Origin of the sequence: Algoriphagus sp. A40 (assembly GCF_002002735.1) — a bacterium.
GTDB lineage: Bacteria > Bacteroidota > Bacteroidia > Cytophagales > Cyclobacteriaceae > Algoriphagus.
Genome location: NZ_MUNY01000059.1, coordinates 115,343 through 230,685, shown reverse-complemented (window position 1 = coordinate 230,685; position 115,343 = coordinate 115,343). Strand labels below are relative to the sequence as shown.

The 115,343-nt window shown below is 45.0% G+C and carries 87 protein-coding genes and 1 pseudogene (1 of these 88 cut by a window edge); 47 read left to right on the top strand and 41 right to left on the bottom strand.

Annotated elements, in window-relative coordinates; all coding sequences use genetic code 11:
• Window positions 1-101: 101 nt before the first annotated feature.
• Both B0E43_RS14520 and B0E43_RS14515 read left to right on the top strand, forming a co-directional pair.
• Window positions 102-725 (top strand): WbqC family protein, encoded by a 624-nt coding sequence (locus B0E43_RS14520; protein WP_077350943.1) that lies wholly within the window; start codon window positions 102-104, stop codon window positions 723-725.
• An 81-nt stretch (window positions 726-806) separates the two neighbouring features.
• Complete coding sequence (locus B0E43_RS14515; protein ID WP_077350941.1) at window positions 807-3,347, top strand: ATP-dependent Clp protease ATP-binding subunit; 2,541 nt, start codon at window positions 807-809, stop codon at window positions 3,345-3,347.
• 204 nt (window positions 3,348-3,551) lie between these two features.
• Here B0E43_RS14515 and B0E43_RS14510 read toward each other — a convergent pair whose 3' ends face one another.
• The 5 genes from B0E43_RS14510 to B0E43_RS14485 all read right to left on the bottom strand — a co-directional run bounded on the left by B0E43_RS14510 (window position 3,552) and on the right by B0E43_RS14485 (window position 8,591).
• Window positions 3,552-3,803: a hypothetical protein gene (locus tag B0E43_RS14510; RefSeq protein WP_077350939.1), complete on the bottom strand. Its 252-nt coding sequence runs from the start codon at window positions 3,801-3,803 to the stop codon at window positions 3,552-3,554.
• 387 nt (window positions 3,804-4,190) lie between these two features.
• The gene (locus B0E43_RS14500; RefSeq protein WP_139352777.1) at window positions 4,191-4,733 is read right to left on the bottom strand and encodes a carboxypeptidase regulatory-like domain-containing protein; all 543 of its coding nucleotides are present in this window, start codon (window positions 4,731-4,733) and stop codon (window positions 4,191-4,193) included.
• Window positions 4,734-4,758: 25 nt separating this feature from the next.
• A complete protein-coding gene (locus B0E43_RS14495; protein WP_077350935.1) occupies window positions 4,759-6,159 on the bottom strand; it encodes an MBL fold metallo-hydrolase RNA specificity domain-containing protein in 1,401 nt (466 codons plus the stop codon).
• A gap of 117 nt (window positions 6,160-6,276) precedes the next feature.
• Window positions 6,277-8,232 (bottom strand): PspC domain-containing protein, encoded by a 1,956-nt coding sequence (locus B0E43_RS14490; RefSeq protein ID WP_077350933.1) that lies wholly within the window; start codon window positions 8,230-8,232, stop codon window positions 6,277-6,279.
• A 29-nt stretch (window positions 8,233-8,261) separates the two neighbouring features.
• Window positions 8,262-8,591 (bottom strand): PadR family transcriptional regulator, encoded by a 330-nt coding sequence (locus B0E43_RS14485; RefSeq protein ID WP_077350931.1) that lies wholly within the window; start codon window positions 8,589-8,591, stop codon window positions 8,262-8,264.
• Window positions 8,592-8,974: 383 nt separating this feature from the next.
• Here B0E43_RS14485 and B0E43_RS14475 point away from each other — a divergent pair, with 383 nt between their 5' ends.
• Together B0E43_RS14475 and B0E43_RS14470 are read left to right on the top strand one after the other, a co-directional pair.
• The gene (locus B0E43_RS14475) at window positions 8,975-10,081 is read left to right on the top strand and encodes a PorV/PorQ family protein (RefSeq protein WP_254423435.1); all 1,107 of its coding nucleotides are present in this window, start codon (window positions 8,975-8,977) and stop codon (window positions 10,079-10,081) included.
• A complete protein-coding gene (locus tag B0E43_RS14470; RefSeq protein ID WP_254423434.1) occupies window positions 10,078-15,102 on the top strand; it encodes a C25 family cysteine peptidase in 5,025 nt (1,674 codons plus the stop codon). Before B0E43_RS14475 ends, B0E43_RS14470 begins: the two co-directional genes overlap by 4 nt.
• Here the strand turns inward: B0E43_RS14470 and B0E43_RS14465 are convergent.
• Window positions 15,099-15,827 (bottom strand): VTT domain-containing protein, encoded by a 729-nt coding sequence (locus tag B0E43_RS14465; protein ID WP_139352776.1) that lies wholly within the window; start codon window positions 15,825-15,827, stop codon window positions 15,099-15,101. The two genes, B0E43_RS14470 and B0E43_RS14465, sit on opposite strands and share 4 nt — an antisense overlap.
• A gap of 77 nt (window positions 15,828-15,904) precedes the next feature.
• Here B0E43_RS14465 and B0E43_RS14460 point away from each other — a divergent pair, with 77 nt between their 5' ends.
• Entirely contained in the window at window positions 15,905-17,065 is a 1,161-nt protein-coding gene (locus B0E43_RS14460) for a cystathionine gamma-synthase (RefSeq protein ID WP_256386929.1), read from the top strand.
• 1 nt (window position 17,066) lies between these two features.
• Here B0E43_RS14460 and B0E43_RS14455 read toward each other — a convergent pair whose 3' ends face one another.
• From B0E43_RS14455 to B0E43_RS14440, 4 genes are read right to left on the bottom strand one after another with little or no spacing between them, the layout of a single operon-like run.
• Window positions 17,067-17,900, bottom strand: coding sequence for a hypothetical protein (locus B0E43_RS14455; RefSeq protein ID WP_077350925.1), 834 nt, complete (start codon window positions 17,898-17,900; stop codon window positions 17,067-17,069).
• 3 nt (window positions 17,901-17,903) lie between these two features.
• Window positions 17,904-18,854, bottom strand: a complete 951-nt coding sequence (locus tag B0E43_RS14450) for a Smr/MutS family protein (RefSeq protein WP_077350923.1) — start codon at window positions 18,852-18,854, stop codon at window positions 17,904-17,906.
• Window positions 18,851-20,149, bottom strand: a complete 1,299-nt coding sequence (locus B0E43_RS14445; RefSeq protein ID WP_077350921.1) for a deoxyribodipyrimidine photo-lyase — start codon at window positions 20,147-20,149, stop codon at window positions 18,851-18,853. The genes B0E43_RS14450 and B0E43_RS14445 overlap by 4 nt, the downstream gene beginning before the upstream one ends.
• 42 nt (window positions 20,150-20,191) lie before the next feature.
• Complete coding sequence (locus tag B0E43_RS14440; protein WP_254423433.1) at window positions 20,192-24,745, bottom strand: translocation/assembly module TamB domain-containing protein; 4,554 nt, start codon at window positions 24,743-24,745, stop codon at window positions 20,192-20,194.
• A 47-nt stretch (window positions 24,746-24,792) separates the two neighbouring features.
• On the opposite strand from B0E43_RS14440, the gene tsaD reads away from it, so the two are divergent.
• The 8 genes from tsaD (at window position 24,793) to B0E43_RS14400 (ending at window position 29,489) form a co-directional block, all read left to right on the top strand.
• Window positions 24,793-25,806, top strand: coding sequence for a tRNA (adenosine(37)-N6)-threonylcarbamoyltransferase complex transferase subunit TsaD (gene tsaD, locus B0E43_RS14435; protein WP_077350919.1), 1,014 nt, complete (start codon window positions 24,793-24,795; stop codon window positions 25,804-25,806).
• 1 nt (window position 25,807) lies between these two features.
• On the top strand, window positions 25,808-26,275 hold the full coding sequence (gene smpB / locus B0E43_RS14430; RefSeq protein ID WP_077350917.1) for an SsrA-binding protein SmpB: 468 nt from the start codon (window positions 25,808-25,810) through the stop codon (window positions 26,273-26,275).
• Window positions 26,238-27,035 (top strand): hypothetical protein, encoded by a 798-nt coding sequence (locus B0E43_RS14425; RefSeq protein WP_077350915.1) that lies wholly within the window; start codon window positions 26,238-26,240, stop codon window positions 27,033-27,035. Before smpB ends, B0E43_RS14425 begins: the two co-directional genes overlap by 38 nt.
• Before the next feature lie 3 nt (window positions 27,036-27,038).
• Window positions 27,039-27,548 (top strand): HNH endonuclease, encoded by a 510-nt coding sequence (locus B0E43_RS14420; protein WP_077350913.1) that lies wholly within the window; start codon window positions 27,039-27,041, stop codon window positions 27,546-27,548.
• 83 nt (window positions 27,549-27,631) lie between these two features.
• Window positions 27,632-27,994 (top strand): hypothetical protein, encoded by a 363-nt coding sequence (locus B0E43_RS14415; RefSeq protein WP_139352775.1) that lies wholly within the window; start codon window positions 27,632-27,634, stop codon window positions 27,992-27,994.
• A gap of 55 nt (window positions 27,995-28,049) precedes the next feature.
• Window positions 28,050-28,415: a hypothetical protein gene (locus B0E43_RS14410; protein WP_077350909.1), complete on the top strand. Its 366-nt coding sequence runs from the start codon at window positions 28,050-28,052 to the stop codon at window positions 28,413-28,415.
• Between the two features lie 153 nt (window positions 28,416-28,568).
• Window positions 28,569-28,817: an FUSC family protein gene (locus tag B0E43_RS14405; RefSeq protein WP_077350907.1), complete on the top strand. Its 249-nt coding sequence runs from the start codon at window positions 28,569-28,571 to the stop codon at window positions 28,815-28,817.
• 165 nt (window positions 28,818-28,982) lie between these two features.
• Entirely contained in the window at window positions 28,983-29,489 is a 507-nt protein-coding gene (locus tag B0E43_RS14400) for a GNAT family N-acetyltransferase (RefSeq protein WP_077351077.1), read from the top strand.
• Here B0E43_RS14400 and B0E43_RS14395 read toward each other — a convergent pair.
• Window positions 29,486-30,295, bottom strand: a complete 810-nt coding sequence (locus B0E43_RS14395; RefSeq protein ID WP_077350905.1) for an SDR family NAD(P)-dependent oxidoreductase — start codon at window positions 30,293-30,295, stop codon at window positions 29,486-29,488. The genes B0E43_RS14400 and B0E43_RS14395 overlap by 4 nt on opposite strands.
• Window positions 30,296-30,627: 332 nt before the next feature.
• On the opposite strand from B0E43_RS14395, the gene B0E43_RS14390 reads away from it, so the two are divergent.
• The 5 genes from B0E43_RS14390 to B0E43_RS14365 all read left to right on the top strand — a co-directional run bounded on the left by B0E43_RS14390 (window position 30,628) and on the right by B0E43_RS14365 (window position 34,536).
• Entirely contained in the window at window positions 30,628-31,074 is a 447-nt protein-coding gene (locus B0E43_RS14390; protein WP_254423432.1) for a YdeI/OmpD-associated family protein, read from the top strand.
• Window positions 31,075-31,149: 75 nt separating this feature from the next.
• A complete protein-coding gene (locus B0E43_RS14385) occupies window positions 31,150-31,563 on the top strand; it encodes a nuclear transport factor 2 family protein (protein WP_077350901.1) in 414 nt (137 codons plus the stop codon).
• Between the two features lie 82 nt (window positions 31,564-31,645).
• Window positions 31,646-32,056: a VOC family protein gene (locus B0E43_RS14380; protein WP_077350899.1), complete on the top strand. Its 411-nt coding sequence runs from the start codon at window positions 31,646-31,648 to the stop codon at window positions 32,054-32,056.
• Window positions 32,057-32,272: 216 nt separating this feature from the next.
• Window positions 32,273-33,697, top strand: a complete 1,425-nt coding sequence (locus B0E43_RS14370) for a carbohydrate porin (protein ID WP_077350895.1) — start codon at window positions 32,273-32,275, stop codon at window positions 33,695-33,697.
• A 272-nt stretch (window positions 33,698-33,969) separates the two neighbouring features.
• On the top strand, window positions 33,970-34,536 hold the full coding sequence (locus B0E43_RS14365) for a hypothetical protein (protein ID WP_139352774.1): 567 nt from the start codon (window positions 33,970-33,972) through the stop codon (window positions 34,534-34,536).
• A gap of 370 nt (window positions 34,537-34,906) precedes the next feature.
• Here the strand turns inward: B0E43_RS14365 and B0E43_RS14360 are convergent, their stop codons facing one another.
• The 5 genes from B0E43_RS14360 to B0E43_RS14340 all read right to left on the bottom strand — a co-directional run bounded on the left by B0E43_RS14360 (window position 34,907) and on the right by B0E43_RS14340 (window position 41,537).
• On the bottom strand, window positions 34,907-36,409 hold the full coding sequence (locus B0E43_RS14360) for a sodium:solute symporter (protein ID WP_077350891.1): 1,503 nt from the start codon (window positions 36,407-36,409) through the stop codon (window positions 34,907-34,909).
• Window positions 36,410-36,511: 102 nt separating this feature from the next.
• A complete protein-coding gene (locus tag B0E43_RS14355) occupies window positions 36,512-37,450 on the bottom strand; it encodes a dihydrodipicolinate synthase family protein (RefSeq protein WP_077350889.1) in 939 nt (312 codons plus the stop codon).
• A 22-nt stretch (window positions 37,451-37,472) separates the two neighbouring features.
• Window positions 37,473-38,480, bottom strand: coding sequence for an exo-alpha-sialidase (locus B0E43_RS14350; RefSeq protein ID WP_077351075.1), 1,008 nt, complete (start codon window positions 38,478-38,480; stop codon window positions 37,473-37,475).
• Window positions 38,481-38,681: 201 nt separating this feature from the next.
• Window positions 38,682-40,136, bottom strand: a complete 1,455-nt coding sequence (locus B0E43_RS14345; protein WP_077350887.1) for a PhoPQ-activated pathogenicity-related family protein — start codon at window positions 40,134-40,136, stop codon at window positions 38,682-38,684.
• 228 nt (window positions 40,137-40,364) lie between these two features.
• A complete protein-coding gene (locus tag B0E43_RS14340) occupies window positions 40,365-41,537 on the bottom strand; it encodes an exo-alpha-sialidase (protein ID WP_077350885.1) in 1,173 nt (390 codons plus the stop codon).
• A gap of 206 nt (window positions 41,538-41,743) precedes the next feature.
• On the opposite strand from B0E43_RS14340, the gene B0E43_RS14335 reads away from it, so the two are divergent.
• The 6 genes from B0E43_RS14335 (at window position 41,744) to B0E43_RS14305 (ending at window position 51,832) form a co-directional block, all read left to right on the top strand.
• A complete protein-coding gene (locus B0E43_RS14335; protein ID WP_077350883.1) occupies window positions 41,744-44,125 on the top strand; it encodes a TonB-dependent receptor in 2,382 nt (793 codons plus the stop codon).
• Complete coding sequence (locus B0E43_RS14330; RefSeq protein WP_077350881.1) at window positions 44,125-45,288, top strand: PepSY domain-containing protein; 1,164 nt, start codon at window positions 44,125-44,127, stop codon at window positions 45,286-45,288. The genes B0E43_RS14335 and B0E43_RS14330 overlap by 1 nt, the downstream gene beginning before the upstream one ends.
• A 287-nt stretch (window positions 45,289-45,575) precedes the next feature.
• Complete coding sequence (locus B0E43_RS14320) at window positions 45,576-46,154, top strand: TetR/AcrR family transcriptional regulator (RefSeq protein ID WP_077350877.1); 579 nt, start codon at window positions 45,576-45,578, stop codon at window positions 46,152-46,154.
• Between the two features lie 26 nt (window positions 46,155-46,180).
• Window positions 46,181-47,518, top strand: a complete 1,338-nt coding sequence (locus B0E43_RS14315) for a TolC family protein (protein WP_077350875.1) — start codon at window positions 46,181-46,183, stop codon at window positions 47,516-47,518.
• Window position 47,519: 1 nt separating this feature from the next.
• A complete protein-coding gene (locus tag B0E43_RS14310; protein ID WP_077350873.1) occupies window positions 47,520-48,623 on the top strand; it encodes an efflux RND transporter periplasmic adaptor subunit in 1,104 nt (367 codons plus the stop codon).
• A gap of 38 nt (window positions 48,624-48,661) precedes the next feature.
• A complete protein-coding gene (locus B0E43_RS14305) occupies window positions 48,662-51,832 on the top strand; it encodes an efflux RND transporter permease subunit (RefSeq protein WP_077350871.1) in 3,171 nt (1,056 codons plus the stop codon).
• A 127-nt stretch (window positions 51,833-51,959) separates the two neighbouring features.
• Here B0E43_RS14305 and B0E43_RS14300 read toward each other — a convergent pair whose 3' ends face one another.
• Entirely contained in the window at window positions 51,960-53,417 is a 1,458-nt protein-coding gene (locus B0E43_RS14300; protein ID WP_077350869.1) for a TIR domain-containing protein, read from the bottom strand.
• A 340-nt stretch (window positions 53,418-53,757) separates the two neighbouring features.
• Here B0E43_RS14300 and B0E43_RS14295 point away from each other — a divergent pair, with 340 nt between their 5' ends.
• Window positions 53,758-55,455 (top strand): sulfatase, encoded by a 1,698-nt coding sequence (locus tag B0E43_RS14295; RefSeq protein ID WP_077350867.1) that lies wholly within the window; start codon window positions 53,758-53,760, stop codon window positions 55,453-55,455.
• A gap of 111 nt (window positions 55,456-55,566) precedes the next feature.
• On the opposite strand, the gene B0E43_RS14290 is transcribed toward B0E43_RS14295, so the two are convergent.
• Window positions 55,567-56,220 carry a TetR/AcrR family transcriptional regulator gene (locus tag B0E43_RS14290; RefSeq protein ID WP_077350865.1) on the bottom strand — a complete coding sequence of 218 codons (654 nt, stop codon included), beginning with the start codon at window positions 56,218-56,220 and terminating at the stop codon, window positions 55,567-55,569.
• 221 nt (window positions 56,221-56,441) lie between these two features.
• On the opposite strand from B0E43_RS14290, the gene B0E43_RS14285 reads away from it, so the two are divergent.
• A complete protein-coding gene (locus tag B0E43_RS14285) occupies window positions 56,442-58,133 on the top strand; it encodes a sulfatase (protein ID WP_077350863.1) in 1,692 nt (563 codons plus the stop codon).
• A 51-nt stretch (window positions 58,134-58,184) separates the two neighbouring features.
• Here B0E43_RS14285 and B0E43_RS14280 read toward each other — a convergent pair whose 3' ends face one another.
• Together B0E43_RS14280 and B0E43_RS14275 are read right to left on the bottom strand one after the other, a co-directional pair.
• The gene (locus B0E43_RS14280; RefSeq protein WP_077350861.1) at window positions 58,185-58,625 is read right to left on the bottom strand and encodes an Rrf2 family transcriptional regulator; all 441 of its coding nucleotides are present in this window, start codon (window positions 58,623-58,625) and stop codon (window positions 58,185-58,187) included.
• A 106-nt stretch (window positions 58,626-58,731) separates the two neighbouring features.
• Window positions 58,732-59,286 carry a fasciclin domain-containing protein gene (locus B0E43_RS14275; RefSeq protein WP_077350859.1) on the bottom strand — a complete coding sequence of 185 codons (555 nt, stop codon included), beginning with the start codon at window positions 59,284-59,286 and terminating at the stop codon, window positions 58,732-58,734.
• A 339-nt stretch (window positions 59,287-59,625) separates the two neighbouring features.
• Here B0E43_RS14275 and B0E43_RS14270 point away from each other — a divergent pair, with 339 nt between their 5' ends.
• The 10 genes from B0E43_RS14270 to B0E43_RS14225 all read left to right on the top strand — a co-directional run bounded on the left by B0E43_RS14270 (window position 59,626) and on the right by B0E43_RS14225 (window position 70,302).
• Window positions 59,626-60,057, top strand: coding sequence for an Rrf2 family transcriptional regulator (locus B0E43_RS14270; RefSeq protein ID WP_077350857.1), 432 nt, complete (start codon window positions 59,626-59,628; stop codon window positions 60,055-60,057).
• Between the two features lie 51 nt (window positions 60,058-60,108).
• Window positions 60,109-60,828, top strand: coding sequence for an iron-sulfur cluster repair di-iron protein (gene ric / locus B0E43_RS14265; RefSeq protein WP_077350855.1), 720 nt, complete (start codon window positions 60,109-60,111; stop codon window positions 60,826-60,828).
• A gap of 3 nt (window positions 60,829-60,831) precedes the next feature.
• On the top strand, window positions 60,832-62,634 hold the full coding sequence (locus tag B0E43_RS23185; RefSeq protein ID WP_254423431.1) for a c-type cytochrome: 1,803 nt from the start codon (window positions 60,832-60,834) through the stop codon (window positions 62,632-62,634).
• A 25-nt stretch (window positions 62,635-62,659) separates the two neighbouring features.
• Window positions 62,660-64,618: a Sec-dependent nitrous-oxide reductase gene (nosZ, locus tag B0E43_RS14255; RefSeq protein ID WP_077350853.1), complete on the top strand. Its 1,959-nt coding sequence runs from the start codon at window positions 62,660-62,662 to the stop codon at window positions 64,616-64,618.
• A gap of 57 nt (window positions 64,619-64,675) precedes the next feature.
• A complete protein-coding gene (locus B0E43_RS14250) occupies window positions 64,676-65,269 on the top strand; it encodes a hypothetical protein (protein ID WP_077350851.1) in 594 nt (197 codons plus the stop codon).
• Between the two features lie 11 nt (window positions 65,270-65,280).
• The gene (locus B0E43_RS14245) at window positions 65,281-65,709 is read left to right on the top strand and encodes a nitrous oxide reductase accessory protein NosL (RefSeq protein WP_077350849.1); all 429 of its coding nucleotides are present in this window, start codon (window positions 65,281-65,283) and stop codon (window positions 65,707-65,709) included.
• Window positions 65,710-65,733: 24 nt separating this feature from the next.
• Window positions 65,734-66,972, top strand: a complete 1,239-nt coding sequence (locus B0E43_RS14240; protein ID WP_077351071.1) for a nitrous oxide reductase family maturation protein NosD — start codon at window positions 65,734-65,736, stop codon at window positions 66,970-66,972.
• Window positions 66,959-67,702 carry an ABC transporter ATP-binding protein gene (locus B0E43_RS14235; RefSeq protein ID WP_077350847.1) on the top strand — a complete coding sequence of 248 codons (744 nt, stop codon included), beginning with the start codon at window positions 66,959-66,961 and terminating at the stop codon, window positions 67,700-67,702. Before B0E43_RS14240 ends, B0E43_RS14235 begins: the two co-directional genes overlap by 14 nt.
• Window positions 67,695-68,462, top strand: coding sequence for an ABC transporter permease (locus B0E43_RS14230; RefSeq protein ID WP_077350845.1), 768 nt, complete (start codon window positions 67,695-67,697; stop codon window positions 68,460-68,462). Before B0E43_RS14235 ends, B0E43_RS14230 begins: the two co-directional genes overlap by 8 nt.
• 283 nt (window positions 68,463-68,745) lie before the next feature.
• A complete protein-coding gene (locus B0E43_RS14225; RefSeq protein ID WP_077350843.1) occupies window positions 68,746-70,302 on the top strand; it encodes an arylsulfatase in 1,557 nt (518 codons plus the stop codon).
• 137 nt (window positions 70,303-70,439) lie between these two features.
• Here the strand turns inward: B0E43_RS14225 and B0E43_RS14220 are convergent, their stop codons facing one another.
• Window positions 70,440-71,312 (bottom strand): PIG-L deacetylase family protein, encoded by an 873-nt coding sequence (locus B0E43_RS14220; protein ID WP_077350841.1) that lies wholly within the window; start codon window positions 71,310-71,312, stop codon window positions 70,440-70,442.
• 189 nt (window positions 71,313-71,501) lie between these two features.
• On the opposite strand from B0E43_RS14220, the gene B0E43_RS14215 reads away from it, so the two are divergent.
• Together B0E43_RS14215 and B0E43_RS14210 are read left to right on the top strand one after the other, a co-directional pair.
• Window positions 71,502-72,374 carry an alpha/beta hydrolase gene (locus tag B0E43_RS14215; protein ID WP_077350839.1) on the top strand — a complete coding sequence of 291 codons (873 nt, stop codon included), beginning with the start codon at window positions 71,502-71,504 and terminating at the stop codon, window positions 72,372-72,374.
• 207 nt (window positions 72,375-72,581) lie between these two features.
• On the top strand, window positions 72,582-75,854 hold the full coding sequence (locus B0E43_RS14210) for a glycosyl hydrolase (protein ID WP_077350837.1): 3,273 nt from the start codon (window positions 72,582-72,584) through the stop codon (window positions 75,852-75,854).
• 64 nt (window positions 75,855-75,918) lie between these two features.
• Here the strand turns inward: B0E43_RS14210 and B0E43_RS23180 are convergent.
• Window positions 75,919-77,016, bottom strand: a pseudogene (locus tag B0E43_RS23180) (serine hydrolase domain-containing protein).
• A gap of 564 nt (window positions 77,017-77,580) precedes the next feature.
• On the opposite strand from B0E43_RS23180, the gene B0E43_RS14195 reads away from it, so the two are divergent.
• Genes B0E43_RS14195 through can form a run of 3 tightly spaced genes read left to right on the top strand, consistent with a single transcriptional unit; the run spans window position 77,581 to window position 80,141 of the window.
• The gene (locus tag B0E43_RS14195) at window positions 77,581-77,841 is read left to right on the top strand and encodes a hypothetical protein (RefSeq protein WP_077350831.1); all 261 of its coding nucleotides are present in this window, start codon (window positions 77,581-77,583) and stop codon (window positions 77,839-77,841) included.
• Between the two features lie 50 nt (window positions 77,842-77,891).
• Window positions 77,892-79,487 (top strand): SulP family inorganic anion transporter, encoded by a 1,596-nt coding sequence (locus B0E43_RS14190; protein ID WP_077350829.1) that lies wholly within the window; start codon window positions 77,892-77,894, stop codon window positions 79,485-79,487.
• Between the two features lie 12 nt (window positions 79,488-79,499).
• Window positions 79,500-80,141 carry a carbonate dehydratase gene (gene can, locus B0E43_RS14185; protein ID WP_077350827.1) on the top strand — a complete coding sequence of 214 codons (642 nt, stop codon included), beginning with the start codon at window positions 79,500-79,502 and terminating at the stop codon, window positions 80,139-80,141.
• A gap of 71 nt (window positions 80,142-80,212) precedes the next feature.
• Here the strand turns inward: can and B0E43_RS14180 are convergent, their stop codons facing one another.
• Window positions 80,213-81,124 carry an AraC family transcriptional regulator gene (locus B0E43_RS14180; RefSeq protein ID WP_077350825.1) on the bottom strand — a complete coding sequence of 304 codons (912 nt, stop codon included), beginning with the start codon at window positions 81,122-81,124 and terminating at the stop codon, window positions 80,213-80,215.
• Between the two features lie 165 nt (window positions 81,125-81,289).
• On the opposite strand from B0E43_RS14180, the gene B0E43_RS14175 reads away from it, so the two are divergent.
• The 4 genes from B0E43_RS14175 to B0E43_RS14160 all read left to right on the top strand — a co-directional run bounded on the left by B0E43_RS14175 (window position 81,290) and on the right by B0E43_RS14160 (window position 88,598).
• Window positions 81,290-82,897: a fucose isomerase gene (locus B0E43_RS14175; protein ID WP_077350823.1), complete on the top strand. Its 1,608-nt coding sequence runs from the start codon at window positions 81,290-81,292 to the stop codon at window positions 82,895-82,897.
• A gap of 425 nt (window positions 82,898-83,322) precedes the next feature.
• A complete protein-coding gene (locus tag B0E43_RS14170) occupies window positions 83,323-85,284 on the top strand; it encodes a VCBS repeat-containing protein (protein ID WP_077351069.1) in 1,962 nt (653 codons plus the stop codon).
• Between the two features lie 159 nt (window positions 85,285-85,443).
• Complete coding sequence (locus tag B0E43_RS14165; protein WP_077350821.1) at window positions 85,444-86,892, top strand: DUF3748 domain-containing protein; 1,449 nt, start codon at window positions 85,444-85,446, stop codon at window positions 86,890-86,892.
• A 32-nt stretch (window positions 86,893-86,924) separates the two neighbouring features.
• The gene (locus tag B0E43_RS14160; RefSeq protein WP_077350819.1) at window positions 86,925-88,598 is read left to right on the top strand and encodes a ribulokinase; all 1,674 of its coding nucleotides are present in this window, start codon (window positions 86,925-86,927) and stop codon (window positions 88,596-88,598) included.
• Between the two features lie 261 nt (window positions 88,599-88,859).
• On the opposite strand, the gene B0E43_RS14155 is transcribed toward B0E43_RS14160, so the two are convergent.
• Window positions 88,860-90,206, bottom strand: a complete 1,347-nt coding sequence (locus tag B0E43_RS14155) for a glycoside hydrolase family 2 TIM barrel-domain containing protein (protein ID WP_139352772.1) — start codon at window positions 90,204-90,206, stop codon at window positions 88,860-88,862.
• 337 nt (window positions 90,207-90,543) lie between these two features.
• Between B0E43_RS14155 and B0E43_RS14150 the strand changes: the two genes are divergently transcribed.
• The gene (locus B0E43_RS14150; RefSeq protein WP_254423430.1) at window positions 90,544-94,203 is read left to right on the top strand and encodes a glycosyltransferase; all 3,660 of its coding nucleotides are present in this window, start codon (window positions 90,544-90,546) and stop codon (window positions 94,201-94,203) included.
• Window positions 94,204-94,603: 400 nt separating this feature from the next.
• Here B0E43_RS14150 and B0E43_RS14145 read toward each other — a convergent pair whose 3' ends face one another.
• The 11 genes from B0E43_RS14145 to B0E43_RS14095 form a co-directional block, all read right to left on the bottom strand.
• On the bottom strand, window positions 94,604-95,239 hold the full coding sequence (locus B0E43_RS14145; protein WP_254423429.1) for a YdeI family protein: 636 nt from the start codon (window positions 95,237-95,239) through the stop codon (window positions 94,604-94,606).
• Window positions 95,202-95,777: a DUF4256 domain-containing protein gene (locus tag B0E43_RS14140; RefSeq protein WP_077350812.1), complete on the bottom strand. Its 576-nt coding sequence runs from the start codon at window positions 95,775-95,777 to the stop codon at window positions 95,202-95,204. Before B0E43_RS14140 ends, B0E43_RS14145 begins: the two co-directional genes overlap by 38 nt.
• A gap of 241 nt (window positions 95,778-96,018) precedes the next feature.
• Window positions 96,019-96,408: a VOC family protein gene (locus tag B0E43_RS14135; protein WP_077350810.1), complete on the bottom strand. Its 390-nt coding sequence runs from the start codon at window positions 96,406-96,408 to the stop codon at window positions 96,019-96,021.
• A 171-nt stretch (window positions 96,409-96,579) separates the two neighbouring features.
• Entirely contained in the window at window positions 96,580-97,860 is a 1,281-nt protein-coding gene (locus B0E43_RS14130; protein WP_077350808.1) for a carboxymuconolactone decarboxylase family protein, read from the bottom strand.
• Window positions 97,861-98,122: 262 nt separating this feature from the next.
• Complete coding sequence (locus tag B0E43_RS14125) at window positions 98,123-99,133, bottom strand: alpha/beta hydrolase (RefSeq protein WP_077350806.1); 1,011 nt, start codon at window positions 99,131-99,133, stop codon at window positions 98,123-98,125.
• A gap of 240 nt (window positions 99,134-99,373) precedes the next feature.
• Window positions 99,374-99,925, bottom strand: a complete 552-nt coding sequence (locus B0E43_RS14120) for a dihydrofolate reductase family protein (protein ID WP_077350804.1) — start codon at window positions 99,923-99,925, stop codon at window positions 99,374-99,376.
• A gap of 161 nt (window positions 99,926-100,086) precedes the next feature.
• Window positions 100,087-100,779 carry a hypothetical protein gene (locus tag B0E43_RS14115; protein ID WP_254423428.1) on the bottom strand — a complete coding sequence of 231 codons (693 nt, stop codon included), beginning with the start codon at window positions 100,777-100,779 and terminating at the stop codon, window positions 100,087-100,089.
• 206 nt (window positions 100,780-100,985) lie between these two features.
• The gene (locus tag B0E43_RS14110) at window positions 100,986-101,864 is read right to left on the bottom strand and encodes a hypothetical protein (RefSeq protein ID WP_077350802.1); all 879 of its coding nucleotides are present in this window, start codon (window positions 101,862-101,864) and stop codon (window positions 100,986-100,988) included.
• Between the two features lie 185 nt (window positions 101,865-102,049).
• A complete protein-coding gene (locus tag B0E43_RS14105; protein ID WP_077350800.1) occupies window positions 102,050-102,613 on the bottom strand; it encodes a hypothetical protein in 564 nt (187 codons plus the stop codon).
• Between the two features lie 604 nt (window positions 102,614-103,217).
• Window positions 103,218-105,047, bottom strand: a complete 1,830-nt coding sequence (locus B0E43_RS14100; RefSeq protein ID WP_077350797.1) for a serine hydrolase — start codon at window positions 105,045-105,047, stop codon at window positions 103,218-103,220.
• A gap of 345 nt (window positions 105,048-105,392) precedes the next feature.
• Window positions 105,393-105,728, bottom strand: a complete 336-nt coding sequence (locus B0E43_RS14095) for a HopJ type III effector protein (RefSeq protein WP_077350795.1) — start codon at window positions 105,726-105,728, stop codon at window positions 105,393-105,395.
• A gap of 502 nt (window positions 105,729-106,230) precedes the next feature.
• Between B0E43_RS14095 and B0E43_RS14090 the strand changes: the two genes are divergently transcribed.
• A complete protein-coding gene (locus tag B0E43_RS14090) occupies window positions 106,231-107,694 on the top strand; it encodes a hypothetical protein (RefSeq protein WP_077350793.1) in 1,464 nt (487 codons plus the stop codon).
• Window positions 107,695-107,700: 6 nt separating this feature from the next.
• Here B0E43_RS14090 and B0E43_RS14085 read toward each other — a convergent pair whose 3' ends face one another.
• The 6 genes from B0E43_RS14085 to B0E43_RS14060 all read right to left on the bottom strand — a co-directional run.
• Window positions 107,701-109,161, bottom strand: a complete 1,461-nt coding sequence (locus tag B0E43_RS14085; protein ID WP_077350791.1) for a glycoside hydrolase family 130 protein — start codon at window positions 109,159-109,161, stop codon at window positions 107,701-107,703.
• Window positions 109,162-109,524: 363 nt separating this feature from the next.
• Entirely contained in the window at window positions 109,525-110,535 is a 1,011-nt protein-coding gene (locus B0E43_RS14080) for a glycosyltransferase family 4 protein (RefSeq protein ID WP_077350789.1), read from the bottom strand.
• 134 nt (window positions 110,536-110,669) lie between these two features.
• Window positions 110,670-112,934: a glycosyltransferase family 4 protein gene (locus tag B0E43_RS14075; RefSeq protein WP_077350787.1), complete on the bottom strand. Its 2,265-nt coding sequence runs from the start codon at window positions 112,932-112,934 to the stop codon at window positions 110,670-110,672.
• A 142-nt stretch (window positions 112,935-113,076) separates the two neighbouring features.
• Window positions 113,077-113,418: an L-rhamnose mutarotase gene (locus B0E43_RS14070; protein ID WP_077350785.1), complete on the bottom strand. Its 342-nt coding sequence runs from the start codon at window positions 113,416-113,418 to the stop codon at window positions 113,077-113,079.
• A gap of 183 nt (window positions 113,419-113,601) precedes the next feature.
• Window positions 113,602-114,417, bottom strand: a complete 816-nt coding sequence (locus B0E43_RS14065; RefSeq protein WP_077350782.1) for a sugar phosphate isomerase/epimerase family protein — start codon at window positions 114,415-114,417, stop codon at window positions 113,602-113,604.
• A gap of 3 nt (window positions 114,418-114,420) precedes the next feature.
• Window positions 114,421-115,343: the 3' portion of a zinc-binding alcohol dehydrogenase family protein gene (locus tag B0E43_RS14060; RefSeq protein ID WP_077350780.1), read on the bottom strand. 103 nt of this gene lie beyond the right edge of the window; the window shows 923 of its 1,026 coding nt (coding positions 104-1,026); its start codon lies beyond the right edge, outside the window — the gene reads right to left on this strand; its stop codon occupies window positions 114,421-114,423.

Below are 115,343 nucleotides of genomic sequence, written 5' to 3'. Positions count from 1 at the left end.
TTGGGATTTGCAGCGTTTAGGTACTTGGAGTCTTTTTGAAAGTCGTGGGCATTGTTCAATTAATTATCAAATTTGCCTCACCTATATTCATTTCAATCCCAATGAAAAAAGTCGCAGTCGACTTGCATTATTTGCCTTCCCTCGAATTCTTTGCTGCAATAGCAGATGCTGAGGAGCTTTTGATATTCCCCAAAGCTCTTTATCAACGGCAATCCTACTTAAATCGTACCCGGATCCGGATGGCCAATAAAGTGGAAGCATTAAGTATTCCGATAGTGGGACGTCGTCCCAAACTTCCCATGGATCAAATCAAGATCGATTACAGTCAAAAATGGCAGGCTATTCATCTTCGGGGAATCCAAAGTGCATATGGTAAAGCCCCTTTTTTTGAATACTATTTTCCCTACTTCGAGGAAGTTTTTGAAATGCAGGAGGAAAGTCTTTGGATTTTAAACCAAAAACTTCTGACAATCTGTCTGAAACTTCTGCGCTGGCCTGCCAGACTTTCTGTTTTTGGTGAAGAGCCAATTCCTGTGGAGTTTAAGGATATAAGAGGGCATATTGAGCCTTCAAGGCCATTTTCTGAGAGAAACTACTATCAGTCTATCCCATATACCCAGCTTTTTGGCTTAGACTTTGAGCCTAATCTCAGCATTCTGGATTTGTTGTTTTGCGCCGGACCCGATGCCAACCGAATCCTTAGGGATTCGATAAAAAAACAGTGAACAATCCTTAAAAGGATTGTGTTTTTAAAACAAATTCGGTAACATACGTACAGGTTTATTATACAATCAGAAAGGATTTAAATGGAAGCGAAATTTTCAAATAGAGTCAAAGAGGTGATCTCCCTCAGCCGCGAAGAAGCGCTTCGGCTGGGGCATGATTATATTGGCACAGAGCACCTCTTGCTTGGGATGATTCGTGAGGGAGAGGGTGTAGCTGTTTCCATACTTAAAAAACTGGGCGTGCCTCTGGATGAGCTGCGCAATGCAATTGAACGTGCCGTGAAAGGCACCACAAATCACAACGTGAAAAATATGGCCAACATCCCGCTGACCCGTCAGTCGGAAAAGGTCTTGAAAATCACTTACCTGGAGGCTAAAATATTCAAAAGCCAACTGATAGGTACCGAACATTTGCTTCTCTCGATCCTTAGAGACGAAGATAATATCGCCACACAAATTCTAAACAAGTTTGAAGTGAACTACGACTCTGTCAAAGAAATGCTCGAAATGCAGTCTGATGCAGGATCCGCTCCCCGTGCCAAAGCTGAGGCTGAGGACGGTGATGACGACGGTTCCAAACTTTTTGGTTCCTCCGGAAGTGGTGCAGGTAGTCAGGCTAAGCCCGGTGCAGAAAAGTCAAGAACTCCGGTTCTGGACAATTTTGGTCGGGATCTGACCAAAATGGCTGAAGACGATAAGCTGGACCCGATCATAGGTCGTGAAAAGGAAATTGAACGTGTGGCACAGATCCTTTCGCGAAGAAAGAAAAATAACCCGATTCTGATCGGTGAGCCTGGTGTGGGTAAAACTGCAATAGCAGAAGGACTGGCACTGAGAATCGTACAGAAAAAGGTTTCCCGCGTACTTTTCAACAAGCGAGTGGTGACTTTGGATTTGGCTTCATTGGTTGCCGGTACAAAATACAGAGGACAGTTTGAGGAGAGAATGAAAGCCGTAATGAACGAGCTTGAAAAATCTCCAAACGTAATCCTGTTCATTGACGAATTGCATACAATTGTTGGTGCAGGTGGAGCCTCAGGCTCCTTGGATGCTTCCAATATGTTCAAGCCGGCCCTGGCACGCGGAGAAATCCAATGCATTGGCGCCACAACCCTTGACGAATACAGACAATACATCGAGAAGGACGGAGCTTTGGCGCGTCGATTCCAGATGGTAATGGTGGATGCTACATCTCCGGAAGAGACCATCCAGATCCTGAACAACATCAAAGACAAATACGAGGATCACCACAACGTAATCTATACTGCTGCGGCGATCGAGGCCTGTGTAAAGTTATCCGACCGATATATATCTGACCGATTCCTTCCTGACAAGGCCATTGACATCCTTGATGAGGCAGGTGCAAGAGTTCACATCAACAATATCCATGTTCCGGAAGATATTCTGAAGCTGGAAGCTGAAGTGGAAAACATCAAAGCGGAGAAAAATAGGGTAGTAAAATCCCAGAAATACGAGGAAGCGGCACAGCTTCGCGACAAGGAGAAAAAACTCCTCGAGCAATTGGAAGCTGCAAAGAATCGCTGGGAAGACGAGAGCAAATCCAAGCGATTTACAGTGGAAGAAGACAACGTCGCAGAAGTAATCGCGATGATGACCGGGATTCCAGCCAAGCGTATCGCTCAAAACGAAGGAGCCAAGCTGCTCAACATGAATGTCGAGTTGGGTGACAAAGTCATTGGACAAGAAGAAGCTATCAAGAAGCTGACAAAGGCGATCCAGCGCACGCGGGTAGGCTTGAAAGATCCTAAAAAACCAATCGGTTCTTTCATCTTTCTCGGCCCAACAGGTGTAGGAAAGACTGAATTGGCAAAAATGCTGGCGACCTACCTATTTGACAAGGATGACGCACTGATTAGAATTGATATGTCGGAGTATATGGAGAAGTTCTCCGTATCCCGATTGGTTGGAGCGCCTCCAGGCTATGTCGGATATGAAGAAGGTGGTCAGTTGACAGAGAAAGTCAGAAGAAAGCCTTATTCAGTCGTACTGCTTGACGAAATCGAAAAAGCCCACCCGGATGTGTTTAATATCCTCTTGCAAGTGTTGGATGATGGTATTCTGACTGATGGATTGGGTAGAAGAGTTGATTTCCGAAACACGATCATCATCATGACGTCCAATATCGGGGTCCGTGACCTGAAAGACTTTGGTGCCGGTATAGGCTTTGCCAACAAGGCAAAAACAGAAGGAATCGACGACGTCATGAAATCGACCATCCAGTCTGCTTTGAAGAAGGCTTTCAGCCCGGAATTCCTCAACCGTCTCGATGACGTGGTCGTGTTCAATTCTCTGAGCAAAGAACATATCTTCAAGATCATTGACATCAGCTTGGGTAAGCTGTTCAGAAGAATCACTGACTTAGGTTATAAGATCGAATTGACTGACAAAGCCAAAGATTTCCTAGCGGAAAAAGGCTATGATCAACAGTATGGAGCCCGTCCTTTGAACCGTGCCATTCAGAAATACCTGGAAGACGCCATCGCCGAGGAGATCCTGAAAGGGGACCTTTCGGAAGGAGATGTCATCACTGCTGATTATAGTGGTGAAGGTACTGAATTGACCATTTCCGTGACCAAAAAGGAAAAGGCAGCAGATAACTAAGTGAAATAATAATAGTAATGCGAAAGCCCCGGAATTGAAAGATTTCGGGGCTTTTTTTCTGATAGGGGATCCCGCGGGTTCTCCCAGAAAAAGCCGCAGATTTTCACGAATTTTTTTTTTGTCGTCTTAAATGGATAGTCGACCAAGTACCGTCTGGCGATGACGAAAGGGCAATGGGATTGGGAAAAGGATTACCTAATCCGATCAGGCAATATTTATTCCGGCGTCCAACATCCTTTGCTTTAGCTCTTCCATTGTGCCCTTGTATTCCCAATACATCACCCGGTCGTGTGAGGATTTGACCAGGATATATTTCTCGCTGATGGACTGTATACGGTCTATGGCTACTATTTTCTTCACAAAGTCGGATTCATTGAAGGTCTCTTCGATTTCTTTGTTTTCAGGGGTATATCCGTGAACGATAATGCCCAGTTTTACTTCTAGTTCTATGAACATGGGGTGGGTTTTTTATTGGGGTAGAATTGAAGGTTTCGGAGAAGTAGGGGTTACTATATCATCTCTTTTGATAAATGATCCTTAACCACCTTGGCAACCCTGTCTATTGTAATTCCTTTGGATATGCAATATTCGCTTTTTAACCAGTAGAACAGAAGTTTTGAGCTTTGCTTGCATTACAAGAACCGCAGCAATGCGCAATATTATCCGATTTATTCAATCTGATGTCATTGACGATATGCTCCCAAGTTGCTCTTGTTTTGTGTGTTTGAGCTGAATTGGTGAATGAGGTTCCACAATACACACAACTCAAGTCTCGTTCTCGCACAAGTGCTTCTACATCCTTCGGAATACGCCACCGGTTAGCCATAGTTGTGGATTGTATTTTCAGTAAACCGCCTTGTAATTCACGACTATATCCAAAAGTGTCCACTCGTTTTCTTTCACCGTGACAGGCTGAACATTCCCTTCTCCGTCGAAGATATTGGCAAACAGGCCACCTTCTTCAACGACAAAAACTGAATATCTCCCCGGGCTCAATTGGACGGAATACCTCCCGTTTTCGTCCGTTTCTACCTCGGTAATCGGCTTATCGGCCACAGCAGTATACAAGCCGTTTTCAATCTTCAGATCCGAAAATTTAATCAAAGGGTAAAAACGTACAAACCGTTTGATCGGCTTCGGATCAGGTTTGGAGGCAGGGTTACCGCTTTCTGTCACCATTGGCATTTGATTGCCTTCCAGCCAAGTGATAGTACCTGTGATGCCCTGGCCTTCTGGTTTGTAGGGTTTGCAGTTTTGAAACAAAATTACTGAACTCAGGATCGTAAGGATGACAAATAGCCTTTTCATGTGTTTATATTTTTTTTCAAAGGTCACATGGAATCTCGCATGCTTGATAATCATGGCTCTGTTTGGCGCTAATGTCATGCTCGATTTCATAGGAAGCTTTAGATTAGATTCCTTCGAATAGCACAAATGATTCCAAATATTGTGGGATCACCGTATTCCATCCCAATTCTTCTTTTAATTTGAAGGCAAGTGCCTCGGAACTTTCTTTTTCTCCATGCACCACAAACACCCGTTTGGGATTGTCGGTGAACCCCTCCGCCCAGGCCATTAGCTCGCTTTGATCGGCATGGGCTGACAAGCCTTCGATATGATAGACTTTTGCCTTGACTGGAACTTCCGTTCCGTAGATTTTCAGCGTGAGCTCTCCATCCAGTAGCCTTCTGCCTCGGGTGCCCTCCGCCTGAAAACCAACGATAATGATTCCGTTTTTCTCATCAGGGGCACGGTGAAAAAGATGATGCAGTACCCGGCCTCCCGTTGCCATCCCGCTGGCTGAGATAATGATGGCCCGCCCCCGGAACTCATTGAGGGACATGGATTGCTCTTGCTTCTGAACATACTGAAGCTGGGAATGTCGGAAGGCATGTTCACTTTCTTCTTCCAACATGGCCGAGAGCCGGTGATCCGAGTGGAAATCAAGATACAGCTTGGTAGCCTCAATGGCCATCGGACTGTCCAGAAAGATCGGTGTTCTGGGGATTTTCCCTTTTTCCATAAGCTGATAGAGATGATAGAGCAAAAGCTGGGTCCTGCCAACCGCAAAGGAGGGAATGACCACTAAGCCTCCTCTTTCAAAGGTATCCAATATCGCCTGGGCAAGTTCTTCTTCAGGCTTGTGAGAAAGGGTGTTTCTGTCGCCATAGGTAGACTCGATCCAGAGGATATCTGCTTTGGGAATAAGTGTGGGAGGGAAAAGTACCGGGTCATTGAAGCGTCCCAAGTCACCGGAAAAGATTAGTTTTTTAGTCTGGGAGTCGCCCTTGATCACAATCTTCACTATAGCTGCACCAAGGATGTGTCCTGCATGAAAATAGGTCACATCAATACTTGAATGGATCGAAAAGGGTTTGTCAAAAGACTGGGGCACGAACAGCGGAAAGACGGCTTCGGCATCTTCCATGGTGTACAATGGCTGGGGAATTTCGTGGCGGGAATAGCCTTTTTTGCGGGCAAACTCAGCTTCCTCTTCCTGAAGTTTGCCGGAATCCAAAAGCAGGATCTTTGCCAGCTCGGCAGTCGCTTCTGTGCAGTAGATAGGGCCTCTAAATCCCTGTTTTACCAGTTTTGGCAAATAACCGATGTGGTCAAGATGAGCATGGGTCAAGACCACGGCTTCCAATTGATCTAGGGCCATTGGGAAGTCGTCCCAGTTTCTTTCTCTTAACTCTCTTGGTCCTTGAAAAAGGCCACAGTCCACCAGAAACTCAAAATTTCCCAAATCAATCAGATACTTTGAACCGGTGACTGCTCCGGCACCGCCAAGAAATTTTACAGAGACATTCATTTTATTTTGGGTTTGTGAATTAAGGTACAAAAAAAGAGGCACCGTTTGGGTACCTCTTTTTGCCAGACTCTTAACCGGCTGCCGACGGTAGACTGTCGACAGTTAACCGAAAATTTTTCAGTCTTTCATGAAGAATGAATCGGCAAATTTAGCTCGTGAAGCACTGTCGATTTTGGCTCTCTGGAGGGAATCCATCTCCACATTATTTTCTTCCTCATTATCCCAATTTTCTGATTTTCCTTTGTCTCCCACGCAGGTAAGGCAGACCAAACCGCCTTCATTAAAAACCCAAACGGCGCTGGAACTTACATCCGAGGAGCGGTACCCGTTGGAATAAATCGTGTTTCTCAAAATATCCAACAGTGATCTTTCCATGATAAAGGGACGGTCATAAGGGATTCGAAGTGTCAAGTTTACCTTTTGGTCTCTGAATTGGTCCAAACTGCTGATGTCAAATCCTTCGTTGAAGGTCACGACCGAATCCATTACGGAATAGGAATACTTGAACTTCTGGGCATTTGCTAATGCCTCGGCCTTGGTTCTTCCTCTTGAGAAATACTCTTCTTTCAGCGAAACCAAGGTGTCTGCTTTTCCTTCGATTCTCAGATTCACATGGTTGAAAGTCGGCTCATCCTCAATTTCGTTCAGTTTAAGAATAAGAGTACCTGGAGTGACCGAAAGTTGAGATTCGGTATTGTACCAGTTATCTTCCTTAAACTGGGCGACAATTTTAGGGATCTGGAATATGGAAATTCCCACGCAAAGCAACCAAAGCCCCAAAGCGACCAATCCAAAACGGCTTCCGATCAGATTCTTTTGCGCCAGCACACTAAGGCCCAGCAAAAGGATGATTATACCCGGGATGATTACCAATCCCATGCTTGAAATAACCAGCCAAAGCGGAACCATATCCGTGAAAAGCTCCACTGGGAAATTGTCCATCAATACTCTGTAATCAGCGTCTGTGACACCAAAATAGGCTGCCAAAGCGATCAAAGGGGTAATTGTGAGGGCTAATCCGATAAAGAAGATGATCAGACCAAAAATCACCCGGATAACTGTGGCAATGAATCTTCCCAATGGTCCCAATGCAGATCCTATGGCGTCAATTATTTTCCCCAATATCCTGAAGGGAGCCATCAGGATCTTTCTGGTGGTGGATTCTGGTGCTTGAGGTATAGGATTGATACTCTCTTTGATCGTGGAATCAATGCTGTCCAGAGTGATTTCGCCCCCTTTCATTTTGATCCGTTCGGTGATCGAACTGGCCACAGGAGTGATGATCCAAAGGATCAGGTAGATCAATATCCCCGATCCACCGGCAAAGGCCAAAAGGACAAAGGCCAATCTGATATAGATGACTTCCACTCCGAAGTATGCTCCCAGGCCGCTGGAAACACCGCCCAAAACTTTGTCGTCAGGGTTTCTGAATAGCTTCTTTATTTTGGTGTCTTCCATCAGTTCATAGGACACCGGTAGGATGACCCAAAGAACGATGTAGGCAACGATAGCGAAGAAACCAAAGCTCAAATTAAAGCGAAAGTCGTCAAATGGAAAGATGTCTAGGAATCCTGGTCGGAAATTCAAATTGCCACTGAATAGCAGTAGGATAGCAATCAAACGGGTCCAAAGCGGATCCACGGAGAAGTAGTTGGCAATCCCGGCGCAGACACCACCTAGAATTTTTTTGTTTTCAAGCCGTTTTAGCTTTTTATAACCACCCGTTTCCGATCCAGGAGGAGTCACATATTTATAGAAATCTTCCTGCTTTGATTCAGTCTCTTCCTGCAGGTTTTCCTCTAGGTCTTCGACTGCGGTGAAATCAGCAATGGTTCCCATCTTTTCGATGAGTTTATCCACATTTTCGGCAGTGATTACCTGTTTGTTGTTTTTCAGATTGCTAAGGAAGATCTCCGCTATCCGGTTCTCAATATCTGAGATGATCTCATGATTGTCCTTGTAGCTGGAGAAGTGCTTGTTGATCGCGTCCAGGTACTTCCGAAGTGTATCGTAGCCGTCTTCTTCAATGTGGAAGAGGATGCCGCTGATGTTGATGCTTATCGTCTTTTTCATGGTGTGTCTAGTTTAAGGTTGCTTCGGAATCAATTCTTAGAGGTGATTTCATTTGTAGAATTGACCAGTGAAGCCCAGGTTTCTGACAGGGTAAGAAGGAAGTTTTTCCCTTCCTCGGTGATCGAGTAATATTTCCGGGGTGGTCCTGCTTCGGATTCAACCCAACGATAAGTGACAAGTTCGGCGGATCTGAGCCGATTGAGCAGGGGATAGAGGGTGCCTTCGACTACGATCATCTGAGCTAGTGTGAGTTCATCGATCAAGTCTGAAGTATAGACCTCGCCCCGGGAGATGATGTGCAAAACGCAAAACTCCAGGAGCCCTTTGCGCATTTGAATCTGTGTGTTGGCGACGTTCATGGTATGGTGATTAAGTCTCCTTGCGGAGTGTATTTTTTCATTTCACTTGTGTGGGTTGAAAGAAAAATGATACCAATCTTTTCCAAGCTACCTTGTATAACCTGATTCCTTGCTAAAACTATCCGCTCTTGATTCCATACTTCCCCAAAAGAGGCTTTGAAATCCACAGAATGCACTTTTTATAAAGCTGATAAAAGCTGCATTTTTTTTCACCACATTAGCAATGATTCTCCATTGCTTGGAAATATGTCCAGCTATGTGACATAAAAGTGTCCGATCATGTACATTTCATTGCACTTAGACCGATATAAAAGCACGAGGTTTGTCAGTAGTTTTTGAAATTGGATTATTTTGTGGTTGTGAAAATAAACTGTACCAAATTTTTGTTCATCCTTTCGTGCTCCTGCCTCCTGAATTTTTGGGCAGGCCAGTCTTTTTCCCAAGATCTTTCGCCAAAGTATTCCAATGAATTTCTGAGTATAGGGGTTGGAGCAAGGGCTCTGGGGATGGGTGGAGCTCAGGTAGGTGCAGTCCGGGATGTAACTGCCGCCTATTGGAATCCCGCTGCCTTGACAGCAATCCGGCATGAGTATGAATTTTCCCTGATGCATGCAGAGTATTTCGCCGGAATTGCCCAATATGATTACCTGGGATTCAGCACTCCGGTCGGGAATCAAAATCAGATTGGCGTCTCACTGATCCGCTTTGGGGTTGATGACATCCCGGACACCCGATTCCTTTACGATGCCAATGGTTCGATCAATTACGATAACATCCAATTTTTCAATGCAGCAGATTATGCTTTGCTTTTGAGTTTTGCCAGGGATATTTCAGATAAAATCAAACTGGGAGCAAATGCCAAAGTGATCCATCGCAACGTGGGCAAATTTGCTCAGGCTTGGGGATTTGGATTGGATGTGGGTGGGATTTACATCCAAAAACGAATGACCCTGGGATTGATGGTCCGGGACATCACCACCACCTACAATGCCTGGACTCATGATGCAGAAATGGTGAGGGACATTTACTCTCAGACAAACAATGAGATTCCACTCAACACGGTAGAAATCACCCTGCCTAAGGCAATTGCCAGTATCGCCTACGATTGGAAAATCGGTGAAAAATTCAACTTATTGACCGCGTTGGACTTGGAAACCACCTTTGACGGAGCCAGAAATACGCTGATCTCTTCCTCAACTTTTAGTATTGATCCAAAGCTTGGACTTGAGTTGGGATTCAAGGAACTCGTATTTGTCCGGGGAGGGGTGAGCAATTTTCAATACATCAAAGATTTTCAGGGGGTGGAATCGCTGAATTACATGCCTGCAGCAGGATTGGGAGTGATTCTTAACGAACGTTTTCAGATCGATTATGCCCTGTCGGATTTGGGTGATGTTTCTGAGAGTCCTTATTCACATGTATTTAGTGTCAAAGTAAGCCTGGAAAAGCTTTCATCGGATTTTAGAAAATATAAAGGTTGGGAACAATGAGCCTGAAAAAGAGCCTGCTAAGTTTGGTACTTCTGGTTTTAGTGCTGCTATCAGCAAATGCTCAGGATCCGGTTTGGTATGATTATTCCCTCACCTATTACAAAATTCCAACAGCTAAGGATGGTATTTACCGGATTTCGGCTAATTCCCTCCAAGCTTCGGGGATCAATACCGCCACAGTCGATCCGAGAATGATCCGGGTTTTTCACCGGGGAAAAGAAGTGGCAATCCATGTAGAAGGTGAAAATGATGGAAAAATTGATCCTCAGGACTTCATCGATTTTTATGGCATTAGAAACGATGCGGAGTTGGATAAAAAGCTATATTATAAATTCCCAACAGTCCCAAATCCGTACTTTAACACTTACACAGACACTACTGCTTTTTTTCTGACCGTGACTCCCGGCATACCCGGAAAGCGGATGTCTCAAAGACCTGTTCCGGCAGGAAATTTGGCTCAAATCAACAATTTCGAGGCAGAGCAACTTCAGGTCTTTTCAGACCAATACTCCCTTGGGATTGCCTATGATTTGGGTTTCAGACTGTCAACTTACGATCAGGGACAGGGTTGGATGGGAACGCAGATTACCAAAGGTGTTGCTCGTGATTTGACCTTTTCCAATTTGGGACCATTACTCAATTCGGGAACAGCAAAACTAGAAATCGGACTGGTGGGAAGGTCTGAAAATGCCCATCTGGTGGCCATTAGCGCAGGTCCGCTGACAGGCACACAGCGTGCTCTAACTCAAGCCAAATTCAATAGCTTTGAATATCCCCAGCTCTCTCTAGACCTGCAGATGAGCGATTTCAATGCCAACGGAACTCTGGTGGTGAAGGTACTTCCACAAGGACCGCAATCGGTGGATAATATTTCAATTGCCTACGCTAAAATCACCTTCCGCAAACCGATTCAGGGAGGAGATTTTTCCCCACGTCTGATGAAGTTTCCTACAGGAAATCAGCGTGCGGTTATCCCTACTGTTCAGCAGAACTATGTCGCCGTAGATGTGTCTGATCTATATTCCGCTCAAAAAGTGGTGGTTTCCAAAACCGGGACTACCTTGAGTTTTACCGCTTCTGTACCTTCTCAAGCAAGCAAAATCTGGATTCAGTCCGATCAAAGTTTGATTCAGGTAGGAACGATGCAAAGGGTAAAGTTCCGCAATTACCTGGCACAGGCCTCGAATTTTATTCTGGTTGGCCATCGGGAACTGGAAAAACCAAGCACCAAGTATCCAAATCCGCTGAAGAAATATGCCGAGCACCGTGCATCGGCACTGGGCGGAGGATTTGATACGCTGACGGTTAGGATGGAGGAGCTTTATGACCAGTTTGGCTATGGGGAAAAATCCCCGGTGGCCTTGTATGAGTTCCTAAAAGCCTATTATCCGGTCCACAAGCCAACCCACATGTTGTTGGCCGGCAGGTCTCTTGCTATTTATTCCCAGTCCAGGCTCAACAATCAGAATGTCTATTACCGCAATTCCCCACAAGCCTTTTCTTTCCAGGATTTGGTCCCGGTTGGAGGATATCCTTTTTCGGACAATGTGTATGTCCTGAATCTTGATCCCAAAAATCCCGAATTGCCGGCTATTGCAGTTGGGAGAATTCCTGCCAAAAACGCTCAACATCTATCCGATTATCTGGACAAAGCCATTGAGAAAGATCAGGTTGGAGTGAGTCAGCACTGGCAAAAAGAGTTGATCCACCTCAGTGGGGGTGTGTCCGAATTCGAGCTTGAACGGTATTTTGGATTCCTAAATGGGTTTAAAGCTATAGCCGAAGGCCCCTTTCTAGGAGGAAATGTGACCACTTACCGAAAGCGTTCCAATTCCGTAATTGAGGTGATTGATATCACAGGCGATCTCAATGAAGGGAGGTCCATGCTGACTTTCTTTGGTCACGGCTCACCGACTATTATTGATATTGAAATCGGGTTTGCTTCAGATCCGACCTTGGGCTACGCAAACAAAGGGAAATATCCTATCATGCTTTTCAATGGCTGTGACTATGGCAGTGCTTATTCCACCGTCTATACCCAAGCGGAGGATTGGGTCATTACTCCGGAAAAAGGAGCAGTTATTGCCATGGCGAATACCTCAAGCGGAGTGGATGTTTATCTCAGACGGTATTCGGATTTATTTTATAATTCGGCATTTGCTGACAGCACCAATATCTACCGAACCATAGGAGAAGTAAAACTGGATGCGGAGTGGAAATTGATAAAAACCTTCGGCACAAACCCCTTGAATTATACCCACATGGAGCAGATGGTCATGTTGGGTGATCCGGGAGTCCGGATTTTTCCTGCAAGCAAGGCTGATTATTCTGTGAAGGTGGAAGAGGTAAGTCTGGGATCTTTTGATGATTCACCGCTTTCTGCCATTTCTGACAGCTTGAAACTTTCTTTTGTCGTGAGAAATCTGGGGATTGTCAATCCGGATTCCCTGAATTTCAAGGTTGAAAGGAAACTCCCGGACGGGACCATGATCAGCTTTGATCCCGTCAGGATTTCATCCATTTCCAGGGCCGATACGCTGGTTTTTTCCGTGCCGAATTTACTGTTGGATGCTGCGGGAGACAATCAGTTTACCATTTCCCTGAACACAGAAAAAGAGGTTCCGGAAATGACCTTTGCCAACAATTCCATTACCTATTCTGCCTTTATTCCCCTGAGCGGGACTATTAATCTTTTCCCCGCCGATTTTGGGATCGTCAACCAAAAAGAAATCAAGCTGATCGCCCAGGCCCCAGGAAACCTGACTGAAAGCAGGACTTTGATCATCCAGATGGATACCACCATCAATTTCAACTCAGCATTTAGAAAAGAAATCCGGTCCACTACGGCTGGTTTGGTGGAATGGCCGGTTAACCTTTCGGCCGGGAATGACTCCACGACGTATTTTTGGAGGTCAAAATACCAGGATCCAAAAGTCGGAGAGACCGATGCCTGGACCAATTCCAGCTTTTCCTATATTCCCAATTCACCAAATGGCTGGACCCAGCGGGTCAATGACCAATTGGTACAGGGCCAGTTGGAAAATCTGGAAATGGACCCATCCCGAAAGTCTTGGCAGTACATCAGCCAGAAAATCGGCTTTGAAGTGTTCACGATAGGTGCTGGAGTGGACACACTCAGTTTCCGGAATACCCAGTTTTACTTGGATAATATTCCCCAGATCATCGATAATGTCAACAATGCCAACAGTCGGCTTTGCCCCAATGGAACCATAGGCTTGGTGGCGATCGACCAAAAAACATTGTTGCCCTATTTGGCTGTTCCGGTTCCGGGTTTTGACATTCTGGATTCCAGGGCTTGCGGACGCGTACCACAGATGATCCAAAGCATCCAAAATGCCTGGATTACTACACCGGGCAATACCATTTTGCAAGACTATGTCAGTGGGGTAAAGGAGGGAGATTATGTGGTCATTTTTACAGTGGGAAATGTCACCTTTGACGCTTGGCCAGATCGGGCTTATCAAAGTCTGAAGGAATTTGGAGCCAATGAGGCTACCCTCCGGGCTTTGGCCACGGGCGATCCGTATATTCTTTATGGCCGAAAAGGAATGCGGGCCGGAGAAGCGATTGAGATCATCGGCAATCCCAACTTTGAAGTGCCGGCATCGGAGCAAACGCTGAGTTTTGAATCAGAGGTCGAAGGATACTTTACCAATGGAGTGATCCTGACACCGAAGATTGGACCGGCATCTTCCTGGGAGCGATTCTTTCAAAATGTAAATGCACGAAACTGGATCAATGAGGAGGATTTTACCCAATTCGACATTTTGGGTGTTAGGGAAGACGGTGAAGAACAGGTTTTGGTCGCAAATGTATTGGACCAGGAAATTGACCTTTCCTCCATCAATCCACTCAACTATCCATATCTGAGGCTGAGGTATGAAATGGATGACCCAAATTCCACCCAACCAGCTCAATTAGACAGATGGCAGGTGAATTTCGAAGGTGTGCCTGAAGGGGTTCTTTTGGAGAAAAATCCAGGTGAACGGATCCGCCTGAGAGAGGGACAAAGCGCGAAAATCGATTTTGTATTCAAAAATGCCTCAGTCTACAATTTCCTGGATTCCATTCAGGTGGATTGGAAAATGACAAATCTTACCACCAAAAAGGTAGAAAATTTCACCAAAAAACTCCCCGCTGTCAAAGCCGGGGAAGAGGCAGAGTTTTCGGTGGAATTCAACAGTATCGGAAGAGTAGGCGAGACTGAATTGGAGGTTTTTGCCAATCCGAGAATCCAAAGAGAGCAGACTTATCGAAACAACCTGATTGATTTGGGGGTGGCATTTGATGTGGAAGGAGATAATTCCGTCTCCCTTCTGGATGTCAATTTTGACGGAATTTACATCATGGACGGAGACCTGGTTTCGCCAAATGTGATGGTGACGGCTTTGCTCAAAAATGATCAGACGCTGTTGTATAAGAAGGACACACTGGGAATGGAGATCTTCCTGAAGCAAAATTGCGAAGCTTGCCAGTTTAACAAAATCAACTTCTCCAATCCAAACCTGACCTGGGCTCCTGCTTCTGAGGATGAGAGTTTCCGGGTTTCGTTTGTTCCTGGACCCTTGCCGGACGGGATTTATACCTTGAGAATCACCAATGAGGATTCTCCGCAGCCCTATGAGATCACTTTCGAAGTGGTCAACGAATCTCAGATCACCAATTTCTATCCATATCCAAACCCCTTCAGTTCTTCAGTGAGGTTTGTATTCACCTTGACCGGATCGGAAATCCCTGATGAGATCAAGATCCAGATCATGACTGTGACAGGAAAAGTGGTGCGTGAGATCCTCCAAAACGAACTTGGATCAATCCGGATCGGCAACAACATCACCGAGTACGCCTGGGATGGCCGGGATGAATTCGGAGATCAGTTGGCCAATGGAGTCTACATCTATCGGGTTTTGGTGCGGAAAAACGGCCAGTTTATGGAGCATCGACCTACCGCCGGAGACAAGGGATTCACCAAGGGGTATGGAAAAATGTACCTGCTGCGTTAAGCTTTAGAGCTTTTCCAGTTTCGGTAAAGTCCCCAAAAACTCACAAGAAACAACAAAGCCAGAATTGCCCATTGCATCGGGTCGTTCATGGCTTTTTTTGCATCCAATAAGGAATTTGCCAATAGACCTGTTCCAAAAGCAATCAGTGTCCGGGGAAGCATTCCGGGAATCCCGAAAAGCAAAACTTTTTTCAATTCAATTTTGAGTGAGGCAAATAGAAAATTGGAAATCGCGAAAGGTATGATAGGGCTGATCCTCACAAAGAATATCAGACTCTGAGGATGCCGGATTCGGTTTTCAAGTTGTTCTCTGAGTTCAGGGTTTTTCATGTAGAGAAGACTTAGAAAATCCGCATTGATCACTTTGCCCAGCGAATACCCGATCACATTGGCAATGAGGTAACCAAAAAATAAACCCGGAAAACCTATCCAGCCAAAGAAATACCCGGTAGCCAGTGCAGTGAATGTCGTAGGAAGAAATGCAAGTCCAAGCAATGTCGCGAGAGTCAGGGTAAATACCAGATGATCACCTGCATTTTCCAGTCTAATTGCTTCCACCAGTTGGGGGTTTGAAAACAAAAACAAACTGCCCAACCCCGGCATCACAGTCACCCAGATCCAACTTAAAGTTGCCCCAAAATGCGCCTTGAAGTACTCTCCCAAAGTTTTGAAAATGCTGTCCTTTTTTGTCATCTTTGGCAAGCTCTTGGCAGGATAAAACTTCAATTTTCGGCAAGTTTAGCACCCAAATTCGGATTTTCCCCTATTTAATCACTTCATCCGACTATCCTGGCAAAAAGAATATAAACTCAAAGCAAATGAAATTTGGTACAAAAGCCATTCATGCAGGCGTAAGCCCTGATCCATCTACAGGGGCGATCATGACGCCGATTTTCCAGACTTCAACCTACGTTCAAAAGTCTCCTGGTGACCACCTGGGCTATGAATATAGCCGCACACACAACCCTACCCGCACCGCTCTCCAAAACAGCTTGGCTGCATTGGAAAACGGCAAACACGGACTTTGCTTTTCATCCGGTCTTGGGGCGATTGACTCGGTCGTAAAACTCTTCAATCCCGGTGACGAGATCATCTCCACCAGCGATTTGTATGGCGGTACCTATCGGCTTTTCACCAAGGTTTTTGAGCGGTATGGAATCAAATTCCATTTTGTGTCCATGGCAGATCCCGAGGGGCTTTCGGCTTATGTCAATGAAAATACCAGAATGGTTTGGGTAGAAACACCTACCAATCCTATGATGAATATCATAGACTTAAAGGCCATGGCTGCATTTTCCAAAAAGCATGGATTGCTGCTTGCAGTGGACAATACTTTTGCCTCGCCTTACCTTCAGAATCCACTGGATATGGGAGCTGATATCGTGATGCATTCTGTCACCAAATACCTGGGAGGACATTCCGATGTGGTGATGGGAGCACTGGTGGTCAATGACGACGAATTGGCTTCCAGACTGGCCTTTTTGCAAAATGCCTGCGGTGCTACTCCGGGACCTCAAGATTGCTTTTTGGTGCTGAGGGGAATCAAGACCCTGCATTTGAGAATGGAGCGGCATTGTCAAAACGGAAAGACCATTGCGGCCTATCTTAAAAACCATCCAAAAGTCGAGAAAGTCTATTGGCCGGGATTCGAAGACCATCCCAACCATGAAATTGCAAAGAAGCAAATGCGTGATTTTGGGGGAATGATCTCCTTTACTTTGGTAGGCAACAGTCTGGAGGATGCCAAAAGAGTAATGGAAAGTTTTCAGCTTTTTGCATTGGCAGAATCGCTTGGAGGAGTGGAATCACTTTGTGGACATCCGGCTTCGATGACTCATGCTTCTATTCCAAAAGCAGAAAGAGAAAAAGTCGGTTTGGTGGATTCACTGATCCGCCTGAGTGTGGGAGTGGAGGATGCCGAAGATCTGAAAAATGATCTGGCGAATGCGCTTTCAAGTATCTGAATTAGACCAATACCTTTTTGAGTAATTCAAAAGCCTGTTTTTCGATCTCGGAAGACAGGCTTATTTTTTCCTCCTTCAGCTCTTTGATCCATTCCATGTATTTTTTGGAGATGTTGTCCTTTTCTGCCAAAAAACCCGAAAGCGTCTGAAAAGCGAGATGGTTGGAATACCATGGTTTGAGGTTTTCCTTGAGTTGTCCGATTTCGTCATGGATGGAAGAGACGAAAATCGGGTTGAAACCCAGCTGGATGAGAAGGTTTTCCAGCATGATTATTTTACGGAGACTCTCGAAGAGATCCCTGAAGCCCTGACTTTGAAGCGGTGCTTTGAGATCGTGATGGAGAAATTCGAGTTCTTCCTGAACCAGCTGATTGATGGCGGTATTGATCATCAGTGGTTTGATTCCCTTGCTGGAAAGTTGGGCTTTTTGCTGAAAATCATCCCAGGTTTTGAGGGAACTTCCCACAACCAGGTCGAAGGCTTCCTTGTGAATTTTTCTTTTTTGTGCCCTCAGGTAATCCTTGTAACTGTCGTATCCCAGTTCCGATTTGGCTTTTCTGGCTTTCAGATTCCGTCCAACAAGCTTGAGATGGTGGGTTTTGCGAAGGGACTTTTTAAGCGTTTTGAAAGGTAAAAAAAGGTCTGATCCCAAGCTTTGATCTTCAAAATGGATTTTGTCCATCAGATCTGTAAAGAGTTCCAAAAACTCCAGCTTAGTCTGTAATTCAATCGCTTTTTTGGATTTTATCTGCTTCCCAAGTGCCAGGAAAAGAATTTTGGCATCTTGGTGCTGCTGCTCAAAAATCTGGTAAACCGGAGAAGTCTTCGCTTGCATGGGTTAGGAAATTCGCACCAAGGTAGCTCCATAGCCCCATTGGTCTTTCTGAGTGTCCTGAAAGTACTTAATATTTCCTAATTGGCTTAGACGCTTATGAATTTCTTTTTTGAGGATTCCGTTGCCCAGACCATGGATAAAGGTGATCTCATCCATTCCTGATGCAATGGCCTGATTCAGGTTCTTTTCAAATGCCTCCATTTGAATCCGCATTTTTTCAGCATTGCTCAGTTTATCGGGGTCGGGATGCAGCTGCTCAATGTGGAGGTCGATAGACCGTGGAGGTTTTACTGTCTTCACAGGCTCCGGTTTGGGAGTGATTTCTTTCAGTTCTGCATTGAGGCTGCGGATGTCCAGTTCTTTGGTTGTCTGCTCCATGGCAAAGAGGTAGACATTTTTTCCCAGAATAGGTGCCTTGCTGAGGTGCTTGAAAAATTGGGTTGCCTTCATTTTCAGCTGTCGCTCAAAGGGCAAAATAGCCTTCTCCAGCTTGTTTTGAATCGGGATGAAACGGAGCAAAAAAGCAGGCCACTCATCCAGTTCCTTCATCAAGCGGTCGTCAATTTTTTTACTTTCACCGGGATTCAAAACACCTGCAAAAAGGGTACGTTGATTTCCGCCATGGACTTCCGAAGTATGAGCCAAATAGGGCTGATGACTGTCGTTGATCAGGTAAAGACTCAGATTCTGATCGTTGATGGGGAGAAAAGCCAGGTAAAGTCCCTGATCTTTCGGAGCAGAAATAGGCAGCGGAGATTCTGGCTCTTTGGTCACTCCGGCATTTTCTCCGAAGTAACTTTTTTCCGCCTCGGCGATGATGACCACTTCAGATTTCATGGCTGGAATAATGAATCCGTCCTCAATTTCCACTTCTATCCGACCGCTGGCGGAGACTTTTCTTACGATTCCTTCTTCTTTTCCACGTAGTAATCTGACTTTGTCTCCGACGTTCATTGTTCCAGGGCTTTTTTGTAGGTGTCTAGTGCTCTTGCCCGGGCAAATTTATGATCTACAATGGGTTTTGGATACTTTATTGTATCTAATTCAGGAATCCATTTTTTGATGTACTTCAATTCCCTGTCAAATTTCTCCGTTTGGGAGTCGGGATTGAATATCCGGAAGTAAGGTTGGGCGTCTGTACCGGTGCCTGCGGCCCATTGCCAGCCACCGTTGTTGGATGCCAGGTCGAAGTCCAATAGCTTTTTGGCAAAATAGGCCTCTCCCCATCTCCAGTCGATCAGGAGGTGTTTGGTCAGAAAAGAAGCCACGATCATGCGGACACGGTTGTGCATGTAGCCGGTTTGGTCGAGTTCCCGCATGCCGGCATCCACGATGGGATATCCGGTCTTTCCCTCACACCATGCCTGAAACTCTTCGGCGTTGTTTCTCCAAGGAATCCGGTCGTAGGCAGGTTTGAAGGCCCTGTCCACCACCTGCGGGTTAAATGCCAGAATCATCATGTAAAACTCTCTCCAGATCAATTCATTGAGGTAGGTTTCATTTAGTCGGGCTGCCACTTGAGCCAGTTTTCGGACGGAAATCGTACCAAACCGCAGGTGGATTCCGAGCCTTGTAGTTCCGTTTTGAGCGGGGAAATTCCGGGTTTGATCGTAATGGCTGATCAGAGCCTCGTCAGTGATTTTGGGAGGAAAGGGAAGAGTTGTTTTTTCAAAACCAATTTCTTCCAATGAAGGCATTGGAAGAGCTGAGGTTTTAAAAAGGTTCTTCCAATTGGGCGTTTCCAGGGTTTGAACCTTGGTTTGCCTGTATTTCTCCAGCCAATTTCGGCTGAAAGGGGTGAAGACTTTGTAAAACTCACCAGAGCCGTTCAGGATTTCTCCCGGCTCAAAAATGACCTGATCTTTGAAGGCCAAAAATGAGATTCGGTTGCCTTTCAAAAGCGTGTCAATTCTTGAATCCCGCGATTTGGCATAAGGCTCATAATCGCGATTGGTGTACACCGTCTGAATATCAAATTTCTCCAAAAGTTCCTGAAAAACCTCCTCCGGAGTCCCAAACCTAATCAGTAAAGAACTTCCCTTTTGCTCCAATCTGGATTTGATTTCTGCCAATTGAGTATGGATAAATTCCACCCGGGCATCTGCCTTGTCATCGAGCTTTTCGAGGATGTTTCTGTCAAAAATAAAAAGCGGGAGGACGTTTTTTTCCTGCTGAAGTGCATAAAAAAGTCCCGTATTGTCTTCCAGTCTGAGGTCTCTTCGAAACCAAAACAGGGTGATTTTTTCCATGAAATCTTTATTGGAATAAAGTATTCAGCCCTCCAAAATGTTTTAATTATCTTCTTCAGGAAGGATAAAGTTGTCGGGAATTGGCAATGGAGGTTCTCTTCTTGGAGGAAGATTTTCCAGATTCAGTGGTTTCCAGTTTTCCTCACCTTGGTATTCCTCCCGCAGAAATTCATCGGTATCCGTGACATTCAAGTCTTTGTTTTTCTTACCGGTGATTTTTTTGAAAAGCTCGGAAAAAGAGTTGAACGAAACGTTTTGGGTGACAGAGGCGCCATAAGTCAGGACGTTTTGGGTCAGAGAAAGGGAGGTGAAAGTGTTATAATTGTTTCGGTTGAAGATCCGGAGGCGATATACTCCGTCTTCAGTTAGCAGGTATTCGGCCTGCCAATCTCCGATGATCGATGCCGCGCTGGCATTGCCCTGATTGTCTGTAAATCCACCATCTCTTGACACGCGAAGTCTTCCGTCCAAGAAAGTATAGGCTACGCTCAGCTGGAAGTTTTCGAGCGCATTTTCATCCAATGTGGCCAGGTCGATGTTGACTTCGAGGTTTTTGTCCATTTGGCCGATGAAGCTGTTGAGCTGGGAGGATAGCAAATTCCCCAAGCTTGATGAAATCGTAGAAACGCCGGAAAACTGACCTTCAGGTGAGAAGTTTCGGGTCATGATGACAGAGAAAACCTGCCGGTTCATTTCCTGCTCATCTGCCGCTACCCGGCTTTGGAAAGCAGAAATGGTCGTCTGCACGTCGCCGCTCGATGGAAATTCGGAAAAATCGAAGCTGAAGACTATGTCTGGTGACAGGAGTTCACCTTGCAAATCCATCAACACTTTGAGTGGATACCTTCTTCGCATTTGGCTGTTTTCAGAGGCAGAAGAAGAGGATAGAAGGGGTTGGAGCGAGATGTTTTCTTCATACACTGCCTTGAGGTTCATCACACCCTGATACGGATCGCCAAACCAGGTGATCCGTCCACCGGGTTCGATTCGGAATTCCCTTTTGACGACATTGTAGAGCGAGAAATTGTATTGTCCCTGGGTGATTTCATAGTTACCCGTCAGGTTAAAATTGCCTTGGGTATCGATGTTCATGGTGAGAACTCCGCGACCTCTGGCTTCCAGACTTTCTTCAGTTTTCGGATCGATGATGATCTGGGCAAAGGCATCGGGAGTGATGTCCAAAATGAAATTCATTCTCACATTCTCGATATCCAGTCGGTTGAGGTCTTCTGCCAGCTGCTTGATCCGCACCGTATCCTGAATGTTGATGATCTGGATGAAGTCTTCTTGGTACTGGTTATTGCTGCTGGTGAGCGGAATATAAATCCGGGTATTGGCTTGGGTAGTTGCCCTGGCGGTGATGTCCAGATTGGTGGTGCTGCCTTTGATCGCCAGGGTGCCCGAGGCAAAAGCAGTTCCATAAAAGACCTCATTGTCTTTTGCTGTCGTGTTCATCACCTGGAAGTTGCTCAGGGTGGAATTGATATCCAGGAATATATTGCCAAACCCTGTGTGATTCAATCCACCGGTGAAAGTCGCTCGGTTGCCATTGACATCCCTGAAAATCAAGTCTCTGAAACTGACCTGGGTGGGCTGAAAAAGAATGCTGCCATCCACCCGGTAATTGGTATTGAGGTAGTTGATATGGAGCTTGCCGCCATCAATCCTTCCACTTCCCAAAATTTCAGGTACATCCATGGTGCCTCGGATTTGGAGATTTCCGGTGACAGTCCCGTCCAGGTTGGTGATGTATTTGGATAGAAATGGCTCAAAAATCACGAGGTTGGCCTCTGTCATTACAGCTTCTAGATCCAGGTTTTGATATTCAAATCCAATTATTCCGTTGACGTCTATTTTCTTTTGACCGTTGATTTCATTTTCCAGATTCAAAATGAGGTCTGTACCATTTAAATTGGCCGAGGCGGAAATATTCCCAATCGGAAATTGGTTGATTTCCATGTCGTCAACGAACAATTCCCCTTCAATCATGGGCTTATCCATCAGGTTTTTTAGATGAAATGCACCATTAGCCGTGCCCAAAAACTCCTGAACGGTAATGGTGTTTAAGAAATCGATGCTGACCCCATTGAAAATCATGTCCAAGACTTCATCGGGATTTTCGCTGATTTTGCCATCTACGCCCAGAGATTGGCTTTGGTTGAGAATATTGAAATTACTAAAAGTGATTTCCCCTTGGGAAAGCAGAATTTGATTTTCCGGGTCAAAATCCCAATCCTTTCTCAGCACCCGAAGTACCGAAGGCTTGAAATGAACTTTGGTGCCGGAGGTCGAAAACTGGGTCTCTGCCTCAATTCTGGCCCTACTTTGGGTAGAATCCTGATCTAGGCTGAGCTTGAGGTCCAGATTGTTTTGATCCCAGATTGCTTCCAGACCGAGATTTTTGAATCCAAGTGTATTTCCGACTTGTTGCTCTTTGGAATACACATAGAAAGAAGCCAAAATATCAGCGCTATTGATGATTTTGGAGGTGTTGAAGTCAATATTGGTTCCGAAAGCAGTATTGCCTTGATAAGTCAGTGTATCTATGCTGGTGAAAAAATTGAATACCGTATTTTCCGGTGTTTGATAAAATGCCCCTTCCAAAATGGTGTTTTTGGAGATCGAAAGATCAGGCTGAAAAAGTTGGATTATCGGGTTCAGATTCTGCAACCTGACATTTAGATCCAAGTTGTAAGTTTCAGAGAAGTTTTTCTCCAAATCAGCAATAGGCTGGGTCTCGTTGATCAAAATGGCGAGGTACTGGCTTCCCAACATATTCAGGTCCCGCATCATTTGTTCGAGATTAAACTGACCGGAGGCTGCTGCGACCACATAGTCTGAGTTGACTGACAGTGTGCGGGTGCCACCTGCAAAAAGGGACTGGAAATAGAAATCTCCCACATCCAAAAACCGGTCTTCGTAGCCTGCTTTGATGTTGGAAAATCTGGCGATTCCCTGGATGTCATCCAGATTAATCCCTTTGGTGTCGATGTCAAGTTTGCCGCTGATGAAACTTGGCGTTTCGGTTAGGTTGATTTTATCCAGAAACAGGGTGTCCACCTGTATGACCATTCTGACGGAATCTACTGATTCCTCCAAATTGAAATAGCCTCTGGCCTGGGCTTTAAGGTTTGGGTCATCAATAGTCAGATTGCCTCTAAATAGGTTTAGTCCATAGGTTGCATCGGTATTGATATTCGAGTAGGTGTAGTTATTGATTCCAAGTTGGGAAATCTGGGCATCGAGGTCGACCAACGCATTTTTTGCGGAATTTCCCTTGAAGTTTACCGTTCCGTTCAGACTTAATTTTTGAAGTAAATCCCGATCCTCTGCCAGAATTCCCATGTCCAGATTACTCACCCGCAAGCGGGAAACGATCGAGGGAATGCCATTGACGAGGTCAAAATTCACCCTGCCGTCAAGGTCTCCGATGCTGGTTCTGAATTTTCCATTCGTAGTAAACCTGCTCAAAAGTCCTGTGAAATCCGCATCCATTCGAATAAGGTTAAACTTGTTGATCTGTTTTTCCAATTCGGGAGTCAGATAAGGTGCCAGATCCCGAGCGGATACGACCGAGTTTTTCAGAGAAAGGTTGATGTAGGTCTTGTCGATATCTGGCAAGCCATCCAATTCAAATGCACCAAAAAGAGCGGTTTTTTCTCCCAAGCGGATCAGAAATTCATCGGATTTCAAGTCCGAAACCGCTCCCATGACTTCACCGCTCAGGTAGATTTCATCCTCGAATTCAGGGAGCGAGGGCACAAAAAGGCGAAGATCCAATAAATCGATTTTGGTTTCCTCAAACCTCGCTGTCAGCTTGACCTGATTAATAAAATCAGCAAATCCCTCAGGCCCGGTCAAGTCCAGGCGGATGTAATTTTTGATTTGACTTTTTTCTGACCTCAGATTGAGTTGATCCAGTTCGAGAAAATCAGGTGAATAGGTCAGCTTGGTTTTCAGTTCCTGGATTTTCAGTCCGGAGGTGCTTTCCATCCCGGTCAGTAACTTGATGTCCAGGCCGATCTCGGAGTTTTCCAAACGAAAATCAGTGGCGTTTCCGGAAATTTCCTTTACTACCAACCTGTTAAAATCGAAGCCTTCGGTAATAGGTTCAGCATTGAAATTGATCAGTGAAAACTGGGCCTGCCTGAGTTCGACAGCACTGATGTAAAACTTGGTTTCTGTGCTTGATTTTTCCTTGGATCCGAAGCGATCGGATAATTCATCAACCCAGAGGTTGATATTCATCGATGAATCCCCGGCATGCGTAAGTAGATTTACCTTTGCTTTTTCGAGCCGGATCGCATCGATGGTCGGGTCCCCAGGAGGTATCAGAGATAGGAGGGAAAAATCCACATAAGCCAAATCTGCCCCGATCATCAGGCTGTCTTTGTGGTCCCGGATGGAGAGATTTTCCAATTCCAGAGCATCCCACCAAGAAAGTTTTATTTTACCGATCTCAGTATTAAAGCTGGAATCCTCGTTGAGGTAGCCGGTGACTTTGTCGACCAGCCAATTCTGTACAGGGGTGACCTGCAGCGCCAATCCCAATGCAATCAAAAGAAGGAGAGAACTGAAAACCACCCATAACAGCACTCGGAAAGCTTTGTGCAAAAAATCCGTAACTTTCGCGTTCTTTTCCAATGGGTACCAACGATATTTCTATACTAGCAATCGAATCCTCGTGTGACGAGACTTCTGCCTCCATTATAGTAAATGGCAAAGTACTCAATAATATTGTGGCCACACAATCCGTGCACGAAAAATATGGGGGAGTAGTTCCCGAGCTTGCCTCCCGTGCACACCAAGAAAACCTCATTCCTGTGATCCAAGAGGCAATTTTGAGTTCTGGAATCACCAAAGATCAGCTTTCGGCTATTGCATTTACACGGGGTCCGGGATTGATGGGATCTCTCCTGGTTGGGGTGAGTTTCGCCAAGGCTTTTGCACGGTCTTTGGAGATTCCGCTGATCGATGTGAACCACATGCAGGCGCATGTTCTGGCGCATTTTATCGAAGATCCACGACCTGCTTTTCCCTTCATTTGTCTGACTGTCAGCGGAGGACATACTCAATTGGTCTTGGTGAAAAGCCACCTGCAAATGGAAGTAATCGGTGAAACTCAGGATGATGCAGTGGGTGAGGCCTTTGACAAGACAGCCAAACTCCTCGGATTGCCTTATCCGGGTGGACCTTTGGTGGATAAGTATGCCAATGAAGGAAATCCCAAAGCCTTCAAATTTCCGGTTACCCGCATGCCCGGGTTGAATTATTCTTTCTCGGGAATTAAAACCGCCGTACTTTACTTCCTTCGGGATAAGCTGCAGGAAAATCCTGCTTTTATAGATGAAAACCTGCCTGACCTTTGCGCCAGCATCCAATATACCCTGATTGAGATGCTGCTGATCAAGCTGAAGGAAGCCGTGAAGCAGTATGGAGTTCGGGAAATTGCCATTGCCGGAGGAGTATCTGCAAACTCAGGTTTGCGGGAGACTTTGGGAGAACTTGCCCGCCGAAAAGGATGGAACCTCTACGTGCCCAAATTCGAATACTGCACTGATAATGCGGCCATGATTGCCATGGCAGCACATTACAAATACCTCAAGGGTGAGTTTGTCGGACTCGACGTGACTCCCTTGGCCAAAATGAAAATCTGAAATGTCTAAGCCCAACCGCTTCGAAAAAACCGTCAACATCAAGAATAAGAAAGCAAGCTTTGAGTTTGAGTTCATAGATACCTATGTGACCGGAATTATGCTGACGGGAACGGAAATCAAATCCATCCGGGAGAGCAAAGTCTCCCTGACTGAAGCTTTTTGCCTGTTTTTGGATGGGGAGCTTTATATCCGGCAGATGCACATTTCTCCCTACAGCATGGCAGCGAGCTACAATCATGTGGCGGTACGGGACCGCAAGCTGCTTTTGAAGAAAAAAGAATTGGAAAAGCTCGAAACTAAGTCAGCCGAAAAGGGGCTGGCAATCATTCCGGTTCGTATATTTATCAATGACCGTGGTTTGGCCAAACTGGAAATTGCGCTGGCACGGGGAAAGAAAATCCACGATAAACGTCAGGACCTGAAGGAAAAAGATGCAAAAAGAGAGCTCCAGCGAATGGCCTTTGATTGATGCATACGGGATATGTCGCCAGACTATCCTTCCGGTTTACCGCCAGCCAACTTTTGATTCCGCGCTGGTCACCCAGTTACTTTTTGGAGAATGTTATCAGATCAACGGCTTGACCTCCGACCGGCAATGGTTTCGGATTTACCACGAAGACACCGGAATGGGCGGTTGGGTTTGGGCCACGCTCATCAAGGAGATCACCGGAGACGAATACCAAACCTTTCTCAACCAGGATTTTCAAGTCGTGACCAGCCCCATTGCTGCGATCGAATACCTCGGATCCAGCCTTTACCTTCTTCCCGGGAGTCGGCTTCATTTTTCCGAACTTGAGCTTTTCAACTGGCAGGACCATGTCGGATTTACAGGAAATTCCCGGCCCAAAATTCTCAAGGCGGACCGCGAAGAGTTGGCCGAGATCGGACTTCGTTTCCTCAATGCACCTTTTCAGGCGGGCGGGAGGAGTATTTTTGGATTGGATGAGGAGCAGGGATTTGCGCTGATCTTTGCGATAGCGGGCTATTCCTGGAAATCAGGGAAAATTCCCGGCAAAAGTGTGACACCGGAAGAGGCACTTCCGGGTGATTTGTTTATTTTCAGGGACTTGGAAAAACAGGAGTCCCACTTTGGACTTTTTTTGGGAGCAGAAAATATACTTTGGATGGATAACAAGATGAAAGTGTCGGATCTGGATGAATGGGAAGATTTTTTGAGGAACAATACCGGTAAACAGGTCGTTTTTGACACAAGATTGATAGTGGGATAAGTTATGGAAAAGCGGGTTTTGGTACTGAATTTAGATCATTCTCCAGTGGCAGTCGTGCCGGTGCACAAAGCCATCGTGCTTTGCCTTTTGGAAAAAGCCAACATCCTTTCCACTTACGAGCTGCTTCAAATCCGCACGGTCAGCCGTAGTTTTGAATATCCGGCTGTGATCCGGTTGACCCATTACAAAACCATTCCTTTTCGGGGAGTTTTGCTCAACCGGACCAATCTATTCAAGAGGGACAATGGAGAGTGCCAATATTGTGGAAGCAAAAGACACCTCACCATTGATCATATCATTCCCAAGTCCAAAGGCGGCAAAACCATCTGGACCAATCTGATCACGGCCTGCAACCGCTGCAATGTGAACAAAGGCGATAAAACCCCCGAGCAGGCAGGACTGATTCTCAGATCTGAACCCTTTAAGCCATCGCTTTCCTATTTTTTGGCGGAATATGCGGAAAGACAGGCTGAGGAATGGCTGCCATTCCTTTCGAGTCGGGTGATTAGTTGAGGGATTTAATAATCCGTATTTTCAGGTAGGCCAGGAGGGGTTTTGAGAATTACCATGTGACAGTAGAACTAAATAATGTAAGAATGAACTTTTCAAGGATAGTGCCTAGTGTTTTCTACATCGACATTTCAGACGGGCTAAAACTTTTTGTTGACTGCCTGCAATTTTCAATTGTTCACAAAGATTTGAAGACTTCACAGCCTTATTGTGTTTTAGAAAAAAATGGAATAAGGATTATGCTTTTTCAGGACGAGCAATTAGCTAAAGAACATTATCCAGAGCTTAGACTTGAGACGGATAATATTGAAGAAGTTTTTGAAAAAGTATCGGCTTCACATCCTCATCTTCTGCACCCAAATCTAAATAAAGTTACGCGCAGACCTTGGGGGGCCAAAGAATTTGCGATTGCAGACAATCAGGTAGGGATAAGATTCCAACAATGGTAATCAGCTAATTATAAAGTGCCAATCAGTGACCGCTAACAAATTAATTATCTGAAATATGAAGAAAGGAAATTGGATGATGATAATCGGGCTATTGTTCCTCGGATTTGGAGTTTTAGCTTTTCGGCCTGTACCCATCCCTGAGGAGAAAGACTGCTTAATTTTGAAAGGGACCGTTAGTGAGATTTATGAAGCAGGTACCAAGGATGTTGTAGTTAAGTTGAATGGACTTGACACAGAATTCTACGTTAATCGAGGACTTGAGAGAGGACTGGATTTGGAGAAAATGCGAGCTGAATTAACGAACAAGGAGGTAAGAATCAAGTACCCTGACTATTGGACTCCTTTGAATCCGACTAATTCGATGCGACACGTTTCCAAAATTGAAAGTGACGGAAAGGTAATTTTTACTGAATTGGATTGAGTATTAATTATTGGGAGCACCACAGATAGATTTTGTGCAGCTTGCAAAGCCTGTAAGAAAAGTGGTTACACTCTCTGCTCCGAATTTTTTTTTAAGGAAATCGGTCAGGTTCTTTGCTTCCGGACCTTTTGCGAAAACATAAAAACCTATTTAATGAAAGAAAAAGAGTTGTCAGAATTAACAGATCAAGAGCTGTTAGACGAAGCAAAGAAGATGAAATCTTCGGCCCTACTCAATGCGGGATTGATTGGATTTATGATTGGGGTCGTGATCTACAGTGTTGTAAAAAACAGTTGGGGACTTCTTACACTGATTCCCCTGTTTATTGCATACAAATTGTTTAATGGGTCTAAAAAAGACAAAGCATTGGAGCAGCTACTAAAGGAGCGGAATTTGAAATAAACTCTGGGCAGGGAAGCAACTGACTCCAAATTATTGCCCAAATCCGCCATCCACTTTGCTAGGTTCAATGGCGCCAATTCTGCTGACTTTTGTGCTAAAAATCCCTCTCATTGCCAATTCGTCGCGTGGCAGACATTGTTTGTAGTCAGTATAAAAATGGAGAAAATGATAACATTAAGACCCGCTACAATAGATGACCTTGAACTACTCCAATATTGGGACGCAAAGCAACATGTAATCGACAGTGACCCGGATGACGACTGGAACTGGGAAGTAGAGTTGACCCGGAATCCGGAATGGAGAGAACAGCTGATCGCCGAACTGGATGGAGAACCAATCGGCTTTTTGCAAATCATTGATCCTTTTACTGAAGAAACTCAATATTGGGGAGAAGTCGGGCAGGATAAAAGAGCTATTGATATTTGGATAGGTGAAGAAAAGAACCTGAATAGGGGATACGGAACAATGATGATGAATCTTGCCATCGAACGATGCTTTCGCAATCCTACGGTAAGTGGGATTCTGATTGATCCTTTGAAGACAAACACCGATGCGCACCGGTTTTATGAAAGGTTGGGTTTTGAAAAGATCGAAGAAAGAGAGTTTAACGGAGCCGTCTGTTTCGTCTTTGAATTGAATCGGAAGCAAGTGCTCAAGCCTCCCAAACTCTAGCTGACAAATGGAATTGCGGGAATTTTATAATTCAACCCATTGGTTGTGCCTGCAGTGACATCGATCGTCACACCGGTGATCTTGTCTGCTAAATCCGAAGCGAGAAAAAGTGCCACATTCGCAATGTCGGCCATCATGGGCAATTGTTTCAGCATGGTATCGTCTTCCAGCTTCGTAAGAAAGTCATGCACCGCATCCGGATCATTGGCCAGAGCATCCCGAAACGGACGTGAATCAGGAGATCCCGCCGACCGGATATTGATCACACGGACACCATGTGGCCCGAGTTCAGTTGCCAGACCTCTTGAAAAACCTTCGATCGCGCAGCATGCCGGGCCAAAGCCACCCACGAGCGGGTATCCTATACCACCGGGTGTAGCGGTGAGTGAAAGAATGACACCGGATCCTTGCTTTACCATGATTCTGCCTGCCGCGGTGGTGGTCAGAAATTGCGTTTGCATCGCAATGGCAACTGGCCGCACAAAATCTTCAAGGGACATGTCAATCAGTGGAATATCCTGAATATCCTGAACGCCAATTCCGTTGAATGAAATATCAACGGTACCGGCCTTTGCTACCACTGTCCCCAGATGGTCAGCAATTTCTTTTTCATTTAAGGCATCAACCTGTGCGGCTTCGGCTTTTCCACCGGCTGCGATGATCTCATTCGCGACTTTTTCTACTTTTTCAAGGGAACGGCCGGTCAGAAAAACGCTGGCGCCTTCCTTGGCAAAGGCACGGCCAAATGCTCCGGCCATTGAATCGGAGACGCCATAGATTACGGCATTTTTATTTTTCAGAAGCATAGGTTCGTGTTTTGATAGTAAACTTATTCTATTCTAAAATAGAAAAACGGTTGTAAACACGGCATTCTAGCGGGCCAATTGCGGCAGATCAATACTTGGATCACGTACCTCGAAACCTGGATCATTGGGACACTGCCCTCAACAGGATGCTCGCGCCTCAGTAGTGTCCTGCTCGGCGACATACCGGCTAATGGGTAACCTGCGACGGTTGAACTATTGTGTCGCAAACGGCCTTGAATTTGTCGTTTAGACAACTCGATTTTAGATGTATTCCTGATACTTTTATGATAAAAATTGGTGCTGGAAGACCGTTGACCGAAGACCGAAGCGTTATGAAATTTAAGACAACAATTTTTCAAAGAGGAAACAACTTGGGAATCGAAGTTCCTGAAGCTGTAATTGAGCAATTGGGTGCAGGTAAACGGCCGCCTGTTTTGGTTGAAATCAAAAACCACTCATACAGAAGCACCGTGGGGGTAATGGAAGGTAAATTCCTCATTCCTCTAAGCAGTGAACATCGTAAAAATGTTCAAGTTGTAGGTGGTGAAACAGTTGAAGTCAATATCGATTTGGACGAACAACCACGAACCGTAGAACTTCCTGAAACTTTGTCAGCCAGACTTAAAGACAATGAAATAGCAAAAGAGTTTTTTGACACACTCGCTCCAAGTAATAAAAAGAAGATTGTTGCATTGATAGAAACCGCCAAGACAGAAGAGACTCTAACTAAGCGGCTTGAAAAAATCATAGCGGACTTAAATCATAAAATCAAGCCCTGATATCTTGGCCACGAACAAGGATTAGAATCGGAGTCAGCACTGCAAAAACATCCATCAAAGTATAAAAATTGACTTATGGAAATTGAAGACTTTTTCAAAATCTATCAAAAATCTGCCTGGGATAAGGACACCTCATCTATGATCAATCTTTACGATGAGCATACCCTTATTTTTGATTTGTGGGATCAAGGTTACATTTCGAATCCATCAGAATGGAATAAGATCATCATAGACTGGCTTGGTTCGTTGGGCGAAGAAAAAGTTAAAGTTGAATTTGAAATGGTGAAAATCCATCAGTCAGGAAATGTGGGATTTGCGAGTGCCTTGATTCTGTTTCAGGCAATTTCAAGCGAAGGTGCTGTTTTAAGAAGTATGAAGAATAGAATTACCCTTGGATTCTTAAAATTTGAAGAGGGATGGAAAGTGATCCATCAGCATACCTCAGCGCCGATCAGTTCCGATGAGCTCACGGCACTATTGGATATCTAGGGTAGGGCAGGGACTCTATGAGTTCGGATAACCTGGAATCGAGAACTCAATCTCACTGAGAATTTTAGAAAAAAATTACGCCATGAATGCCGATCCATTGATGAAACTTGATATCTATATCAACTATCCGGGACATTGCGAGAAAGCTTTCCGGTTTTACGAGGAGCATCTTGGTGGAAAGATATCCATGATGATGCCCCATCCCCAACAGCTTCCCCATTTCCCAAAAGAATGGGAGAGACCAATCCTCCATGCAATCATTGAGATTGGTGGTACTCTGGTCAGGGGGGCCGACGTGGTGAATGCCGAGCCCATGCGCAGCGCCTATTTGACGCTTAGAATTGATACGCCAGAGAAAACAGAAGAAATCTATAGGCTGCTTTCCACTGATGGTGAAATTTTTATGAAGCTGGAAAAGACTTTTTTTGCGAATCGATTTGCCATGCTCCGTGATAAATTCGGGACATCGTGGATGCTGCTTAATGGGGCATAGAGATCATTTTTTCTTTTGAGTAAAATACTTGGGTAGAAAAATAGAGGGTTAGCTGAACCCATACTACCGGAAGCGCTGGACCGATTGAATCGCAGATACCGGCGTTCAATGCTTCTTTTTTTAATGTCCGATTTATTCGACTTTCGGTACTCATCGCGGAGTTCCAGTTGAGTCTTTCCTCCAGATCAACTATTTTTAGTCCTACTCCAACCCAAAATGAATCGACATTTAGTTTTTTGCCTGTCACTCCTGACTTTTCCGATGCTGAGTTCGATTTGCGAAGCGCAAATCGCTTATCAAAAGGCAACCTATAAAAACTTCTATATCGGTTCCTATGGCAGAGTTGGTGCAGACTGGTCATTTGTCAATGAAGGCTCCATTGGCCGCCGACTGAATCTCAACAACATGGGTAGCATTGGCGGAAGGATGGAAGAGCAGGACTACCTCGAGCTGGCTACGGGGATAGACTTTTCTCCTCTGGTGAAAGGCGACAGTATGAATGTGACGGTCAATACTCGTTTTGCCGTCTGGTCAAACAGCCTATCGCTTTTTGGCAACAGTACAACGACAAGTACCGGAGGACTAACGCTCGCTATCCCCGAACTCTATGTGGAGGTGAACGGAGTTGGAAAGAAAGACCTGATCAACTTATGGGTGGGCAGTCGGTTGTACCGGGGAGCAGATGTCCATATTGCAGATCACTTTTATTTCAACGATCATTCCGGGCAAGGCTTTGGGATTGAGTGGAAAAATAGAACCCGGTTTTCAGCCTTATTCGTCGCCTCAACCGACACCTCTTCCACTGTGCCACCCTATTTCTACCTGAACATCAAAACAGGAACACCTGCCTTGGCACTTCGCCAACGGACCGTAATGATTGTGGAGCATGATTTGGCACTTTCTGAAAATTCTAAACTCACCTTTCTTGGCGAGTTTCACAGGATGGGAAATCCCGACAATACCGACACACTTCCCGATCTGGCTTATCCCGGAGACAACGGATATGTGCTGGGAGCCAGATTGAATCGCAATCTGCCGAAATTTTTGAGCGGATCCTTTAATGACCTGAGCCTACGCTATGGGCGTGGAATCGCCAACGGCGGGGATGGTGGTGTGTCCCGTACCTGGCTAACTTTCGGAGCGCCGGACCTGGTGGATCAAAGCTTTCGCAACGCCTACAGCTGGTCACTTGTAGAGCATTTTCTGATGAATATATCTCCTCACTTTTCGCTCAACGGCTATGTGATCTACAATCAAAGCAAAGGGGCTGCCGCATCCAATGATCAGGCGGAGACTTTCTTTGGAAAAGAAGTGTTCAACCGAAAGGAAGATTTTACCATCGGCGGGCGGGGCACCTGGTACATCAGCGACAATTTTCACCTGTTGTCGGAGTTGCATTACTCTCAGCGCCAAGATGGAGACCAGCCCGTGAATGCAATGGGGAAATTGTCCCTTGCTCCCACCTTGTCCACCTCCGGCGAACGGAGTGTTTGGGCACGGCCACATCTCCGCTTTGTTTTCAGTTTGGCACGTTACAACGAAAATGCGAGCGAAAGCCTCTACAGTCCCTATCTGCAATTCGTTGGCCCTGAGCGATGGGGCTATTACATGGGCGTTAAGGCGGAGTGGTGGATTTTTTAGTGTAGTAAAAGAATTCTAACCCGAAGCGATTGTACGCTCTACTGGGGACGACGGCAAATTTTTTATTTGCAAGGCTCTAGGATAACGAATAAATTAACACAACTTCCTCAATATCAGGTTTCTGTGAGTTTGAAATAACGCGAGAATCCGGTAACTTAGAATATCACTCGGGGTTGGATCAATACATTGATTCTTCCTCCTCAGTTGATGAGTACTTTTTACCCGAAGAAAATAGTCTATAGTTTAATCTTCAACCATAAACCATCAAAACTATGAGAACTCTATTTCTAACCCGCCTATCCCTTCTTGCATTGTGTTCTATGCTATTCTTATCAAGCTGCGAAAAAGATCATAAAGTAAAGATCTGCCACAAGGGTAAAATTATTTTGATTGACTTCCACGCTGTGCCTGTGCACCAGGCGCATGGAGATGCAGTTGATAAAGATAATGATGGATATTTCGATATTGACAATTCCTGTAGCGAGGTAGATTGTGATGACACAAATCCAGGCGTTAATCCTGGTGCCAATAACTGCGAAGATGCTTGTAGTATTATTAGTTTTGAACTTCTTAACGCTACGTGTACAGATCCTCTTCCGACCTACGATTTGCAACTTCGTATCACTTATGAAAACGCACCACCGGCAGGCACACTGGACGTTTCAATAGATGGCGTAATTACCTCGTTCCCAATTGGTAACTCTCCTCAAACAGTTAATGTATTTGGCTTGCCTCCGACAGGTGTAGGTGTGGATGTTTCCGCTAGCTTCTCAGCTAATCCTACATGTCAATTGGCTGTGGTTGATCTATATGAAGCCCCAGATTGTGGAATATTTTAAGAATATTTGATAAAACTTAATACCTGACTGGCGCAAGGTCTTACTTTACCCAATAGTAAAGGATTCGCGTCAGTCAGTTGTTTTGTTCCCCCTCATCGAAGGTTTCGTGGTGATTGAAATTATTTTCAATTCGCTATTTCAGATCAATGAATCGCAGACTCAAAGCAATTCTCCTTTTTGACGTGATTGGTTGCATAGATAAAAATGATCCGGAACCCTCAACAGATCTCGCGGGGATTTGGGTGAGGTCACTTCCTCAGATACGCTTGAGTTTTTGACATTCGGCAATGGGAGTTCTTTGATGAATTTGAATCGGGGGAGAGAAATCTTCTTCCGATATCTACCCTTTTTATTAGGCTTTAATCTTCGATCATCCCTGCAGGACAGATGCCTCAGTTTTCTTTTCGGGTTGGCCTTTTTTTCTCATCCAAGTCAGCAAGAAGCCTACGATAAATATCGTCAGGGTTCCCATTACAATCGCCATATTGGTATGAAGCGGATTGGCCAGGGTTTCCGGAAGGCCGTTTTGGATCAAAACTGTTGATAGGCTCATCCATCCGATGACTAAAACTCCCAAGATTACCGCAGTGACAGCCTGTGGGTTTTTGGCTTTGGAAAGCAATCCCAAAAGGAAAAGTCCCAGGATTCCCCCGCTGAAAATGGAAGAAAGCGCCCACCATGCATCCAGTGCACTGGTGACACCGTTAAACGCCAATCCTACCACGATGCTAAGCAATCCCATACCCAAGGCACTTCCACGCAGGACACGAAGGGAAAGCTTGTCAGATGGGTCTTTGTGGATGTATTTTCTGAAGTGGTCAGATAGAATGACAGTTGCCGAACTGTTGATACTGGTGGAAATGGTGCTCATACCCGCAGCAAAAATGGAGGCAATCAAAAGCCCGGTAAAGCCGACTGGAAGCTGGTTTACGATAAAATAGGGGAACACTTTATCACCCGGTGTCCCTGCAGGAAGCAAATCCGGCTGGGCTTGGTAAAATGCAAACAAGGCAGTTCCGATAAAGAAAAAGACCAAAGAAACCGGCACGAAAAGCAAGCTTCCCAACCAGGTGGACTTTTTGGCTTCCTTCTCTGTTTTGGCAGTCAGATAGCGCTGCACATAACTCTGGTCGATTCCGAAATTCTGAAGATTGATGAAAAGCCCATAAACCAAAATCATCCAGAAAGTCGAGGTCGTGAAGTCCAGGTCGTAGCTTCCAAAGCTGAACTTGTCCGATTCATTGGCGATTCTGAAAACCTCAGATGCCCCACCCGGAATTTCGAAGAAAATCACAAAAACACATGCTAAAGCCCCGCCAATCAGAATAATTCCCTGTACTGCATCTGTCCAGATTACAGCTTCGATTCCACCCCACATGGAATAGATCACCACGCTGATACCTGTAATCACAATGATGGCAGGAATACTCATTCCCAAAAGGGTATTCATCGGAAGTGCCAGCAAATACAGAATCGCGCCCATTCTTGCCAATTGGGTAAGCAAATAACAAATGGATGCATAGACTCGCGCCCAAGGCCCAAATCGCTGCTCCAAATAGAAATAAGCTGACTCACTTTTTAGGCTTCTAAATAGCGGGACAAAATATTTCACTGCAACCCAGCCTGCCAAGGGGATCGAAAGGCTGAATACAAACCCGTTCCAATTGGTCATGTAAGCATTACCCGGATAAGCGAGAAAGCTGATGCTACTCACAAACGTGGCAAAGATGGACATTCCGATGGCCCAAGCCGGTAGTCTGCCTCCTCCTGTAGTATAATCTGAGGAAGATCTTTTGCGGAAGGAAAAGGAAACTCCAAAACCAACAATGGCAACCATGTAGAAAAGGAAAATGGCTAAGTCGAGAACAGGCATGAAGTCTGAAATATTGAGTTTGTAAAGGCAATAAAAGGAATAAAGGCAAAGGAGCAAATTTGGTTAGGTGAACTGGTTGAAACCTGCCCCCTGCCTTTTTTTTTAAATGGCAATCAAAATGGTTTGTTCAACCTTGTCTTTGACCATCAGGAATCTTTCGTGAAGTGCAGCTTTTTCGGCCTCAGAATAAGAGTAAAGCGGAAGTGCCAAAACATCCTGACAAAGACCCTCAAAAGAAAGGGATGCTTTGAGCCCTCTCAGGTAGCTGGATTTGTAGGTGCCGTTGGAGTAGATGTTTTCGCTGAGGAACATGATGGTTTCACACAGTAACTTGACTTTTTCCTTATCCTGCTTTTGAAATGCATCATAAAGGCCTACATAGAGTTTGGGGAATAAGTTGGCTCCACCGCAAACTCCGCCGTGACCACCCATTTCCAGGGTTTCAGCCAACATTTCTTCAGGACCTATGAACAGTCTGAAGTCTTGGTTGTCTTTGAATGCTGCACAAAGGGACCGGAAGTTGTCCTTATTTCCAGAACTGTCCTTCAAACCGATGATATTGGGATGAACTGAAAGCTTGACAGCCGATTCCACCGAAATGTTGACTTTGGTGTGAGAAGGCATATCATAAAGGAAAAGGGGCAATTGAACCGCATCGGCAAGTTTTTGGTAATAATTCACCAACTCGTCTTGATCGATATTGATATAAAACGGAGGTGCAGCTACCAATGCAGCGGCTCCTGATTCATAGGCGATAGCGGCAAGATCAAGGTTTTGAACAAAGGAGCATTCGGTGATACCTACCAGTACAGGCACTCTGCCGTTTACTTTTTTACAAACCAGGCGGATCAGGTCACTTTTGACATCTAAGCTGATGCTCGCTGACTCACCGGTAGTTCCGATGATAAATATGCCATGAACTCCGCCTTCGATGAGATGTTCGATGAGCTTTTCGGCGTGAGCCACATCCAGCGAAAAATCAGGATTCAAAGGGGTAATCATGGGAGGGAAAATGCCCTGAAATGCTTGACTAGGGTTCATAGGGTTGATGTTTGTACAGAAATTAGACTTTTAGATGAAGATATTTCACCTTGGTCCTGTTGAATGTATAGCTGATGTGAACCGTGCCATCTTTTGCCTGTATAATGGCTGGATAGCTGAATTCACCCGTACTTTCATCCTCCAAAACCAGGAGTTCTTCCCAGGTAATACCATCAGCTGATCCAAAAAGACTAATCTTGTTTCTTCCTTTTTTTAACGGATTGCAAACAAGCAGGTGATATCCGCTTTTTAGTGTGACTGCATCGATACCTGAATTGTTGTTTACCAATCCCGTTGACACCATTTTGGTCCAGGTGTTTCCGCTGTCTGAGGACCAGGAAGTTGCGATTTCACCCTGTTGGGTTCGGAAGAGCAGCTGGAGTTTTCCATTGGGATGAATGAGAGTAGTCGGCTGGATGGCGCCAAAGCCAGCTCCATCAATTTCTGATTTTTTCCAGGTTTTGAGTTCGGGATCAGTGATCTCGACATGGCTGGTCCAGACCCGGTTGATCTCAAAACTGCTGGGATGCAGCAGTCTGCCATCGGGTAGGACGATGGATTTATTTTTGACGGGGCCCAAAAAACCTGCTGGAATTTGAATATCCTTGGACCAGGTTTTTCCGCCGTCTTCCGAAACTTTATAGAGCCCCCACCATTCCCGTGGATTTGGCCCCTCTTTGTAGAACAGGACAATCTTACCATCCTCCAATTGGTGTAAGACCGGATTCCAGGTCGGATTTCGGAAGGTTTCGTTTTCTACTCCGTCCGCTACCATTTGAGGAACAGACCATGTACCGTTACTTAGTACAGAGGTGTAGATGCTCACATCCGGGTGCTTTTCTCGAGTTCCGCCAAACCATGAAGCCATTATTCCAGAGGGAGTCTCAAGGAGGGTGGAGGCGTGACACTGGGGAAATGGTGCAGTTTCATAGATAAAGCCGGAGGAAAGGATTTTCGGTTCTACTTTTTCTTGGTTTTGAGGAAAAGAAAGAAGTCCAAGGAGTGGTAAAAAGATGGAAAGGGAATTCATGTTTTTGGAGTTTAGAATGAAAGGGTAGGATTCAACCTGACAAAAAAGCCGGACTAGTTTAAAAAACTGTCCGGCTGTGACCTGATAAGTTGATAGTGGAAATTTAGAATCGGGAGAGATCTCCGATTGGCTTTTTTGATGAATTTTTTTGGTCAAAAAAAACAGGTGGGATTTTTATTTCCCACCTGTCAATTAAACAGCTTATTTGCTGCCAACAGCCACGGCTGGTTTATGTGGCACAAAAGGCTCAAATGGATATTTTCGAGGTAGGACATCTATTCCGGTTGTCACTTTCAATGGAGTTTCTCCTGCATAGGTCAGTTCCACAAAATATCCCCGGAATCCTTCTTCCGGAGTCTTCATCTCAACCTCAAATTCCCCATTTTCCGGCAAGGCAATTTCCTCAGAAGTCCATCCCGGACCAAATACGTCAATTCGGAAGTCTCGGGCCAGTGGATTATAGGCCGACCACAGTTTGACTGAAACAGGCTTTTGGTTCGGATCTGTTTTTACCATGATCTTATCGCCTTCGATTTTCCATTCATATTTTGGTCGGGAAGTATTGTTCAAAATTGATCCATAGAAGGAAATCAGATTTGGCATCGCGTCAGATTCTCCTACATCATGTCCAAAATTTGGTACATACATCACGTGTTTTTCACCCGGTAAGCTGTCATAGTAAAACTTCCAGCTGTCAGGTTGAAAAAATTCATCTCCGGCTGCATTGATCAAAAGCTTCGGCATGTCGTAATCTTTTCGGAAAGAATAAGGCTCGGTGATTTCCATCATTCGGTCAAACTCCGGCGTACCTACCCAATTCATCACCCCTTCTCTTTCATAATCTTGAACCGCAGGGGCCCAAAAACCATAATTTTTCCAGTGATGCTCAAATGAAGGCACTAAATTAAGCAGGTCGATCACCACTGGAATGATGGCTACCACCCGGTCGTCCACAGCAGCGGTCGTCCAAGTAGTCCAGCCTCTTTTGGATGCTCCACCTACTACAAAGCTGTTCAGATCTTTGTTGTATTTGTCTTTTACCACAGCTGTGACAGCGTCCATGGCCAGCTTTGCAGCTTTGGTCATCGGCAATCGAGCCAGCCAAATGGCATCTTCGTCTTTGGCTCCGCCCTCGAGGAATTTTCTCCATCCGTATGAAATGATCTCGTCCTCATATCGCTCTCCAAAGGTGTCATTGGCAAAGGTAATCGGCTGAAAAGGGACATTGTGAATCTTGGCAACGATTGAATTTGTTTGTGTGGAAGCCGCCAAGATTAGAGGATCCGGTTCCTCCGGCATTTTGGAATTGGTACTGCCGCCACTGATCCAAAGCATTCCTGTCTGGAAAGGAGTGTCTTTCGGAACCACCATAGATACCCAATGCCACCATTCGGTTTTGTCCACAATGTCTGAAGTAAGCCAATGCTGGGAATACATTTTCAATACCAGATAATCAGCTTTTTCTCCTGGTACTGTATGGACGATTTCGTATCGGAATGTGGAGTCCGGTGCGTGAACATAGTCCTTGAGAAGGGTGGCAGATCGGACTTCTGTTTCAACCGGAGCCTCGGCAGGTTTTTGACAGGAAAATAAAATAATCGTACTCAAGATCAGGGCTCCCCAATTCAGAAAGGGGAGAAAGGTTTTTTTGTTCATAGAGGGTTGGGTTTGCTTAAGTTTTTAAAATGTAAGCAGAATTCTTTTTCCCGACAAAAACTTAGAAGAATCAAGATTCGAGACGCAAGAAACAAGAAGCAGGATCTAAAATTTAAGATGCAACAATTCGAGAGGTGGAGTTGAAGAGTTCAAATCTTTTGGCAAAGAGGTGAGAAAATGGAAGTGAGTTTTGGGTTCTTCAAAATTCCCCAATTGCCAGATTGGTTTTTAATGTTCCCAGACAATTTGCTTAAAGATGATTTCCTGATAATTATCCCTTTCATAAATTATCCCCAAGGAGTTTTGCCCGAGTTTGACCAGATCAGAATAGGCAGTCCAGGGAAGTTTGGATGAGTTTCCAGTGTAATCAATAGGAATCGTCAGCTCCCAGGTTTTTCCCTCATCAAAGCTGATTTTGACAGTGAGCTGGTTTCTTTCGGTTTCATTGGCATTGTTGGAATGGGCCAAAATTGTCTTTCCATCTTTTTCTCCAAGATCCAAAATCGATCCTTGGCAGACCGGATCCGGCAAATTCTCCTCAAAATAAGCTTCGTCCCAGCTTTGGCCGCCGTCTGAGGAATAGGCCAGAATCCTGCTTCGGGTATCTCCTTTTTGATTTCTGATGCTCATAATCATCCGATCGGATGAAAGTTCGGCAGCAATGGATTCATTGGATCCGGGGATTTTGACCGACTCCGACACCTGAAAACTTTTCCCGTGATCGTCGGTGAAAAAGCCATGAGCCTGGTACTCCGCAAAGTTTTCCTGTGGATTTCCGACCGAATGATTGGCTGCTACGTAAATCCGACCTTTGAACTTCCCGTTTTTAAACTGGAATGCATGACCTGGAGTATTTGCGTAGTGCCGCCAATCTGCCGGATTTTTGTATGCTGGATTAAAGTTCGGGTTGTTGGGTTTGTGAACTTGCAGCGTAATGTTTTCTGGTTTTTCCCAACTTTTTCCAAAGTCAAAGGACTTCATCACCCAGACTTCCCGCACGCCCCGGTTCATCCTGATATCGTATTCGTGATTGTTTCCTGTGTTGTAGAAAAGATAAACTACGCCTTGGGGGTGATTTGGGTCAAAAAGATCCACCACAGGTGCTGGATTCCCCGCTTGGAGAGAATCAAAGTCCAGCAAAGTCTGGATTCCGGACCAGGAAAGTCCCTGATCTGAGCTTCTTTTCATGACCAGATTCACATTGCCAAAGTCATCACTTCCGTTGACCCGGCCTTCGGCAAAGGCAAGAAGTTCGCCGTTTGGCAGATCGATAATTGCCGGGATTCGGTAGATCGCATGGCCTTCCTTACCTCCTTTGAAAACGATCGTTTCCTGTGCTGAGGCAAATTGGATGTGAAAAAAGGCCAGGAAAAATGCGAAAATCAGATGGGCTTGGTTCATGGGTAGCTTGTTAGATCGGTTAAACTAGTGCAAGGAAAGCGAAACACCTTTTACTTGACAGATTTTCTGAATATCCAATCTGGATTTTTGTGTATCAATTCCTGCATTGAATCAAGTCATTAAATTTTTTTATTTAGATTGATTACAAATAGCTTGTTTGGAATTAATCTAATTAATAGGTTTGTGGACTGAAAATTCTAAGCCACATGAATCTTAAATTATTACTTCTTTCCGGGATTTTTTTCCTGAATATCCTTGTCGTTACAGGACAAAACGCACTGATCAAAGGGAGGGTGACCACCTCTGATGACCAGCCACTCGAATTCGTCAATGTTGGAATCAAAGGGATTTCCAAAGGATCCACTACAGATCGTTTGGGCAATTTTGAAATCAAAAATATCCAGCCAGGCACTTATACCATTTTTGCCTCTTTCATCGGAGCAGGCAAGCAGGAAAAGTCGGTTAGTCTTGCAGCAGGTGAAATATTGACTCTGGATTTTTCACTGACAGAAAGCTCTACCGAACTTTCTGAAGTGATCGTATCGGATCAGGCATCGAACAGGTTTTACTCTGACAGTGCATTTACCGTAGCAAAACTTCCCTTGAAGGATCTGGAGAATCCTCAGGTTTACAACTCGATTTCTTCCAAACTACTCAAAGAGCAGGTTGTGACCAATATGAACGATGCCTTGAAAAACGCAACGGGTGTCACACGACTTTGGGAATCAACCGGACGTGGAGGCGATGGGGCTGAATTCTATGCAATGAGGGGATTTGCAGTGCAGCCGTCCATGGTCAATGGACTTCCAAGTGTCAATAACGGGAGTCTTGACCCCTCCAATGTCGAAACTGTCGATGTGATCAAGGGTCCATCCGGGACACTTTTTGGCAGCCCGATGATTTCTTATGGTGGACTGATCAACATCACGACCAAAAAGCCTATCGATACTTTCAAAGGTGAGCTGGGATTCATCACCGGAAGCTATGGCCTCAACAGACTAACCGGAGATATCAATGTTCCACTGACAGAGGAAGTTTCCATGCGGGTAAATACCGCCTACCAATCGCAAAATACCTTTCAGGATGCAGGACAAAGAAAGTCATTTTTTATCGCTCCGTCTTTCAAACTGGAAGCAAGTGGGCGATTGACCTTTTTGATCAATACCGAGTTTTTGGATGCGGAATCTGTGAATGCACCGATGATTTTTCTCAGTAGATATGCTCCGATTTCTTTCAATTCCATCGACTTATTTGAGAAAAATTATGATCGTTCCTTCACAGGAAATGAGCTGATCATGCACAATTCCAGCTATTCACTCCAAGCTCAGGCCTTTTACAAACTTTCCAACACCTGGACTTCACAGACAGTGGTTTCCAGAAGTTCCACCAAAACTGACGGATACTACCACTACCTCTGGGATCAAACCAATGGCAATGAATTCCTGAGATTCATTTCCGATCGAAACGGGCAGACTTTGACCACGGACGTACAGCAAAACTTCATTGGCCAGTTTGATTTGGGTTCTATGGAAAACAAATTGGTTGTAGGCGTCGACTATTTTCAGTCCAATATTCTTAACAGCAGTACCGGCTGGGTAGGTAATGGAATTGTATCTCTTGAAGATGGAAAGGATACAGGAGATTTGACCCAAGCAGGAGTTGATGATTTGTTAAAGGGTTCTTTCGAAGGAAATTCCACTGCCAAAAATGAAATCCTGAGTGCTTATTTTTCGGATGTAATCCAGGTTTTGCCTCAGTTTTCTGTGATGGCCAGTGTAAGGATTGACCGATTCAGTGGGCAGACGGCCTATTGGTCTGAGGATGAAGTAAAAAGTCAAACGGCTGTTTCACCAAAATTTGGCTTTGTGTATCAACCAATCAAGGACAAGGTTTCTGTTTTTGGCAACTACATGAACGGATTTGTAAACGTGGCTCCTGCACAGGTAGCGGACATCGATGGCTCCAATCCAAGAATGCAGGCTTTTGATCCCGAGCACGCCAACCAGTATGAATTTGGAGTGAAAACCAACTTGTATCAGGAGAAAGTCTCTCTGACAGCCAGCTATTACAACATTACAGTGAGCAACAGAGTGATGACAGACCCCAACAATGTCAATAATTCCATCCAGGGTGGAGAGGTCGTCAGCAAGGGATTTGAGTTGAGCGTAATTGCCACACCGGTGGTAGGATGGAACTTGGTTGCGGGCTTTTCCAAAAATGAAGCTGAGGTCACCGAAGACAATCCTGAAAACGGCTATTTGGGCCTTCGTCCCGAGGATGCAGGACCGGAAAACCTGTTTAATTTCTGGACAAGCTATACAGTTTCCCAGGGAAGTCTCAGAGGATTTGGACTCGGTTTTGGCGGAAATACGGCCAGCGAATACCTAACTCTTAACCGTGCGGTCACCGGAACTTTTGCACTGCCGGCATATCAGGTGTTTAACGCATCCCTTTCTTACGCAGGAGCTCAATACCTTTTGGCATTAAAAATCAACAACTTGACTGATCAAAAATTCTATTCCGGTTGGTCCACAGTGACTCCTCAAAACCTTAGAAACGTTTCCCTGAGCCTTAATTACAGATTTTGATGAACCTCAAAAAATGGATCGGTAAAATTCACCTTTGGCTCGGACTTTCGTCCGGGCTTGTGGTGTTTATAGTGGCCGTCACCGGATGCATCTATGCTTTTCAGACTGAAATCAAAGATTTAACCTATTCTTTTCTGTTCGTCGAGCCACAGAATTCACCGGTTTTACCACCTAGTCAGATCAGTGCCATCGCTCAGGATGCATTTCCGGAGGGACACCTCCATGCAGTACTTTATCCCACAGCCGAGCGTTCGGCCCAAGCCATATTTTTCAGCTATGGGGAGGGTAATGACCATTTCCAAACGGCCTACATCAATCCTTATTCCGGGGAGGTTTTGAAATTGAAAGATGAGTATGCTGATTTTTTCAGATTGGTTTTGGACGGGCATTTTTACCTCTGGCTTCCTCCGGAAATCGGACAGCCTGTTGTGGCATCAATTACCCTGATTTTTTTGGTGATGGTGATTTCAGGTCTTATTCTTTGGTGGCCCAAAAAGAAGAAAAATCTTCGTCAAAGTCTGACCGTCAAGTGGAGTGGGAGATGGAGGAGGAAAAATTACGATTTGCATCAGGTATTGGGTTTTTATGTGATGATTTTCGCCTTTGTTTTTGCCGTGACAGGACTGGTTTGGGGATTTATTTGGTTTAGGGATGGCTTGTATGCTCTGACAAATAGCGGAAAGCAATTTGTGGAATATTATGCCCCGGCTTCGGATTCTACCCGGATTTCACCGGAAGAAATTCCGGCATTGGATCGGGTTTGGATGAAAATGAATGCTGAATACCCCAATGCGGACTGGATTGAAGTTCACCCTCCCGAATATGAACACGGCTCAATCGCCGCCAATGCCAACCCGGATGCCGGAACTTATTGGAAAATGGATTACCGGTATTTTGACCAATATACTTTGGAGGAACTTCCGGTCGACCATGTTTGGGGGAGATTTCACGAGGCGACTTTTGGAGACAAACTGAATCGCATGAATTACGATATCCACGTAGGTGCAATTGGTGGATTGGCAGGAAAGGTCTTGGCTTTTTTCCTGAGTGCCATCATTGCCTCTTTGCCTGTTACAGGATTTATGATCTGGTGGGGAAGGAGAAATAAAGAAAAGAAAAGCCGCTTGTCCTTGTCCAAGAAAATGGCTCTTGAAAAAGCTTGAGTTAGTTTTGAGTTTATTCCATAAAACCGGAGGTTCTATTCTTCCGGTTTTTTTATTCTTAAAAACCCTGTCAAATAGTTTGCTTTTGGTTAGACCTGGCAGGTTTTCAAAACCTGCCAGGTCTTTTTCAAGTCTGTGGATGAATACCCATAATTCATGATTGTTTTTTGACAGCTCTTCTTGTTTTGACCCTGAATTTTACCATTCGAAGAAAAATCAGGAATATATCCTGACTCCGGGAACTTTAACCAACAGGCTGTGATTGAACGTTCATTCAGTCTAAATGTATGGATCAAACAACAGGTAAAAAATCCCAGATTCTTGAAAGCGCCTTGGAGCTTATCAGAGATAAAGGCTTTCACGGCTGCCCCATCAGTCAGGTAGCAAAACATGCTTCAGTCGCTGCAGGCTCCGTTTACACTTACTTCGAAAGTAAGGACGAACTGATTTTGGAGCTTTACCGCTATGTGAAATCCGAGGTGTTGAAAGAAATAAGCAGAAAAGATGATCCCAAAAAGAACTTTGAGGAGCGGTTTTTTGATTTTTGGAATAACCTGACTTCACTTTATCAGGAAAGACCGGCATTTCAGAGCTTTCTGGATCAATTTTCAAGCAGCCCTTACAATACCGATGCGATTCAACTTGAGAATGATCCCTGGGGAGAGTGGACCCTGGGCTTTTTCAAGGAAGGTGTGGAATCTGGAATTCTGAGACCGCTCAATCCCCGGATTCTCTCGATTATGGTCATGGGGAGTATCATTTCACTGATCAGATTCCGGACTTATTTTAAAACCAAAACTGCCTCAGCATCCCAGGATCTCCACCTGATTCCCCAAATGGTTTGGGACGGAATCAAATTTCAATAGGAACCTTTTAAACCAATTATATTTTAATGCGACAAAGACGTTTTTTACTATGTGTTTTTTGGCTGACTTCAGTGGCGGGATTGAAAGCCCAGGAAGTCCCCGAAGACAGTACACGATTCACCGTTGAGGAGATGGTCAAGTTTGCCCTGCTCAACAGTCCAATGATCCAGGTTTCCGAGCTCGATGCAGAGATTGGCGACCGACAGATCAAGTCCAGCCTTTCTGCCTGGTTGCCCCAAGTGTCGGCTAATTCCGAATTGACCAACAACCTGAAGCTGCGACAGCAACCGATCGGTGACCAGGTGATCACTTTTGGCCAGCCCTACTCGGGTAACCTCAACTTTACCGTTGACCAGACGATTTTCAACCGGGACGTATTCCTGGTTTCCAAAGGCTCCAGTCTTGTGAGAGACCAACTGAGTCAAACCATGGAAACCCAAAAGATCGATGCGGTGATCACGGTAGCCCGCGCTTTTTATGACCTGCTGCTGACCATTGAGCAGATCAAGGTTTTTGACGAAAATATCGTCCGCCAAGAGAAACAATACAAGGATGCCCGTGCCCGCTTCGAGGCCGGACTTGTGGACAAAACCGACTACCAAAGAGCCAGCATTGGTCTGGCAAACATCCAGAGCCAGCGAAACCGTCTGGTGACTTCATTGGAAGCCAAATACTCCTACCTCAAGCAGGTGAGCGGTTATCCTCTGGATCGAGAACTGACACTTCACTATGAGTATGGAGAGATGGCAGGCAGGGCAGAATTGGATTTCGCACCGGACTTCATCCTTGAAAACAGAGTGGACTACCAGCTTGCCCGGACCCGCTATTCCTTGTCTGAATTGGAGACCAGCTATTCCAAGTGGGCTTATATCCCCACAGTGAAGGGTTACTACAACTACAACTTCCTGTTTTTCAACCAGAACTTCTCCGGTCTTCTGAACGAGTCTTTTCCCACCTCGGCTTTGGGCCTGACAGCATCCCTCCCGATTTTCCAGGGAGGCAAACGCTCCGATGAGGTAAGACTGGCCAAGCTGAGACAGGAAAAATCCAGAGTTTCCCTGACCGACTTCGAAAAGCAGCTCAATACAGATTACGAGTCCGCCTTGGCAGACTACAATGCCAATTACTTCGCATGGCAGGCACTTCAGGATAATCTTGACTTGGCTGAGGAAGTCTATAATACCATCAAGCTTCAATACGACGAAGGGGTCAAAGCCTATGTGGACCTGGTTGTAGCCGAGTCCGAGCTCCGCGCCGCCCAGATCAACAACTACAACGCCCTCTACAGTGTCCTGTCCAGCAAGCTGGAACTCCAGCGCGCTATGGGACTGATCAATCCATCTTCCATCGAATCCTCATTCTAACATGAAAAAATATTTTAATCCAAGCATCTTATTCTTTGCGGCAATCGGGATGGTAGTCTATGGCTGCGGAAAGCAAACCCAAGGACCGCCACCACCAGCACCTGCGGCAGTTTCAGTGTACAAAGTGGCCAGTAAATCCGTCAAAGGACTGGACACTTATCCGACCACGGTCGTCGCACTCAACGAGATCGAACTCCGTCCGCAGGTCAGTGGCTACATCACGCATATTTTTGTGCAGGATGGGCAGCAGGTCAAAAAAGGCCAAAAACTTTATCAAATCGACCAAAGCAAATATTTGGCAGCTAGGAATCAGGCGGCGGCTTCTTTGGCTTCGGCCAATGCCAACCTGGCCAGAATCCAGAAGGATGTGGAGCGATACGAACGACTGGATCAAAATGAAGCCATTGCCAAGCAGGTTTTGGACAATGCCAAAGCCGAACTCCTGGCTGCTGAAGCTCAGGTCCAGGCAAGTAAAGCACAAGTCTCAGCTGCTGAGACGGATCTGGGTTATTCCCAAATTTCCGCGCCCTTTGACGGCAGGATCGGCATCTCGCAGGTGAGATTGGGGACACAGGTCTCACCGGGCCAGCCTTTGCTCAACACCCTGTCTTCCACGGACCCAATGCAGGTGGACTTCGTGATCAACGAAAAAGAGATTCCCCGCTATTACAAGCTGGTCAATGCCCCAGATGTGCCGGATTCCCTGTTTACGCTGAAGCTTAGCGATGGAAGCCAGTATCCTTATCCCGGAAAATTGGCCACAGTGGATCGGGCTGTAGGACGACAAACCGGTACGATCAATGTCCGGGTTGAATTTCCCAATCCTGACAGAATGCTTGTGCCGGGAATGACCGGCGTGCTGCAGGTGATTAATGCTGACCATGGAGACCAACTGGTGATTCCATACAAAGCGGTGACTGAGCAGATGGGCGAGTATTTTGTGTATGTGGTCGGCCAGGATAGCACCTTGACCCAGCAAACGTTGAAGCTGGGAACTGTTTTCGGAACTGAAGTGGCCGTGCGAGAAGGACTCCAGCCAGGCCAGACCATTGTGGTGGACGGACTTCAGAAGATTCGGCAGGGTTCAAAAGTCCAAGTGCAATAGGTCGCGTTCATTTTTTTTCAAATCAAGAATCGTAAGAGATGATATCAGAAATATTCATAAAACGCCCGGTGATGGCGATGGTGATTTCCATCGTGATCGTCTTGGTTGGCGCACTGGCTGCCTTTAACCTGCCGGTGACCCAATATCCCAATATCACGCCTCCCGTGGTTTCGGTGTCAGCGATCTATTCCGGAGCGGATGCCCAGACGGTGGAGCAGACGGTAGCGACGCCCATCGAAACCCAGGTCAATGGTACACCGGGGATGTCTTACATCAGCTCCAACAACACCAGTACCGGACAGATGCAGATGAACGTGACCTTTGACGTGGGCACGGACATCGACATTGCGACCCTGGATGTACAAAACCGGGTCAGTATTGCGGAGCCGGTTGTGCCGGAAGCTGTCCGCAGGCTGGGTTTGACCGTGAGGAAAAGAAACCCGAGCATCATGATGGTGATCAGTATCTATTCCCCAAAAGGTAGCCACGACCCCAAGTTTCTCTCCAATTACACCAACATCTTTATCAAGGATGCCTTGGCACGGGTACAAGGGGTAGGAGATATCAATGCCATTGGGCAGGATTTCTCCATGCGGGTGTGGCTCCGTCCGGATAAAATGGCCCAATACGGCATCTCCACGGCTCAGGTCAATGCTGCGATTCAGGAGCAAAATCTCCAAGTAGCTGCAGGAACCGTGGGCGGTATGCCACAGTTTACATCACAGGCATTTGAATACCCGATCACGGTCAATGGCCGCTTGGTCGAGCAGGAGGAGTTTGAAAACATCATCGTCCGCACCAATCCGGAAGATGGCTCATTGGTCTATCTCAGGGATATCGCCCGGGTGGAATTGGGGCAGTTTGACTACGGAAGATACTCTACTGTCAACGGCCAGGACGCTGCGATTCTCCTCGTGTACCAGGCTCCCGGAAGTAATGCGCTGGAGACTGCCGAAGGCGTGTACAATGCTCTTGACGAGCTGAAGGCCGCTTTTCCGGCAGACATGGACTATGTAGTGCCATTCGAATCTGTGTCCGTGGTGGAGGTTTCCATCAACGAAGTGCTCAAGACATTCGGCGAAGCCTTGCTTTTGGTGATTGTCGTGGTATTTCTTTTCCTACAAAGCTGGAGAGCGACACTGGTTCCGATCCTAGCGATTCCAGTTTCGATTATCGGGACGTTTATCTTCTTTATTCCGCTCGGCTTTACCATCAATACGCTGACCATGTTTGGCTTTGTGCTGGCGATCGGGATTGTGGTGGATGATGCTATTGTGGTAGTGGAAGCGGCGCAGCATTACATCGACCGCTTCAAACTTTCTGCCCAAGAGGCCACCAGAAGGGCAATGAAAGACATCACCGCTCCGGTTATCGCGATTGCGTTGATCCTGGCGGCTGTGTTTATTCCCGTTGGTTTTATTCCCGGGATTGTGGGCAGAATGTACCAGCAGTTTGCGATCACCATTGCGATTTCGGTATTGATCTCGGCCTTTGTCGCTTTGACTTTGACTCCAGCGCTCTGTAGCCTCTTGCTGAGACCTTCAGAAGTCACCCCAGAAGGCAAAGGCTTGAACAAGTTTTTCTACCGATTCAACAATTGGTTTGAGCGGGTGACCGCTTCCTATTCCAACGGGGTAAGATCTTGGATCAAAAAGGCTCCTCTGGTGCTGGTGATCCTGGTCTGCATCTTTGCGGGGACATTTGGCCTGTTCCAAGCCAAACCAACCGGCTTCTTGCCGACTGAAGACGAGGGAAGACTATTCGTGTCTGTTGAACTTCCCGAAGGCGCTTCCAGCTCGCGAACACGCGAAATCATGGCTGAAATGAACCAGCTGATCCGCAGTACCGAAGGCATCAATAACGTAACCGGTATCGGCGGATTGAATGCGATCAACTTCTCTTTCAAACCCAATTCCGCTACTTTCTTTGTGCAGATGCATCCTTGGGAGACCCGAAAAGATCCTTCTCTTCAGCTCTTTGGGATCATTGGAGCCCTCAACCAGAAGTTTACGGCGATCAAAGGAGCGAATATCGTCGTAGTACCGCCGCCTGCAATTCCAGGTCTGGGACAGACAGGCGGATTTAGCTTTATGGTGGAGCAGCGTGCCGGGGGAGATGTGAAAGAGTTGGAAGGCGTGCTCGGACAATTCCTTCAGGCTGCCAATGCCCGTCCTGAAATCGCGATGGCCTACAGCTTCTTTACGGCAAAGACCCCCGGCTACCATGTAGAAGTGGACCGTGAAAAAATCAAAAAGCTCGGCGTATCGATGACGGATGTGTTTAGCACGATGTCCAGTATGATGGGCTCGAGTTATGTAAATGATTTCACCAAGTATGGCCGAAACTTCCGCGTGGTAACTCAGGCAGATACGACCTTCCGAAGCAGTATCGAAGATCTGCAGAAGTTCTACGTCCTCAACCGACAGGGCGAAGCTGTGCCGCTCAGTGCCTTGGTCAACTACAAAGTGGTGGAAAGTGCTCCGGTAATCTCCCACTACAACCTCTTCCGCTCGGCTGAGGTCAACGGTAACGCCGCCCCTGGATTCAGCTCCGGACAGGCGATCACTGCCCTGCAGGAAGTGGCCGCTGAGGTGCTTCCTGACGGCTATAGCTACGATTTCTCCGGCCTGAGCCGCGAAGAGATGGCTGCGGGCAGCAGCACGATCCTGATCTTCTCACTGGCGATTATTCTGGTTTCGCTCTTGTTGGCGGCACTCTATGAAAGTTGGTCTGTACCGTTTTCTGTCCTGCTGTCACTTCCTTTGGGAGCATTCGGGGCCATTTTGGCCTTGACATTTCTTCCAAAACTTGATAATAACGTCTATGCCCAGATCGGTCTGATTACCCTGATCGGTTTGGCTGCCAAAAACGCCATTTTGATTGTGGAGTTTGCCAAAGAGCGGGTGGACAAAGGCATGCCGCTTATTCAGGCGACCTTAAATGCAGTGAAACTTCGCCTCCGTCCGATTATCATGACTTCGCTGGCATTTATCCTTGGGGTAGTTCCATTGGCACTTTCCAACGGTGCAGGTGCAGTGGCAAGACAGACGATCGGCTGGACGGTAATCGGAGGGATGCTCGCAGCGACGTTCCTGGCTATTTTCTTCGTCCCGGTACTGTATGTGGTGATTACCAAGATTGCTTATGGCAAAAAAGAACTGGAGCGTTTGGAAGAAAATGCCGATTTGAGTCATTTTTCGGAGCATTAAGCTCGCTGATTGATAAAGCAAAAAGCTGCCCCACTCCAGGGCAGCTTTTTTTATTTCTGATTTTTAGTTTTTCCGGAAATACTCCCAAGTACCGTACGATTCGTCGGGAAAGGAAGGCTTTGGTTTTTTAGCTAATCCTTTCAACTAGCTTGATCACAGCGTTGTCAATATCATTTTCAGAAAATTCATGTTTTAAGTCAAACCCGTACAAATCTTCCGGGATCCCGAGAAATTTTGTCTCATCCAAATAAGCGGGGATTATTGCCTCTTCTTGAACTCTTACACGAAACGTCTCTCGCTCGAATGTAGGCCAGATTTTGTCATGATGATGGGCGTCTAATAAGCATAACACGAATTTACTTTCATCATTAAAGATTCTAGTAAATTGTTTTGTTAAAGCTTTACCTAAAAGATTGGATTCGTATAATTCATCAAAAAATACGCTGACATCAAAAATTTCGAGCTTTTCAGTAAATTTTCTTGCTAGTTCACGGTTTTCGCCGGCAAAAGATATAGCTACTTCAAATTCATAATTTCTTTCGCCATCGTTAAAACCACAATCATCTCTTAACTTATCCCAGTTTAGGTGTTTAATGTAGTAAAACAGTGCCGGGTCTTCAATTGCGAAATTCTTTGTGTCACTGTTGTAGTAAAAGTATCTCGATAAAGATTCCTTAGATTCCAGTAAAATATCTAGGCGACGTTCCTTGATATTGTTTATTGAACCCTTAACATCTTCATATTGATTAGCGAGTTTATTCAAGTCGACTATAGAAGAATTTTGTTTGCCAATCAGCCGTAAGAGTTTGAAATATGGGTCGTTGGATTTTCTAAAGCGTTTTCCTCTGCAAAAATCTTTTACAGGGATATGATACGAAGCTTCTAGTTTTCCAACCACTTTCAAACGCGTATCTTCAATAATGTATTGGATTTGACTTTTTTCAGACTGTGTTTCCGTTACATCATGAATGGCACAAATGGATTGACATAAAATTTGCGTCAACCAATAGTCACCTTTTGATTCTTTAAAAATCTCATCCAAATTAGTGATTGATATGTTTAGTTGAATACACCCGCTATCAACCAAATTCTTAATAACATCGGCTGTTCCCGACTCAATCTTATGAATTCCAAATCGTTTGGCTATATCAGGAACCAGTTGAATTAATTCAGAACCAATCTGGTTTATCCCAATTAGTATCAGTTTTGGAAATTTAGAATCATGGCCTTCTTCCGCGGCAATCTTTGCGATGTCAGCAAGTTTTTCTTGTAATTCGGAAGACAACCTATGGAAATCGTCAATTACATAGAAGCCTCCTAACGAATTGTTTGCAATTTTTACTATTTGTTCTACATCAACAGCCTTTCTGGCAGACAAATAGATGATTTCTGAACTTTCTGTAAGTTGTTCAAGGATTTTCTTTACCGTAGTTGTTTTTCCTGTTCCGGATTGCCCCTCAATAATAACGGGCTTACCTACTTTACGTATATCAAGCAATATTTCGTTATAGTTGGGAGGTTTTACAAATGTGTAAAGTGGAACACCCTCTGTTACAAATACGTCTTCAAGATTTTTTATTGTCATATTTTTGTCAGTAAAGTGGGTCGCAACTCGCAAAGTTAGTTTAAGTGTGCCAGCCCTCGGATTGTAGTATATCCGTTTTTGGGCGAGGATTTGAATTTTCTGTTGCGTGCCTCAAATTAATCAATTCGGAGATTTTCGCAAGCTTGAAAACTAATTTCGCTGTGATTTTTTTGCCGCCCAAGCGAGTGTCCTCACACGCTGGAAGTAGAAAACCGTGAGTGGCTACACTCACGGCGGCCGTGGGTTGAAATGAAACCTAACCGGTTCCGAAAACCTGTTTTTACTTTGAAAACCAAGCATTAAATCACATCTTCAGGCCAACCAGATTACCCAAAAACCTATGAAACACTTCAACTTTTCGCTGCTTTTAGTGGGTTTGACTGCCTTGATTTGGAGTTGCAGCCCGAAAGAAGCCGAACAAAAAAGGCCGAATATCATCTTCATCATGTCAGATGACCATGCGTATCAGGCCATTTCGGCCTACAGCAATCATCTGATTGAGACACCGAATATCGACCGGATAGCGAAGATGGGTATGCTCTTTACCAATGCCAGCGTGACCAATTCCATCTGTGCGCCTTCCCGTGCGACGATTTTGACAGGAAAGCACAGCCATCTCAACGGTAAAATCGACAACCATTTCCCTTTCGATACCACCAACATCACTTTTCCCAAGATCCTTCAGCAAGCCGGCTATCAGACCGCCATGTTTGGCAAACTCCACTTTGGCAACAGTCCCAAAGGATTTGACCAATTCAAGATTTTGCCGGATCAAGGCTCGTACTACAATCCAGATTTCATCACCAAAAATGAAGGCAATATCAAAGTCGAAGGATATGTCACCGACATCGTCACGGATATGACACTTGATTGGCTGCAAAACGAGAGGAATGCTGATCAGCCGTTTATGCTGATGTATTTACACAAGGCTCCCCACAGGGAATGGCTGATGGCGGAACGGCACATGAATGAATACACCAACAAAACGTTTCCTGAGCCGGCAACGCTTTTTGACGATTATTCCGGCAGGGGATCTGCTGCCTGGGATGCCGAAATGAACTTGTTGAAACACATGAACTGGGCTGGGGATTCCAAGCTTTATCCCGAAGTAATGGAGGAAATGGGCATTCCGGATATTTCCGGTTGGGACAAAGGGGCCTTCGATCGGGAAGTGGGAAGACTCAATCCAGAACAAAGGGCAAACTGGGACAAGGCCTATATGAAAGTCAACAAGGACTTCAAAAAGGCCTATCCGACCATGACTGAAAAGGAAAAAATGCAGTGGAGGTATCAGCGCTACATGCAGGATTATTTGGGGACGATTGCCTCCGTGGATGAGAACGTAGGTAGAGTTTTGGATTACCTGGAAGCCAATGGCCTGATGGAAAACACCATTATCGTGTACACTTCAGATCAGGGATTTTACCTGGGCGAGCACGGATGGTTTGACAAACGATTTATCTACAATGAATCTTTCAAAACTCCGCTTTTGGTAGCCTGGCCGGGTAAAGTGCAGGCTGGTTCCAAATCTGACGAAATGGTGCAGAACCTGGATTTTGCGCAGACATTTCTGGATGCTGCGGGTGTACCTGCTCCGGCTGATATGCAGGGGGAAAGCCTGATCCCAATATTGACTGGCCAAACCGAGAAATGGACCCGAGATGCGGTCTATTACCACTATTACGAATATCCGGCGGTCCACATGGTGAAGCGCCACTATGCGATTGTGACTAAGGAGTACAAACTGGTTCACTACTATTTTGATGTGGATGAATGGGAACTGATCGACCGCGCCAAGGACCCTCAGGAAATGAAAAACGTCTACGATGATCCTGCCTATATCGAAATCAAAAAAGACCTTCATGCCCGATTGGAAAAACTCCGGGAGAAATACGGTGACAGTTCAGAATTAAGTCAGGAGTTTATTGACCGGTACCTGGATGATATTGCAAAAAGAAGGGCAGGGGGAGCCAACCAACAAACGGTAAAGGAGATTTTGGAGAAATCAGGTCGGAAAGCAGCATACGAATTTGAATAAAGCCTCGCTTATAAACCTAAAAATGGGGCTGAAAGAATTCGTTTCTTTCAGCCCCTGTTTTTGGAAATGGCTGAAATTGGCATCTAGTTCAGCTCAACATGCATGAAGGTTCTAGACGTCTGAGGAAATTTGAGTTTTTGCTTCCTGAATTCTCCTGTACTCTTCCATGCCAGACTCAGTAAGATAGGGGAGAAGGAGAATCCAAACTGAGTTGACCATTTCCCCCTTTTTGGTGTATTGGTAGCTGCTTAGAATCTCACACTGCGAAAGCCAAAAAGTAATGACCATCCGGGTCAGGTGGAGTATCCGCTCAAGAGTACCGGTATCGGGAAATTCTGCCAAGCCATCGGCGATAAACTTTTCAAACAGGCCCTGAGTCTGCATTTTCCTTTGTTCAAAAGTCTTCTGAATGATCTGCTTCACCTGGGGAAAGGTTCGGGAAATTTCCAATACATCGAGATTGAAAAAGCGATACCGATATTGGAATTCCTCCAGCTCAACCAACAGTTTGTGGAAATGCTCCAGGGAAGAACTGAATACTCCACTGACTTGGTAGGATTCGGAAATATCCAGGCGCATCTTTTCATAAATCGCCAACAAAAGGTCCTCTTTGGTTTTGTAATGATAATCCAGGTTGCCATGACTGATTCCCATTTCAGCGGCTATATGCCTGCTGGTAATTCCCTGTATTCCGGATTCATTAAACAGTTTTATGGCAGTGTTTATGATTTTCTCTTTGGTTTTCAGTTTGGGTAAAGTCTTCATTCAATTGGCTTTGTGGTAGGCTTGAAAAATGAAATATATGTTCTTATTGGGTAACTGGTAACCAATTTTTTAAGTCGGCTCAAGTTGTATAACTAGGTCAATCGCTCTAAATAAAGGTATTTAAATTTTTCTTTTGATTGACATTCGGTTACTTGTTGATGAGTCAGTAATTCAATTTGAACAGGTATTTTTAATTCATCAAATCATAAGAACGAAAACCCATGCGTAAAACTATCCTCCTGTTAGTGTTCTTTATCGGAATCCTGAAGCCAATTTTTTCTCAAGAATCTCAAATAACCTCTGGCAAAAGACCCAACATCATTTTTATCATGTCGGATGACCATGCCTACCAGGCAATTTCCGCCTATGACAATCGATTAATCGAGACGCCAAACATCGACCGGATCGCCAAGATGGGAATGCTTTTCACCCAAGCCAGTGTGACTAATTCCATCTGTGCGCCAAGCCGAGCCACGATTTTGACAGGAAAACATTCTCACTTAAATGGCAAGATTGATAATCATTTCCCATTTGATACGACCAATGTGACTTTCCCCCAGCTTCTTCAGCAGGCAGGATACCAGACGGCGATGTTTGGAAAGCTGCATTTCGGGAATAATCCCAAAGGTTTTGATGAATTCAAAATCCTGCCGGGACAAGGATCTTACTACAATCCGGAATTCATCACCAAAAAAGAGGGCAACATCAAAGTGGAGGGCTATGTAACGGATATCGTGACCGACATGACTTTGGATTGGCTTGAAAATGAGCGGAAGGCTGACCAGCCTTTTATGTTGATGTACTTGCATAAGTCTCCGCACCGCCCTTGGTTGATGGCAGAACGGCACATGGAGGAATTTACGCAGCGGACTTTTCCTGAGCCTGCAACTTTGTTTGATGATTACTCGGGCCGAACTCCTGCCGCCGGAGAGGCTGAAATGAATATCCTTGATCACATGGGTTGGTCAGGAGACAACAAGCTGAATCCCGAAATTCTGAAACAGTTAGGAATTGCGGATGTGGGAGGATATGACACTGCACGGTACAAAAATGAAATTGCCCGATTTTCTCCCTCACAAGCAGAAACTTTTAGGAAATACTATGGAAAAGTTGAGGAGGAATTTATCAAGGCCTATCCAACGATGAGCAGTGCCGACAAAATGCGATGGAAATACCAACGCTACATGCAGGATTACCTCGGTACCATTAAAGCCGTGGACGAAAATGTAGGTCGGCTTTTAGATTATCTGGAGGCAAACAATATGATGGAAAATACCATTATCGTCTATACTTCGGATCAGGGCTTTTACCTGGGAGAGCATGGTTGGTACGACAAGCGATTTATCTACGATGAATCTTTCAAAACGCCACTGCTGGTAGCTTGGCCGGGGAAAACTTCGGCCGGAACGCGTTCAGATGCCTTGGTTCAGAATCTGGATTTTGCCCAAACCTTCCTCGATGTGGCTGGTGTTTCGGCACCAGCGGATATGCAGGGTGAAAGTATGGTTCCTTTGCTAACCGGAAATACTGAAAAATGGACACGGGATGCAGTCTATTACCATTATTACGAATACCCCGCCGAGCACATGGTCAACCGGCATTATGCAATCGTGACCAAAGAATATAAGTTGATCCACTACTATTTTGTCGAAGATCAATGGGAGCTGATTGATAGAATCAAGGATCCTCAGGAGTTGAAAAATGTCTATGCTGATCCAGCCTACGCTGAGGTTCGTGCGGATTTGCACAAAAGGCTCGAAGACTTACGAGTCAAATACAAGGACAATTCGGCGCTCAGCCAGGGTTATATTGATAGGCTTTTGGAGGATGCAGCCCGAGGGAAAGTTTGGGGTGTTAGCAAAGAGCGCTTGGAGGAAATCAAAAAGAGAAGAGAAAAAGTAATGCAAAAATAAAAACCAATAAACCCGGCTGAATTCAGTCGGGTTTTAATTTTCTATTACGATTTAATGGGCAATGTCCGCAAGTCTCGTTTCCCCTTTGATCACCTCCACCGCCAGAAGTTTTAGACTTTTGGAGGTAAGCATGATGTCCAGTTCTTTTCGGACTTTGACCACCTCAAAGTGTAAGGGGCAGGGGTTCTTTTCAGAACATTTTGGCAGACCCAAGCTGCATCCTGTAAAAAGGCCGTCTCCATCTATTGCCTTAATGATGTCCTTCAGGGTGAATTTGGCATGGCTCTCATCCGCAAAAAAACCTCCGTTCGGGCCCTTAACCGAACCGATAATTTGCGCTTTTACCAAGGGTTGGAGAATTTTTGCAGTGAAAGCCTCCGGTGCCTCGATTTTGCTGCTTATCTCTTTTGCTCCGACTTTTCGGTCTTCAAGGCTTTGGGTCCAGATGTAAATGATGGACTTGATTGCATATTTGGAGGCTTGAGAAAACATAAAGGATGATTTTGTCCGAACTTAAGGGCAGTATTCGATTTTAAACAGAAAAGCCGGATCAAAGTTCAATCCGGCTTTATCTTTTTAGAAAACCATAACCTATTTTTTACTTAGGAATCAGCACCTGATCTACCACATGGATGATTCCATTGGAAGCGGACACCGTGCCGATGATTTTTGCCCCGTTTATTGTCACAGATCCATCCTCAGCCACAGCCACAGTAACAGATCGACCATCTGCGGTTCCCAGATTTCTTCCGTTCACAAAATCCTCCGGTTTGTAGACTCCCAAGAGCACGTGGTATTCCAGAATGTCCCGGAGTTTTCGCTGATTTTCCGGTTTGACCAAATCATCCAAGGTGCCCGCTGGAAGCGCATCAAAAGCTGAATTGGTAGGAGCAAAAACCGTAAAAGGCCCCACATTGGTCAATGCGTCTACATAATCAGCCGCTTTCAAAGCAGCCACTAAGGTTGAATGGTCAGCAGAACCAACAGCAACTTGGACAACGTTTGGGTTGGATTCATTGTCCACCACACCGGATTGACCCGGTGTCAGTTCAGCACCAACCGTTTCGGAATTTTGATTTTCAGCGGAAGGGCCACCACAGGAAACTCCTGTGAAAACCAATCCAATCATCAGGGGATAAAACAACTTTTTCATGGTCTTTTTGGATGTGGGTTCAATTACATAAAGGAAAGGAATTCAATCCTATTGATCCGGCAGCAACTTTTAGCTGATTTTCAATGATTAAAAGTAAATTCTATTTTAATAAAAGACAAAAAAGTCCTTTTAAAATAAACCATGATTTGTATCATTCTTTTTGAGGCGACGAATTAGTGTGATTTGGAGCCATTAAATGCCTGAGAGCTGCTTTTTATTTAAGACAGATTTTACAATTGGTTACTGACAAGGCTAGGATTTTAAAAATCAAAAATAATAAAGGATAAATTTGTCCTTTAAAATTCTTCTATTATATTTGACTCAGAAATCAGTCAAGAGATGTTTTCCAAAGCCTGTAAATACGCGATTAATTCCATGATTTTCCTGGCAACACTGCCGGAAGGAGAGGAGCGTCTCGGGCTGAAGGACATCGCTAATGCCATCAATTCTCCGGAGGCTTTTACTGCAAAAATTCTCCAAACCTTGGTCAGGGAAAATCTTTTGGTTTCAATCAAAGGACCCAACGGAGGATTCCAGATCTCCGAGTCCGGAAAAAAAGTCCCTTTGCATCGAGTGGTGCAAGTGATAGATGGTGATTCGGTGTTTACAGGATGCGCATTGGGTTTACAGGAATGTTCTGAAAAGCGGCCCTGCGCTGTCCATCAAAAGTTTAAAGCTATTCGGGATCATCTTACGGGGATGATGATGACGACTACACTTGCAGATATGGCTAATGGTATCCGGCAGGGTGTATCGTATCTGAAGTACTAAAAAAAATTTACAAAAATAAAGGATAAAAAACTCTTTTTAATTACATTGACTATGAATCAACTAGCTGAAAAAAAAGTAGGAAAAATAGTGGCGGATAATTTCCGCACTGCAAAAGTGTTCACCGAATTCGGAATTGACTTTTGCTGCAAAGGAGGGGTAAAACTGTCAGAGGCGTGTGAAACCCGTGGTTTGGAGACCGAAAAAGTTATTGAGGAATTACTCCAGGCATTTCAAACTGAAGATTCCACCGAATACTTGGGGATGGGAATGGCAGAATTGGTCGATCACATCGTCAAGGTTCACCATAAATATGTGGAAGACACCATCCCGGCGCTCAAGTTTTACCTGGATAAAATCAACCGAGTTCATGGCGAGCGGCATCCAGAATTAGAGGAAATCAAAACCCTATTTTTTGGAGCAGCCGATGCATTGACTACTCATATGAAAAAAGAGGAGTTCATCCTTTTTCCTTACATCAAAGCCATGGAGGAGGCTTTAAAAAATGATTTTCACCTTTCAGCTCCTCACTTTGGACACATTGACAATCCCATTGCAATGATGGAGGAAGAACATGATACCGAAGGAGAGCGCTTCCGAAAGATTTCGGCTTTGAGTAACAAATACAGTCCACCGGCCGATGCCTGCCAGACTTACAGGGTTGCTTTTGCGATGCTGGAGGAATTCGAAAACGACCTTCACACCCATATTCATCTGGAAAACAACATTCTGTTTCCTATTGCCAAACAAGTTTTTGCCAAAGCAAATCACTAAGCAATGAAAGTCCTGAACCCAAAAATGAACCCTTTTCTCCCAGACTCTCCTCTGAAATTCAGAAGAGTCTGGATGGGATGGGGTTTTGGGTTCTTTTTTATAGCCTCCCTGTTTGGCTTGTTGATGAGGTCATTTCAAATCTGGGAAGTTCCCTATTTTGACTACAAAAATCTCCTGCATACACATTCCCATATTGCCATGTTGGGTTGGGGATTTTTGATCCTCAGTGGCGGGATAGTTTTCAGCCTTGCCAAAGCCGAAAATGAAATCCGGAAGTTTGGCTGGTTATTCCTGGGAGCTGTCATTTCAGCTTTGGGAATGCTGGTTTCTTTCCCATTTCAAGGGTATGGAACGCTCAGTATTGCCTTTTCCAGCCTGCATGTACTGATTTCTTACGGTTTTATTTACAGACTTCATTTGCTTTTGAAGGCTGAGGAAAATTCTACCGGTATCCGCTTGCTCCGGCTTTCCATCTGTTCTCTGTTAATTTCCTCTTTTGGGCTTTGGGCTTTGGGACCGATCAATGCCCAATTGGGGAAAATGCATGAGCTGTCCTTTATGAGTATCCAATGGTTTCTCCATTTTCAGTTGAACGGCTGGTTTGTATTAGGAGTCCTGGGTCTGATTTTCCTTCATTTCGAACGATCAGGTTATCAGTTTCACTGGCCTTTGTACCAGGAAATACTACTTGTGGGGTCCGTGATCCTGACTTATACGCTAGCAGTGACTTGGGCCGAACCCAGTCCCCTTGCCTTTCAGATTAACGGTTTGGCGGTAATCATCCAGTTAGTGGCATATTCCTTTTTAATCCTTGCCTTGTTTAGTGGATTTGTGAAAGTGGATTTGCTACCCATGGTCCGGATCCTTTTGATCTCTGCCTTTGTCTCGCTGATTTTGAAAGCTGCACTTCAGGCAATTCTGGTTTTCCCATCCATCGCAGTCATCTCTTACACCATCAGGATGTATGTGATCGGCTTTTTGCATCTGGTCCTTTTGGGGATTCTGACCTTTGGGATTTCAGGATTGGCAGTGCAAAAGAATTGGGTAGAAGACACATCCATTTCCCGCACTGGATGGGGTCTGCTGATGGGGGGATTTGTCATTTCCGAGCTTTTACTCTTTGGTCAGGGGACACTCATCTGGTTAAAACTCGGATTCTTTGAAGACTATCATTTGTACCTGTTTCTGAGTTCTTGCCTGTTTCCCATAGGCCTGGGATTCCTGCTGACTCAGATTCTTACAAGCAGCATTCCATTTCAAAACATACCAAACCCGAAAATCAAATTTCAAAAAATCAAGACCCAAACTATGAAAAAATCCCTGCTATGGTCAGCTGGAATCCTGGGGATTCTCCTGACTGCCTGTGGAGGAGGTGCAGATCAGTCTGCCACCTCTACTGAGACTTCCTCAGCTCCGGCAACCGAAGCTGCTGCACCAGATCCAAAAGGAGTCGGAGAAGTGAAGTCCGTCGATCTTGGAAGTGGAATAGATGCTTCTCTTGCAGATGCCGGAAAAGCCATTGTCGATATGAAATGTACGGCTTGCCACCAATTGAACGACAAGCGGTTGGTTGGACCTGGATTTCAGGGGGTCACTAACCGAAGACGGCCTGAATGGATCATGAATATGATCACCAATGTCGATGTCATGCTGGAGCAGGATCCTACCGCCCAGAAACTCCTGGAGGAATGTCTCACCCGGATGCCAAATCAAAACCTTACTCAGGCAGATGCCAGGGGAATCCTGGAATTCATGAGAAGAAATGACGAAGAAAAAGCTGGAGAGCGAGACGCTGCTACCAAATAATTAAACTTTTAATCAATAGATCATTATGGAAAAGAAAGTCTGGCTTTTAGCAATTGGTTTGACAGCCCTTGCATTGGCCCCTGGATGTAAACCCAAAGGCGCACAAACTGCGATCACAGGGGATGCGGCATCCAAAGTGTATGTAGCTCCCGGAAATCACGATGAATTTTACAACATCGTTTCGGGTGGTTTCAACGGTCAAATGTCCGTTGTTGGTCTGCCTTCTGGCAGGGTGTTGAAGATTCTCCCTGTGTTCTCGGTAAATCCTGAAAACGGATGGGGTTACTCAGAAGAATCCAAACCGATGCTCAATACTTCCCATGGTTTTGTGCCTTGGGATGACTTGCACCACATCGCAATTTCAACGACCAATGCGGAGCATGATGCAAGATGGGCTTTTGGCAATGCCAACAATACTCCAAGAATTGCCCGGATCGATTTGAATACTTTCAAAACTGTTGAGATCATCGAAATTCCGAATTCGGCCGGTAATCACTCTTCGCCATTTATCACTCAAAACACTGAGTATGTCGTGGCCGGAACAAGATTCTCTGTACCGGTTGGTGAAAAAAATGACGTTTCGATCGATTCGTACAAGGAAAATTTCAAAGGGTATATCTCCTTTATAGCAGTAAATCCAGAGTCAGGGGAAATGAATCTTTCCTTCCAGATCGAAGCACCTCCGTTCAACTTTGACCTGGCCCGTGCCGGGAAAAACAAGTCCCATGGTTGGTTCTTCTTTTCCACCTACAATACCGAGATGGCCCATACGCTTTTGGAAGTGAATGCTTCTCAAAAAGACAAGGATTTCATCATGGCGATCAACTGGAAAAAAGCTGAAGAATACGTGAAAGCAGGTCAGGGAACCAAGAAAAAAGCCAAGTATGTCCACAACAAGTGGAATGAGGAAACCCACTCTGCCACCTCAACCATGATGGAAGATGTGCTGACCCTTGATCCCACTGTGTTGAAAGACATCGTGTATTTCATTCCATGTCCAAAATCTCCTCACGGAACTGATACTGATCCCACCGGTGAATACATTGTAGGCAGCGGTAAATTGGCGGCAATTATTCCTGTTTTCTCCTTTACCAAAATGCTGGCAGCAATCGAAAGCAAGGATTTTGAAGGGGATATCAACGGCATGCCGGTCTTGAAGTATGAATCAGTTCTTCACGGAGAAGTGGTTAAGCCAGGACTTGGGCCATTGCACACTGAGTTTGACGGAAAAGGCTTCGCGTACACTTCCATGTTCGTTTCCTCTGAAATTGTGAAGTGGAATATTGAAACTCTTGAAGTGGTGGATCGTGTGCCTACCTATTATTCTGTGGGTCACTTGAGTATCCCCGGTGGACCTACCGGCAAGCCGCATGGCAAGTACATGGTGGCTTACAACAAAATCACCAAAGACCGCTACTTGCCTACCGGACCGGAATTGGCGCACTCAGCTCAGCTATATGACATTTCCGGCGATAAAATGCAGCTTTTGCTGGACTTCCCAACCATCGGTGAACCGCACTACGCGGAGGCATTTCCTGCCAGTCTGATTAAAGATCGACAGGTAAAGTTTTACCCAATCGAGAAAAATCAGAGTCCTTATGCACTCAAAGGGATCACAGATGCTCGGGTAGAGCGGAAAGGAAATGAAGTCCACGTTTACATGACTTCGATCCGTTCCAACTTTAGACCTGATAATATCGAGGGAGTCAATGTCGGCGACGAAGTGTACTTCCACGTAACCAATCTCGAGCAAGACTGGGATGTTCCTCACGGATTTGCAATCAAAGGCGCCAACACCGCCGAACTCCTGATCATGCCGGGAGAAACATCTACGCTTAAGTGGGTTCCGGATCGTACTGGGGTCTTTCCATTCTATTGTACAGACTTCTGTTCTGCACTCCACCAAGAAATGCAGGGATATTTGAGAGTGTCCCCAAAAGGCTCATCTACAGCTTTGAAGTTTTCCACAGGAGTAGTTGAGTAATCATCCCAATTCAACCGTCGGTTCGGAAACGGACCGACGGTGCTTATCCCAAGTATTATGAAAACTCTAAGTTTTTCTAACAGAATCCTGATTCTACTGGCCGCGCTGCTGATTATCCCTTCCTATTTTACTCCGCTCTGGCAAATCAGTCTTTGGGCTCCCCAATATCCTGAAGGCCTTAATATGAAGATTTGGATTGATCACCTGAGCGGGAATGTGGATCAAATCAACGGGGTCAATCATTACATCGGAATGAGGCATATCGGGGACGAGATGTTTCCGGAGTTTTCCTTTTTGATTTATGTGATCGGTGTATTGATTGCCTTGGGAGTGATTGCTTTTCTGATTGGAAAACGTTGGAGTTTGTATTCCTTTTTTGGCTTGATGACATTCTTTGGTCTGGCAGTTTTGGCGGATATGTACCGATGGGGCTATCAGTATGGCCACAACCTGGATTCAAAAGCAGCCATTAAAGTGGAAGGGATGAGCTATCAGCCGCCTTTGATCGGGTACAAAGAGCTGTTGAATTTTCTGGCCTACTCCGGGCCGGATACCGGGAGCTGGATTTTAATAGGCGGAGTGGGATTACTCCTTGTGGCTATTATCAGAGACAGAATGGAAAAACCGGCATTGGTCTTAAAAACCGTTTAACCCAAAATATTATGAACCGCTATCTATCGATTTTCGCACTCTTGCTCTTTTTGGCTTCCTGCTCAGCAGACCCAAGACCGATTGCTTATGGTCAGGATGGATGTCATCACTGCAAAATGACTCTTATGGATCCAAAATTCGGGGCCGAGCTGGTGACTGAAAAGGGGAAAGTATTTGTCTTTGACGATGTGAACTGCATGCTGATGTATATGGATTCGGTTGAAGATGAAACCTACAAGCATATTCTGGTGACGGATTACCTTAATCCCGGAGTCCTCTTGGATGCCAATTTCGCTTTTTATCTCAAATCAGATCAGTTTCAGACCCCTATGGCAAGTCAGATTGTAGCCTTTCCAGATTTCGAAAAATTGGAGGAGTTCAAACAGAAAAGCGGGGGAGTGTATCTCGCTTGGGGAGAATTGACTACTCAGTTTAAATAAATGATCTGGTATCAGATTCGAATCATGAAGCGCTATCTCACAGTTTTCTTATTACTTCTTTTTCTGGTTTCGACTGCAGAAGGATTCTCGACTGTCATCCGTATTTCTCCGGGTCAGTCAATCCAAGAGGCTGTGGATCGTGCCATGCCGGGAGACACCTTGAGGGTTGCGCCTGGAACTTATCCCCAATCGGGAATTGTCATCCGCAAATCACTCGTTCTGATCGGTGAAGACTATCCGGTTTTGGATGGAGAAATGAAAGGAAATGTCCTTGTCATTGCTGCAGACAACGTCACAATTCAGGGATTTAAAATCATCAATACAGGCAAGTCCAACATGGACGACTCGGCAGGCATAAAATTTTTTGATTCCAAAAACTGCGTCATTCGAGACAATATTTTGGAGAATGCATTCTTCGGGCTCCATTTCTCCAATTCATCGGGATTGACCATCATCGGAAACCAAATCCACTCCGGTGCAGTCCGAGAATTTGAAGTCGGCAACGGGATTCACCTCTGGAAATGCAAAAACTCCTTTATTGGCAACAATGAAGTTTCGGGACATCGGGACGGCATCTACCTCGAATTTGTGACCAATACCCAGGCGAAGGAAAACCTGATTCAGAAAAACATGCGCTATGGGCTGCATTTCATGTTTTCCCATGACAACAGCTACATCCGAAATACTTTCAAAAATAACGGTGCCGGAGTAGCGGTGATGTACACCAAAAATGTACTAATGAAGGAAAACCGGTTTGAAGAAAACTGGGGCTCCAGTGCCTATGGGATTTTGCTCAAGGACATCAGCGACAGCGAAGTAATTGGGAATATTTTCCTCAAAAATACGGTCGGCATCTACATGGAAGGCAGCAGTAGAATTGAATTCACAGGAAACACCTTCCGTGAAAACGGCTGGGCACTTAAACTCATGGCTAGCTGCGACCAAAACACTTTCAAAGCCAATAATTTCACCCAAAACACCTTCGACATGAGTTCCAACGGTTCGGTGGTTTTGAATACCATCACAGAAAACTACTGGGACAAATATGAAGGCTATGACCTGGACAAGGATTATGTGGGAGACGTACCCTATAGACCCATCAATCTTTACAGTGTCATCGTCGAGAAGATTCCTGCAGCGGTGATGCTGTGGAGGAGTTTTTTGGTGACACTTCTGGATAGGATGGAAAAAATCCTTCCAACCATGACTCCTGACCAAATGATCGACCAATCCCCAAAAATGAGACCTTATGATATCGGTTAATGGCATCTCCAAGAAGTTTGGAAAACAGGAAGTCCTGAAGGATTTCAAGCTCAGTTTCGATACGGGCAACAGCTATGCGATCATGGGACCCAACGGAAGCGGGAAGACGACACTGATCAAATCCATCTTAGGAATGGTATTGCCAGACAGCGGGGAAATCCTCGTCAAAGGCCAATCAATTAAAGGAAGTGAAAGCTATCGCAGCAGCATCGGTTACATGCCTCAAATCGGCAGATACCCACAAAACATGAAAGTTGGGCAGCTATTCTCGATGATGAAAGACATGCGGCCTGAGATTAAAAACTACGATATGGATCTGGTGGAGGCTTTTGAACTTAACAAAATCAAAGACAAATCCATGGGTACGCTTTCCGGTGGTACAGTGCAGAAAGTCAGTGCTGCCTTGGCATTTCTATTTAATCCAGAGATCTTGATTCTGGATGAACCGACAGCAGGACTTGATCCGATCGCGGTGGAAATCCTTAAATCGAAAATTCAACGGGAGCGAAAGGCTGGTAAACTTATCCTCGTTACCTCACATATCCTGAGTGACTTGGAGGAACTGACCAACCACGCCGTTTATATTTTTGAAGGGAAAGTCTTCTTCAACGACACGATTGAAAGTCTGAAGGAAATGACTTCGGAGGAGAAATTTTCTCCAGCCATTGCCAAACTCATGCAGTGGACCCTAAAAAAAAAGTCAACCACTTATGAACTGACTCATGCTTAAGCTGCTCAAATACGCCCTTTACGATATCCTGAAATCCAGATTTGCGATCATTTATACCGTGTTTCTGGCCTTGGTGGCCATTTCGATTTATCAGGTTTCGGATGATCTGAGCAAGGTTTCCCTGAGTTTGATGAATATCATGATCATGATCGTGCCGCTGATCTCTGCTGTTTTTGCTACTACCCACTTTTACAATAATTTGGAGTTTATCGAGCTGATGTTGGCCCAGCCTGTCAAGCGGTCACAGGTTTTTCTCAGCCAGTTGTTTGCGGTGATTCTCATGCTGAGTTTGTCCATACTTTTCGGCTTTGGCCTTCCGATGTTGCTTTGGGGAGCGGATAGCAGTCTGATTACACTCTTGGCTGTCGGTGTGATTCTCAGTGCGGTATTTACAGGTTTTGCCTTTTTGGCCAGCGTTCTCACCCGGGACAAAGCAAAGGCAATCGGGATCAGTCTAGCGCTGTGGATTTACTTCTCGCTGGTCTATGACGGATTTGTGCTATACATCATTTACAGTTTTGCCGATTACCCTTTGGAAAAAGCAACTCTCGGTCTGGTCATGCTCAATCCGGTGGATTTGGGAAGGATTTTGATGCTGATGCAGTTGGATATTTCCGCTTTGATGGGTTACACCGGAGCGTTCTTCCAAAAGTTCTTTTCCAGTAATATGGGTTTGTTTATCGCAGGTGGGACATTGGCACTTTGGATGCTGTTTCCAAATTTCTTTGCCTTAAGGGTTTTTAGGAAAAGGGATTTTTGACTTTTTCCAAAATTGACCTATAGAAAGTATCCCAATTCAAGTTCAAAAATCAGGTGAAAATTCGCTTTCCTGAAATTTGGTAAGAGTACAAATTCTGATTGTGGAAACTTCTGACAGCTCTGTCTGTGTACCTTCCTTTGCGATTTAGAAAGATTAGCTTTTCAATTTTGCGGGTTTGTTATCCGGGAATTTGTTAGAAAAAGCGGCAGTTCAATTTTGGCAGGTTGAATTCTTGTTTTGCCCACGCTAAAGGCCTAATATCACTGAATCGCAAAGTCATTCAATGGTTAGAAATTCAAGGATTTTAGGATTTGTTTTGGGAGTAATTGGTTTGGTAACATCCGCCTTTGGCCAGAATGTGACTCTTTCCAAGGCTCCCAATGTAATCATCATTTTTGCTGATGACATGGGATACGGAGATATCAGTGCATTGAATCCTGATTCCCGAGTACAGACTCCCAACTTGGATAAGATGGTGAAGGAAGGAATTTCATTCACCAATGCTCATTCAAGCGCGTCTGTTTGCACTCCTTCCAGATATGGCCTGCTCACTGGTAGATATGCTTTTAGGTCCAAATCAGCAGCTTATGGAATAGGCGGATTTGATGGGCAGGTAATCGAAGCGGGAAGAGAAACCCTCGCTTCCTTGCTTAAAAGGTCGGGCTATATCACTGCTATTGTTGGAAAATGGCATTTGGGTTTGGAATGGCAAACAAAAGATGGACTGCCAGCAAGTCTTGATCAAACAACTGGTTACTCCAATGTTGATTATTCGAAAATTGTCAAAAAGGGTCCAAATAGCCTTGGTTTCGACTACTCATTTGTCCATCCTGCCTCCTTGGATATTCCCCCTTATGTTTTTCTCAGAAATGGCCAAGTAATTGACCTGGATGTGGTCCTGACTACCTCGGTCTATCCCTCCAAAAAAGAGGATACCCGCTATGCCTGGGACAAAAAACATACAGACAGCCTGGCTGTGTATTGGGAGAAAGGGGTCTGGTGGAGACTGGGGGAAATGTCCAAGAACTTCCGAATGGAAAATTGTCAAACTACACTTCTCAAGGAGGGGATCTCATTTATCGAAACTCAAACTAGTAAAAATCCAAACCATCCCTTTTTCTTATATCTTCCCCTGACAGGTCCGCATACGCCATGGATGCCTTCGGCAAAGTTTAAGGGGAAATCAGGGGCAGGATTATACGGAGATTTTGTTCTTGAAATAGACGATATAGTAGCCAGGATAAAAGAAACCTTAATCAAAAACCAAATCAATGAAAATACCCTGTTGATTTTTGCGAGTGATAACGGCGCTTATTGGCCCTTGGAAGAAATCACCTTGTCTGGTCACAACTCCAATTCGGGAAGCAGGGGTCAAAAAGGTGATGTTTGGGATGGTGGTCATCGAATTCCACTGATCATATCCTGGCCTGGGTCAATCAAAGGCAATGTTCAATATCCTCATTTATTGAGTTTAACAGATTTATTTGCCACTCTGGCGGAACTTACAGAAGGACAGGTACTTGAAAATCAGGTATTGGACAGCGAGAGTTTTCTACAAGTACTCCGTGGTGACTTTTCAAAACCTCACCGCACTTCAATGGTCCATCATTCCTCCGGAAACCTGTATGCGATCCGAAGTGGAGGCTGGAAGTATATTGAAGGATTGGGCTCCGGTGGATTTACAAATCCTTCTCGGATTAAGCCTGAGCCCGGAGGGCCGACCGGACAACTCTATCGAATCGACTCAGATCGACTGGAAAAGGATAATCTCTTTTTGAATTATCCTGAAAAAGTCGCTGAATTAGGTGCTTTGCTAAATAAAATCAGAGGGGAGAATTGAAGATTTGGAGAGTGAATAATTAAACTGGGTTCACACGAATTTCATAGAAAAGAACATGGCTATTTCCTACTTATCCGCTCTCCTGTACTTTGCCTTGAGGGTTTTTAAGAAGAGGGATTTTTGAAGGTGGAAATCCTTCATTTCAGCATCGGGAAAAGTCTTTTGAGTTCTTCTTTGTCCGGCTGAGTCCCATATTCACAGATTTCAAAAGCCTCGGCAAACTTCACCTGCGCGGCTTTTTCAGGGCCATACCATTCTTCCAAGCCTTTGATCACGGAGGGATTTGGAGCAGAAGTGCGTTTGGATTTGAGCCAAGTTTTTCGGGCCTCTTTTCCTTCAGGAATTACATCAGGGTCATTTGCGATCCAGGGTAGCCACTCGTAAAACTGCGATACATGGGCATCCAGGGCATCTATTTTTTTGTCAATCACGGATGTGATGTCGATGGCTATGTCCGGTTCGAATGGATTGGGTTTTTGGAAATGATCCTGATAATAAAGGAAAACCGGATTTTTTCTCAAAGGCGGAGTGTCAGCGGCAATGTTGGGAACGCCGACCATAAAAGCGGCGTCCTGAACAAGAATTCCGGTATAGCGATGGTCAGGGTGATAGTCATTGGATCTATGGGAAATGACCACGTCCGCGTCCCATTCCCGGATTTTCCGGATGACATCGAGTCTGATTTCAAGGGTTGGCAGAAGTTCGCCGTCGTGATTGTCGAGGACGTCATACTGGATTCCCAGTCTTTTTGCCACTTCTTGAGTTTCATCATATCGACGCTTGGCGAGCATTCCACCGCCCATTTCCATATGCCCGGCATCTCCGTTGGTCACAGACAGGAATTTGACTTCATGGCCCATTTGGACAAAAAGTGCAGCGGTTCCTCCGGCCTTGATATCGCAGTCATCTGGGTGGGCTCCGATCATCATGATTTTTAAGGGTTTTTCTTGGGAAAAAGCCAAAGTCAAGGCGCTCAGAATAAGGATCGTGATCAGAAAGATATTTTTCATAGTGCAAGGAATAAGTTCCAGAAATTACCAAGATCATTTGGAATAACCATTGAATAACCGAAGAAAGACTCTTTTTCCGTTCCTGATATGATCTTTTATTCCGTTTAACGACCGGATAGTTTTATTGTCTCATTTTGTTACATTAGAAAGTTGTTTTGTCTTCTGTCCAACTCTGCACTCTTCCTAATTATGAAAATTAAAACCCTGTTCCTTCTGCTATTTTCCATTTCTACTTTGGGGTATTCTCAACAGGTGATCAAACTCTATCCCGGCAAAGCACCTGGTTCAGAAACCTGGAACTGGTCCGAAAAAGAAATCACGCCTTTTCCCAATAACCGGATGTTGTACAATGTCTCAGAGCCGGTTTTGCTTCACTATCCTGCACCCAAAGACAAGGCAAATGGCACATCCATCATCGTGGCGCCGGGTGGGGCATTTCATATTCTGTCCATCGATAATGAAGGAATCCGAGTGGCCGAATGGCTCAATTCGCTTGGAATCGAGGCATTTGTCTTGAAGTATCGGGTGGTGAAAAGTGAAACCGACAACCCTTTTGCTGAGCTTATGCCCCTGATGCAAAACAAAGACAAGCTTGACTCGATCAATGCCCCGGTGGTCGAAATGGCCAAAAACGACGGGATTGAGGCGATGAAATTCGTGCGAACCAACGCAGCCAAATTGGGTCTCGATCCGGAAAAAATCGGCTTTATGGGTTTCTCTGCAGGAGGTACGGTGACCATGTCTGTGATGCTCAGTGCGGAGGAAAAGTGGAAACCGGATTTTATCGCTCCGATTTACCTCTACAAAAAAGCGGTGGTGGGCAAGGATATGCCAAAGAAGGAAACGCCGATTTTCATCGCGGTGGCCACGGATGACGGTTTGGGTCTTTTGCCTCACAGCATCGAGCTCTATCAGGAGTGGGTGGCTGACGGACAGCCTACAGAACTTCATGCCTATGAAAAAGGCGACCATGGTTTTGGTTTTTCGCCCAAAGGAACTACCTCCGATATGTGGACTCAAAACTTTGAAAACTGGCTGAGAAAGCGGAAGCTGATTCCTTGAAGCCCTTAGGTTTTAGGATTAAACATTTAGAGAATTAAGAAATTAAGATCTTTTGGTCTTAGCGCTTTTGCTAATGGTTTCAATACAGCTCAATTTCCTAAATTTCTTAATGGTTTTAAAAAATTCGTATCCAGGATTTTAGGCATTAAGGTACAGGATGGTCTTTTCTTTTCTTGTCACTAACTCAAACCTAATAAACCCATTCCTATGAAAAAGTCCGCTGCATTCCTCTTGGCATTTCTTTCTGGAACTGCCGCTTTTTCCCAGCAGGATCCGCTTTTCTCCAAGTTCCAAAATCCCACAAACGAAGCTAAACCACGGGTTTGGTGGCACTGGATGAATGGCAACATCACCCAAGAAGGGATCCAAAAGGATCTGGAATGGATGGAAAAAACCGGAATTGGGGGCTTCCAAAACTTCGACGCCAACCTGTTCACCCCTGTAGTCGTCCCCCAAAAGCTGGTTTTTATGACTCCCGAGTGGAAAGCCGCATTCAAGTTTGCAACGGATTTGGCAGGAGAAAAGGGTCTTGAAATGGCAATTGCGGGTTCGCCCGGATGGAGCGTAACCGGGGGTCCATGGGTTAAGCCAGAGGATGCTATGAAAAAATATGTCTGGTCTGAAACTCTGGTTGAAGGTGGAAAAGCTTTCCAAGGGAAACTTCCCCAGCCTTCCGACCAAACCGGGAAATTTCAGGATGCCCATCTGGAAGGTGGGGGAATGTCCGGCAGTTTTATCGGAGAGGTACCAAGCTTTTACAGGGATGCGCTGGTAGTTGCCTATCGGGTGTCAGATTCTGAGAAAACCATCCAAGAACTGAATCCGAAAATCACCCTTAGCGGTGGAGATTTTGATTCTCAACTGCTTTTGGACGGAAGTATTGCAGCCTCCGGTTTTTTGCCTCCCATGGAAATCGGGGAGGATATGTGGATCCAATATGCCTTTGACCAGCCTCAGACTTTTCGGGCTTTTAGCATCTCGGGAGCAATGAATGGTGCTTTGGCGGAGTTTAACGGTGGACCGGAAAACCGTCGCCTCAAAGTCTCCGATGACGGAGTCAATTTCAAAACAATCGCCACGGTTTCCGGAAGTACCGTTCCATTTAATTCCGTTTCAATTCCGGTTACTACCGCGAAATATTGGAGGATTACTTACGAAACCTTACCCATTCAGCCCAATGTTTTTGCGGCGATGGCGGGCATGCCACCTCAGGAAAAACCCGACGGGGTAAATGTGGCTGAATTCCAACTTTACACCTCCTCGCGAATCGATCAAGTGGAGGATAAAGCCGGATTTTCACCTTGGTCAGAGGATTATCTTTTGGCAAATGTAAAGTTTCTGGAAGGATTGGAGGATTTGATCGAACCTTCAGAAGTGATCGATCTGAGTGATAAAATGAAAGCTGACGGAAGCATTTCCTGGGATGTGCCTGCCGGGAAATGGAAAATCATCCGCTTGGGCTATTCTCTGACAGGCCGCCAAAACCATCCCGCTTCACCTGAGGCCACGGGTTTGGAGGTGGACAAACTGGATGAAAACGCTGTCCGTCGCTACATCAATCACTACCTGGATCTGTACCAAAGTGCGACCGGAGGCAAGTTGGGTTCCGGAGGATTGGGGTACATGGTCCTGGACAGCTACGAGGCCGGTCACATGAATTGGTCGGCGGATTTTCCGTCGGAATTTCAGAAAAGGAGAGGTTATAGTCTGATCCCATATTTGCCAGCATTAACCGGAAGGGTTGTTAACAGCCTGGAGGAAAGCGAAAAATTCCTCTGGGATTTCAGAAAAACGATTGGCGAACTCATTTCCGATAATCATTACGATGTCATCGGGGAGGAGCTGAAAAAGCGCGGGATGAAACGCTACACCGAATCGCATGAAAACAAGCGGATTTACCTTGCCGATGGGATGGATGTGAAGAGGCATGCGGATATTCCGATGTCTGCTATGTGGACGCCCGGCAGTTTGGCAGGAGGGGCGGATGAGGAAGTGCGTAGCGAGGCAGATATCCGGGAGTCAGCTTCGGTGGCCAATATTTACGGCAAGCCTTTCGTAGCAGCTGAATCTATGACTTCGGTGGGTCGGCCGTTTCAGGAATATCCCGAGCGACTCAAGCGGACTGCGGATTTGGAGTTGGCCTCCGGACTCAACCGGTTTGTGATCCACACTTCGGTACATCAGCCTTTGGACGACAAGAAACCCGGATTTTCTCTCGGTCCTTTTGGGCAGTATTTCAGCCGTCAGGAATCCTGGGCTGACATGGCAAAAGCTTGGATGGATTATTTGGGACGAAGTTCCTATTTGATGCAACAGGGGGAAAACGTGGCAGACATTCTTTATTTCTATGGAGAAAACACCAACATCACTTGGGTGGCCAGGGAAAAACTGCCTGAAATTCCCAAAGGCTATGAGTTTGATTTTGTAAATGCCACGGCTCTGCAGGAGGCTATTCAAGCCGAAAACAGAAAGCTGAAAGCCATAAGCGGGAATACTTACGAAGTGCTGATGCTGGATGAGAGTGCTGTTTTGATGACTTTTCCTGTTTTGGAAAAACTCAAAATTCTCGCAGATGCCGGAGTGAAAATCATCGGGAGAATGCCGCTAATGTCTCCGAGTATTTCTGACAATCAGGCGGATTTTGAAGCTTTGGCCAACCAAATCTGGGCAATGGAAAATGTGGGTCCGGACGTAAAGATCTCCGTATTGGCTGATGTGCAAATCACCGGTACCGACCATAAAATCCTCTTCCGTCACCGAAAAACCGATTCCGAAGAAATCTATTGGTTCAACAATCGCAGCGTAGATCCTACCACTGCTACTGTAAGTTTCAGAACCACTGGCAAGAAGCCCATGCTTTGGAATCCAATCGACGGGAGTGTTAGGGAAGTTTCCTACGAAATCACCAATGGACGTACTGTGATACCGCTGAAATTTGAGTCTTGGGATGCGTTTTTCATCCTGTTCCGAGAGCCAACTTCCCAAGCTTCTTTGACTTTGCCTGAGAAAAAAGAAAGTTTAGCCGCCGAATTGGTGGGAAATTGGGTAGTTGATTTCGACTCAAAAAAGGTGGATTTAACCACTTTGGCTTCTTGGTCGGAGCATGCAGATTCCGATATCAAATATTTCTCCGGCACGGCTAGGTATTCCAAAACCTTCAACCTTTTCCAAAAAGAAAATACCTCCGCCTACATCCTGGATTTGGGAAGTGTGAAGAATCTGGCGGAAGTCATCATCAACGGCCAGAATTTGGGGATTGTCTGGAAAGCGCCATTCCGAATCGACATCAGCAAGGCACTCAAGTCGGGCGAAAACCAAATTGAAATCCGCGTGGTGAATACCTGGGTCAATCGTCTGATCGGTGATGCCCAGCCGGGTGCCCAAAAGACCACATTTACCACCATGCCGTTTTACAGGGCTGATTCACCCTTGGTTCCATCGGGTTTGCTGGGGCCGGTGCGGGTGGTCAAGTTGGAATAGACCTGAAAAAAATGAATTGGAAGTTTTTGCAAGTCCCGCTTTTTGGATCCAAAGCGGGACTTTTTTATTGATCAGACAACACTTTCAAAACCTCTCCAAAAACAGGCGGAACTCTTCCTTTCCAGATTTGACTGTAATTGGTGGCCATTGCCAGATCCAAACTTGGCAAATAAATGACCTGGGTTCCCCAAAATCCCGCATGTGCAAAAGCTTCCACGCCATTGATCTCAATCCGATAAATTCCAATCCGATAGTCCATCATTGGCACTTCAGAATAGGAAACAGGTTGAAGCATTTTCTCCAAAGTGGATGGATTTTTGAAAACTTTTCCCTGAAACAAAGCCAGAAAAAAGCGGCTCAGGTCTGCTGTGGTGGAAAGCAGTCCGCCTCCGCCAAAGTAATCCATGGTAGGATGAAGGAGGTAGGTGTCCTGACCCTGGAAATACTGATGAATTCTGGCCTGATCGACTTTTGGATTTAGTCCTTCAAAGGCAATGTTTTCAAGCTCCAACTTTTTAAAATCAAGGATTTCCGGTATGGCTAGCCCCAGAGTTTTTCCATAAATCCTTTCGATGATTTCACCTAAAATGATGTAACCCGTATCCGAATAGCTGAACTTTTCCCCCGGGGAACCAACTGGATCTCCGGCTTCCACACAAAGCATCAATTGCTAGGTTCTGGTCCATTCGTAGCCTCCCGGTTGAAGTACTTTTTCGAAGAAAACCGGAGCATGGGTGTGGTCAAAAAATCCGGCATTGTGCCTCAAAACATTCAAGATGCTGATTTTGTCCAACTCATAATCCTGATTCAAAATCTCGGCATGCCCGGCAGAGATGTATTTTGAAATCGGGTCTTCTAAATCAAGTTTTCCTTCCTCCCAAAGCCTCAAAATGGAAGAAGCGACAAAGGTTTTGGTCACGCTGGCAATCCGAAAGGTCTGCACAGGGAGAAGCTTTACATTGTTTGCCTTGTCAGAAACTCCCGCAGCTCCAGACCAATTGATGTCATTATTTCCCGACTGAACATCTAAAAGAATTCCCGGGATATCCTGATTCAGTTGAGTTTCTAAAATGGCTTGAAGAACTTGGGTATCTGGATTTTTCTGGGCGAATAGATTGGTAAGCCCGATGAAAAAGAATAGGAGAGAAGTGATTTTTTTCATTCAGAAAGTTAATTCAATCTGAATATCCGTTTTACACCAGTATTCAAAATTTGCGAAATGGTCTCGATAAGCTCGACCACCGGAACTTTGTTTTGAATGTAGGAGGGGGATGGAATGCGGCGAAGCCGCATTCCATCCCCCTCCTACCAGACCTGAAGTCTCCCGGACACCGAGCACTTGTGCTGAGCTTGTCGAAGTATGTCGAGGTGCTGTCACCGACCTGGTCGAAGTGCTAAAATATAATTTGGCTACATATGTCATTCCGGACAATCATATAATTGAAATAGGGTTTTCGTGAATAGTGCTCCCAAGCAGGTAAAATCGTCTTGGAAATGATTGGAATACTTTCTGCCAAACAGGACAATTCAATTCTGAAAAGAGTGGGCTTTTGGCTGATTTTTTCGAAAAAATTTTTTCAACAGAAAAACATTTTTTTAAAATTGCTGTTCAAATAATCGGTTTTCCCGTAGGACATCCCCTAGAATTGTTGTTCTTGCGAACTGAGATTCTCTAACAGAGTTTAAGCACCCCTTGAAAAAATTACTGATCCTCTTTAGTTTTTTAATGGCTATCAATCTGATTGCCTGCACTTACTATGGACAGATCCAACTCACTGCTGAAGAACTCGTAGAGACAAATCCTCTTCAGGAACTTCTGGAAAAAGAGGTAAAGATGTTCAATGAATACATGCTTCCGGCTTTTTCATTGGAACACCCATTTCTGAAAATTGACAGCACTTTTTATTTCACCCAGAATTCAAACGGTTTTTCCAGCTATGTGCAGGAGATCCATGTCCCCCCTCCCAACTTTCAGTTTTTTTCTTGATTGCCAGTCTCAGGGTCTCCTGAGCAATTTTCTCATTTTAAATTAAATGTATGTCTTCTTTATTTAAGCATGTCGGCAAGGATTTGTCGGCAAGCCTTGTTGTGTTCTTTGTAGCACTACCCCTTTGCTTGGGTATTGCATTGGCGAGTGGTGCTCCCTTGTTTTCAGGATTGATTGCCGGAATTATTGGCGGCGTGGTCGTAGGGTCTCTCAGCGGTTCTTCTGTTGGAGTCAGTGGACCGGCCGCAGGTTTGGCGGTGATCGTATTGACAGCCATAGGCACCCTCGGAAGCTTTGAAAATTTCCTTCTTGCAGTGATTCTTGCTGGTGTCATCCAGGTTGTATTTGGGGTTTTAAAAGCAGGTGTTATCGGTTATTATTTCCCGAGTGCAGTAATCAAAGGAATGCTGGCTGCGATTGGAATTATCATCGTTCTGAAGCAGATCCCTCATGCTTTTGGGCATGATGCCGATTATGAAGGGGATGAAAGTTTTGTCCAGGCTGATGGGGAAAATACATTTTCCACTCTTTCGACAATGCTTGATTCGCTTACCCCCGGAGCTATTGTCCTGTCCTTGGTTTCCCTGCTCATTCTGATTCTTTGGGACAAAGTGCTGACCAAAAAGCACCAACTATTCAAACTCATTCCCGGCTCATTGGTGGCAGTGATTGTAGGTTTGGTGTTCCAAAGTCTGATTCCCGAAGGTTCCTATCTATACATAGAAGCCTCGCATTTAGTCAATGTGCCCATTCCGGAAAACCTGGACATGTTCATCGGACAGTTTACCTTGCCGAATTTCGGAGCAATTACCAATTTGGATGTCTGGACAGTCGCATTCACCCTTGCTGTTGTGGCTAGTTTGGAGACCTTGCTTTCTGTAGAAGCAGCGGATAAAATTGATCCAGAAAAGCGTGTGACACCCACCAACAGAGAACTGTTTGCTCAGGGTACAGGAAACATCCTTTCAGGATTGATCGGAGGAATTCCAGTGACCCAGGTAATTGTCAGATCTTCTGCCAATGTGATGTCAGGCGGAAAAACCAAGTTGTCAACGATTTTCCATGGCCTTTTCCTTCTTCTTGCAGTCATCCTCATTCCAGGCTTACTAAACAGAATTCCATTGGCGGTTTTGGCGGCAGTCTTATTGATGGTAGGATTCAAATTGGCTAATCCTGCAATGTTCAAAGCCATGTATAAATTGGGTAGATCCCAGTTTTTGCCATTTATAGTGACGGTAATCGGGGTGGTTTTTACTGATATCCTGGTGGGAATTGCATTGGGGATGGCCGTTTCGATAATCTTTATCTTAATCGAGAATTACAAAAACTCGCACTTCCTCAATATTGTCAAGGATTCGAGTGTGGAAAACCACATCTACATGACCTTGGCGGAGGAATTATCCTTTCTAAACAAAGGGGCCATTCTGAGAGAACTCAGCAACCTGCCAGAGGGGACTTTCCTCGAGCTGGATGTACGAAAAACAATCCGTATCAATTACGACGTCATTGAAATTTTGGAAGACTTCACTTCCAAAGCCAAAGAGCGGAACATCCGCGTCAAACTGATCTCAACCAAAGGGAGTGTTGAAAATCCGGAAAGTTACAGTGCTTTCTTTGGATGGGACTCTCCCGTTGCTTCACATTAAACGTATCTCAAAATGAACGACTTATTTTATAATCAACTTCTTGAAAACAACAAAAATTGGGTAGCCTCCAAGCTGTCCGTTGATCCCGAATATTTCCAAAAACTGGCCAACGGACAACAGCCACCTTTGCTGTGGATCGGATGTGCAGACAGCCGAGTGCCGGCAAATGAAATCATAGGAGCGCAGCCGGGCGAGGTGTTTGTCCACCGTAACATTGCCAATATGGTCGTGCATTCCGACATGAATATGTTGAGTGTACTCGACTACGCGGTGAACGTCCTGAAAGTAAAGCATATTATTGTCTGCGGACATTATGGCTGTGGTGGAGTCAAGGCAGCAATGGGTTCAGACACCATCGGATTGATCGACAACTGGATCAGGCATATCAAGGACGTCTACCGCTTTCACCACAAAGAGCTGAATAAGATTGAGGATGAAGCCGAACGGTTCAACCGATTTGTGGAGCTGAATGTCGTAGAGCAGGTTCATGACTTGGCCAAGACTTCCATCGTGCAAAATGCCTGGAGAAACAATCAGCCGCTTACGATCCATGGGTGGGTATATGGCGTGGGCTCCGGAGTCATCAAGGATCTTGGGGTGAACATTGAATCAAATGATACCTTGGATGCAGTTTATCAACTGAACATAAAATAGAATATTCGTCCAGTGAAAACTTAGACCGCTAAGTAAGCTCCGGTGCCAATGGGTAACCGGAGCTTTTTCATTTATAGCGTTGCGAATTGTTGGTTTCTGGAGGAAGGTTTGAGGCCGGAGGCAGTGGTCTTTCTGTAGGCGAAAGGAGTCATTCCCGTCACTTTTTTAAAGTGCCTGTAAAAATTGCTGACATTTTGGAAGCCACATTCCGAGCAGATGATTTCCAGGGGGAGCCTGTCCTCCATCAGGCCTTTGCAGACATTGGAAATCCGGACCTCGATCAGAAATTCAAAGAAGGATTTGTTGGTCATTTTTTTGAAATACCTGCAAAAGCTGGTGATGCTGAGGTTGGAAATGGAGGCCATTTGCTCCAGGCTGATGTTTTGGCGATAGTGCCCCATGACGTAGGTGTAGATTTTTTCCAGCCGCTCCATTTCCGAAATATTGTTCAAGTGGCTGAAAGCATAGCCCGGGGATATGGTTTCATAATCGCCTGTCTCGGAGAGGATTTTCAAAATCTGCATTAGGTAAATCAGCCGGTCCAAGTGAGAGGATTCGAGCAGGTTTTTGAGTTTTTCTGTTATTATTTCTTTGGTCTTGCCGGTGATTTTCAGCCCTTTTTTGGCTTTTTCAAACAATGCAGGAATAGACTGGGCCTCCGGCAAAGCCAAAAATTCCTTACCAAAGCAAGTGGGCAGGAAGTGTAGCACCATCGCCTCAACCATTACGCCGGGATTTCCCTGAAAATATTCCTCGCTGCATCTCCAGGCATGAGGGAGGTTTTCTCCCAACAGAATCAGATCCCCGTCCGAAAATCCACTCACCGTGTCTCCAATGTACTGAATGCCCTGACCTTTGACGATGTAGTGGAGCTCCAGCTCGGGATGATAGTGCCAAAGGGTTCCAAAATTGGGCTTTTTGTCATAGCGGATGCCAAAAGAGCTGGCCGGGGCAATGGGGACTTTGTGGTAGCGGGGCTTCATAGCGGCATTTGATTTTGTTTAAATACTGCCGATCCTATGCCTTTGGACTATCCCCAATCTGGAAATCAGGATAAAATAGTATAGTTTTTTGGCAAAAAGGGATAAATCCCCGCCTCCATTTTTTGTCATCTTTGCCAAATTCAACACTGATAAACCCGAGTTCAAATGGACGCAAAAAACAAAATTCAGCTTGTAGCAAGTGGTGACCTTCGGCTTTCCGCCAATCAGGTCGGATGGAAGTACCAGGAGGCAATGGAGTCCAAACTGGAAGCTGCTCTCAATCAATTTGGATTTGAAGTTTCACGCGGTCACCAAGTTGACCCGATCAAGAAACACGGGTTTATCGATTCCCAGAAAATGGGGATTGAGGTATTCAGAAATCTGGATCCAACCGCACCTATCATCGTTGCTGAAAGTGTTTGGCAATATTCCCACCATGTTTTGCCGGGATTGACGACCCACCAAGGTCCGATCCTTACCCTGGCCAATTTTGACGGAGCATCCTCCGGGCTAGTGGGTTTGTTGAATCTCAACGGTTCTTTGACCAAAGCTGGTGTGGAATACAGCACGCTTTGGAGTGTCAATTTTGATGATGAATTTTTCCTTACCAAGCTGGAAGAATGGCTGAAAACCGGAACTATCACGCATGACTATTCCCATGTTTCTCCATTGGAGCAAATTCCTGTAGAAGCTGAAATCAAGGAAGAGGCAGCTGCTTATGCCAAAAATTTCCAGAGAAGAAAAGCCATTATGGGCGTATTTGACGAGGGATGTATGGGGATGTTCAATGCCATCGTTCCCGATAAACTGCTCAATCCTTTGGGACTTTTTAAGGAGCGCCTCAGCCAGTCTGCGCTTTATGCCGAAATGCTGAAAGTGAACGATTCCGAAGCGGAGGAAGTCCTGACTTGGCTTTTGGCAAAGGGAATGAAATTCAACTGGGGCACAAATCCTGAACTTGAACTTACTAAAAGTCAAACCCTGGAGCAGTGCAAAATGTACATTGCGGCACTGAGAATGGCTGATTCCTACGGTTGCGAGACCATTGGTATTCAATATCAGCAGGGCCTAAAAGATCTGGTTGCGGCAAGTGATCTGGTAGAAGGCCTTTTGAACAATGTGGAAAGACCTCCAGTCTATGGACAGGACGGAAAAGAGCTTTTCCCAGGTAAGTCAATGCCTCACTTCAACGAGGTGGATGAATGTGCCGGAATCGATGCGCTGATCACTACACAACTTTGGGAAAAACTGGGCCTTAGCCCTGAAAATACACTTCACGATGTGCGTTGGGGAGAGGAATTTACCATCAATGGCAAAAAGGAGTTCGTTTGGGTTTTCCTGATTTCAGGAGCTGCACCACCTGAACACTTTATCGGGGGTTATGCCGGAGCAGAAAGCGACCGTCAACCACCGATGTATTTCCAAAAAGGAGGCGGAAGCTTAAAGGGTATTTCCAAACCCGGATCGATCGTTTGGAGCCGTGTCTATATCGAAAACGATCAGCTTTGCTGCGACTTGGGAGTAGGAGAAGTGGTTTTGTTGCCGGAGGAAGAAACCAAAAGAAGATGGGAAGCTACCACTCCGGCTTGGCCAATCATGCATGCGGTTTTGCCTGGAATTTCCAGAGATCAACTGATGGGCAAACACAAAGCCAACCACATTCAGGTCGCTTATGCCAAGGATAAAGATTCGGCGATTCAGGCCGCCAAACTCAAAGCGCAGGTCTTTTCGGCCATGGGAATCAATGTATTCTGGTGCGGAGAAAAGCCCTGAGAAGCGTGATCGTGGTCACCCTGAGCGGAGTCGAAGGGTCCTCGATCTTCCCGACTCTCGTCGGTCAGGTGCTCGGACTGACATAATCTGGCCGCGTTAAAATCAAATCTGCCATTGCGAGTGAGGAACGAACGAGGCAATCTTTAGGATGAAATGTCCCTCATGTGAATTCCGAAGGAAGGGCATCTAATTCAAATGGAGAATATTGACAAAGATCAGCCGGGAAAAGAACAGTTTCCGGCTGATTTTATTTTTAGGGATAGTCTCTTTCATACCTAGAGCCAGTTATCTACAAAAGAGAAGAGGATTGGGAAAGGAGTTGGGATCAATTGGTCCATTTCCGACAGGTATCCCTTGGTCCAGATCTTTTTAATTTCAGCTATTCCTTAATTTGTTTGACTTTAATTCCCAAAAAAACTGTGCATATGACAAATCCGAAATCCTCTCGTTTTTTCGTCGGATTGCTCTTTTTGGTATTCAATGCGGGAATCGTTGATCTAATTGCCCAGGAAATCGGGGAGTTTAAGATCGTCAAATACAACAATCCTGGAGCAACTTCCTTTGTTGGAGTTGGGCTTTGGGCTTGGCCTTTGCCAATGGACTACGACGGAGACGGGGATATGGACTTGTTAGTTTCCTGTCCTGACAAACCCTTTAACGGACTCTATTTTTTTGAAAACAAATCCGGGGAAACCTATCCCGACTTTGAGCCTCCAGTCCGATTAGGTCCGGCGATTCCGCAAGTGCAGGTTTCCCATACCGATGGAAAAGCAAGGGTATTGATTCCCGGAGCCGAGTTGCAGGATTTTACCAAAAAATTGGATCAGCAGGCAGTGCCTGTTTTCCCCGCTGAAGAAATCTTGAAGGATTTTCCCAAAAAGCCCCGCTTCAACCAATGGAAGATGGCCGACTATGATGGGGATGGAGATCAGGACTTGTTGGTCGGGGTGGACGATTGGACCGACTACGGCTGGGACAATGCCTTCAATTCCGAAGGAAAATGGACTAATGGTCCACTTCACGGCTTTGTGTATTGGGTAGAAAACCAAAACGGAACTTACCAAAACAAGGGCAGAATTCAGGTCGATGCGAAGGACTTGGATGTCTATGGAGCGCCTTCGCCGAATATGGCGGACTTTGACCGGGACGGTGACTCCGACCTGATTACGGGGGAGTTTTTGGATAAAATGACCTATTTCGAAAACACGGGTACCCGCTCGAATCCCAAGTTTTCAAAAGGAAAACTCCTCAGCAATTCCTCCGGAATCATCAAAATGGATTTGGAAATGATCATTCCCGTGGCAATCGACTGGGACCAGGACGGTTGGACTGATCTGGTGGTGGGCGATGAAGACGGAAGGGTGGCCCTGATGAGAAATACCGGAAAGATCCAGTCCGGAGTACCGGTTTTTGAATCACCTCAGTATTTCAGACAAAAAGCCGATAACCTCAAGTTTGGGGCTTTGGTCACACCCGTTTCTTATGATTGGGATCTGGACGGAGACTTGGATATCGTGGCGGGAAACTCAGCCGGATATGTAGCTTGGATCGAAAACCTAAAAGACGGTCCAGCTCCGCAGTGGGCTGAGCCTGTGCTTTTGGAAGTGGGAGGAAAGCCTTTTCGCGTACAGGCTGGAGACAATGGATCAATCCAGGGTCCTGCCGAAGCCAAATGGGGCTACACCACGCTCTCGGTTGCTGATTGGGACGGAGACAGCAAAGGCGATTTGATTATCAATTCGATCTGGGGCAAAGTAGAATGGCTGAAAAATGCCGGAAACGGAACCCTCTTGGCTCCGAAACCTGTGGAAGTTGCCTGGGGAAATGTCATGGTTCCTGCTCCGGCCTGGAACTGGTGGAAGCCTGACAACAATGAACTTGTAATCCAATGGAGAACTACTCCAATGGTAGTAGACTGGAACAAAGATGGGCTTATGGACTTGGTGACGCTGGATCACGAAGGGTATTTGGCCTTTTTTGAGCGGAAATCCATCGAGGGAAGACTGATGCTATTACCGGGTCAGCGGATTTTTTACGGAGAAAACGGATCTGTTTTTTCCAGCAAAAATGAAGTGGTGGATGAGACTCCGGGCGTTTTGAAACTGAACAATCGGGAAGCCGGAGGAAGCGGCCGCAGAAACATGACCATCCTGGACTGGGACAATGACGGTGATCTGGATTTGTTGGTCAACAGCCTAAATGTGTCTTTGTTTGAGCAGACCAAGTCGGAAAACGGCAAGGTGTATTTCAGACATCAGGGGCAATTGGCTCCCAATATTCTTGCTGGGCATTCCACCAGCCCCACTTTTGTGGACTGGAATAAAAATGGAATCTGGGACGTCTTGGTCGGAGCCGAAGACGGGCATTTCTACCACCTTTCCCGATAATCCGAAAAAATATGAGTGATCAAAAAGCTGTTCAATTAAGACCAAAGCGCTTAAACTTGGTTTTGGCCAACTCCCCCTTTCTCAAAGGGGGCAGGGGGATTTTTGAATCTCTTGGAATTGTGAAAAGTTGAAACACTTAGACAATCGAAAACCTAAAGAATGAACCTAATAGAATCAGATATTTTTCCTCAAACCCGACTGGCATTAGCACTTTTTGCCTTTAGCATAAATTCCTGTACCCAACCTGCAAACCAAATTACCGTGAACACGATTCCAAACCCAAATGCTCAAGAAAAACAACTGACCCAAGGAGCTCAGGGGCATTTTCTAAATCATAGACAAGCCTTTTCTCCCGATGACCAATGGCTGGCTTTCGACGGAAGAAGCGACGATCCCAAAATGGGTGAGAATGACCTCATCGGCATGGTCAAAGTGGAAACCGGCGAAGTCAAAGAACTGTATCGCGTTCCAAATCAGCAAGCCTTTGGACCAGGTTCAGGCGCTGTAAGTTTTAGTCCCAAACGAAATGAATTAGCCTTTATCCGGGGCCTGCTGTCTGCGAGTGCTGAACAGCCTTACCATTTTACCCGAAGATCCTCCATGGGATTGAATCTCGAAAATCCGGAGAAACCAATCCTCACCAACCTGGACGCAAGGGATATCACTAAACCCTTTACCCCCGGTGCGCTGCGGGGCGGAAGTCACGCCTACAGCTATACCGCCGATGGCAATTGGTTGAGCTATACCTACAACGACGAAGTGCTGGAGATGACCGCCAAAGTCAATCCTGCTGTAAAAGATATCCGCACGGTGGCTTTTATGGTTAGGGGAAAAGGAGTGGAGGTTCAGACTGAACTTCCGGGCCAGGAGTTTTCCGGAGCCAATTTTTCAGTTATCGCCGCGGAGGTTACTCCCTTTCCAAAGCCCGGAACAGACCAGATTCAAAAAGCCTGCGAGGAAGTTTGGGTTGGAAAAGACGGCTATACCAAGTCCAATGGTGAGAAAGTCTTTCGGGCCATGGCCTATTTGGGAGATGTGATCACGCTTGAAGGGAAAGCATTGACCGAAGTCTTTATTACTGATATTCCGAAAGATTGGGAGAAAAGCCTGGCAGAGACCGATCTTTCAGGTTCGGAATTCAATATGCCTCAAATGACCTTATCGTTTACCCAAAGAAGATTAACTCATACTTCTGGTAAGAAATTTCCCGGTGTTCAAGGTCCGAGACATTGGCTGAAAGCCTCTCAAAACGGTGACCGGATTTTCTTTTATGCCAAAGGTGAAGATGGCATCGTCCAGCTGTTTTCGGTTTCTCCTGAAGGAGGCGAACCTGTTCAGATCACCCACAACAGTTTTTCTCCCGACACGGCTTTTAGCTTGAGTCCGGATGATCAGTGGATAGTCTTTGGCTACCAAAACCGGGTTTACCTGACGGAATTGCCCAGCGGCAAAACCATCCCGGTTGGTGGAGAACCCCAGTCCAATCACAGCGAAATCTGCAATTTCAACTGGTCCTATTCGGGTCAGACGCTGGTATATAACAGGAAGGTCAAGGATGAAGGAGGTTCCTTTTTCCAGATTTTCCTCTTGAATCCCTTTAATCAATAAAAAGGGCCAAATCAATCGCTAAGAAGCTAACTATGGTAAGCAATTATGTCATCGGAGTGGACTTTGGTTCAGACTCCGTAAGATCAATTTTGGTGGATACCGGAACAGGAAAAGTTCTGGCAACTTCTGTTTTTGAATTTCCACGCTGGAAAGAAGGGAAATACTGCAATCCAGCGCGCAGCCAATACCGGCAGCATCCCCTGGACCATTTGGAAGGTTTGGAAAAAACCATTGTTTCGGTAATAAGAGATTCCGGAGTCGATTCAAAACAGGTCAAAGGAATCGGGATCGATGCCACAGGTTCCTCACCAATGCCTTTGACTGATGAAGGCATCCCATTGGCTTTGACAGAAGAATTTTCTCAAAATCCCGATGCCATGATGATTCTGTGGAAAGACCATTCGGCTATTTCCGAGGCAGAGGAAATCACCGGTCTGGCCAAAAGCTGGGGTGGGGAGGACTACACCCGCTATTCCGGCGGGATGTACAGTTCGGAATGGTTCTGGGCCAAAATCTTATTCATTTACCGCACCAATCCGGTTATTGCACAAATCAACCCAAATTGGGTGGAGCACTGTGACTATGTGGCAGGTGAACTCACAGGATTATTGAAACCTGATCAACTGAAGCGAAGCAGATGTGCAGCTGGACACAAAGCCATGTGGCACGAGTCCTGGAGCGGATTCCCTTCCGGGGAATTTTTGGCAAAACTCCATCCGGCATTTCCGGAACTCAGCAGAAAAATGCAGGCTGAAACCCTGACTTCTGATCGTGCTGCAGGCAACCTTTCTCCCAAATGGGCAGAAAAACTGGGACTTTCCACTGACACTGTGATTGCTGTGGGTACCATTGACGCCCATTCAGGTGCTGTGGGAGCAGGAATCAAACCCGGAACGCTCGTGAAAGTCATGGGTACTTCTACCTGCGATATGCTGGTAGCCTCCTATGATGAGGTAAATCCCCAGCCGGTCAAAGGAATCAGTGGACAGGTTGATGGCTCGATTTTGCCTGGAATGATAGGTTTTGAGGCTGGACAGGCAGGATTCGGCGATTTTCTTGCCTGGTACAAACGCCTGATTTCCCAGCCAGTGTTTGACCTGATCCAGGAAAGCAGTCAGCTGGGGTCCGGAACCAAGGAAAGTTTGGTTGCCGAGCTTAACGATAAACTGATGGTTTACCTGAACAAGGAAGCTGCAAAAGTTCCGCTGGATTCGGAAGTGTTAGCAGTCGATTGGATCAATGGCAGGAGATCTCCGGGACTGAATGAATCCCTCAAAAGTTCGATTTCCGGGCTGGATATGGGAAGTGGAAATGGGCAAGTATTCAAAGCCTTGGTCGAGTCCCTTTGCTTTGGCTCCAAGCGGATTATCGAGTGGTTTAAGTCAGAAGGAGTGGAGATCAAAGAAGTGGTTGGGATTGGTGGCATTGCCAAAAAATCCCCGCTTTTGGTGCAGACCCTGGCGGATATTCTGAACATGCCGATTGTCGTTTCTGAATCCGACCAAACCCCGGCACTTGGCGCGGCCATTTATGCGGCGGTTGCTTCAGGAATTTATCCGGACATGCAGCAGGCAGCCGATGCCATTGCAAGTAAAAAACAGGAGGAATTCCTTCCGATACCCGAGCATGTCGAGCATTACAAGTGCAAGTACCAAAAGTATTTGGCCTTGGGAGGATTTGTGGAATTCGGGCGTGAGGCGAAGTAGTTTCTGAATGATTGTTTTTACTTGGCTCAAGTCCTCGGAATAGTGTCCGGGCTTGGGCCTTTTACCTGTTTTATTTGAATTCGATAGAATTACAAATCTCAACCACCGTCCATTTAACCTTCGCAGTTTAGAAGGTGTAGACTACACCAAGAGGAAATCTTGCAAGGGACAAATTCCGAGTAATAAGAAAGGATGGTTTTTCATGCTTTTTCAACCCTTTCGGAGTCCTTAATTCAGTTGAGGACTGTACATTCAGCCTTTTTATTTCATGATTACATAAAATGGAATGTTGTATGAAGCTACATTTCCATGACCGTCATAGGCAAAAATGAAAATTCTATAAGGGCCTTCTTCTTTAGGGGACTTAAACGTTATACTGTTGCCTTCTTCTTTCTGGATGAGATGATCCATAGTATAGTCAGTCATACTATAGTCATAACCATCGCGTTCGATAAAGTAATTTCCTTCATGTCTGATTTCCCACCTGTAAGTCAGGGAGTCTCCTTCGGGATCATCAGTTAGTGCCTTGGCAATATATTCGGCATTGTTTTCCAGATATACATTGTCATTGACCGCGCCTTGAGTTGTTTCGATAAACATGTCGCTGATATCTGGTGCTTCATTGTCCGGCTTTTGGCCTGACCATGCATATTTCAAAAAATTCGCCGATTCGGTTCTATAACCCTCTTCTGAAAATAAGCCAAACCAGGTATTTGTTGCTTCATACTTGTAGCCCCAGTAAAAGACATAGCTTCCAACTAACATGGAAGAATCATTGGTGATTTTACCCCAATATTTCTCCATCAACGCTCTTTTTTCAGAGCCTTTCATTTCCTTTGGAGCACCCCACTCCGTACCTGTAACCTCCCAATGACCGTCAGGTCCCCATTCGGATAACATGTAGGCTTTGCCCCAGCCCTTATCCTCGTATACTCTTTCAAACATCTGATCAATAGTTTTGAAAGCATTGAAGCCTAAAATGTCAATATTTGGCATGATGTGTCTGTAGGATGCGATTTTATTTTGAGAGAAAACATCTACAGCGGTCATGGTAGGATGATTTGGATCCACTTCCTTGACCATCTTGGCGACTTTGTCGGTGATGTAGAAAACCACCGGTCTTGCTCCTCCACCGTATTCTTTTATTTCATTGCCAACACCCCACATGAGCAAAGCTGGATGGTTCTTGTATTTTTCAATAAGTGGTCTTAGCTCTTCTATTTTCTTATCAACCTCCCAAAATTTCCAATAACTGAAGTCACTTCCCCAAGCTGGCCGACCAATTTCCAGGCCTAAGGTAACGGTCAATCCCAATGCGTGAGCCTCATCGAGGATCCTATCAGCATCATGCAGGCTCCAAGTTCTAATAGAATTGCCACCATATTCAGAGACCAAATCTAAATGCTCAGTTCCCGCAGCACCTTTTATAAAATAAGGCTCACCATGTCGGTAGAGCTGCGCCTTTCCTTCTAGATATTTTACTTCGACTGTTGGATTTTGATTTTTTGGAACTTCCTTACCACAAGAGGAGAGTAGGATTAAAATAATATAAAATAGAAATAAATTACTATATTTAAAATGATCGTACATAGCTTTTCTTGAGGTCAAACAATTTACAGTCAATAATATATTTTTTGTTTTCTCCTCTTAATATAGAAACAAAATGTATTTTGAACCTTAAATTGTTCATAATCAACAGATGAATAGGAAACTATTTTTTGGAAAAATAATTCTGATTTTTGGCATTTTAACCTTAGCACTGTTTGTATATGGCTTTTTAACTGAAGTTGGAGTAGGACAAAGGATTTTGTATTGGTTACTGACGGTTTCTTTGTTTTTTAAATTGCTGAAAATTGGGTTTGAGTGGTACCATTATGCGGGATTACCAAAGCCCCGACAGAAATCTGATATCCATAAGCCGCCTTCACATGCGTTCACCGTAGACATGCTTACAACTTTTTGTCCGGGAGAGCCCTTTGATATGTTGGAGCGGACGTTGCGGGCTATGGTTAATGTACGCTATCCTCATACTACCTATCTCTGTGACGAAGGAGATGATCCATTAGCTGGAAAACTCTGTGAGGAACTTGGTGTCGTGCATGTCACCCGGGATACACACGATGATGCCAAAGCAGGAAATATCAACAATGCTTTGAGACAGGCGAGTGGTGAGATTTGTGTCATTCTTGATCCCGATCACGCACCTTTTCCGGAATTTCTTGACCATGTACTGCATCATTTCAACAATCCTGAAGTTGGATACGTGCAGGTGGTTCAGGCCTATGGCAATCAGTCGGAATCTTTGATTGCCCAAGGAGCAGCCGAACAGACCTATGTTTTTTATGGGCCATATATGCAGGCGATGGGTGAATATGGTACAGCGCAGGCAATTGGGGCCAATTGTACTTTTAGAAGAAAAGCATTGGATTCGATTGGAGGACATGCAGCAGGCCTGACCGAGGATATGCACACGTCCATGTTGCTCCATGCGAAGGGTTGGAAGTCGGTCTATGAGCCGATGATCTTGTCCCAGGGAATGGTTCCCAGTAGTATTTCAGCGTATTACAAACAACAATTGAAATGGAGCCGTGGGACATTCGACCTTTGGATAACACTTTTCCCAAAGCTGTTTTTTAAGTTTGACTGGAGACAAAAACTACATTACGGGCTGATACCTGTTTATTATTTATTTGGGCTTATTGGAATAATAGATTTTATTGTTCCAATATATTCCTTATTCACCGGGGAATATCCATGGCTGATTAATCCCCAAGTGTTTTTTATTTATTTCACTCCTTTCTTTCTGTTTAGTTTTATATACAGGTATTTTGCCCAAGGGTGGCTCTATAATAAGGAGGAAAAAGGATTACACTTGATGGGTGGAATTTTGAGAGTAGGTTCCTGGTGGATATACTGCATCGGGTTTATTTATACATTGCTTAATATAAAAGTGCCATACATTCCCACTGAAAAAGAACATTCTACCAAAGGGGAATTTCTATTGGGATTGCCGAATCTGATAGTGGCTCTAATTTCGGTCCTGGCAGTGGTCTACGGATTGTCCCGAGATTGGCAACCTTACAGCATGCTGATGGCACTTTTTGCACTGATCAATTCATTTGTTCTATTTTTTGCCTTTGCTATAGGACAGACTACTTGGGTAAAACAATCAAAGAGTGGGTTTTATAAGTTTAGAGATACTTGGGCTATTCATGAAAAAAACCTGTCTTATCTGAAATTGAGCAGGTTTGCCTTTCATTCTGTATTGATAATCCTGTTGTTTTCAACCTCTTTTTTAATTGTTGGTGCGATCAAAGTCGGAAGTGATGAATACCTGAATCCTACTGCAAAAACTCCGAATGAAAAACAATTAGGTGGTTTTTACATGGGGATTTACGATGCCCGTTCTGATGTCCAATCGGATATTTCCCTGATTGAAGACCTCGAAACTCAGGCAGGGCAAAAATGGTCAATTATTTCTACCTACCATGCTTGGGGAGATGATCAAAATCCGGCTGAAAAACTCAAGAAAATCATCGATCATGGGGCTATTCCGATGCTCACTTGGGAACCATTTTCCAACTTATTTGAAGAATATGCTGACATAGATGACCTGAGAAATAACAGAAAGATGTTCAGGTACATTCTGGATGGCTATTTTGATACCTACATCGATCAGATGGCCATTACCCTGAGAGACCTCAATTCGCCTGTGTTTTTAAGGTTTGCCCATGAAATTGAAAACCCCATGTATTCTTGGTCAACATCCGGTGAAAATACACCTGAAGAATTTGTTGCTGCTTGGAAATATGTGCACTACAGATTTGAAAAGCTGGGTTCACATAATATTTCATGGGTATGGAGCCCCTGGTCTCCGGAGGGTTTTGACTCTTATTTTCCATACGGAAATGACAGTTCTGTCAATCAATATGTTGATTGGATTGGCTTGACAGCTTTGAATTACGGTATGGCATCTTCGAGTAAAACTTCTAAATCTTTTGAGGAAATCTACCTTCCTTTCAAGCAGCAAATCAAACGAAAAGGCATGGAACTTCCGGTCATGTTAGCTGAATTTGGTTCGACTTCTTATGGGGAAGATGGCAGAGTTTGGGTAAGCCAATCTTTTCAAGCTATCCAAGAAAGACATGCCGAAATCAAATCCGCTGTCCTATTTCACAGTGATTTGGACAAAAACTGGATCACTGACTGGCGTCCATCAGAAGGAGTGGAATCGATTGACTGGACTTTTGACCTTAAGGATTTCGGAAAATCCATGGCTGAGTTTGATCTGTTTAGTAAAAGAAATTATTGGGTTGAATCAAAGGATAAACAAATTGAAATTACTCAACCCACAATGCTGGAAAGCAAAAATGGAAACCATCAACTATTGGTAGAAGGTAAGCCATTTTACATCAAAGGAATTGCCTACAATAGTGGAAATGACTGGGAAGAAGGTTTTATGCCAATGACAAGAAACCAATTGGATACTGACTTTCAACTTATCAAAAAAATGGGAGCCAATACCATCAGAAGGTATGAGCCTGGTATATATGATAGAAATATTCTCAAAGCAGCAAAAGAACATGATTTGAATGTTTTGTTTGGCTTTTGGTTTGACCCCAAAGTTGATTATCTGAAAGATGAGGAAAAGCTAAAGGCTTACCAAAAGAGAGTTTTGTCAGAAGTAGATAGGTACAAAAATGACAAGAGTATCATTGGTTGGAACTTGGGCAATGAAACATGGGGCCTGCTAAAAAAACACTATGGTCAACCTTACCTGAGCATGGTCAGGAGAAGTTATCTGCAATTTTTGGATAGTTTGGCGATGGAGATCAGATTAATTGATCCAGACAGACCGATATTTTCATCCGAAGAACATGACAATGAAAGACTAATCGGTGCCATCTCCCAGTTTAAGGCTTATGCTCCCCATATCGATGTGATTGGAGTCAACTCTTATTATGAAGAAAACATCAGTCAACTCCATGCTATAATGGAGAAAACCTATCCCGGCAAGCCTTATGTAGTAACCGAATTTGGACCAAAGGGCTATTGGAATCAGGAGCTGGGAGATTATTGGAGGGACAGTTTATTAATTGAAGTTTCTTCAGTCAATAAAGCAGAATGGTACAAAAATCAGTGGTTGGATTGCATAGAAAAGTATAAAGGCAAAAATCTAGGTGGAATAGCTTTTAGTTGGATGGATCGCTATGAAGGTACTGCGACCTGGTTTGGGATTACAGATTACAAAGGAAGATTGAAGCCTTCCTACTATTCCCTTAAGACAGTTTGGCAAAAAGAGAATCAAATGCCAAACGCTTTTCCGGATATTACAATAACCGGACATTGGCATTTCTTAAATCCTGGAGCAAGTTTATGGCTTTCTGCAGCGGTCACCAATGACTACAAGGGAGAATTGGAGTACACATGGGAAGTATATGACCAAGATTGGCAAAGGAGCAGCCCAATTCTCAATACCAAGTTGGACGGGAAGTATGTGGAAATTAAGGTTCCATCCAATCCATCCAGGATATATCTCTATGCAAAGGACTCTGCAGGCAATACAATTACCGCTTCCAGGCCTCTTTTGATTTTAGGTAAATAGGGTTTTGATAAATTTTTTTCTTCGGAATTTATAGATTTAAGTTAGTTTGGGTATGTCTAGGTATTCTGGTCAAAGTATCTTCCAGGGGAGTGATTTTTGTACGAAATCATGCTATACTTCAAAGAAAAAACCTGTGGAAACCATTTTTTGATATAGTGTCATTGTAATCAAGAAAATGCTGAGAGTATCATCCAAATTCAACAATTCAACTTGTTTAATTTGATTATCTGCTTCCTTGTCTGGACTTAAAAAATTCCTCAAGATTTAAAATTGATCAGTTGGCTATTTACTTTTTCGGTCTTCTGTTTCCGGTCTTCAGGCCCTAAATAAAATTGGAATTCTGGAAGAAAAGAAACTAATCAGAAGGAAATACACGCATTTCTGTCTAGCCAAATTTATTTCAGCGGTACTTGTCATTCAATCCGATTCCTTCCAAAATCATGGGGATGATCTTTTCCATCCGGCTGATTTGTGTGGCCTCCCGCTTGGCAGATTCCAGGTATTCGATGTATTCCTTTTGCTTGAAAGGCGTGAGTGCTTCAAATGCCTCATTCAGTTCTTTGGACTCATCCAGTTTTTGCTGAAAGTAATCGGGAATTTCTATTTCACCGGATTTTTCAGGCTTCCAGACTTTGCCCATTTCTTCATTCCGGATTGCCTCCCGGATGTATTCAAGGATCTTTTCTTCCTCGATTTCCTCGGCATTCTGGAATCTCCAATGCCTCAGCGCTTTGGTTTTGCCCTCCTGGGCATTGATGAGTTTTTGATAGGGATCTGAAAGAAATACTCCATTGTAAAACCAGAGGCAAAAGTGGTTTTTAAATCCTCCGGCACTGACCACATTTTTCCCTTTGTAGGTGTACACTTTTCCTCCCCATTTGATGGCCGACTCCAAGCCGGTATTCTCGATAATGGTTTGGAGTCTATAGATATGATCCTGCCAAATCTCTGCTCTGTTCATAGCTTTTTTGGATAAATAGTTTGGAGCAGAAATGGGTTTAAATCCGGAGAAATCCCCGGAATCCTCTGGCGGCATAGTAAGATTGAACCCCGTTGTGATAGGTGAAAACTTGGTCATAGCGTCGGTCACAAAAGAGTGCCCCGCCGAGCTTGCGGATTGCTGCGGGTGTCTCAATCCAACTGGAGGTTTTCAGATCGAATTTTCCAAACTGCTGAAGGGCGCGGTATTGATCCTCAGACAAGAGCTCAATGCCAATCTGAGAAGCCATGTCCATGGCATTGGCAGCTGGTTTGTTCTCTTTCCTTGAATCCAGGGCTTCCCGGTCGTAGCAGGTACTTCTTCTTCCGGTAGGACTTTCGGCGGAGCAGTCGATAAAAATTATTCCGCCTGTTTCCAAACCCTTTACTTCTGGTAGCACCACCACATCCGGTTCACCGCCTGTACTTTCCATTTCATGGAGAGACCAAAGTTTATCAGGAGCATTTTCCAGCTTTGCAAGGACTTTGTTCCATTCCAATCCTTGGTGGCGGTTGGGATGTTTTTCAAATCGGATTTTTAGGATCTGAAAAAGACTTTCTGCCTGCTCTTGGGATAATTTTTTACTGCTGCTCATGGTGACTTCAATTTGGGGATTTGCGCTTTCGGATTGGGTTTCTGAATTAAAATTGCCGGAAAAAAACCAAAAACATTCAATTTTTTCTGCTGTTTTTTTAGCTTTTGAAAGTGAGGCTTAGGAGGTGCGTCACGGGATTCCCCGAAAGAATCGGGACAGAAAGTGCAAATGCACTTTAATGATTCGCACAGCGAGGTCAAGGATAAAGGTTGTTGCTTGGGTTTTAGGTGGCCCTGATCGTTCAGATTTTTTTCTGGATTTGCCATAAGTGTCCAAAAGGGTCTTTGAACATTCCCTGGCGGTAACCATAATCGTGGTCTGTGGTTGGGTTAATTTCCGTTGCTCCTGCCTGAATGGCTTTCGCCATTACTTCTTCTACATTCGGAACAAACAAACCGATAATAGTAGTTACTCCTTTAGCGCTTATTGGTTCAAGAGCATTACGCATGGTTTCATGGACATGAAAAATAGCCCCGTTGAATTCCAATTCAGCTACGTGAATGCTTCCGTCATCATTCCGGTAACAAAAAATTTCAGTTGCTCCGAATTTTAGGTAAAAATCGATGCTGAATGTCCCATTGGGGATGTGCAATTCCGGAGCAAAATGCGTAGAGTCGTCTGATGTGGTCATAATGATTTTTTCGTTTTACATATAATTTAGTAAGAGCAACCGACAACCATAAGTTTGTTTTTAAGTCACGTGATTAGGAACCCCAATTCATACACCACTTTGCTATCTGCTATAAAACCAGCTGGTTAGCTGTTGGATTGTTTCCCCTCAGATAATCAGACCTTTGAATTTTCAATATCCATTTGTAAGGGAATAGTAATTACTCAAGCGATTTAGCAGCTGAAGAAGTGACAACCACACCATAATTTCTATGATGCTTGGAGGGTCAATTTGCTTCAGTGCTGAATTGATGATGTCTTCATTGATTTGCGAAGGACTGTAGGAAGTGGCTGTTGCCAAAAGCAGTACAGCCGCTTCTTTTTCCGTCAAAGAAAATTGCTGCTGAAGTGAAGCTAATAATTCCAAACACGCAGCATTGTCAGTCGGTATTTCCATTTGCGCTACTCCCTCCAAACGGGAAAACAATTCAGTGTTCAATTCAGGAACTAAGCGTTCCGACAAGTTTCTTATTTCGGATTTAAGCACTTCATTTTCAACCAGAGTACTGAAAATAAACCCGGCATACATTTTTATTTTCAATCCGATTACGGATTGTGCTTTATCCAGATTGTCACGTAGGGCAGCAGTTAATGTCCGCACAACCCTGCTTTCTTTTACAGGTTTGAGAATCGGAAACGAATATCCGGTGTGTTCTTCCAAGTATTTGGCGGCCGATTGGTAATCGGAAGGGACTCCAGCCGTCCACTTTTTCTCCCAAAGTACAGCTCCCGGTGCTTGCCTGATTACCCGAAGGTAGGTGAGCAGATTATCACTTTCTGGTGTGGACGAATCGGTAACACGATAATTTCCGTGAGCATGGATCCCAGCTGTCCAACCTGTTTGGGATAATAATTCCGCTGTGTCATTGATAGCATCCTGTTCAAGTTCTATTCCCATGGCATTCATAAACTTATTCAAGAATCCCATCATGCTGATAGAATAGACCAGCCATTGAGTTTCAGTAGGAGTGAAGTGTTGATTGACTTCCTCCACATCTGCCAGTGTTAGGGTCGAGGGGATATGGGCCAGCTTTTCGGCAAACGTAACTACGGCCTGTTCTTTGGCTGTTCGATTACCGGCAATTGCTTCTGTGCGTGCGCCCCTGCGTAAGGCAAAGGAACAGGCATGGGCTGTGCAATAGGAGCAAGCGGCTTTGCTTGAAGCATACATGGCAAGACCCATCGAAGCCTTGAAAGATTTGCTGCCAAAAATTGTGTTGGGCAGATTAAACATATTAGGCACCAACAAATTATAGGTGCGAAAACCTGGAGGCCATATTTCCAAAATCGGGTCACAATTGGGAATAATTCCGATCAGCTCTTTGACCAGATTCAGGAGTGGATTGTAGTTCCTGTGCAAGGTTTCCCAATCCACAGCTGCTGATTTTAGGCCTGCTGCAAGTGTATCTGCCATAGGATTTGGATCTATTTGTTATTTGGTTTTGGGTGTAAACATGAATCCTTTTCTGGATGAAGTCAAATTCCGGAAGGGACTTGCCACTAGGCCAGCCTCCATTCCTCAAAAAGTTGGGAAATGTGTGGACTAGGTCTAGGTCGGAAGACCCGTATCCTGAAAAATCTTCGGGGGTGGAGCGGGAGGTGCAAAAAATTGGACTATGCTCACGGACGTGTGCTTGATTGGCTGCTGCAATTCTTTTTAGAATTTTAAATCTACTTCAATCTTGCTTTATTTCATTGATTTCATTTGCTATTTCATTATATAATTTAGTTCTATCCATTTCATTAAACGGGCCTGGTATGCAATGAAGCATACCTTTCATTTCTTTATGTACAGTTGGGATTTTTGCATCAGATAATTTTTTTGCGTAATCCCGTCCAGTATCTCTTAATGGGTCAAATTCACAAGTTATCACAAAGGCTGGGGGTAAATTTGATAAACTGTCCGCATAATATGGCATTGCCAAAGGATTAGTATAATCAGCCTCATTTGGCAAATAACTTTCTACACCAAAAAACATTTCAGATTCTTCTAAAAAATATCCATCCTTAAACTTTTGATAAGCGTCTGTTTTGAAAGGAATATAGGCAACCGGACAATCTAAAAGTTGATATTTAATATTTGTTAAATGCTCTTTCTTGGCTTTTATCGCTACTGTTGTTGCCAAAGTTGCCCCGGCACTTTCGCCAGCTACGATTAGTTGATTCGGGTTTCCTTCCCATTTTTCGATATTTTGTATTGTCCAAAGTAACGTAGCATAACAATCGTCATTGGGAGTAGGAAAGGGGTGTTCTGGGGCAACTCTGTAATCAACACCCACTACAATAGCATTAAACGAATGAGCCAAACGTGTGGCATAAGTTACTGATACATTTGTCCAGGGTAAAACAAATGCCCCACCATGAAAATAGACAATCACAGGGCTATTTTTGGGTAAATCTTGGGGTTTATAAATAAAGACTGTCAGGCTATCCTTCGTAATTCGAAGAGTGTCAATATTCAAACCTGAGGTGTTGTAAGGTACTGCATCCGTGAAATGGCTACGTTGCTGAACTGTCATTTTTTTGAGTAGCCCTATTTGTTCATCATTGTCACCTGCCAGTTTTAAGAATAAAGCTTGCCCCCAATCCAATCGTCCTTCAGGTCGGAATGTCAAAAAGTAGATATAGCCAACAGAAATTGAAAAAACAATCAGGATTAAAATTAAAATGGGTTTTAAAATTTTCATGATTTTGATCTATCAGATTGTTTCCGGATTGTCTTAAGGTAAGTTTTTACAAGGTTGCAACCTATATCGGTTCCCGGATTAGCGATGAGGTGGGTTTTCAGCACCAAAGTTCAATAGAATTCCCAATGTTTTTTTAGCACAAACGCTCTAGAGAAGTACTGTGCTTGAATTTTGCCCTTAGTTGTTATTGCAGTCCTTCCCCCGCCTTTAAGGCAAATCCCTGCCCTCGGTTCGTTAGTTTTATCCGTTTTTGGGTTCATAGTAATGGATGACAGCTCCACTGCTAAAGGTTTTTGTCTTCATGAGATTAAGAAGCGTCCTATCGGTAATATTTTCAAATAGTGGCAAACCTTTTCCGGCTAGTACTGGGTAAATACAAAGTTGGAGTTCATCAATTAAGTTAAGCTTCATTAGCTGGATAATTAGACTCCGACAGCCAACGAAAATGGGTTTACCCGATTGCTGCTTGAGTTCTAAAACTTCCTCCTTTAAATCACGCTTGGCCAAGCTGGCGCTTTCCCAATCTACCTCTTTCAAAGTATGGGAAAAGACAATTTTTGGAATTCTGTCTATTGCCAAAGCAAAGTCGTCCATGGTTTTTTCACCGGTAGGACTATTCACCAGGGGTTGCCAAAATTGCATGAGTTGGTAGGTGATTCTGCCATATAGGATCACATCGCCCTCACCTAACAGTTCCGCATAATGTTGATGTATTTCTTCGTCGGGAATTCCTGCGGTATGGTCGCAATTCCCGTCAAGTGTCATATTGATTGCTGCAATTACCTTTCTCATGTCCAAATTTTAACCGTATTTCTGATATACTTTGGTCGTCCTTTACAAGGTCCGCAAACGGTTCGAATATTACCCATACTTGGGAATTTTAAGACCTTCAGCAGGAATGTCGATAGAAATATAAATGGACAACTGTTTCGGTCAGCTCTGATTTTGCTTTGTTAGCGGTTTGTTGCTTGTATTTTTTGCCCTTCTAGTTTAATCTGTATAAAGTCTTCTTGCTTGGTAAAATACTCCAAGCCTAAAACTAACAGCATCGAGCTTGTAGTATACACTTTTTGCAGGATGACTGCCAAATCCATATTACCTAAACCAAAAAGTAAAAAGAAAATGTAATAAGTCAATAAGCAAAAAATACAACAGAATTTAAGAAAATGAAGTTTTGATTTAAAGGTAAATACAGTAATAGCAAATAGACCAACCAATGTAAAAACGATCGACAGTACTCCCAGGTCATGCAGAGGTGTTGCGATTAAGAATATAAATAGAATGTTGGCGGCGCCTATCAACTTTAAAATAGTAGCCCATGGTCTTGAAGAGAGCTTTTTTGACATATTGATAAAAAAAATTCCATAACCAATCGAGTGGAATGCCATACCAATAGTTGCCCAAATCCAGCCGGGGTTTTCTGAACCATTGATCGCTTTTGTTTCAAACAAATTGCTGAAGAAATTTTTTGACCAGTCAAACCCGATGGAATTTTTGTCAAGCACTGAGCCTCCTGGATATACTTTGGAAGCGATCACCAGCAATATCATGGAAAGGACCAAACATATCAAAACCGAATAGTTCTTGATCATTTGCGTAATTGTTAAACTTTCCATTGGGTGACCAAATGATGGGTTGCTTTGCACTGACTGCTAACGGTTTGCATTGCCGAAGGGCAGGGAATTCAATGCTGGTCCAGCCCGGTGGAAATGCTAAAAAGAAATATGATTATAAAATTACCGAAAAGTTTTTTAGAAAGAGTCCTGCCCCAAACCAAAGCTGATAGCAAACTGCAGCCGAAGTTAGTTTTGTCTCGCCCTGACTTTTGGCAATGCATTGTTAGCCGCATGTATTAAGTCACTTCTTCAGACTCAATTTTCCCAATTGTTCCTTGAACTCTTTTAAACAGTCTGTCCTGTAATTCTGATGCTGATTCATAAACAATGAAATTGAAATCTTTTAAGTCAAAGTGGATTGGTGATGATGAGTGTATTGTTGGGATAATATCTTTTTTTGCATGGTGTGCGTAACCAAATTCATAATAACAATTAGGTCGTGCTTCAGTTAAATCTGCAATAATGAATCTAGAATTTTCAAGTTGTTCTAATACTTTATCGGTTATTCTACCATTATGTTCTATCTCATCAGCACGAACGCATTCATATCCTAATAATTCAACAGCACTTTTTATACCGAAACGAAAATAATCTTGCAATCGTTTGTCGTTCGAGAAAGACATTATAACAAAACAAGAATTTTTTTTAGGAGATGGAAATTCACGTGCAATTGCATTTGGGGAACAGGCTAAAGATGTTCCTAAAGGAGTCAGCCTGCATATAAATGCCGCCTTTTTGCTCCTATCCCAAATTGGGTGAGCATAGAATAGATATCCTTTTTCAATGAGGTCAGCCAAGATGAAATAGACACGACTAGAATAGTGGACTCTAGATGCAAATTTCAAACTGATAGACTTAGACCGGTCTTCAAAAAATTCTTTAATTGTTCCCTTATAATCCTCATCGTACGGGCCTTCGATGTAAGAGTTATCTTCAATAAAGTAATCATCATTTGGAAACTTTAGATAGTTTGAATAGCCACGGAGAAGGATTACTTGCGCTATTTCATTTTTAGCCTTCTTGCTATAATCCAATGCCAACAAGTCGTTGCTCTTACCAAAGCTTGCTTCACAAGAATACATAAATGCTTTACGAGATCGAATGTCTTTACTCATGTTATTAAGTTTAAATTGTCAATCGGATTAGGTTGTTACATATTGTGGCTAACGCCTAGCTATAAGACGTATGCGTGTAAATACCTACATCTTTGTCCCACGTTGCTGCCGAAATTTAATAGCACGCACTTTAAGAACCTACGATATAGCATATGTATTATAGCTTGTGTTAGCGGCTGGGCAATTCACCGAAACTTAATTCCTTGTTCTTCTAATTTGTCCGCCCCAACTAAAACACCGACAGCTCCAATTTTTCTTCTTGTCATTTTATTATGAATCTGGTATTTCAGTCCGCGCGCTACTTTCTCAACTTCTCTCCAGTCCCATTTACTTACTTGACCCATTTCTGGGTGATTGTTCTCATTGGCCAATGCTCGTTTTTCACTTTGATGTCCAATGTGCGAGAGATTCAATTCATTGTTTTTTACTCCTCCGAAATATAACTGTATCAGTCCCCATCCGTCAGTTGAATATCTAAATGTATGTCCGTTACAGTACTTTGGGTTAAGGACAACTTTTCTAAAAACTAAATCACCTTTTAATCTTGGAGTCCATAATTGAAATGTAACTGCAAATTTGTCCCCGTTGCGCAAATCAAATTTTGAAACAATTTCTTCAGTTGTCTTGTATTCGTTAATCTCTTGTCCGGCAGTCGATGCGTGGTCAAATACCTGCAAGTCCGTCTCGCTAAATATAAAATTTAGAACTTCAATTTTGTCCGTCTCATCTGCAAAAAAGTCGTAGGTCATATGTCACTTGATGTTTGCCTTGCCGCTAACGTAAAGGGTTTTAAACGCAATCCGCGAAAAAAAGAGAGCCATTGGGATTGAGGCCAGCCGGGTTGCGGTTAAAACTGTGTTGAACGAAGCCGTGGTGAGCTATGGGCATTCCATTTTGTTGTTTTTGACCTTCGGGGATTCTGGCTGGCATTTTTGGACTGTTGATTGACTTTTTTGCTTTCGTTGTTGTCATGTTTTCTTTCTTCGTGGCATAGGTTTCTCCGGATAAGACTTTTACCCAAGATATGCGGTTTCAGGGATTCAAAGAACTGCATTTTTGGTTTTTTTAATCGGGAGCTCTTGTTTTTTTCAGACTGGGGTCGTGTATCATTCGTCCATTTTGACAGCAGGGCCGAGGATTTTTTCGAGAATCTGGTAGGTGGTCAGCCCTTCCAGAGGTGATCGGATCAGAGGCTTACCGAGCAGTTCCAGGCAGAGATCCATTTTGGAGGTTCCGTTGAAGGGAGCCAGGATTCCGTAATACCTGATTTGTTTCTAAAATATCCTTCCCTTAAAAAATCAACTCCGAACCAAACGGTCCGGAGTTGAGCTAAGACCCAGAAATTGAGTTTGTTCAAATCTTGGATTTGTTGTCGGCCAGGAATTTGGTGATGGCATCATTCAGTTCCTTGAGAGGTTCGTAGTCTTCTCCGCCTTTCAAAAAATCCCGCGTATTGATCGTGTAAGCCCAGTCGAAATTGTCTGCATTGGAAACGGCCAAGGTGCTCGATCCCGGAGTGCTTCCTGAGCGGGCAGATCCGTTGGCCCGGCCACCCGTGCCCCATACGGCATAGTTTCGGATGGTCTGCACCATGCCCAATGCTGAGGAGGCCAGCCCGCAGCTGCCCGCAGCCACTTCTTTGACCATGCCATCTCCGCCATAAACATTTGGCACCTGATCGGAACTCGTAATATTCACAGCGCTGGATCCTAATCCCGCACTTTCGGTCGCGACTTCATTGGAAGACCTTGGGCTGGCTACTGTCGGCCAAACCTTGACCTCCGTGACTCCGATTTTATCCAAAACTTCTTTTTTCAGGAAGTTGAAGTAGTTTTGGCCGCTGACCTTTTCGATGACCAAGGTGAGGAGTACATAGCCATAGTTGCAGTAGTTGTCCACTGTTCCCGGATCGTCCAGCAGGTTTTTGTTCTTGTACATGTACTTGGCCAGTTCGGTTTTGGTCACGGCCCGGTTTAGTCCCAGCGCTATGGCCACATTTCTCATGTCGTAGGTACAGTCGTATCCTTTGGCATCAAATCCTCCTTTGTTTTCCAGCAGGTTTTTGACAGTGATGTCATCACTTCGGCTGTCTTTTGGGCTGCTGAATCCCAAAATCCCGTAGGCCTTGTCAGTTGGCTCCAGGACTTTGGGGGATTTGTTGTAAAGCTCCCGGATCGCGGCATGGACAAAGAGCTTGGAGCAGCTGGCCAAAAGGAAAAGGTCCGAGTTGTCGGCCGTCTTGTAGGAGTTTTCTGCCCAAGTCAGCGCTTTGTTGTACTTGATGCTCCCGCCTTTGCCCACGCAAAGTTGGGCATAGCGGACGCCATGCTTTTGCATAAAGCTTTTCACAATCGAATCCAGGCCACTCGTTGCTGGGATTCCCGTGCCGTTTGTTCTCCAAATTCGGGGGCGTGGCGTGTGCGTTTCGGCAAAGACCACGGCAAATTTTGCCCCGCTGCCTACACCTCCGGCATCAAGGGTGAAGGGAATCCGGCCGGCAGCTACCTGTTCATCGAAAGCTGTCTGATAGGAGACCGGGCCGATATTGTGCTTGGCGACAAAGCTCCCCCTGATCCGGTCCGTGAATAGGGCGCAGTAATGGTTGTCCTCAAAGACCGAGACGATTTCGGGAGTGTAATAGGGGAGTTGGATGCAGGCGTTGAACTGCTTTTGGTACCCCGCAGCATCCAGGTCTGAATAGACCAGCCACTTGGTATTCCCGATATTGCTCACCCAGACTCCGGCGTACAGCCTCGAACTGGAGGAGCCATAGGCGGCGCAGGTATGCAGGATCAGGTTTTGTTTCTTCGCGTCGGAGTTTTGAGCGTCAAACTGGCTTTTGCTCATTCCATGACGCCCGATCATTGCCGGGAATTTCACCTTTTCAAAGACGGTAGCAAACACAGCGCTGCTTCCTGCCCCGGTGGCTGAAATGATCCTTGGAATGTAGCCTTTGGCCGTCCAGGTGTTGAAGAAATTCTGATACCCTTGGGCATTTATTCCATGGGCTGCAACCCAGGCGGGGCCCGACTCTTTGGCCCAAACAGCGGCGTAGCGAGGGCTGGAAGTGGAACCATACACGCTCAGTGAGATCATACGAAATCCATCTCCTGAGTATTTGTTGAAGTTTGCCTGATGCTGAGCGCTAGTGACTCCGTGATAGGCGACAAATGGTACTGGCATAACAATCGGGGTTTATTGTGAAAAAAAACTAAAAAGAATGTTGATTGCAGACAGGAGTATTCTTCTAAATAATTGGAAAAAATTAAGCTAAATAAAATCAGATTGCAACTATAGAATGAAAGTAACCTGTTAAAAACCAGGAGGAAAGAGGGGTGGGATTTAGACCTGCCAGGTTTTCAAAACCTGGCAGGTCTTGCTTATTGTTATTTTGAAATCAAATGATCCCGCTCTCCCGCTCTTCGGAATTTGCAATTCCGAAGTCCTGTAGTAGGATTTTCAATCCGACAGTTCTTAAAAAAAGTATTTTGGTCTGTGAGGACACAGACCAAGGTTGGAATAGGAAGTTTACTTTTCCTTCAACGCCTCTCCCTCAAACCGGATTCCATCCCAGCCGAATTGGATGAAGTTGCGGATGTTTTGGTGATCGGTGCCGGCCGGATTTCCAAGGACATCAATTCGGTAATAATCTCCGAAAAGGGCAAGGGTTTGTTCCTTGGTTAGTCCCTGCAGCTTGGCGAAAGAAAAGACCTTGCAGCTGCCGTTGTTTTGTCCGGCTTCGTTAACTGTATTGCCGTTGGTGAAGCGGGTAGGAGTGAAGTCGTAGTGGGCATCGATGTAGGCGATAACTTCAGAGAACGCGAAGGTTTCGGGGGCTAACTGGATTTTTTCAGGGAATGTCATGGGTACTGATTTTTGGGGCGAAGATCGGGGATTTTAGCCACAAAGGACGCTAAGGAACACGAAGGATTTTTTACCACAGAGGCCTCAGAGAATTAATATCCGGGGAATTTGATCCTGTCCCAAACTTCAATCCTTTTCTTCCGCTCAGACCTTTTTCAAGAGTGGGGAGAAAAAGCTGAGGCTTTTTAACCATTGAGAGGTCACGTAGGAATTCGCTATTGAGTCAGAAAAATTCTAGGGTTGTGTGGACCCAAAAAAAAGCGAAGCTTTTAGCCTCTGTGCCCTCAAAAATGGTCTGTTTGTGAAAGATGGATTGCGGTCCCAAAAGAGGATTTAAACCCGTTATTTTCCCTTGGTGGGCTTTGCGGTTAAAATTCTTTGCAGTTCTTAGAGGTGATTTTATTCACATACTTGTTCTTGTAGTCCCTTTCTAACTTTTCCGAGATCACCCTATTGGTCCAATTGAAAAATTCGGATATTCAACAGCCCAAAAATTTCCAAGATGACCAAGTGCATTTCGAGTGTCCTCCTCGCTCTTTTTCTGATTTCAGGAGTATTTTCCAGCCTTTTTGCCCAAAGCACCATCAGTTTTCAGAGTAATCATGAACCCTTAAATCAGGCCTTTGTATGGGCCAAAGAAAAAGCCCTTTCCTTTGCCCATGACAGTGGGGATCCGGTTGGCCCCTGGTATGAGGCAGCCCTTCCCAACAGGGAGGCTTTTTGCATGCGGGATGTGTCCCATCAGGCCATCGGGGCGGAGTTGCTTGGGTTGGGCAGGCACAACCTCAACATGTTTCAGAAGTTTGCCCAAAACATCAGTGCAGAGCAAGACTACTGCTCCTATTGGGAAATCAACCGCTACGACAAGCCCGCACCGGTGGATTACGAAAACGACCGGGATTTTTGGTACAACCTTCCGGCAAATTTTGATGTGGTCTACAATGCCTGGAGACTCTATCAATGGACGGGAGATCCTGCCTACCTTGATGGACCTGAGTTCCGAAATTTCTATGCTTTGAGCATGAATGAATATGTGGATCACTGGGATCTGGGAGCCAAAGAAATTACCGCACGTAACAGGGATTTGCACAGCAGTGAAGCCAAACGCTTCGGGAGCAGCCGGGGCATCCCCACGTACAACGAAGGTGGCCGGGGGAAAGTCAAACTGGGAATCGACCTGTCTGCTTCCCTCATTGCCGCATACCAAGCTTATTCACAAGTTTTGGCCGCTCAGGGTAATTCTGAAGGAGCTGCAAAATTCCAGGCGAGAGCCCAGACGGAGCAGGAGTTTTTGGAGAAATTCTGGTGGGACAGCCAAAGGAAGGAGTACCGCTCCATCCAATACGAAGACGGGAGCTTTGATTATTTTATGGTTGAGGACAATCAAGCTTACTTGCATTACCTGCTTTACTTTGGGGCCATCCATGATCAAAGCAGGATTCAGAAGTTGACGGACGCTTACCTGGCGAGTTACCCCAAGCTAATCGTGGAACTGAAGTCCTACCTGCCGATTATTTTTTATGAAAACGGCTATTCCAAAGCAGCAAATGAGATGCTCGTGGACCTTTGTAGCCCTGAAAATGCCAGACGTGACTATCCTGAAAACTCCTACACCGTTATCGAGCACGTTGCACGGGGACTGATGGGAATCGAGCCGGATGCTGCTACTCAAACTGTAACCACTTTGCCCCGACTTGCTTCCGCATCTGACTGGGCGGAACTCAAAGAAGTACCTGTGCTTTCAGGCCAAATTTCCGTAAAACATGAAGGTTTAAAAAAAACAACGCTCACCAATTTGGGCGCGAATCCGATTCAATGGAGCGCAGGGATTCCCGGGGATCATGCCTTTCTTTGGATCAACGGAGCGAAGGTCCAATCCCAAAAAGCACAGGATCACGGCCGCACATACTCCTTTGTCCTGACGGAGGTCAAAGCTGGGGAACAGGTGACGGTCTTGGCGGATTAAAGACGCTTAGTTGTAGGGCACCATGCATGCAATCAAATCACTCAATTTTACCGATGAAATTCCCGAACTGATATCAGACATGGCATAGGGAATGATCAGGGTGTCCTGATGGATGAGTCCACCGCAGGAATACACCACATTTGGTACATATCCTTCCCGCTCTTCCTCGTTGGGAGTCAGCAGTGGTTCCTCCAGTCGGGCGATCATCTTTGTAGGATCTTTCAAATCAAGCAACACAGCGCCAATCGAATATTGCCTCATCGCTCCCACGCCGTGAGTCAACACCAGCCATCCTTCCTTTAATTCGATCGGGGAGCCACAATTTCCAATCTGGAAAAATTCCCAGGGCATCTTGGGTTCCTGTATCAGTTTTGCCGTGTCCCAAAAATGCATGTTGTCGGAAAACATGATGTAATTGTTTTCTCCGTCCTGTCGGGAAAGCATGACATATTTTCCATCTATTTTTCTGGGGAAAAGTGCCATTCCTTTGTTTTGAACAGCTTTTCCATTGAGTGTGAGGATATCAAAGTTCAGGAAATCCTTGGTCATCAGCAGTTGCGGAAGGATGCGGATTCCGTTGTAAGCGGTGTAGGTTGCATAGTAGATTGGCTGTTTGCCTTCTTCTATAAACCTGACAAACCGGGCATCTTCAATACCTCTGTTTTCATTTTCTGATTGGGGGAAAATCACCCGCTCGGAAATATCGTTTTTGGAGTCAAACCGAATAAAATAATTGGAGTCAGCCAGCCAATTGATGTTTTGCAAGACTTCCTTGTCGATGTCCTCCTTATTTTTCAACTGAAGAGATGAGATCCTGGTTTTTAACTCATCGAAAGTGAATTGGGCAGGCAATTTTTTAAAAACCCGTTCAATGGTATCACCATAGATTTTCATGCTCTTCAATTTGGTCTGAAACAAATGCGTATCATAGGACTGATCGTGCCGGATTCGGGGAGTTTCCAAATATTCGCTGACCGGATCAATCATGAAGGTGCAGTCTTCTTTTAAGATTCCGCTTCGGAAAACGATTGAAGAAATGTGGCCCTCACCCGTTGCCCTAAGACTCATGATAAACCGAAGACAGCCTTCTGCTACTCCGGTCTGATCCGGATGTGGGACCATGGAGGGGTTAAAGAGTGCTGCTGATTCAATGGAATACTCCATGGTAAAAAGGGCACCAATCAAAAGCTGTTTCGTAGCACTTGGGTGCGGATCTTCCAGGATGTATCGTGAGATTTTGTCAAAATTTTCTTTAAAAATTGCCTCAATGTTTTTATGTCTGGTAATGAAATGACCGTTGACGGAATGGAGGATTTCTTCGGCTTTTTCCTCTGAAATATTGACTACTCTGGCGATGATTTTTGGGATTCGGGATATTTCAGGAATATGCGAACGCGTAATTACCCGGGAGGAATTCCTGAGAATTTTGGTTCTGCTTCTTCTGACTATTGGTTTTTTGAGGGTCATGGGTGATTATTCAGTTTACTAATGTTAATCTAATCTGTGACCTAATCTTGAGCCTTGGTCAGAGGATGGTCTGCATCCTGCAGGGAAATCGCTTTTACCATTTTCGATAAAAATGATGTCACCCCTTCAGGGTTATCTTACATAAGGGACACGTTTAAAGCTATAATCCTGTTATCCCTTCAGGATTTAAAAGCCAGTATGGCTGGAATTATTATAGGATCGATTGGCTAAGCATTCATTTAAACCCCGCAAGGGGTGAAATAAATTTTATGAGCGATTTCTGCTTCATCCTGTTGTTTTTTGGATTACGACCAGATTTGGGTTGATCTTATCTCCTAGAATAGCCATCCAGCCGAGGCGCTTTCACCTACCCAATAGTTTATGATAAAGCTCAAGGTAATTGTCCGTCATCGTATCCTTGCTGAATTTGGCAAGGGCATGGGTTCTGCAGTTTTCCCGCCTGATTTGGCCTAGGTTCTTCACTGCTGCGACTGCTTCCTCCAGGTTAGTCACCAAGAAACCAGTTTCCCCATCTTGGATCAGTTCAGGCATAGATCCGAGGTTGAATGCAATCACCGGAGTCCCGCACATCATGGCCTCAGCGACACTGAGACCAAACGGTTCCCTGAAACTGATGGGATGAAGCAATGCGGATGCCTCACCCAATAATTTATCTCTTTCTTGTGGACCTGAGTTCCCTGCATATTCGACGGTATCGCCATCGATAAATGGTTTTACTTGGCTATCAAAGTAGTGCTGGTCTTGGATCAGGCCGGAGATGATGAGTTTTCTGCCCGATTTTTTTGCAATCTGAATGGACTCTTGGGTGCCTTTTTCCGGATGAATTCGGCCAAAAAACAACAGGTAATCCTGTGCTACTTTTTTAAACGTAAATTCCTCCGGATTAATCCCATTATACACTGTCCCGATGTAATCCAGCTCTGGATGTCGGTCGGAATTACTGATGGATACGAAGGCATTGGTGTCGTTGTATTTTTTGTAAACCGGGACGATTTTCTCCGACGAAAAACCATGAATGGTTGTCAGCATTGGGGTTTTGATCAGCCGGGAATAGGTCAGGGGCAGAAAATCAAAATGGTTGTGTATCAGATCGAACTGATCGGCTTTTTCCATCAGATTACTGATGTGAAGACATTCCCAGACTTTGGGGTCTATCTCCGGGTTTTCTGCGTAGCCTTTTTTGGAGACAAATTGAAGTTTGCCTTTGGTGATGGAGTTACCTGTGGCAAACAAGGTGACGTCAATTTTTCTCTCAAGCAAGCCTTCAGCGATATTCGAAGCAACTTGTTCCCATGGACCGTAATTCAACGGAGGCGTCCTCCAGGCAATGGGTGATAGGATGGCTATTTTCATGTGTTGATTAGTAAAGAAAATTTTGTCAATCAACTAGGCAGTCTAGCCGGTGGTATGGGTGTGTTTATTTTAAGAGGCGATTTTATGTGACTCTCAATTGCTCGGTCTTGTCGGGGCAGAAATTCAAAATATCCCTAAATGGGCAACTGTTTCTCTTCGATTTTTTCGAAAGCCTGCAGGACGGTCAAGTAGGAAATTAAATATGCCAGAGAGCTTTCTGCGCCCTGATTTCGGTTGATGCCATAGCTTTCAAGTCCATCGCAGCAGCCTTTGGTTTCAAAATCGAAAAGGCTCATCCGGAGGTCATTTTCTCCGAGAAACCACATAAAGCAAGAGAATAACTTCCTGAGGTATTCTTTTTCGTGTGTTATGTGATAAGCCTGTTGAAACATCAGGATCATGGCCAGGGCATCAAGGGGCTGCTGGGCAAACATGGCTCTTTCCTCATCTTTTTTGTACCAGTTTTCATTGCCAACGACAGACAGGTATCCATCTTTCAGTGTGATTTCGGTGAGAAATTCCATGCTCTCCATGGCAACACGGGTGACTTTTTCATCATTCAATAGTTCAGCTGCATGCAAGAGTGCCAAAGGCAAAATTCCATTATCATAAGCAAAAAGGGATTCAAACCAACGCCAGTCCGGTGTGCTGTTTCTTTCGTAGTGAAGGACCAAAACTCCCGTAAGTCTTTTTAAAACTTCCTTCATTCCGTCATCCGAAGGGTTGGTTTTTAGGTAATAACAAATGCCCAACATGGTGTTGGCGATACCTCGGATAGATTTGATTTTTTCAAAATTTGGAGCCGCCTCAAAAAACACCAACCGGCCCATTTGGAAATAGGCGTCATTGGGGGCATTGGCCAAAAGATAACCCAATGCCCAAATTGTCCTTCCAAAAGAGTCTTCAGAGCCAACTTCATCGAGAAACTCCCGGCTGAAACTGAGGAAATTCCGGAAGGTTCCGTCTTTGTTTTGCATGAAATGAATGTAGCTCAGGTAGATAGGCGCCAATTTCAACGCGTGTTTGTCTTTGGTCTGGCAATAGGACATGAGCACCATCAACAAAGCCCTGGAGTTGTCATCCAGGCAATAGCCTTCCTTGAGGTTGGGGATGCCGAATTTTGCATGCTGAATAATTCCCGTGTCGTCGGTAAGCCGCACGATATGGTCCAGAGAAAAAGGTGGAAGTAAAAGCGGATCGATCAGGGTTTCCGGCTTAAAAATGACCTCAGGATTTGCTTTCAGTACCTCTTTCAAGAGGGTCAGGTACTTTTCGCCGGACTTTGGCCAAGTGATTGTTCTGCCGTAGTCGTATGCTTTTTTCCGGATTTGCCTGAGTTCTGCGGGATTATCCAGCAGAGACAGCAGGATTTTGGAGAGCTCATCGGAGTCGTTGAATTTGAAAAGTTTCCCACGTCCATCTGCCAAAAGTTCCAAGGCATGCCAATACGGAGTGGACACCACTGCCGAACCGACTCCCACCGCATAGGACAATGTTCCGCTGGTAATCTGCGCTTCATTCAGGTAGGGCGTGATGTAGATGTCCGATGCCGACAGGTATTTGAACAGTTCTTTTTGGCCGATAAACTCATTCAGAAACACCACATGGTCTTTGAGTTTGTGGTTTTTTACCAGAAGTTGAAGGTAGGTCCGGTATTCTTCTCCGGAATGATAAAGTACACTGGGATGAGTTTTTCCCAAAATCATATAAATGACCTCGGGATGCTTTTCGATCACCTTGGGCAGTGCGCGGATGACCGTTTCTATCCCTTTGTTTCGGCTCAAAATGCCAAAAGTGAGCAGGAATTTTTTGTTTTCGAGCTTAAACTCTTTCTTGGATTCAACCTGATTGAATTGGATATCGGGCACCCCGTGTTCGATAAACACAATTTTTTCTCGGGGTACTCCATAGAGATTGACGAGAAATTCGATCGCCTTATGGCTCATCACCACCACACGGTAGGCCATCTTACAGATTTGCTTTAAGACGGCCTTCTCGGTGTATGAGCTTTTCTCAACGACAGTATGTAGAGTTACAATCAGTGGGATTTCCAGCCTGTGAAGGAGCGGAAGGATGTAGATGCCGTTTTGACCTCCGAAAATTCCAAACTCGTGTTCCAGAATACAAAGGTCAGCGCCGCTTAAATTGATGTATTTGACTGCCTCCAGGTAGTCTCGCTGATGCTCTTGTCGTATGGTTAACTTAACCTCCTTAGGGTAGGGATAGGAGTTGTCATGGTCATTCATGGCAACGACATAGCCTTCGAGGGGTTCATTTTCCGTGAGTGTGGAAGATCCGACAGTCGATGAATTGGGGATAATGGAATCAAAAAGATCTTTGGTAAAAATCCCAATTCCGCATTCACGTGGGGGGTAAGTCCCTAAAAATACAATTTTCATTTCTTTTTAAGGTACGAAGAATAAACCGCATAAGCTGTTCTTTGGCCTTTTGCCGAGGGGATGAGGCTTTCTCCTATGCCTTATTTTCTTCAGATTAAAGAAGAAATTGGTAAGCAAAAATTGGCTGAGAAAAGCAGTGAAGCTAGAGTCCGGACTTAAATATCCGATCCATCAGCACCCATTTTTCTCCGGGTTTTGCCCAGGGAATCGATTGCTGAAAACCCCACATCAGCGCTTCCCATTTGGCGATGATGGGGTTGGCGGCGTCTTGCTCGGCCTTTTTCTCAAAAGTAAATTCATCCACCGTTTCCAGAATCATGAACATGCGGTTGCCGGTGCGGAAGATCTCGATATTGAGGATTCCGCAGTCGATGTCGTGTTGGGTGACCTCCGGCCATGCCGCTCCGGGAGCGTGGTATTTCTCGTACCGTTGGATGGATTCAGGATCGTCGATCAGGTCAAGGGTGAGGCAGAAGCGTTTCATTGGATTTTGGATTTCGGATATGGGATTTCGGATTTTTAAAACTTCGTAGTTCGATATTCAATATTCGATGTTCGATATTATTTCTGTTGCTAGAAAGGTTTGTTTTGAAAGTAGAAAAGGCCACCTTGGACCCTTACCTCACTAATTTCCAAAGCCTCGTATTTCGTAAATCGTACTTCCTACTTACCGGAAGTATTTCCTAAACGCCTGAATCGTCCGTTCCGCTGCAGAATCCGGATTTGGGAAAGGAAAAGCCTCAGCCGACACATAGCCAGCATAACCAATTTCCTTTAAGGCATCAGCTATTTGTTGCATATCGGTATGACCCAAACCCATTGGCTTTCGATTGGAATCTGCGAAATGGACGTGGCCGATGTACTTTCCAAAAGTCCGGATACTTTCTGGCAAATCTGCTTCCTCAATGTTCATGTGAAAAAGGTCTGCAAGCAGTTTGATGTTTTTCAATCCATTTTTGTCCAGAAATGCACTTCCGGCCTCCAGAGTATTCAGGAGATTGGTCTCATATCGGTTGAGTGGCTCATAAATGAGAAAAATACCTTCGGATTCAGCTTTCTTTCCAAGGATTTCCAATCCTTGACCCAGCCAACTCATGGTTTCTTCCCGGTTTCCGGAGGGAAGTACATTTCCCTGCATCGAACCGATAATCGTTGGGGAACCGAACTTCGCTCCGAAGGAAATCATATCTGAAATAAAGGAAATGGCTTTTTTTCGAATATCCGGATCAGGGTCAGTCAAGGTCAATCCATGGATGACTTTTCCGGCACCTGTTCCTACAGCAGCAAGTTGAAGCTGGTATTTCTCTAACAATGCCCCCAAGTGAACCTTGTCAATCGCATCGGCAGAAGCGGTAAACAGCTCTACGCCATCAAATCCCAGTGAGGCGGCTTTTTGCATATTTTGCTCCAAATCTTCCCAAAATATCCAAGGTCCACTTTTGAGTTGAGGCACCAAAGCAATCGTGACAGCAGATCTAATCATGGCTTATCGTTCAAAGTCAATCATAATTTTGATGATCCCCTGGGGATTTTCAGCCCAGGATTTTAAAGTTTCAGGTCCCTCATCGATGGTGATGACTTTGGAAATGACTTCTTCCACAGGGAATTTTCCGGTTTCGAGGTAGGTGATAACTTCCGGAAAGTCAGTCCTTCCTACGCAGTTTCTCGAGCCCAGGATTTCGATTTCCTTTTGGACAAAAAGTGAGGTATTGAACTCCACGGGGGCTTTGGCGTAACCGATGCATACGACTCGACCAAGGAAAGCAACTTCTTCCACCGCGGAACGATAGGTGAGTGGACTGCCCACCGCCTCGATGATCACATCGGGTCCGTCGCCTTCAGTGATTTCTTGAAGTCTTTCGTGGAGGTTTTCTTTACTGGGATTGATCGTGTGCGCAACTCCGATTTTGCGGGCGATTTCCAGTTTGGAATCATCTATGTCGATGGCAATTGCCATGGCGTTTCGGTTGACAGCTGAGGCCACAGCTCCCAAGCCCACGATCCCACAACCCATAACCGCAACCCGGTCATCTGAACCTACCCGTCCCCTCGAAACAGCATGAAATCCAACGGTCAGTGGCTCGGCCAAAGCAAGCTCCCGAAGGCTGAGTTTGTCTGAAGTGAACAGGTCTTGCCAAGGCACACAAATGTATCGGGTCATAGCACCGGGACGGCGCACACCCATGGTTTTGTTGGTTTTGCAGGCATTGGGTCTACCTTTGCGGCAAGCCACACAAGTTCCGCAATTGAGGTAAGGGTAAATGGTGACATTGGTACCGACCAGGACATCAGGAGGAACATCGGCGCCGATTTCTTCGATGATGGCGCCCACTTCATGCCCTAGGATATTGGGGTATTCTTGGAGTGGAAACAGACCCTTGAAGCCGTTCATATCGCCACCGCAAAATC

Bases quoted from the DNA above. Each gene is read 5' to 3' on its own strand.
- B0E43_RS14520 (WP_077350943.1), top strand. From the start codon at position 102: ATGAAAAAAGTCGCAGTCGACTTGCATTATTTGCCTTCCCTCGAATTC.
- B0E43_RS14515 (WP_077350941.1), top strand. From the start codon at position 807: ATGGAAGCGAAATTTTCAAATAGAGTCAAAGAGGTGATCTCCCTCAGC.
- B0E43_RS14510 (WP_077350939.1), bottom strand. From the start codon at position 3,803: ATGTTCATAGAACTAGAAGTAAAACTGGGCATTATCGTTCACGGATAT.
- B0E43_RS14500 (WP_139352777.1), bottom strand. From the start codon at position 4,733: ATGACATTAGCGCCAAACAGAGCCATGATTATCAAGCATGCGAGATTC.
- B0E43_RS14495 (WP_077350935.1), bottom strand. From the start codon at position 6,159: ATGAATGTCTCTGTAAAATTTCTTGGCGGTGCCGGAGCAGTCACCGGT.
- B0E43_RS14490 (WP_077350933.1), bottom strand. From the start codon at position 8,232: ATGAAAAAGACGATAAGCATCAACATCAGCGGCATCCTCTTCCACATT.
- B0E43_RS14485 (WP_077350931.1), bottom strand. From the start codon at position 8,591: ATGAACGTCGCCAACACACAGATTCAAATGCGCAAAGGGCTCCTGGAG.
- B0E43_RS14470 (WP_254423434.1), top strand. From the start codon at position 10,078: ATGAGCCTGAAAAAGAGCCTGCTAAGTTTGGTACTTCTGGTTTTAGTG.
- B0E43_RS14455 (WP_077350925.1), bottom strand. From the start codon at position 17,900: ATGCAAGCGAAGACTTCTCCGGTTTACCAGATTTTTGAGCAGCAGCAC.
- B0E43_RS14450 (WP_077350923.1), bottom strand. From the start codon at position 18,854: ATGAACGTCGGAGACAAAGTCAGATTACTACGTGGAAAAGAAGAAGGA.
- B0E43_RS14445 (WP_077350921.1), bottom strand. From the start codon at position 20,149: ATGGAAAAAATCACCCTGTTTTGGTTTCGAAGAGACCTCAGACTGGAA.
- tsaD (WP_077350919.1), top strand. From the start codon at position 24,793: ATGGGTACCAACGATATTTCTATACTAGCAATCGAATCCTCGTGTGAC.
- smpB (WP_077350917.1), top strand. From the start codon at position 25,808: ATGTCTAAGCCCAACCGCTTCGAAAAAACCGTCAACATCAAGAATAAG.
- B0E43_RS14425 (WP_077350915.1), top strand. From the start codon at position 26,238: ATGCAAAAAGAGAGCTCCAGCGAATGGCCTTTGATTGATGCATACGGG.
- B0E43_RS14420 (WP_077350913.1), top strand. From the start codon at position 27,039: ATGGAAAAGCGGGTTTTGGTACTGAATTTAGATCATTCTCCAGTGGCA.
- B0E43_RS14415 (WP_139352775.1), top strand. From the start codon at position 27,632: ATGAACTTTTCAAGGATAGTGCCTAGTGTTTTCTACATCGACATTTCA.
- B0E43_RS14410 (WP_077350909.1), top strand. From the start codon at position 28,050: ATGAAGAAAGGAAATTGGATGATGATAATCGGGCTATTGTTCCTCGGA.
- B0E43_RS14405 (WP_077350907.1), top strand. From the start codon at position 28,569: ATGAAAGAAAAAGAGTTGTCAGAATTAACAGATCAAGAGCTGTTAGAC.
- B0E43_RS14400 (WP_077351077.1), top strand. From the start codon at position 28,983: ATGATAACATTAAGACCCGCTACAATAGATGACCTTGAACTACTCCAA.
- B0E43_RS14395 (WP_077350905.1), bottom strand. From the start codon at position 30,295: ATGCTTCTGAAAAATAAAAATGCCGTAATCTATGGCGTCTCCGATTCA.
- B0E43_RS14390 (WP_254423432.1), top strand. From the start codon at position 30,628: ATGAAATTTAAGACAACAATTTTTCAAAGAGGAAACAACTTGGGAATC.
- B0E43_RS14385 (WP_077350901.1), top strand. From the start codon at position 31,150: ATGGAAATTGAAGACTTTTTCAAAATCTATCAAAAATCTGCCTGGGAT.
- B0E43_RS14380 (WP_077350899.1), top strand. From the start codon at position 31,646: ATGAATGCCGATCCATTGATGAAACTTGATATCTATATCAACTATCCG.
- B0E43_RS14370 (WP_077350895.1), top strand. From the start codon at position 32,273: ATGAATCGACATTTAGTTTTTTGCCTGTCACTCCTGACTTTTCCGATG.
- B0E43_RS14365 (WP_139352774.1), top strand. From the start codon at position 33,970: ATGAGAACTCTATTTCTAACCCGCCTATCCCTTCTTGCATTGTGTTCT.
- B0E43_RS14360 (WP_077350891.1), bottom strand. From the start codon at position 36,409: ATGCCTGTTCTCGACTTAGCCATTTTCCTTTTCTACATGGTTGCCATT.
- B0E43_RS14355 (WP_077350889.1), bottom strand. From the start codon at position 37,450: ATGAACCCTAGTCAAGCATTTCAGGGCATTTTCCCTCCCATGATTACC.
- B0E43_RS14350 (WP_077351075.1), bottom strand. From the start codon at position 38,480: ATGAATTCCCTTTCCATCTTTTTACCACTCCTTGGACTTCTTTCTTTT.
- B0E43_RS14345 (WP_077350887.1), bottom strand. From the start codon at position 40,136: ATGAACAAAAAAACCTTTCTCCCCTTTCTGAATTGGGGAGCCCTGATC.
- B0E43_RS14340 (WP_077350885.1), bottom strand. From the start codon at position 41,537: ATGAACCAAGCCCATCTGATTTTCGCATTTTTCCTGGCCTTTTTTCAC.
- B0E43_RS14335 (WP_077350883.1), top strand. From the start codon at position 41,744: ATGAATCTTAAATTATTACTTCTTTCCGGGATTTTTTTCCTGAATATC.
- B0E43_RS14330 (WP_077350881.1), top strand. From the start codon at position 44,125: ATGAACCTCAAAAAATGGATCGGTAAAATTCACCTTTGGCTCGGACTT.
- B0E43_RS14320 (WP_077350877.1), top strand. From the start codon at position 45,576: ATGGATCAAACAACAGGTAAAAAATCCCAGATTCTTGAAAGCGCCTTG.
- B0E43_RS14315 (WP_077350875.1), top strand. From the start codon at position 46,181: ATGCGACAAAGACGTTTTTTACTATGTGTTTTTTGGCTGACTTCAGTG.
- B0E43_RS14310 (WP_077350873.1), top strand. From the start codon at position 47,520: ATGAAAAAATATTTTAATCCAAGCATCTTATTCTTTGCGGCAATCGGG.
- B0E43_RS14305 (WP_077350871.1), top strand. From the start codon at position 48,662: ATGATATCAGAAATATTCATAAAACGCCCGGTGATGGCGATGGTGATT.
- B0E43_RS14300 (WP_077350869.1), bottom strand. From the start codon at position 53,417: ATGACAATAAAAAATCTTGAAGACGTATTTGTAACAGAGGGTGTTCCA.
- B0E43_RS14295 (WP_077350867.1), top strand. From the start codon at position 53,758: ATGAAACACTTCAACTTTTCGCTGCTTTTAGTGGGTTTGACTGCCTTG.
- B0E43_RS14290 (WP_077350865.1), bottom strand. From the start codon at position 56,220: ATGAAGACTTTACCCAAACTGAAAACCAAAGAGAAAATCATAAACACT.
- B0E43_RS14285 (WP_077350863.1), top strand. From the start codon at position 56,442: ATGCGTAAAACTATCCTCCTGTTAGTGTTCTTTATCGGAATCCTGAAG.
- B0E43_RS14280 (WP_077350861.1), bottom strand. From the start codon at position 58,625: ATGTTTTCTCAAGCCTCCAAATATGCAATCAAGTCCATCATTTACATC.
- B0E43_RS14275 (WP_077350859.1), bottom strand. From the start codon at position 59,286: ATGAAAAAGTTGTTTTATCCCCTGATGATTGGATTGGTTTTCACAGGA.
- B0E43_RS14270 (WP_077350857.1), top strand. From the start codon at position 59,626: ATGTTTTCCAAAGCCTGTAAATACGCGATTAATTCCATGATTTTCCTG.
- ric (WP_077350855.1), top strand. From the start codon at position 60,109: ATGAATCAACTAGCTGAAAAAAAAGTAGGAAAAATAGTGGCGGATAAT.
- B0E43_RS23185 (WP_254423431.1), top strand. From the start codon at position 60,832: ATGAAAGTCCTGAACCCAAAAATGAACCCTTTTCTCCCAGACTCTCCT.
- nosZ (WP_077350853.1), top strand. From the start codon at position 62,660: ATGGAAAAGAAAGTCTGGCTTTTAGCAATTGGTTTGACAGCCCTTGCA.
- B0E43_RS14250 (WP_077350851.1), top strand. From the start codon at position 64,676: ATGAAAACTCTAAGTTTTTCTAACAGAATCCTGATTCTACTGGCCGCG.
- B0E43_RS14245 (WP_077350849.1), top strand. From the start codon at position 65,281: ATGAACCGCTATCTATCGATTTTCGCACTCTTGCTCTTTTTGGCTTCC.
- B0E43_RS14240 (WP_077351071.1), top strand. From the start codon at position 65,734: ATGAAGCGCTATCTCACAGTTTTCTTATTACTTCTTTTTCTGGTTTCG.
- B0E43_RS14235 (WP_077350847.1), top strand. From the start codon at position 66,959: ATGATATCGGTTAATGGCATCTCCAAGAAGTTTGGAAAACAGGAAGTC.
- B0E43_RS14230 (WP_077350845.1), top strand. From the start codon at position 67,695: ATGCTTAAGCTGCTCAAATACGCCCTTTACGATATCCTGAAATCCAGA.
- B0E43_RS14225 (WP_077350843.1), top strand. From the start codon at position 68,746: ATGGTTAGAAATTCAAGGATTTTAGGATTTGTTTTGGGAGTAATTGGT.
- B0E43_RS14220 (WP_077350841.1), bottom strand. From the start codon at position 71,312: ATGAAAAATATCTTTCTGATCACGATCCTTATTCTGAGCGCCTTGACT.
- B0E43_RS14215 (WP_077350839.1), top strand. From the start codon at position 71,502: ATGAAAATTAAAACCCTGTTCCTTCTGCTATTTTCCATTTCTACTTTG.
- B0E43_RS14210 (WP_077350837.1), top strand. From the start codon at position 72,582: ATGAAAAAGTCCGCTGCATTCCTCTTGGCATTTCTTTCTGGAACTGCC.
- B0E43_RS14195 (WP_077350831.1), top strand. From the start codon at position 77,581: ATGGCTATCAATCTGATTGCCTGCACTTACTATGGACAGATCCAACTC.
- B0E43_RS14190 (WP_077350829.1), top strand. From the start codon at position 77,892: ATGTCTTCTTTATTTAAGCATGTCGGCAAGGATTTGTCGGCAAGCCTT.
- can (WP_077350827.1), top strand. From the start codon at position 79,500: ATGAACGACTTATTTTATAATCAACTTCTTGAAAACAACAAAAATTGG.
- B0E43_RS14180 (WP_077350825.1), bottom strand. From the start codon at position 81,124: ATGAAGCCCCGCTACCACAAAGTCCCCATTGCCCCGGCCAGCTCTTTT.
- B0E43_RS14175 (WP_077350823.1), top strand. From the start codon at position 81,290: ATGGACGCAAAAAACAAAATTCAGCTTGTAGCAAGTGGTGACCTTCGG.
- B0E43_RS14170 (WP_077351069.1), top strand. From the start codon at position 83,323: ATGACAAATCCGAAATCCTCTCGTTTTTTCGTCGGATTGCTCTTTTTG.
- B0E43_RS14165 (WP_077350821.1), top strand. From the start codon at position 85,444: ATGAACCTAATAGAATCAGATATTTTTCCTCAAACCCGACTGGCATTA.
- B0E43_RS14160 (WP_077350819.1), top strand. From the start codon at position 86,925: ATGGTAAGCAATTATGTCATCGGAGTGGACTTTGGTTCAGACTCCGTA.
- B0E43_RS14150 (WP_254423430.1), top strand. From the start codon at position 90,544: ATGCTTACAACTTTTTGTCCGGGAGAGCCCTTTGATATGTTGGAGCGG.
- B0E43_RS14145 (WP_254423429.1), bottom strand. From the start codon at position 95,239: ATGCCGCCAGAGGATTCCGGGGATTTCTCCGGATTTAAACCCATTTCT.
- B0E43_RS14140 (WP_077350812.1), bottom strand. From the start codon at position 95,777: ATGAGCAGCAGTAAAAAATTATCCCAAGAGCAGGCAGAAAGTCTTTTT.
- B0E43_RS14135 (WP_077350810.1), bottom strand. From the start codon at position 96,408: ATGACCACATCAGACGACTCTACGCATTTTGCTCCGGAATTGCACATC.
- B0E43_RS14130 (WP_077350808.1), bottom strand. From the start codon at position 97,860: ATGGCAGATACACTTGCAGCAGGCCTAAAATCAGCAGCTGTGGATTGG.
- B0E43_RS14125 (WP_077350806.1), bottom strand. From the start codon at position 99,133: ATGAAAATTTTAAAACCCATTTTAATTTTAATCCTGATTGTTTTTTCA.
- B0E43_RS14120 (WP_077350804.1), bottom strand. From the start codon at position 99,925: ATGAGAAAGGTAATTGCAGCAATCAATATGACACTTGACGGGAATTGC.
- B0E43_RS14110 (WP_077350802.1), bottom strand. From the start codon at position 101,864: ATGAGTAAAGACATTCGATCTCGTAAAGCATTTATGTATTCTTGTGAA.
- B0E43_RS14105 (WP_077350800.1), bottom strand. From the start codon at position 102,613: ATGACCTACGACTTTTTTGCAGATGAGACGGACAAAATTGAAGTTCTA.
- B0E43_RS14100 (WP_077350797.1), bottom strand. From the start codon at position 105,047: ATGCCAGTACCATTTGTCGCCTATCACGGAGTCACTAGCGCTCAGCAT.
- B0E43_RS14095 (WP_077350795.1), bottom strand. From the start codon at position 105,728: ATGACATTCCCTGAAAAAATCCAGTTAGCCCCCGAAACCTTCGCGTTC.
- B0E43_RS14090 (WP_077350793.1), top strand. From the start codon at position 106,231: ATGACCAAGTGCATTTCGAGTGTCCTCCTCGCTCTTTTTCTGATTTCA.
- B0E43_RS14085 (WP_077350791.1), bottom strand. From the start codon at position 109,161: ATGACCCTCAAAAAACCAATAGTCAGAAGAAGCAGAACCAAAATTCTC.
- B0E43_RS14080 (WP_077350789.1), bottom strand. From the start codon at position 110,535: ATGAAAATAGCCATCCTATCACCCATTGCCTGGAGGACGCCTCCGTTG.
- B0E43_RS14075 (WP_077350787.1), bottom strand. From the start codon at position 112,934: ATGAAAATTGTATTTTTAGGGACTTACCCCCCACGTGAATGCGGAATT.
- B0E43_RS14070 (WP_077350785.1), bottom strand. From the start codon at position 113,418: ATGAAACGCTTCTGCCTCACCCTTGACCTGATCGACGATCCTGAATCC.
- B0E43_RS14065 (WP_077350782.1), bottom strand. From the start codon at position 114,417: ATGATTAGATCTGCTGTCACGATTGCTTTGGTGCCTCAACTCAAAAGT.